The organism is Bacillus sp. FJAT-50079, assembly GCF_018343515.1.
GTDB lineage: Bacteria > Bacillota > Bacilli > Bacillales > Bacillaceae_C > Lederbergia.
The window spans coordinates 251129-366471 of the sequence record NZ_JAGYPD010000003.1; the positions used below are offsets into that span (position 1 = coordinate 251129).

The 115343-nt window shown below is 39.3% G+C and carries 100 protein-coding genes and 2 pseudogenes (2 of these 102 running past the window's edge); 84 read left to right on the top strand and 18 right to left on the bottom strand.

The window, feature by feature from the left end; all coding sequences use genetic code 11:
- Positions 1 to 3180: the 5' portion of a hypothetical protein gene (locus tag KHA95_RS08885; RefSeq protein WP_213137145.1), read on the bottom strand. 807 nt of this gene lie to the left of the window's left edge; only the first 3180 of its 3987 coding nucleotides appear in the window; the start codon lies at positions 3178 to 3180; the stop codon falls past the left edge of the window.
- A 400-nt stretch (positions 3181 to 3580) separates the two neighbouring features.
- Here KHA95_RS08885 and KHA95_RS08890 point away from each other — a divergent pair, with 400 nt between their 5' ends.
- The 3 genes from KHA95_RS08890 to KHA95_RS08900 all read left to right on the top strand — a co-directional run bounded on the left by KHA95_RS08890 (position 3581) and on the right by KHA95_RS08900 (position 6748).
- The gene (locus KHA95_RS08890) at positions 3581 to 4885 is read left to right on the top strand and encodes a sugar ABC transporter substrate-binding protein (protein WP_213137146.1); all 1305 of its coding nucleotides are present in this window, start codon (positions 3581 to 3583) and stop codon (positions 4883 to 4885) included.
- Positions 4886 to 4990: 105 nt separating this feature from the next.
- Complete coding sequence (locus tag KHA95_RS08895; RefSeq protein ID WP_213137521.1) at positions 4991 to 5908, top strand: carbohydrate ABC transporter permease; 918 nt, start codon at positions 4991 to 4993, stop codon at positions 5906 to 5908.
- 33 nt (positions 5909 to 5941) lie between these two features.
- Positions 5942 to 6748, top strand: a complete 807-nt coding sequence (locus tag KHA95_RS08900; protein ID WP_249316734.1) for a carbohydrate ABC transporter permease — start codon at positions 5942 to 5944, stop codon at positions 6746 to 6748.
- A gap of 284 nt (positions 6749 to 7032) precedes the next feature.
- On the opposite strand, the gene KHA95_RS08905 is transcribed toward KHA95_RS08900, so the two are convergent.
- On the bottom strand, positions 7033 to 8388 hold the full coding sequence (locus KHA95_RS08905; protein WP_213137147.1) for a GGDEF domain-containing protein: 1356 nt from the start codon (positions 8386 to 8388) through the stop codon (positions 7033 to 7035).
- Positions 8389 to 8576: 188 nt separating this feature from the next.
- Here KHA95_RS08905 and KHA95_RS08910 point away from each other — a divergent pair, with 188 nt between their 5' ends.
- From KHA95_RS08910 to KHA95_RS23255, 18 genes are all read left to right on the top strand, one after another.
- Positions 8577 to 9593: an NAD-dependent epimerase/dehydratase family protein gene (locus KHA95_RS08910; RefSeq protein ID WP_213137148.1), complete on the top strand. Its 1017-nt coding sequence runs from the start codon at positions 8577 to 8579 to the stop codon at positions 9591 to 9593.
- Positions 9594 to 10670 (top strand): dihydrodipicolinate synthase family protein, encoded by a 1077-nt coding sequence (locus tag KHA95_RS08915; RefSeq protein WP_213137149.1) that lies wholly within the window; start codon positions 9594 to 9596, stop codon positions 10668 to 10670.
- A 500-nt stretch (positions 10671 to 11170) separates the two neighbouring features.
- On the top strand, positions 11171 to 12184 hold the full coding sequence (locus KHA95_RS08920) for a zinc-dependent alcohol dehydrogenase (RefSeq protein ID WP_213137150.1): 1014 nt from the start codon (positions 11171 to 11173) through the stop codon (positions 12182 to 12184).
- Positions 12185 to 12200: 16 nt separating this feature from the next.
- Positions 12201 to 13253 (top strand): Gfo/Idh/MocA family protein, encoded by a 1053-nt coding sequence (locus tag KHA95_RS08925; protein ID WP_213137151.1) that lies wholly within the window; start codon positions 12201 to 12203, stop codon positions 13251 to 13253.
- Positions 13254 to 13267: 14 nt separating this feature from the next.
- Entirely contained in the window at positions 13268 to 14101 is an 834-nt protein-coding gene (locus KHA95_RS08930) for a sugar phosphate isomerase/epimerase family protein (RefSeq protein WP_213137152.1), read from the top strand.
- 14 nt (positions 14102 to 14115) lie between these two features.
- Positions 14116 to 14766: a hypothetical protein gene (locus tag KHA95_RS08935; RefSeq protein ID WP_213137153.1), complete on the top strand. Its 651-nt coding sequence runs from the start codon at positions 14116 to 14118 to the stop codon at positions 14764 to 14766.
- Positions 14766 to 15734, top strand: coding sequence for a Gfo/Idh/MocA family protein (locus KHA95_RS08940; protein ID WP_213137523.1), 969 nt, complete (start codon positions 14766 to 14768; stop codon positions 15732 to 15734). Before KHA95_RS08935 ends, KHA95_RS08940 begins: the two co-directional genes overlap by 1 nt.
- Positions 15735 to 15765: 31 nt before the next feature.
- A complete protein-coding gene (locus KHA95_RS08945) occupies positions 15766 to 17286 on the top strand; it encodes a DUF4838 domain-containing protein (protein WP_213137154.1) in 1521 nt (506 codons plus the stop codon).
- Positions 17283 to 18878 (top strand): FAD-dependent oxidoreductase, encoded by a 1596-nt coding sequence (locus KHA95_RS08950; RefSeq protein ID WP_213137155.1) that lies wholly within the window; start codon positions 17283 to 17285, stop codon positions 18876 to 18878. The genes KHA95_RS08945 and KHA95_RS08950 overlap by 4 nt, the downstream gene beginning before the upstream one ends.
- Positions 18879 to 18893: 15 nt before the next feature.
- Positions 18894 to 19841, top strand: a complete 948-nt coding sequence (locus KHA95_RS08955) for a GNAT family N-acetyltransferase (protein WP_213137156.1) — start codon at positions 18894 to 18896, stop codon at positions 19839 to 19841.
- Between the two features lie 282 nt (positions 19842 to 20123).
- Positions 20124 to 21011 (top strand): glycoside hydrolase family 43 protein, encoded by an 888-nt coding sequence (locus KHA95_RS08960; RefSeq protein ID WP_213137157.1) that lies wholly within the window; start codon positions 20124 to 20126, stop codon positions 21009 to 21011.
- Positions 21012 to 21017: 6 nt separating this feature from the next.
- Entirely contained in the window at positions 21018 to 23084 is a 2067-nt protein-coding gene (locus KHA95_RS08965; RefSeq protein WP_213137158.1) for a glycoside hydrolase family 65, read from the top strand.
- A gap of 169 nt (positions 23085 to 23253) precedes the next feature.
- Complete coding sequence (locus tag KHA95_RS08970) at positions 23254 to 24537, top strand: Gfo/Idh/MocA family oxidoreductase (protein WP_213137159.1); 1284 nt, start codon at positions 23254 to 23256, stop codon at positions 24535 to 24537.
- A 99-nt stretch (positions 24538 to 24636) separates the two neighbouring features.
- Entirely contained in the window at positions 24637 to 25962 is a 1326-nt protein-coding gene (locus tag KHA95_RS08975; protein ID WP_213137160.1) for an ABC transporter substrate-binding protein, read from the top strand.
- Positions 25963 to 26330: 368 nt separating this feature from the next.
- Positions 26331 to 27224: a carbohydrate ABC transporter permease gene (locus KHA95_RS08980; RefSeq protein ID WP_349305454.1), complete on the top strand. Its 894-nt coding sequence runs from the start codon at positions 26331 to 26333 to the stop codon at positions 27222 to 27224.
- Positions 27224 to 28066 carry a carbohydrate ABC transporter permease gene (locus KHA95_RS08985; protein WP_213137161.1) on the top strand — a complete coding sequence of 281 codons (843 nt, stop codon included), beginning with the start codon at positions 27224 to 27226 and terminating at the stop codon, positions 28064 to 28066. The genes KHA95_RS08980 and KHA95_RS08985 overlap by 1 nt, the downstream gene beginning before the upstream one ends.
- Positions 28067 to 28170: 104 nt before the next feature.
- Entirely contained in the window at positions 28171 to 29931 is a 1761-nt protein-coding gene (locus KHA95_RS08990; RefSeq protein WP_213137162.1) for a cache domain-containing sensor histidine kinase, read from the top strand.
- A 1-nt stretch (position 29932) separates the two neighbouring features.
- A complete protein-coding gene (locus tag KHA95_RS23255; RefSeq protein WP_213137163.1) occupies positions 29933 to 31537 on the top strand; it encodes a response regulator in 1605 nt (534 codons plus the stop codon).
- Positions 31538 to 31649: 112 nt separating this feature from the next.
- Here KHA95_RS23255 and KHA95_RS09000 read toward each other — a convergent pair whose 3' ends face one another.
- Positions 31650 to 32867, bottom strand: coding sequence for a helix-turn-helix domain-containing protein (locus tag KHA95_RS09000; protein WP_213137164.1), 1218 nt, complete (start codon positions 32865 to 32867; stop codon positions 31650 to 31652).
- 150 nt (positions 32868 to 33017) lie between these two features.
- Here KHA95_RS09000 and KHA95_RS09005 point away from each other — a divergent pair, with 150 nt between their 5' ends.
- The 23 genes from KHA95_RS09005 to KHA95_RS23260 all read left to right on the top strand — a co-directional run bounded on the left by KHA95_RS09005 (position 33018) and on the right by KHA95_RS23260 (position 60098).
- Positions 33018 to 35321: a glycoside hydrolase family 2 protein gene (locus tag KHA95_RS09005; protein ID WP_213137165.1), complete on the top strand. Its 2304-nt coding sequence runs from the start codon at positions 33018 to 33020 to the stop codon at positions 35319 to 35321.
- Between the two features lie 235 nt (positions 35322 to 35556).
- Positions 35557 to 36489 (top strand): polyisoprenyl-teichoic acid--peptidoglycan teichoic acid transferase TagU, encoded by a 933-nt coding sequence (tagU, locus tag KHA95_RS09010; protein ID WP_213137166.1) that lies wholly within the window; start codon positions 35557 to 35559, stop codon positions 36487 to 36489.
- A 426-nt stretch (positions 36490 to 36915) separates the two neighbouring features.
- Complete coding sequence (locus tag KHA95_RS09015) at positions 36916 to 38382, top strand: phosphoglucomutase/phosphomannomutase family protein (protein ID WP_213137167.1); 1467 nt, start codon at positions 36916 to 36918, stop codon at positions 38380 to 38382.
- Positions 38379 to 39722 (top strand): amidohydrolase family protein, encoded by a 1344-nt coding sequence (locus KHA95_RS09020; RefSeq protein ID WP_213137168.1) that lies wholly within the window; start codon positions 38379 to 38381, stop codon positions 39720 to 39722. Before KHA95_RS09015 ends, KHA95_RS09020 begins: the two co-directional genes overlap by 4 nt.
- An 11-nt stretch (positions 39723 to 39733) precedes the next feature.
- On the top strand, positions 39734 to 40687 hold the full coding sequence (locus tag KHA95_RS09025) for an aldo/keto reductase (RefSeq protein WP_213137169.1): 954 nt from the start codon (positions 39734 to 39736) through the stop codon (positions 40685 to 40687).
- 14 nt (positions 40688 to 40701) lie between these two features.
- Positions 40702 to 41133, top strand: a complete 432-nt coding sequence (locus KHA95_RS09030; RefSeq protein WP_213137170.1) for a VOC family protein — start codon at positions 40702 to 40704, stop codon at positions 41131 to 41133.
- A 30-nt stretch (positions 41134 to 41163) separates the two neighbouring features.
- The gene (locus KHA95_RS09035) at positions 41164 to 42264 is read left to right on the top strand and encodes a BMP family ABC transporter substrate-binding protein (protein ID WP_213137171.1); all 1101 of its coding nucleotides are present in this window, start codon (positions 41164 to 41166) and stop codon (positions 42262 to 42264) included.
- Positions 42265 to 42282: 18 nt separating this feature from the next.
- The gene (locus KHA95_RS09040; RefSeq protein ID WP_213137172.1) at positions 42283 to 43089 is read left to right on the top strand and encodes a nucleoside phosphorylase; all 807 of its coding nucleotides are present in this window, start codon (positions 42283 to 42285) and stop codon (positions 43087 to 43089) included.
- Positions 43090 to 43091: 2 nt separating this feature from the next.
- A complete protein-coding gene (locus KHA95_RS09045; protein ID WP_213137173.1) occupies positions 43092 to 44627 on the top strand; it encodes an ABC transporter ATP-binding protein in 1536 nt (511 codons plus the stop codon).
- Complete coding sequence (locus tag KHA95_RS09050; RefSeq protein ID WP_213137174.1) at positions 44624 to 45730, top strand: ABC transporter permease; 1107 nt, start codon at positions 44624 to 44626, stop codon at positions 45728 to 45730. The genes KHA95_RS09045 and KHA95_RS09050 overlap by 4 nt, the downstream gene beginning before the upstream one ends.
- Positions 45711 to 46634 (top strand): ABC transporter permease, encoded by a 924-nt coding sequence (locus tag KHA95_RS09055; RefSeq protein WP_213137175.1) that lies wholly within the window; start codon positions 45711 to 45713, stop codon positions 46632 to 46634. The genes KHA95_RS09050 and KHA95_RS09055 overlap by 20 nt, the downstream gene beginning before the upstream one ends.
- Positions 46634 to 48106: an NAD-dependent succinate-semialdehyde dehydrogenase gene (locus KHA95_RS09060; RefSeq protein WP_213137176.1), complete on the top strand. Its 1473-nt coding sequence runs from the start codon at positions 46634 to 46636 to the stop codon at positions 48104 to 48106. The genes KHA95_RS09055 and KHA95_RS09060 overlap by 1 nt, the downstream gene beginning before the upstream one ends.
- 35 nt (positions 48107 to 48141) lie before the next feature.
- A complete protein-coding gene (locus KHA95_RS09065; protein WP_213137177.1) occupies positions 48142 to 48909 on the top strand; it encodes a DeoR/GlpR family DNA-binding transcription regulator in 768 nt (255 codons plus the stop codon).
- Between the two features lie 20 nt (positions 48910 to 48929).
- On the top strand, positions 48930 to 49823 hold the full coding sequence (locus KHA95_RS09070) for a dihydrodipicolinate synthase family protein (protein ID WP_213137178.1): 894 nt from the start codon (positions 48930 to 48932) through the stop codon (positions 49821 to 49823).
- Positions 49820 to 50812 (top strand): hydroxyacid dehydrogenase, encoded by a 993-nt coding sequence (locus tag KHA95_RS09075; RefSeq protein WP_213137179.1) that lies wholly within the window; start codon positions 49820 to 49822, stop codon positions 50810 to 50812. Before KHA95_RS09070 ends, KHA95_RS09075 begins: the two co-directional genes overlap by 4 nt.
- The gene (locus tag KHA95_RS09080) at positions 50799 to 51722 is read left to right on the top strand and encodes a class II fructose-bisphosphate aldolase (protein ID WP_213137180.1); all 924 of its coding nucleotides are present in this window, start codon (positions 50799 to 50801) and stop codon (positions 51720 to 51722) included. Before KHA95_RS09075 ends, KHA95_RS09080 begins: the two co-directional genes overlap by 14 nt.
- Positions 51719 to 52486: an HAD-IA family hydrolase gene (locus KHA95_RS09085; protein ID WP_213137181.1), complete on the top strand. Its 768-nt coding sequence runs from the start codon at positions 51719 to 51721 to the stop codon at positions 52484 to 52486. The genes KHA95_RS09080 and KHA95_RS09085 overlap by 4 nt, the downstream gene beginning before the upstream one ends.
- 553 nt (positions 52487 to 53039) lie before the next feature.
- Positions 53040 to 53375 (top strand): L,D-transpeptidase, encoded by a 336-nt coding sequence (locus KHA95_RS09090; RefSeq protein WP_213137182.1) that lies wholly within the window; start codon positions 53040 to 53042, stop codon positions 53373 to 53375.
- A gap of 182 nt (positions 53376 to 53557) precedes the next feature.
- Positions 53558 to 54463, top strand: a complete 906-nt coding sequence (locus KHA95_RS09095) for a choline/ethanolamine kinase family protein (protein WP_213137183.1) — start codon at positions 53558 to 53560, stop codon at positions 54461 to 54463.
- A gap of 115 nt (positions 54464 to 54578) precedes the next feature.
- A complete protein-coding gene (locus tag KHA95_RS09100) occupies positions 54579 to 56504 on the top strand; it encodes a sigma-54-dependent Fis family transcriptional regulator (protein ID WP_349305460.1) in 1926 nt (641 codons plus the stop codon).
- 418 nt (positions 56505 to 56922) lie between these two features.
- Entirely contained in the window at positions 56923 to 57936 is a 1014-nt protein-coding gene (locus tag KHA95_RS09105) for a thiamine pyrophosphate-dependent dehydrogenase E1 component subunit alpha (RefSeq protein ID WP_481748424.1), read from the top strand.
- Between the two features lie 23 nt (positions 57937 to 57959).
- Entirely contained in the window at positions 57960 to 58982 is a 1023-nt protein-coding gene (locus KHA95_RS09110) for an alpha-ketoacid dehydrogenase subunit beta (protein ID WP_213137184.1), read from the top strand.
- 18 nt (positions 58983 to 59000) lie between these two features.
- Positions 59001 to 60098, top strand: coding sequence for a dihydrolipoamide acetyltransferase family protein (locus KHA95_RS23260; protein ID WP_213137185.1), 1098 nt, complete (start codon positions 59001 to 59003; stop codon positions 60096 to 60098).
- A gap of 1379 nt (positions 60099 to 61477) precedes the next feature.
- Here KHA95_RS23260 and KHA95_RS09120 read toward each other — a convergent pair.
- From KHA95_RS09120 to KHA95_RS09140, 5 genes are read right to left on the bottom strand one after another with little or no spacing between them, the layout of a single operon-like run.
- Positions 61478 to 61981 carry a type 1 glutamine amidotransferase domain-containing protein gene (locus tag KHA95_RS09120; protein ID WP_213137186.1) on the bottom strand — a complete coding sequence of 168 codons (504 nt, stop codon included), beginning with the start codon at positions 61979 to 61981 and terminating at the stop codon, positions 61478 to 61480.
- Between the two features lie 16 nt (positions 61982 to 61997).
- Complete coding sequence (lsrF, locus tag KHA95_RS09125) at positions 61998 to 62789, bottom strand: 3-hydroxy-5-phosphonooxypentane-2,4-dione thiolase (RefSeq protein ID WP_213137187.1); 792 nt, start codon at positions 62787 to 62789, stop codon at positions 61998 to 62000.
- A gap of 13 nt (positions 62790 to 62802) precedes the next feature.
- On the bottom strand, positions 62803 to 63159 hold the full coding sequence (locus KHA95_RS09130; protein WP_213137188.1) for a cupin domain-containing protein: 357 nt from the start codon (positions 63157 to 63159) through the stop codon (positions 62803 to 62805).
- A gap of 25 nt (positions 63160 to 63184) precedes the next feature.
- The gene (gene lsrK, locus KHA95_RS09135) at positions 63185 to 64744 is read right to left on the bottom strand and encodes an autoinducer-2 kinase (protein WP_213137189.1); all 1560 of its coding nucleotides are present in this window, start codon (positions 64742 to 64744) and stop codon (positions 63185 to 63187) included.
- Positions 64722 to 65690, bottom strand: coding sequence for a sugar-binding transcriptional regulator (locus tag KHA95_RS09140; RefSeq protein WP_213137190.1), 969 nt, complete (start codon positions 65688 to 65690; stop codon positions 64722 to 64724). The genes lsrK and KHA95_RS09140 overlap by 23 nt, the downstream gene beginning before the upstream one ends.
- A 199-nt stretch (positions 65691 to 65889) precedes the next feature.
- Between KHA95_RS09140 and KHA95_RS09145 the strand changes: the two genes are divergently transcribed.
- The 4 genes and pseudogenes from KHA95_RS09145 to lsrB all read left to right on the top strand — a co-directional run bounded on the left by KHA95_RS09145 (position 65890) and on the right by lsrB (position 70470).
- Entirely contained in the window at positions 65890 to 67407 is a 1518-nt protein-coding gene (locus KHA95_RS09145) for a sugar ABC transporter ATP-binding protein (protein ID WP_249316736.1), read from the top strand.
- Positions 67407 to 68354: pseudogene (locus tag KHA95_RS09150) on the top strand (ABC transporter permease subunit); the annotation flags it as partial. The gene KHA95_RS09145 and the pseudogene KHA95_RS09150, both read left to right, overlap by 1 nt.
- A 73-nt stretch (positions 68355 to 68427) precedes the next feature.
- Positions 68428 to 69408 (top strand): ABC transporter permease subunit, encoded by a 981-nt coding sequence (locus KHA95_RS09155; protein WP_481748432.1) that lies wholly within the window; start codon positions 68428 to 68430, stop codon positions 69406 to 69408.
- A 12-nt stretch (positions 69409 to 69420) separates the two neighbouring features.
- Positions 69421 to 70470 (top strand): autoinducer 2 ABC transporter substrate-binding protein LsrB, encoded by a 1050-nt coding sequence (lsrB, locus tag KHA95_RS09160; RefSeq protein WP_213137193.1) that lies wholly within the window; start codon positions 69421 to 69423, stop codon positions 70468 to 70470.
- Between the two features lie 154 nt (positions 70471 to 70624).
- Here the strand turns inward: lsrB and KHA95_RS09165 are convergent, their stop codons facing one another.
- Positions 70625 to 71290, bottom strand: a complete 666-nt coding sequence (locus KHA95_RS09165) for a fructose-6-phosphate aldolase (RefSeq protein WP_213137194.1) — start codon at positions 71288 to 71290, stop codon at positions 70625 to 70627.
- A 712-nt stretch (positions 71291 to 72002) separates the two neighbouring features.
- Here KHA95_RS09165 and KHA95_RS09170 point away from each other — a divergent pair.
- The 8 genes from KHA95_RS09170 (at position 72003) to KHA95_RS09205 (ending at position 79457) form a co-directional block, all read left to right on the top strand.
- Positions 72003 to 73040 carry a zinc-binding dehydrogenase gene (locus tag KHA95_RS09170; RefSeq protein ID WP_213137195.1) on the top strand — a complete coding sequence of 346 codons (1038 nt, stop codon included), beginning with the start codon at positions 72003 to 72005 and terminating at the stop codon, positions 73038 to 73040.
- A gap of 16 nt (positions 73041 to 73056) precedes the next feature.
- Positions 73057 to 73731, top strand: coding sequence for an orotidine 5'-phosphate decarboxylase / HUMPS family protein (locus KHA95_RS09175; protein ID WP_213137196.1), 675 nt, complete (start codon positions 73057 to 73059; stop codon positions 73729 to 73731).
- A gap of 15 nt (positions 73732 to 73746) precedes the next feature.
- Complete coding sequence (locus KHA95_RS09180; RefSeq protein WP_213137197.1) at positions 73747 to 74646, top strand: sugar phosphate isomerase/epimerase family protein; 900 nt, start codon at positions 73747 to 73749, stop codon at positions 74644 to 74646.
- A gap of 26 nt (positions 74647 to 74672) precedes the next feature.
- Positions 74673 to 76001: an ABC transporter substrate-binding protein gene (locus KHA95_RS09185; protein WP_213137198.1), complete on the top strand. Its 1329-nt coding sequence runs from the start codon at positions 74673 to 74675 to the stop codon at positions 75999 to 76001.
- Positions 76002 to 76188: 187 nt separating this feature from the next.
- Positions 76189 to 76947, top strand: a complete 759-nt coding sequence (locus KHA95_RS09190; protein ID WP_249316738.1) for a carbohydrate ABC transporter permease — start codon at positions 76189 to 76191, stop codon at positions 76945 to 76947.
- A complete protein-coding gene (locus tag KHA95_RS09195) occupies positions 76944 to 77759 on the top strand; it encodes a carbohydrate ABC transporter permease (RefSeq protein ID WP_213137200.1) in 816 nt (271 codons plus the stop codon). Before KHA95_RS09190 ends, KHA95_RS09195 begins: the two co-directional genes overlap by 4 nt.
- A 19-nt stretch (positions 77760 to 77778) precedes the next feature.
- Positions 77779 to 78558 (top strand): SDR family NAD(P)-dependent oxidoreductase, encoded by a 780-nt coding sequence (locus tag KHA95_RS09200; RefSeq protein ID WP_213137201.1) that lies wholly within the window; start codon positions 77779 to 77781, stop codon positions 78556 to 78558.
- An 80-nt stretch (positions 78559 to 78638) separates the two neighbouring features.
- Entirely contained in the window at positions 78639 to 79457 is an 819-nt protein-coding gene (locus KHA95_RS09205; protein ID WP_249316740.1) for a C39 family peptidase, read from the top strand.
- A gap of 75 nt (positions 79458 to 79532) precedes the next feature.
- Here the strand turns inward: KHA95_RS09205 and KHA95_RS09210 are convergent, their stop codons facing one another.
- Together KHA95_RS09210 and KHA95_RS09215 are read right to left on the bottom strand one after the other, a co-directional pair.
- Positions 79533 to 80246 carry a response regulator transcription factor gene (locus KHA95_RS09210; protein WP_249316802.1) on the bottom strand — a complete coding sequence of 238 codons (714 nt, stop codon included), beginning with the start codon at positions 80244 to 80246 and terminating at the stop codon, positions 79533 to 79535.
- Between the two features lie 5 nt (positions 80247 to 80251).
- The gene (locus KHA95_RS09215) at positions 80252 to 82015 is read right to left on the bottom strand and encodes a sensor histidine kinase (protein WP_213137203.1); all 1764 of its coding nucleotides are present in this window, start codon (positions 82013 to 82015) and stop codon (positions 80252 to 80254) included.
- Positions 82016 to 82227: 212 nt separating this feature from the next.
- Here KHA95_RS09215 and KHA95_RS09220 point away from each other — a divergent pair, with 212 nt between their 5' ends.
- From KHA95_RS09220 to KHA95_RS09280, 13 genes are all read left to right on the top strand, one after another.
- Entirely contained in the window at positions 82228 to 83577 is a 1350-nt protein-coding gene (locus KHA95_RS09220) for an ABC transporter substrate-binding protein (protein ID WP_213137204.1), read from the top strand.
- A 70-nt stretch (positions 83578 to 83647) separates the two neighbouring features.
- Positions 83648 to 84598 carry a carbohydrate ABC transporter permease gene (locus KHA95_RS09225; protein ID WP_213137205.1) on the top strand — a complete coding sequence of 317 codons (951 nt, stop codon included), beginning with the start codon at positions 83648 to 83650 and terminating at the stop codon, positions 84596 to 84598.
- The gene (locus KHA95_RS09230) at positions 84598 to 85434 is read left to right on the top strand and encodes a carbohydrate ABC transporter permease (RefSeq protein WP_213137206.1); all 837 of its coding nucleotides are present in this window, start codon (positions 84598 to 84600) and stop codon (positions 85432 to 85434) included. The genes KHA95_RS09225 and KHA95_RS09230 overlap by 1 nt, the downstream gene beginning before the upstream one ends.
- 171 nt (positions 85435 to 85605) lie before the next feature.
- On the top strand, positions 85606 to 85977 hold the full coding sequence (locus tag KHA95_RS09235; RefSeq protein WP_213137207.1) for a cupin domain-containing protein: 372 nt from the start codon (positions 85606 to 85608) through the stop codon (positions 85975 to 85977).
- A 32-nt stretch (positions 85978 to 86009) separates the two neighbouring features.
- A complete protein-coding gene (locus KHA95_RS09240; protein WP_213137208.1) occupies positions 86010 to 87092 on the top strand; it encodes a Gfo/Idh/MocA family protein in 1083 nt (360 codons plus the stop codon).
- A gap of 14 nt (positions 87093 to 87106) precedes the next feature.
- On the top strand, positions 87107 to 88012 hold the full coding sequence (locus KHA95_RS09245; protein ID WP_213137209.1) for a sugar phosphate isomerase/epimerase family protein: 906 nt from the start codon (positions 87107 to 87109) through the stop codon (positions 88010 to 88012).
- Between the two features lie 10 nt (positions 88013 to 88022).
- The gene (locus KHA95_RS09250) at positions 88023 to 89282 is read left to right on the top strand and encodes a Tm-1-like ATP-binding domain-containing protein (protein WP_213137210.1); all 1260 of its coding nucleotides are present in this window, start codon (positions 88023 to 88025) and stop codon (positions 89280 to 89282) included.
- Positions 89245 to 90087 carry a phosphoenolpyruvate hydrolase family protein gene (locus KHA95_RS09255; protein WP_213137211.1) on the top strand — a complete coding sequence of 281 codons (843 nt, stop codon included), beginning with the start codon at positions 89245 to 89247 and terminating at the stop codon, positions 90085 to 90087. The genes KHA95_RS09250 and KHA95_RS09255 overlap by 38 nt, the downstream gene beginning before the upstream one ends.
- Positions 90088 to 90117: 30 nt before the next feature.
- Complete coding sequence (locus KHA95_RS09260; RefSeq protein WP_213137212.1) at positions 90118 to 90294, top strand: XapX domain-containing protein; 177 nt, start codon at positions 90118 to 90120, stop codon at positions 90292 to 90294.
- Positions 90295 to 90376: 82 nt separating this feature from the next.
- Positions 90377 to 91285, top strand: a complete 909-nt coding sequence (locus KHA95_RS09265) for a DMT family transporter (RefSeq protein WP_213137213.1) — start codon at positions 90377 to 90379, stop codon at positions 91283 to 91285.
- A 239-nt stretch (positions 91286 to 91524) separates the two neighbouring features.
- Positions 91525 to 93240 carry a phospho-sugar mutase gene (locus KHA95_RS09270; RefSeq protein WP_213137214.1) on the top strand — a complete coding sequence of 572 codons (1716 nt, stop codon included), beginning with the start codon at positions 91525 to 91527 and terminating at the stop codon, positions 93238 to 93240.
- Positions 93241 to 93371: 131 nt separating this feature from the next.
- Entirely contained in the window at positions 93372 to 94418 is a 1047-nt protein-coding gene (locus tag KHA95_RS09275; protein WP_213137215.1) for an aldose epimerase family protein, read from the top strand.
- Positions 94419 to 94490: 72 nt separating this feature from the next.
- The gene (locus KHA95_RS09280; protein ID WP_213137216.1) at positions 94491 to 95978 is read left to right on the top strand and encodes an alpha-N-arabinofuranosidase; all 1488 of its coding nucleotides are present in this window, start codon (positions 94491 to 94493) and stop codon (positions 95976 to 95978) included.
- A 102-nt stretch (positions 95979 to 96080) separates the two neighbouring features.
- On the opposite strand, the pseudogene KHA95_RS09285 reads toward KHA95_RS09280, so the two are convergent.
- Positions 96081 to 96401 (bottom strand): annotated as a pseudogene (locus KHA95_RS09285) (transposase); the annotation flags it as partial.
- Complete coding sequence (locus tag KHA95_RS09290) at positions 96347 to 96733, bottom strand: helix-turn-helix domain-containing protein (RefSeq protein WP_213137218.1); 387 nt, start codon at positions 96731 to 96733, stop codon at positions 96347 to 96349. The pseudogene KHA95_RS09285 and the gene KHA95_RS09290, both read right to left, overlap by 55 nt.
- Positions 96734 to 96890: 157 nt before the next feature.
- On the opposite strand from KHA95_RS09290, the gene KHA95_RS09295 reads away from it, so the two are divergent.
- A complete protein-coding gene (locus KHA95_RS09295) occupies positions 96891 to 97613 on the top strand; it encodes a YqjF family protein (RefSeq protein WP_213137219.1) in 723 nt (240 codons plus the stop codon).
- Positions 97614 to 97634: 21 nt separating this feature from the next.
- Here KHA95_RS09295 and KHA95_RS09300 read toward each other — a convergent pair whose 3' ends face one another.
- Together KHA95_RS09300 and KHA95_RS09305 are read right to left on the bottom strand one after the other, a co-directional pair.
- Positions 97635 to 98096 (bottom strand): low molecular weight protein-tyrosine-phosphatase, encoded by a 462-nt coding sequence (locus KHA95_RS09300; protein ID WP_213137220.1) that lies wholly within the window; start codon positions 98094 to 98096, stop codon positions 97635 to 97637.
- Positions 98089 to 98490 (bottom strand): SLAP domain-containing protein, encoded by a 402-nt coding sequence (locus tag KHA95_RS09305; RefSeq protein WP_213137221.1) that lies wholly within the window; start codon positions 98488 to 98490, stop codon positions 98089 to 98091. The genes KHA95_RS09300 and KHA95_RS09305 overlap by 8 nt, the downstream gene beginning before the upstream one ends.
- A gap of 122 nt (positions 98491 to 98612) precedes the next feature.
- On the opposite strand from KHA95_RS09305, the gene KHA95_RS09310 reads away from it, so the two are divergent.
- On the top strand, positions 98613 to 99014 hold the full coding sequence (locus tag KHA95_RS09310; RefSeq protein ID WP_213137222.1) for a VanZ family protein: 402 nt from the start codon (positions 98613 to 98615) through the stop codon (positions 99012 to 99014).
- Positions 99015 to 99113: 99 nt separating this feature from the next.
- Here KHA95_RS09310 and KHA95_RS09315 read toward each other — a convergent pair whose 3' ends face one another.
- Positions 99114 to 100295, bottom strand: coding sequence for a M14 family metallopeptidase (locus tag KHA95_RS09315; RefSeq protein ID WP_213137223.1), 1182 nt, complete (start codon positions 100293 to 100295; stop codon positions 99114 to 99116).
- Positions 100296 to 100358: 63 nt separating this feature from the next.
- Complete coding sequence (locus tag KHA95_RS09320; protein ID WP_213137224.1) at positions 100359 to 101528, bottom strand: ROK family transcriptional regulator; 1170 nt, start codon at positions 101526 to 101528, stop codon at positions 100359 to 100361.
- A gap of 113 nt (positions 101529 to 101641) precedes the next feature.
- Between KHA95_RS09320 and KHA95_RS09325 the strand changes: the two genes are divergently transcribed.
- The 5 genes from KHA95_RS09325 (at position 101642) to KHA95_RS09345 (ending at position 107639) form a co-directional block, all read left to right on the top strand.
- Positions 101642 to 102817, top strand: a complete 1176-nt coding sequence (locus tag KHA95_RS09325) for a galactokinase (RefSeq protein ID WP_213137225.1) — start codon at positions 101642 to 101644, stop codon at positions 102815 to 102817.
- A 40-nt stretch (positions 102818 to 102857) separates the two neighbouring features.
- Positions 102858 to 103841 carry a UDP-glucose 4-epimerase GalE gene (gene galE, locus KHA95_RS09330; RefSeq protein WP_213137226.1) on the top strand — a complete coding sequence of 328 codons (984 nt, stop codon included), beginning with the start codon at positions 102858 to 102860 and terminating at the stop codon, positions 103839 to 103841.
- Positions 103841 to 105388, top strand: coding sequence for a UDP-glucose--hexose-1-phosphate uridylyltransferase (galT, locus tag KHA95_RS09335; protein WP_213137529.1), 1548 nt, complete (start codon positions 103841 to 103843; stop codon positions 105386 to 105388). Before galE ends, galT begins: the two co-directional genes overlap by 1 nt.
- Positions 105389 to 106267 carry an ROK family protein gene (locus tag KHA95_RS09340; protein ID WP_213137227.1) on the top strand — a complete coding sequence of 293 codons (879 nt, stop codon included), beginning with the start codon at positions 105389 to 105391 and terminating at the stop codon, positions 106265 to 106267. It abuts the gene before it with no gap.
- Between the two features lie 169 nt (positions 106268 to 106436).
- Positions 106437 to 107639 carry a sn-glycerol-1-phosphate dehydrogenase gene (locus tag KHA95_RS09345; RefSeq protein ID WP_213137228.1) on the top strand — a complete coding sequence of 401 codons (1203 nt, stop codon included), beginning with the start codon at positions 106437 to 106439 and terminating at the stop codon, positions 107637 to 107639.
- Positions 107640 to 108194: 555 nt separating this feature from the next.
- Here the strand turns inward: KHA95_RS09345 and KHA95_RS09350 are convergent.
- Positions 108195 to 108830: a YigZ family protein gene (locus KHA95_RS09350; protein ID WP_213137229.1), complete on the bottom strand. Its 636-nt coding sequence runs from the start codon at positions 108828 to 108830 to the stop codon at positions 108195 to 108197.
- Positions 108831 to 109115: 285 nt separating this feature from the next.
- On the opposite strand from KHA95_RS09350, the gene KHA95_RS09355 reads away from it, so the two are divergent.
- The 8 genes from KHA95_RS09355 to KHA95_RS09390 all read left to right on the top strand — a co-directional run.
- A complete protein-coding gene (locus KHA95_RS09355; RefSeq protein ID WP_213137230.1) occupies positions 109116 to 110258 on the top strand; it encodes a sensor histidine kinase in 1143 nt (380 codons plus the stop codon).
- A gap of 30 nt (positions 110259 to 110288) precedes the next feature.
- Positions 110289 to 110969 (top strand): response regulator, encoded by a 681-nt coding sequence (locus tag KHA95_RS09360; protein WP_213137231.1) that lies wholly within the window; start codon positions 110289 to 110291, stop codon positions 110967 to 110969.
- Positions 110970 to 111304: 335 nt separating this feature from the next.
- Positions 111305 to 112147, top strand: coding sequence for a DegV family protein (locus KHA95_RS09365; RefSeq protein WP_213137232.1), 843 nt, complete (start codon positions 111305 to 111307; stop codon positions 112145 to 112147).
- Between the two features lie 53 nt (positions 112148 to 112200).
- The gene (locus KHA95_RS09370) at positions 112201 to 113592 is read left to right on the top strand and encodes an ATP-dependent helicase ComFA (protein ID WP_213137233.1); all 1392 of its coding nucleotides are present in this window, start codon (positions 112201 to 112203) and stop codon (positions 113590 to 113592) included.
- Positions 113589 to 114290 (top strand): ComF family protein, encoded by a 702-nt coding sequence (locus KHA95_RS09375; protein ID WP_213137234.1) that lies wholly within the window; start codon positions 113589 to 113591, stop codon positions 114288 to 114290. Before KHA95_RS09370 ends, KHA95_RS09375 begins: the two co-directional genes overlap by 4 nt.
- A 55-nt stretch (positions 114291 to 114345) precedes the next feature.
- Positions 114346 to 114747, top strand: a complete 402-nt coding sequence (locus KHA95_RS09380) for a TIGR03826 family flagellar region protein (RefSeq protein ID WP_213137235.1) — start codon at positions 114346 to 114348, stop codon at positions 114745 to 114747.
- A 112-nt stretch (positions 114748 to 114859) separates the two neighbouring features.
- On the top strand, positions 114860 to 115117 hold the full coding sequence (gene flgM / locus KHA95_RS09385; protein WP_213137236.1) for a flagellar biosynthesis anti-sigma factor FlgM: 258 nt from the start codon (positions 114860 to 114862) through the stop codon (positions 115115 to 115117).
- A 114-nt stretch (positions 115118 to 115231) separates the two neighbouring features.
- On the top strand, positions 115232 to 115343 hold the start of the coding sequence (locus KHA95_RS09390; RefSeq protein ID WP_213137237.1) for a hypothetical protein. The gene runs 1880 nt beyond the window's last position; the window shows 112 of its 1992 coding nt (coding positions 1-112); it begins with the start codon at positions 115232 to 115234; the stop codon falls past the right edge of the window.

A 115343-nucleotide genomic window follows, 5' to 3' on the forward strand; every position in this document is an offset into this window, starting at 1 on the left:
TTTCACAACTTCCATCGTTTCGGGATCCATTGCAAAAATGGTTCCATCGACTGCTCCCCATAAATTCCCATCGGGTCCGAATGATAGCTCGCCGATCATACGTGGTGTTTCATCGATTCCAGGGATTTGCGGTGTAAATTCCTTCATTTTTTCACCTTTTTCAACATCCCAAACAAAGATCTTTGCTTCCTTTGCTTTAGGATCCATGCCAAGTCCTCCCCAAACAGAGGTACCGCCGTAAAGCTTTCCGTCTCGATATGCTAGACTGATAATGCTTTGATCTTGAACAATATTCCGATATTGCGACCATTTATCCGTGCTAGCATCGTAAATAGCGAGAGCACCGCCTAGCACACCATAATCAGGCACGGTTCCAACGAATAGTTGATTATCTCCTGATGTAATCGCAAAGGGTCGATCTTGCTGATCTTCAATATCGTACTCGAAACGGGGATTTTCATTCAAATCAACAGGTTTGAGTGGATCATAGCTATACATGATCGCTCCGACGTACGTTCCATAATAAGCTTTGTTATTAAGAAAGCCGATCCCTTCTGGCTGTGCAAAAGAAGAAATATTTACTTCTATTTTTTCTTTAAAAGGATCATAAATGCTCATCCCTCGTTGATATCCTCCCATGTAAAGCCTGCCGTCGTGGCCAGTTTCTAATGCTTGAATTGCGACCGATTGCGAAGCAATATTTAATTCGATGAAATTTAACTCGTTTTTAATTGGATCATAGTGCATATATTCCCCATATTGTGTAATCATTGCTAATACTGTTTTTCCAGTTTTGAGGGTGATCCATTGCATATCTTTCACACGAACTGTGTCGGGAAGTAAAGGAATATTTTCGATTAGCGTAGATGTATTCGATTGCAAATCATATGAAAAGAATTGAGTTTCAAACTTGTAATAAACTGTATTTGGCTCGTTCTTTGCAGGCATTGAAATCATATTACTGTATTGGAATGTATCGAGTACTTCGAGTGTTTCTGGATCAATCACTAGCATATTAATTGAGCCGTTAGAAACGAATAATTTATCATTTATAAGATGAATGTCCTCAAAAAATCCTTCTTCACCTGAATACCCTTCAATAATAATCTCTTCTTTATCTCCAGTAACTCTATTCACCTTATAAAGGTGCTTTGTCGCGCCAATACCGACAAAAATGAATTCATCACTTATCGCAATGCCGCGCGCATAATCTTCGTCATCAACAATTGGACCATAGTCTCTAAATGTACCTGAGGCGATATCATACTCGAAAACACTAGCGTTTGGATATGTGGAACCATAAATTTTTCCATCGGAACTCGCTTCGAGATCCCAGACCCAATCATCTGATGGGTTTACGCCTAATTCTTCTACTTTTTTATCAGCAGGAATATAACGGTATAATTTTCCATCCCCTGTACTAGCAAAATAGACATTTTGATCGGGACCAACCGTCATCGCCCATAATGCTTCTGTTCCTTTAATAACTTCCGAGAACTTGAGCTCGCCCGTTTCGGCGTCTAAAACGGAAAATGTACCTGGAAGACCGTTAGAATGGTAGTAAATTTCATTTTCTCCCTGTGTATTTTGCTGAATGGCTGCTGCTTGTCCTAATTGGACATGAACCATTTCTCCAAGGTTTACGGGCGCTTTATATGTACGATTTAGCACCAATTCTTCTTGGGCATCTAATTCAAATGTGACGTTATCAAAATAAACTTCTGTTAAACTAATCCCTCCAGAATAAAAGGCAAGTCGCGCATAACTGGCATCGGCTGGTGCTTCGGACAGTAATTTTATTTCAGACCATTGTTCTTTTGGTAAATTTCCAAACAGCTCTTGCTTTATTGCTATTTCTTTATCGTTTTCATTATAATAATGAACTTCAAGTACGATATTATGTGTTTGGTTAATGACGTTTGTATTTACTTTGGCTAAATAAGATTTTTCCGGTGAAACCGCAATTTTATCACTGAGTACTCGTAGGCCATTTGTGTCTGATGAATCATGGAAATGCATGCTTTGCTTGCCTTCATAAAAGGTATCTGTACCAATCGTAATGCCATTAGCATTATTTTCCGGCGTCCATCCTGGGATATTTCCGTCCTCTGTTAAAGGTAGTTCAAACCCTGGATTGATGATTTTGTCAGAAATTTCTTCGGCTGGTGGTTCATCTTCATCCTCATTTACTATTGTTACGGCCACATTATCGATGTACACATCTGTTAAGCTGATTGCGCCTGAATTAAAAGCAATTTGCATTGTAACAGCATTAGAAGGGGCGCTTTCTTCCAGTTCAATATCAATCCATCCAAGTCCCGCTTTTCCGCGATGGAGTTCATTTTTGAAGGCGACTCGCTCATTTTTTTCATTGTAAAAGGAAATAGCAAATTCAACGGAATGGCTTTGTTCGATTACATTCATTTTTGCAGATACATGATAGCGTTGATCGCCAGTAATCGGAAATTGTTCTGTTTTTGCTTGAACTTGTACTTGATCAGAATAGTCATGGATGCGAAGATAATTAGAATTCTCATGAGGCATGACAGTAATTGAATTCCCGGTAGTCATCCATCCTGGAATTATTACAGCGTTTTCAAAATTGTGGTTTTCAATTTCAATCCTTTGTTCGGATTCGTCTGTCATTTGGATTTGATCTATATATGAGATGAATTGGGCAGTATTATCACTTTTAAAAAATATTTTTGCCGATGCTGCATCTAATGGAGCTTGTGCATCCAGGTTGATTTCAACCCATTCTTTCATTGGAGTAGGGGAGATTGCGGCAATTTGATCGCTTAATAAATCTCCATTCGCATTGTAAAAATATAAACCATAGTTCAATTCTCCACTTGTAAATGAGTCAATGTAGAGCTGAGCAGTGAGTGTATATGCTCCCTCTTTTACTTCAAATGGATCACTCGTTACTGCGACAGCATTTTCTTTTGATAGAAGTAATAAACTTTGATTCGTTTCAAATGATTGATTGGAGGAAATAGCAGCTTGTCCAGTGATTACATCCCAACCTGGAATTTGAATGGGTTCCTCAAAATCATGATTAGTTACTAAGATTTCAAGTTCTTTCGCTTCTGCGGTAGAAGGATAGGATGGGAACATGCCGCAAATAAGTGCTAGGCAAAATGTAAGAATAAAACTTTTTCGCAGTTGACATCTGATCAACGTTTTCCCCTCTTTCTATATTTGTTTTGTCAATGATCGACCTTGTTTTTCAGTATAGTTCGAATATTGTTGCTGTCAATGTCTATTAATGGTCTTTTTTGGAAGCTATTATGTTCTCCAATAAAAGGGGAGGATTGAAAGCCGATAAGCTCTTAAGGAAGGTGTGGGGAATATTAACAGTATCACTTATTAAAGACAATTAAGAGACTTGTCTCTTGATTAAAAAGATTATACACTCAAATTACATAATTGAATGTTTAGAAAAGACAGATGATTGATTCTTCTAAACTGGAAGACTCTTACTTTTCTTACATTCGTTTGATAGCGCTTTCTAATCCTGCTGAGGAGGTGCGAAACGTTCCATTTAACACAATCATTTAATGAGAGAGGGGTTTATTTCATGAAAAGGTTTAGTTTTCTCGCTTTATTATTATTGATTGGGATATTGATTGTAGGTTGTAGCTCGAATAAACAGAGTAATTCTAATGGAAATGAAACGGCTCAGCCTAAACCGCAAGAGACAGAGAAGCCCGAGGAAAATAACAATGATGGTAAATTGTCAGGAGAGATCACTGTTTGGGCGCATCCTTTTACAGAGGATCAAACAGTGGAAGGTAAAATGTGGGATGAGGTCATTTCTTCTTTTGAAGAGGAAACAGGTGTAAAGGTGAACTTTGAACAAATTCCATGGGCAAACCGTGACCAAAAGATTTTAACGGCACTTGCTGCTAATAATGGACCAGATGTGTTTTATGCGATCCCGGATCAAATGCCGCAATATGCTGATGTCGGAATGTTGTTAGAGTTGGATTCATATATAGGGGACCTTGATTTAGAAGATTTTGTTGACACAGCGTTAGTGTCAACGACGTGGAAGGATAAATTATACGGATTACCGATTTTACAAGAAGCGTATACCCTTATTTATAATGTTGATATCGTGAAGGCAATAGGAGGAGATCCAGAGAAATTGCCGGAAACATGGGAGGAATTTGAAGCTTGGGCACAAAAAGCAAAAGATAAAGGGTATTACGCAATGAACTTCGGCGGTGGAGGTTCAATGAATAGTACGTTGTATCCGTTTATTTGGCAAGCTGGCGGCGATGTTGTCAATGATAAAAATGAAGTGTTGATTAATAATGAAAAGAGCCTTGAGGCATGGGAAATGGTTGATAAAATGTACAAAAATGGCTGGATTCCAGAGGATTCCATTAGTGCGCTGGAGCAAAATGCCCTTTGGGATGGTGGCAAAATATTAGCGGTTCAAGGGTCAGGTAGCACAATTACCAATATGTTAAAGAATGATCAATTCGAATTTGTTATTGCTCCACCACTAACAAAGGAAAAGCAAGCCACTTACGGTACAACGGGTATGTTTGTTGCTCCTTCTAATACAGACAATCCAGCCGCAGCGGCGGAATTTATTAAAGTGATGACGAATACGGAAAATCAAAAACGCTTTAATACCGTTACTCAATATATTCCAACACGTGAATCGGCGAAAGATATTTTCGATGATGAGGCATATTTAAAACAATTGGCAACGTATACGCAATATGCATTGCCTGGGGTGATTCATCCAACAGGTCGGACAATTATGCCATTTATCCAAGCGGAATTGCAAGCGATGATGGAAGGTCAGAAAACAGCTAAAGAAGCAGCAGATGCAGCAGCCGAAGCTATACAAAAAGAACTAAATAAATAAGGGGGTAGAACAGAGAGTTTGATCGTTTAATCAAACTCTCTGTTACTGACCTTTATGTGAGATAGGGTGATGACTGTGGAGAATCCTAAAATATACAAGGGTGTAATGATTTCAGAAAAAAATAAACGCCCATTGGGGGAACGAATAAAAAGGGAATTAAAGCGGAATGCGATCGTCTATCTTTTTCTTACACCCATTATGGTCCACTTTATAATTTTTCAAGTGTATCCATTTCTATTAAGCTTTTATTTAACGTTTATGGATTGGAAGGTTATTGGTGACCCCGAATTCGTTGGACTAAAACATTGGAAAAATTTTATCGGTGATAAATTAGCATGGAAAGCCCTATGGAATACGGTCTTATTTTCCATTTATTATATATTGCCGACGATGTCACTCGGCTTAATTTTAGCACTGATTATTAATTCGGGAGTAAAACTGGCAGGCTTTTTTAAAGGGGTCTTTTTCTTGCCTGTTGTTACTTCCTTTGTCATTATTGCAGGAATCTGGGGTTGGTTATTTAGAGGAACACCGGACGGGGTGATTAACTATTTAATTAGTTTTATCGGAATTGACCCCCAATTGTTTTTATCGAATTCACGTCAAGCATTAATGGTTTTGGCGGGCTTGAGTATTTTTAAAGTAAGCGGGAGTACGATGATTTATTACTTTGCAGGGTTACAGTCTGTTCCAAAGCAATTATATGAAGCGGCTAAAATTGATGGCGCCTCAAGCTTCCGCATGTTTTGGAGCGTCACCTTTCCATTATTAAAGCCGATCCATTTTTATGTACTGATTACGACGACGATTGGTTCTTTCCAAATTTTTGATTCCGCCTATTTATTAACAGGTGGTGGACCGAATTACTCTACAACAACGATCGTTTACTACTTGTATGATCAAGGGTTTACAGGACTTAATCTGAGCTACGCAGCCGTTTTATCTTATGCGTTGTTTATCATTATTTTAATCGTATCGTTAATACAGAGAAAGTATGTTGGGCAGGAAACAAATCATTATTAAAGTACCACTGTTTTAGGAAAGGGGAATCGGAGCATGATAAGAAAAATCATCGCATATCTTGCGTTATTTTTTCTTGGCCTTTGTTTTTTATTACCATTTGTCATTATGATTATTGGATCATTTAAAGATGCACAATATGCACAAATAGATTCACTCTTTCGGATTGTGGATAAGCCGACATTAAAAAACTTTATTTATATATTTCGTGATGGCATCTTTTTGCGCTGGATCATGAACTCAGTCATTGTAACGGTTATTCCTGTTATAAGCCAGATGGTGTTCTGTGCTGTTTTAGGTTACATCTTTGCGAAAAAGAGATTTCCAGGACGAGAAGTCATTTTTTGGATATTTATGGCTGTGATCATGATTCCGCAGCAACTTTTAATTATTCCAAAATATATTATGTTCGCTAATTTTGGCTGGATTAATACGTTTAATGCCTTAATTATTCCAGAGCTATGGGGGATTATGGGGGTCTTTCTCGTTAGACAATTCCTGCAGGGGATCCCAAATGATTTAGAAGAGGCCGCTTATATCGATGGAGCGAATGATTTTCAAATATTTTTTAAAGTGATCTTGCCGCTCTCCATCCCCGTCGTCGCGACGGTTGGAACATTTTCATTCATTTCCAACTGGAATGATTTATTCCAGCCGCTTATTTATTTAACGCAGGAAAAAATGTTCCCAATCACGTTAGGGTTAGCATCTATCCTTGGAAAAGAAGGGAACTTTGGAGTGGAAATGGCGGGATCGGTCATCTCGTTTGTCCCTACCTTTCTCATATTCTTGTTCTTCCAACGTTATTTTACCGAGGGAATTCAAATGTCTGGTTTAAAATAAGAAAAGCGCGAGGCGCCCGTTTAGCGACGTACAAACTGCGCCAACAGGATGTTGGTGCGTCGACGTTGTCACATGACGAGGCGACCTTAGTCGACGATCCTTAAAGGAAACACGGCTTCGATAGAGCCGATGTTGACTTATCGTAAGAAGAAGAGTGAAGTTTGCTAGTCGCTGGGCGCCTAGAGCTAGACACGGAAATCCGATTTTGAAATGAAAACGACAAAAATTTTATACTTTCTTTCCTTTTAAAGAAAAATTGTCGATGGAGTACCATCGACATTTGTTTAAAGATGTTCGTCAGCGATAAAGCTTAGCCGATAAATGCGTCGGGGTCTGCCTTTATGGGTTACTTTCTCTTCCCCAACAATTTCGACTAATTCGGCATCCATCCATTTTAATAAAATGCGATGGGCGCTTCTGATCGTTATTTTTAATGTAGATGCTAGTTCCTGGGCTGTATAATCAAATTTTCGGTATCGGGCGACACGGGCCATCAGTCTTGTCATATAGGCAGCGGACATGCCTGCTTTTTCAGCTTTCTCTAATAGCTCCGAATCGGTGATCGCTAAATCATATCTTTCATATTGGGTGTGGGTTGTAATATCGACAGGTCCTAATACACTTCGGTCTTCGCGAACGATGTAACATACATTCCCGCCTAATTCTTTTGATTGTCGGAGCGCTAAGCGGGCATGATTGCCAGCTTCAGCCGCTGTTCTTCCAAAGCCAATGCCCATGCTTAGTGTAATCCCGAGTTCAGATTTTGTATCTTGAAGCAAAGGGATGAATTTATATCCCCTTGTTTCACGTTCGAAAATGCCTCTCGTTGTAATAAATGAATATTCTTCGCCGCCTAGATTAATAAGGTGGCCATCAAGTTGTTTCATATAATCTAGCAGCATTTGTTGGATATGTAATTTTAATAATTGCACATCGTGTTCAGACGTATATTTCTCTACAACTCTTTTAAAGTTGTCAACATTAATCATGCCAAATACAATTTGTGCCTCTTTATTCCGGCGTGTTTTTGTAGCTAAAAGAGCCCGTTCTAAGGAGACGATCATATCCTGTTCGGTTGGGGTTACCCATTCATACGGAATGTTTAGTTCAGCTAATTGATGGGCGACTTCTTGAATGCCTGTGAGGGAAATAGCATCTTGCTCACGATGATTATGTATATGAAAGTCGACAATATCACTAATTTGTAAAGGATGGGATTGATTTTTATATACATAGATATCACTTGGTTGTTCAGCTAGTTCTAATAAAATTTGTTCCACATATTTAATTTCAACCGTGTCAATCGACAGATATTTTAAACCATAACTATTTTTTCCAAGAAATAAAGAGCGATATAATCCAGTCCCCATTAACGGGACATGATGAACAGGGATGCTAAATTCTAAAGAGTGTTTAGCCATGCTGTATAGATGATATTCAGTAAACATAAGTACATCGACATCATTCATTAATGTTTTTAATTGAGTAGGATCAAAGCTTGAAGCATTCATATTTAGAAAATGTGGCCGGAAATTTGGAAACGATTTCAAAGATTCCTTCGTTATTTCTAAAAGAGCTTGTGGCCCGATAATTCCGATATGAATCTCTGAATGATCTCGAAATGAATTTTCGTTACGCATGATACTACCTCCCTATGTCTCTTTATCTTAGATCATACTTTTTCTGGCGAATATTGTCAAAGGTATTTGTGTAGGGGTTTTATAGATTATTTTATGTAGATTAATTAAAGACTCTTATAAGACTTGTCTTTTAATGTAGAGATTTCTACAATAAAATTAAATAGCTTTCTAAATTAGGAGTGATAGAAATGAAAACGATTGCTCAATTGGAAGAATTTATGACAAAACCATCAAAACGTCTTTTAAGGGACATCGCTAATATGGATGGCGATCTTTTAATTTTAGGTGTCGGTGGAAAAATGGGTCCAACACTAGCCAAATTGGCAAAAAGGGCCATTGATGAAGCTGGAGTAACTAAAAGAGTGATTGGTGTATCACGATTTTCATCGGGAAGTTTGCGCAAGGAGTTAGAAGGTAGTGGGATTGAGACGATAGCGATCGATTTATTAGATGACGAAGCACTTTTTTCATTGGCGGATGTAAAAAATGTGATTTACATGGCCGGGAATAAATTTGGAACGGTTGGAAATGAACATTTTACATGGGCGATGAATACGTATTTGGCAGGACGAATTGCGGAGAAGTTCGCTCATTCAAGAATTGTCGCATTTTCGACAGGAAATGTGTACCCATTAACGAATGTATTAAGTAGTGATTGTTCGGAGGATACTCCGGTTAATCCGGTTGGTGAGTATGCCCAATCTTGTTTAGGGCGTGAACGGATACTTACTCATTTTTCTCATAAAAATAAAACACCGATGCTTTTATTCAGACTCAATTATGCGATTGACTTACGTTACGGTGTCGTTTTAGAGATAGCGAAACAAGTGCTGGCGGGAGAAAGCATCGATTTAAAGATGGGGAATGTCAATGTCATTTGGCAAGGAGATGCGAATGAATATGCGCTTCGATCATTATTACATTGTGACACGCCACCTAAAGTATTAAATATTACAGGACCAGAAACGATCTCTATTCGCTGGTTAGCTGAAGAATTTGGCAAGCGTTTCGGAAAGACGCCTATATTTGTCAACGAGGAACAACAAACCGCTTTATTGAATAACGCGTCCAAAGCGCATCAATTATTCGGCTACCCAAGTGTGACGATTCAACAAATGATTGATATGGTATCAGCTTGGGTTGCAAATGATGGGGAGACACATAATAAACCGACTCATTTTCAAGAACGTGAAGGAGCGTTTTAAATGTTGAATAACGAGGTGAAAAAGAATCTGCATGAAGGAACGGTTATTCCGGCACATCCATTGGCATTAACAGAGGAAAGGAAGCTTGACGAAGTCGCTCAACGCGCACTTACAAGGTATTATATCGAAGCGGGAGCAGGCGGCATTGCTGTTGGTGTTCATACAACCCAATTTGAAATTCGTGATCCACAATTTCAATTGTATGAAAAAGTCTTAACGTTAGCGATCGAGGAAATAAACAAAGCGAACGCTCCGGATTCATTTATTAAAGTAGGGGGAATTAGCGGTCCGATAGAGCAGGCGCGTAGTGAGGCATTATTTATTAAAGATGCTGGATATGATCTTGGATTATTAAGCATGGGTGGATTGCAGACGTATTCTGAAAAAGAACTGCTTCATCGCACCGAAAAAATAGCTGAAATTATACCAGTGTTTGGTTTTTATTTACAACCTTCTGTCGGTGGCCGAGTGCTTTCATATGATTTTTGGAAGGCTGTGGCAGATATTCCGAATGTACACGCAATAAAAATAGCCCCGTTTAATCGATACCAAACATTTGATGTTATACGGGCGGTTTGTCATTCAGAAAGAAACGAGGAAATTGCGATTTATACGGGGAATGATGACAATATCGTCAATGATTTATTAACGACGTATCGAATCGATGTTGCAGGGAAAAAGGTAGAGAAGCAGATCGTCGGTGGCTTGCTCGGACATTGGGCCGTTTGGACGAAAACGACGGTCGATCTTTTTAATAAAATCAAAGCGGCACGATTAAAAGGGGAGATTCCGGCAGAATTGCCAACATTGGGTCAGGAAATAACGGATGCAAATGCAGCTTTTTTTGATGCGAGCAATCAATTTAAAGGCTGCATCGCCGGCATTAATGAGGTTTTAGCAAGACAGGGGCTTTTAAAAGGAAATTGGTGTTTGCTAGATCGAGAGAAATTAAGCCCCAACCAAGCGGAAGAAATCGATCGTGTCTATGCCGCGTACCCGCATTTACACGATGATGAGTTTATAAATGCAAATAAAGCACGCTGGTTCAATGAGGTAAAAAGCCCCCTTCATCGGTGATTATTATGGTGTATTCAAAAAGTCAGGTGTTGTCGATAAATTAAGGGGAAAAATTTCATTGAGTATAATAACTTAAGAAATTTTAAAAGAGTTTCACAAAAATAGCGAAAAATCGTTTAGAACAGGGGATTGTCGGACGGTATTCCATGAGAATATCTCAGTTGATTGGAGTGGAAGGCGGCGACTCCTGGGGGATTTAGGGTGACAGGTGAGATTCAGCAGGAGCGTAGCGACGAGGAAGCTCACCGCACGCCCCCGGAAAGCGTCCGCCTGACTAACAAGACGCATCATTGTAGATTATTAGCTCGGGCAATTCTACGAAAAAATATCCCCCTATTTAATGCAGGAGGAAAAATAATAAAGTGGTACAAGAAAAACTTGTTCCAACTAACTCGGTGAATGCCGAGAGTTTATATTATAAAAAGAGGAATTTTCCATGTTGATGATGTTTTTTCGGCAATACGGAAAATGTCACTTTAAACAGAAGGAAGGTTGCTTGTTTGCGGAAAATAATTGCTAAAGATCAACAAGTAGAAATTGTTACCGATGAAATTCCCGCAGTGAAACCATCATATGTATTAATCAAAACGATGTACTCAGCCGTTTCCCCAGGGACGGAGCTATCTATTATTGAAAATAGCACTGGGAAACAAATTACTTTGGGATATAGTGCAATGGGAATGGTTGTTGAGTGTGGGGATGAAATTACCGATGTTAAAAAAGGTGATCTTGTTGCATGTTATGGGGCACCATATGTGAGCCATGCCGAATATTTGCTTGTACCAAAAACCTTATATGTGAGAGTATCTGCAAATGTCGATGAAAAAGAGGCGGCATTGGCAGGAATTGGAGCAATTGCTATTCACGCCTTAAGAGTGGCAAAACTTCAATTTGGCGAAACGGTTGTAATCGTAGGTTTAGGTGTGCTCGGCCAGCTGATCGCAAAGATCGCCAATGCAGCCGCATACAATGTCATTACTTGTGATTTACATGAAGAACGAACAGCGATGCTCGCTAATGATCATGGGATAAAGGTTTTTTCAAATATAGAACAAATGGAGGAAGAGGTGCAAAGAAGCACAAACAACAATGGTGCGGATGCGGTTTTACTATGCGCTGGGGGAAAAAAGTCACCGCTCACTAATGAAAGTCTTAAATGGATACGGAATAAAGGAAAAGTCGTCATCGTCGGGGATATTGAGCCAGAATTTCCAAGGGACTTAATGTTTAGTAAGGAAGCAGAGCTCCTCATTTCACGAGCAGGAGGGCCTGGGCGTTATGATCCGGTTTATGAAAGGGATGCGATTGATTATCCGTATGGATTTATTCGTTGGACAGAAGGAAGAAATATCGCGGAATACATTCGTCTCGTTCATGAAAAACGGATTGATGTTCAACCTTTGATTAAGGATGAAATTGGATTTGATCAAGCAGCGGAGGAATTTACGCAGCTATCAAATAAGAAGACAACAACATTAACAAAATTGATTCGGTTTGAACAAGAAGAAATATGAAAGGGAGTGCGCCGCGATGCTTCGTGTCGGTGTAATTGGTGTCGGGTCGATTTCAGAGTATCATATAAAGCCGTATATCAAAAATGAAAGAGTGCGCTTAGTTGCTCTTTGCGATATTAATGAAGAACGATTAACAGCAAAAGGAGAAGTCTATGATGTAAAGCATGTATACACAGATTATCGTGAACTATTAAAAAATGATGAAATCGATGCAGTCAGTATTTGTACGTGGAACCACTCACATGCAGAAATTGCAATTGCCGCTTTAAATGCGGGGAAGCATGTGTTAGTAGAAAAGCCATTATGTGTGACGGTCGAGGAAGCATTAGCCGTGGAAGCTGCGGTTAGGAAATCAGGAAAGATTTTACAAGTAGGATTTGTTCGTCGTCATGGGGATAATAGCAAACTTTTGAAAGCGTTTATCGACGATGGTGAATTGGGTGAAATCTATTACGCGAAAGCTTCTTGTTTAAGGAGATTGGGCAATCCTGGAGGCTGGTTTAGTGATAAAAGTAAATCAGGCGGCGGACCATTAATCGATTTAGGTGTGCATATGATTGATATTTGCTGGTATTTGATGGGCAAGCCTTATCCCGTTTCGGTCAGTGGCAATACGTATGACAATCTAGGCAATCGCAGCCATATTAAGCATCTATCATTTTATAAAGCGGCTGATTATGATCCAACCCTTAACGATGTCGAGGATTTAACGAATGCGCTCATTCGTTTTGAAAATGGCGCCTCCCTTTTCATAGATGTTAGTTTTACTTTGCAAGCGAAGCAGGATGAATTGACGGTAAAATTATTCGGCGATAAAGGCGGGGCAGAAATCGAACCGGAATTAGCACTCGTTACAGAGAAAAATGAAACGATTTTAAATGTGACACCGCAAGTGGATCAATTAGGATTCGATTTTGAAAAAGCTTTTACAAATGAAATCGATCATTTTGTTGCATGCTGTCTAGAAGGGAAAGAAACAATTGCCCCTGTGGCTGACGGTGTACAAGTGATGAAAATGCTTTGCGCTATTTATGAATCTGCACAAACAGGGAAGGAAGTATATTTATAGGAAGGAAGATTCCCGTGAAAATTAGTGTGAGCATGTACAGCTTAGCAGCGACGCTCAACAAGGAAAATTGGTCGATTATTGATTTTCTTTATTATGCAAAAAGTATTGGACTTGATGGGGTAGAGTTGCTTGATTTTTATTGGTGTAATCAAGAGCAAGAAATAAAAGAAGTGTTAGCCGCACTAAAAAAGTATCGGTTACACGTTTCGGCGTATGATGTGACGAATAATTTTGTGAAAGGATCGACTGAGGAGCGAGCGGAGGAGGTTGCAAAGGTAGAGGCTGGTATTCAAATCGCAAAACGTTTAGGAACACGGATAGTACGTGTTTTTTGTGGTGATTTACATGATAACTTTACGTATGAGGATGGACGGGATTGGATCGTTGAAGGGTTAAGAAGCTGCGCACGGATGGCGGAGCAAGAACAAATCTATTTAGCAATTGAAAATCACGGTCTACTTGCCGGAAGAAGTGAGCAAGTGGAGGAAATTATCCATCAAGTGAACAGTCCCTATGTAAAATCTACCTTTGATACAGGGAATTTTTTACTAGTACATGAGGAACCACAGCATGCATTTGACCGTTTAAAAAATGTCATTGCCCACGTGCATTTTAAGGATTTTAGGGAGAAGCTGCCGAATGAATCTGTAAATGGTTTTCGTTCCACGCATGGGGTGGAATTAATCGGTGCAATTCCTGGTGATGGTCAAGTCGATCTCGCTTATATTGTGAACGGATTAAAAAGCAGTGCCTATGATGGCTGGCTTTCGATTGAATATGAGGGGGATGAAGATGCGAAGATGGCCAATGAAGAAGCGGTTAAACGTCTAAGACAATTACTTATTTAGGTGGAGGTGGAGTTGTGCGTAATATTGTTCTTGCTAAGCTAAATAAACTAGATTCGGCTAATTCATTAAAAGAAGGTCTCGGCACATACGTATTGCCACTGGATGCAAGAGTTGAATGGAACGAAAATGACCGTGTCTTTATCCCACCGCATTTGCTGAAGACTGCTGATGAGCAATTGTATGTTTATTTTGACTTGGAGCAATACCCATTTTTTCAAAAAATAAAGGAAGCAATAAGTGATCGGAAAGGGGTTCTTCGTTTTAGGAGAATGGTCGATGATGACGAGCGCGAGCACATCATTGCAAATGACTTATTTGTAATTTCCACTGTTTTAGGTGAACTAAGGAAGATTCATATAAAGCGGACGAATCAGTCCATACAACCATATCATGTGATCGTCACTGCTCAATTTCACGACCGGGCGATGGCTCATTTGGAATATACGTTTTCTAAAGGGGAGCGAATCGAATTAGAGTGGAGCGGAATTAAAAAGATTATTGAGTTCGATAGCGAGGAAATGAGGCCAATTTATCCTAAAGGTTATACATCGCTCCCATTGGGTTATTCAGTAGAATCGATCATCGAAACAGCACATCAAGTCGATCTCGACCTGCTTTCTAAGCTTAAAGTCTATGCCGAAATGATCGAAGGTGGTGGTCAATGATGAAGGTAGGAATGATGAGCTTTGCGCATATGCATGCATATAGTTATGCGAATGCATTATTAAAGCTGCCGAATGTAGAGCTTGTTGGTATTTTCGATGATGATGTTGCGAGAGGAAGAAATGCGGCAGAACAGTTTAAGACGAAACATTATGATCATCAAGCTGCTTTTCTAGCTCAAGAAATGGATGCCGTCATTATTTGCAGTGAAAATAATCGTCATAAAGAAATGGTTGTTAACGCCGCTCGAGCTAAAAAACATATTTTATGTGAAAAACCGATCGCAACGACGATTGAGGACGCAGAAGAAATGATTCGAGTTTGTGAGGACAATCAAGTCGTTTTACAAATTGCTTTTCCTGTAAGGTTTAGCGAGCCGATTCAGCAAGTAAAAAGGCTGATCGATGATGGCGATCTAGGGGAAATCATTGCTTTTCGCTCAACAAATCGCGGGCAAAATCCTAGCGGTTGGTTTATTGATAAAGCTCAGTCTGGCGGGGGAGCAGTTTTAGATCATACGGTACATATGGTTGATATTATGCGCTGGTATATAGGTAAGGAGATTACAGAAGTACACGCGATTGTCGATTCGTTCTTCCATCAAATTGATATTGATGATGCAGGCATTCTTACATTGGAATTTGAGAATGGAGTTATTGCTTCACATGATGCAAGCTGGTCAAGATTTTCACAATATCCAATCTGGGGAGATGCCACGCTTGAAGTGATTGGTACGAAGCAAACAATCAAAGTCGATGCTTTTAAAGAACATTTTCGCATGTATAGCGACGGTAATCCGTCTCTTAACTATGTTTTTTACGGGAATGATATGGATTTTGGACTTATTCAAGATTTTATTGAATGCATCGAACAAAAAAGAGAGCCATCGATCACAGGCTATGATGGATTAAAAGCATTGGAAGTAGCTTTGGCTGCATATTCGTCATCAAAGGGAGGCGGGGACAGTTAAAATAATTTATTGGAAAAGTCATCGAACAATTATGTTTGCAGCTGAGGAATTAAAGAGATTATTACAAAAGGCAGGCTATGAAAGCATCGTTTGTGATCAATCACAGTTTAGTGACATATGTAAGCGGATTATTTTAATTGAACGTGAAGAATATCAATTTGAGTTTCCTGATCATGATCGTTTAGAAATTCAGGATGATGGCTTTGCTCTTGTTGAAAAAGGAGAAGATGTTTGGATTATCGGCAATGAAGCTAGGGCGATTTTATATGGGGTTTATACGTATTGCAGTAAGCGTTTAGGTTATCAATGGTTTGACTTAAATGAGGAGAAGAACGTCAAAGGCAAGCCGCTGGAAAATGAGATGTACATTCATCAGCCGTTTTTTGCTAGAAGAGGAAATATCATTGAGACGATTAACGACCCTGCATATATTTGCTCACTCATTGATTGGGGAGTGAAAAACGGACTAAATGAGTTCTTTTTCACTTTTTTCCTATGGGAGGAGATCAAAGCGGAGGTCGTACCTGAGTTAATGAAGCGGGATATTGATGTTACATTAGGCGGGCATAGTTTAAGTTTTTTGCTGGCAGATCAGCTCGAACAAAAAGAAAAATTGCAGTTTTTCTCAGGAAATAGCGACCTCCAACATCAAGTCATTCGGAAAATCGTTCATATTTGTAAAGAAAATGAAGTGGTGACGCGAATATCATTATGGCCGGAAGATATTGGAGTTGATGAAAGGGATGCGAGCGATTTTTTATTAACCTATATTCGTTTTACAGAGATGTTGAAAAAGGCGCTCCATGCAAATGGGCTTCAAGTTGAAGTGGAGCATATCGTTTATAATGCCGGTCTTGCTTGGAATATGTTAGAAAGGGACGAACAAACAGCTGCGTCAAAAGAAGCCGATGTTTTATATGCGTTTTGGGGAAGAGACTACTCGGAACCGCTGCAATCGGAACGTCTGGAACAGAAAAGGGCGTATAAAGCGTTACAAGATTGGGCGGAGTGCGGCAAGCGAATCACTGTTTTAGAATATTATAGCGATCATTTTATGTTGAGTGAACTATTTCCGCCATTACTGACACGCATTCATAATGATTTGCAAGCTTATAAAAAATTGAATGTAGATGGTGTGTTAAATTTAATCGTTCCGATTCATAAAAAGGGAGAAACAGAGGAGCATTACCCGTGGAAGTGGGCTCATCAACTGAATAACTATATGTATGCTCGGCTTAGTTGGGGAATCCCGTTCACACAAGTAGTTGAGGAATATAAACGTGCCGGGGGAGTCGAATTTTATGAGCAATTATTACAATTAGAACAGCTGATTGCCCCTCATACGAAATGGAATATTCCGTTATTTCCGGCACGGGTTATTGATCCAGAAAAAGTAGAATATGCTCCTGATCAGGCAGAAATTATTCAATATTTAGAGGAAGTAAGTTCCGCTTTATCGAAATTGGCTGTACCCGAACAACTGAGTATGTATGTTTATTTTTTGAGAAAGATAGCGAACAATTACTTTCATAAATGGAGGGAAGTCAAATGAGTTTTGATCAACTTCATTATTATATTCCTACGAAAAAACCGACTAATCCGAGCGTCGTTGAAAAAGATGCCATTATTTACGGGGGATCACCGGCTGGGATTACAGCGGCAATCCAAATTGCACGAATGGGGCTAACGGTAGCAATTGTCGAATTCAGCAACCATATAGGAGGGATGACGGCAAGTGGATTAGGGGCAACGGATCTTGGGGCGGAGGCAGCAGTCGGCGGGATTGCAAAGGAATTTTATCAAGAAATCGTCAACTATTATCAAAAAGAAAAGCAATGGACATTTGAACCGAAGGCAGCAAAAGAAGTCTTTCATAAATGGATCAACGACTACCATATTTCTGTTTATTATCGTCAGCATTTGGATGAAGTTAAGAAGGTCGGTGAAAAAATAACCGAGATCGTGATGGAGAACGGCAATACGTTTAAAGGAAGCATTTTTATCGATTGCAGCTATGAAGGGGATTTATTAGCAAAAGCGGGTGTTTCTTATTTTGTTGGACGAGAATCGAATGCGACATATAAAGAAATTTATAACGGCATTCAATTTGGAAGCCCGCATCATAAGTTTGAAAAATGGATCGATCCATATGTAATAGAAGGAGATCCATCGAGCGGTTTGCTGCCAGGAATTACAGAAAATGAACCTGAGCAATTAGGTTATCAAGGGCAAGGAGATCGACGGATCCAAGCGTATAATTTTCGTATTTGTTTAACGAAGGATCCAAATAATCGGGTAGCATTTCCACAACCGCCCAATTATGATGCCGGACGATACGAGTTGCTTTTACGTTATATTCGTGCCGGGGTTTGGGATGCAATGAATCTTCATACAATGCTTCCGAATGGGAAATCTGATTTGAATAATTATGGCGGTTTCTCGACGGACAATATTGGAATGAATTACGATTGGCCTGAAGGGAGTTATGAACGACGCGAGGAAATTTTTCAAGACCATCTCACATATGATCTCGGGATGCTTTATTTTTTAGCGAATGATGAGCGTGTGCCGGCAGCTATTCGTGCAGAAGTAAGTGAATGGGGCTTGCCTAAAGATGAGTTTGTAGACACAGGGCATTGGCCGCATCAGTTATATATCCGTGAAGGAAGGCGGATGATTTCCGACTATGTAATGACAGATCATAACTGTTTAGGACAAACAACCGTAAATGATTCGATTGGTTTAGCCTCCTTTCATATGGATTCCCATCATTGCCGAAGAGTAGTCATTGATGGCAGATGTGTCAATGAGGGAGATGTCCAAGTGGCTGTTGCACCGTTTGCGATTTCTTATCGATCAATCCGGCCGCGAGCAGAGGAATGCACGAATTTACTTGTCCCAGTCTGTTTATCAAGTTCACATATCGCCTATGGATCGATCCGAATGGAGCCGGTCTTTATGATTTTAGGGCAAGCGGCTGGAGCAGCGGCTGCTCTTGCGATTAGCAAGCGAATATCTGTGCAAGAAATAGGCTACGAACAATTGAAAGAAGAACTATTGCTCGGTGGTCAAGTGTTAGAGTGGACGAAGGAAATGGAAGATGATCCGATCAAACGAATGGAAGCAACGTTTGGTAAACAATGATTGGGGGAATGTACGTTGCAAATCATTGCTTGGGATGTTGAACGATTAGATGGATTGGTAGCACTTTGGAATCAAGAATTAGTATCTGACTTTCCGATGCGCAGCCAGCTTTTTCAGCAAAATAGTTTTAATGATCATAATGTTTGTTATGATAGCTCGGCGATCGCGATTAATGAAAAAGATGAAGTGATCGGTTTTATCGTAGCGAAGCGATGGCTGGAACTTATGGAAGATGTCGATATGGACTTGAAAAAAGGCTGGATTCAAGTGCTGTTAATTGATCAAGCATATCGGGGAAAAGGGATCGGCTCCGCGCTGCTTGAGCATGCGGAAACAAAATTAAAAGCGAAGGGAATCGAGCAAATTCAATTAGGCGGCGATCCATGGCATTATTTCCCGGGTATTCCTGATCAGTATAAAGAGGTACAAACATGGGCAGAAAAAAAGGGATATGGAAAAAGAATTGATACGTATGATTTATTGAATAAAACGGATAAGCAGTATCTTTTGCCTGATGATCCAAATGTGAAATATTCGCTACTTGAAAAAAGTGAAGAAAAACAACTGCTATCTTTCATGCATCGCTGTTTTCCGGGGAGATGGGAGTATGAAGCGATGAAATACTTCGAACTGGACGGAAATGGCAGAGAATATGTTGTATTGAAAAAGAATGATCAGATCGTTGGTTTTTGCCGGATCAATGATCGTGCTTCTCCATTTATCGCACAAAATGTATATTGGGCACCGCTTTTTCAAGAGGAACTCGGCGGTATTGGACCGCTAGGCATCGATGCGAATGAACGAGGTCACGGATATGGTTTGGCGATTGTTCAAGCTGCACTCTATTATTTACAGCAACGTCAGATTAACACGATGGTTATAGATTGGACGACTTTTTTAGACTTCTATGGGAGATTAGATTTTGAAGCGTGGAAGAAATACGGGATTTATTTAAAGGGATAATAAAAAGCTAGAAGGACATATTCGTCTTTCTAGCTTTTTTTATGGGGGAAAAGGGAAGTTACGCAATTAATGCTCAAAGTTACGCAATTAAGTCTAAACTTACGCAATTAATGCTCAAACTCACGCAATTATTACCCAAACTGACGCAATTCCATAGGAAAGGGAGAAAAATTCACTAGAATCTCAATTCTAATTTTTCTTACATATTTTCTAACATTTGTTTATGTTGTTGTAAGGGGATACATTATAAGATTTATATAAATGAGAGGTGGAGAGGGATCGATGTTAAAAAATGACGATATTCAAATTCGTGATCCATTTATTTTTCCTGATCAAAAGAGTGGGAAGTATTACTTATTTGGGAGTACGGATAAGAATATTTGGGGAAAAGGGATCGGTTTTGATGTGTATATTGGAACAGATCTTGAAAATTGGGAAGGGCCATTTCCTGTTTTTCGCCCCAAGACAGATTTTTATTCAGATGAAAACTTTTGGGCGCCAGAGGTTCATGAATATGAAGGGCGTTATTATATGTTTGCGACGTTTTTACGGAAGGATGGGTATGGCAGGGGGACGGGCATTCTTGTGTCCGACTCATTATTAGGTCCGTTTCTCCCTCATAGTGATGGCCCTGTAACACCAAAAGAGTGGGAATCGCTTGATGGGACGTTATATATTGATGAAGCTGGAAATCCGTGGATGGTCTTTTGTCATGAATGGGTTCAAGTTGGGGATGGGGAAGTTTGCGCAGTTCGCCTTTCTAATGATTTACGGGAAGCGATCGGAAATCCTGAATTGCTTTTTCGAGCGTCTGATGCTCCGTGGCCAACTTCGTTTCAGCATCCGAAAAGAACATCAAAGGAAAATTACGTGACGGACGGAACGTATTTGTTTAAAGCTTCTAATGGGGAGTTGTTAATGCTTTGGGCAAGCTTTGTTGACGATGTGTATGCCCAAGGAATTTCACGATCACAATCGGGGAAAATTGCCGGACCATGGATTCATGATAAGGAAGCAATTTTTCAAAATGATGGCGGGCACGGAATGATTTTTCAAACGTTTGAGGGGGATCTTATGTTGACATTGCATACGCCGAACAAAACACCGTTGGAGAGACCGATATTTATTCCAATTATTGAAAGGAATGGAATAGTAAAAATTGCAGAATGAGAGGGAATGATTTTATTGAAAATTAATCGAAAAGAACTAGTCGAAAGGCATTTTCCGATCATCACAAAGCTCGAACCATTATCGCCATTATCCGTCGGGAATGGAGAATTCGCTTTTACCGCCGACATTACCGGGCTGCAAACATTTCCAATTGAATATGACGTTCCTCTAGGCACTCAATCGCAATGGGGCTGGCATTCGACGGGTGGACGAGATGTGTATAGTGACCGTGATATTGAAAAACAAGCACTCCATACATACGGACGGGATGTTCATTATGCCCGTTATCCGGAAGATAAAGGGGCGGCGTACCATTGGCTGCGGCAAAATCCACATCGTCTCCATTTGGGACAATTATCATTTTTACTTTTAAAGGAAAATGGCGAGCAAGTGGAATTCACCGACCTATTGAACACGAAACAAGAACTAAATCTCTGGGAAGGAAGTTTATTAAGCGCATTTCAGATTGAAGATCAACCTGTCATTGTAAAGACGGTGTGCCACCCAAATCAAGATGAGATTGCTGTAAAAGTAACCTCCACCTTGATTGAAAAAAATCGTCTATCGGTCGTTTTAAAATTTCCGTCCCCACATATCACTTCGAATCGTTGGGAAGACGCGACTGAACTTGATTATCAACATGATGAGCGTCATCAAACAATAATCGTCAAACAATCCGATGATACCGTAATTTTTCAGCGGAATATGGATGAGGACCAATATGAAGTTGCTTGGACTTGGAGCAATGGAACGGTTACTGAAACGAAGGATCATGAGTACATACTAAAGCCTGATGGAAAAAATGAACTGCAATTCACGGTAGCATTTGCCCAACAATCAGCAATAACCAGCAATTTTGACGCAACTTTTCATGCGAGCAAGCAACATTGGAAGACATTTTGGACAACAGGTGGGGCGATTGATTTTTCCGAAAGCACGGATGCACGCGCACATGAATTAGAAAGAAGAGTCGTCCTCTCGCAATTTTTAACGGCGATCCATTGTGCGGGCTCACTCCCGCCGCAAGAGACAGGGCTGATGTACAATAGTTGGTATGGAAAATTTCATTTGGAGATGCATTGGTGGCATGCTGCGCAATTCCCGCTTTGGGGAAGAGCACATCTACTAGCAAAAAGCATGGATTGGTACACGAGCATTCTTCCACTAGCAAAAGAATTGGCTCAATCACAAGGGTACACCGGTGCACGATGGCCGAAAATGGTCGGACCTGACGGGAAACAAAGTCCGTCGGAAATTGCGGTTGTTCTAATTTGGCAGCAGCCACATCCGATTGCCATGGCCGAATTATGCTATCAAACGGTTGTAGAAAAGGAGGAAGCGCTGCATCGCTGGAAAGAAATTGTATTTGAATCAGCCGAATTTATGGCTTCGTTCGCTGTTTGGGATGAGAAAAAATCGGTGTATGTGCTCGGTCCACCATTAATTCCAGCTCAGGAAAATCATCGGCCTGAAGATAGTTTGAATCCGCCGTTTGAACTGGAGTATTGGAAATACGGCCTTGATGTGGCGATCGAATGGAAGCGAAGATTAGATGAGGAAGTTCCAGCACACTGGCTTGAAGTAGCAAGCCAATTAGCTGAACCGCCACATAATAATGAAGTGTATCTTGCTCACGAAAATTGCCCAGAGTCATTTACTAAATATAATCATGACCATCCATCGATGGTTGGAGCACTCGGAATTTTGCCTGGAAAAATGATCGATCGTAAAATTATGCAACAAACATTACAAACGGTAAAAACAGATTGGCAATGGGAAACGTCATGGGGATGGGATTTTCCAATGTGTGCAATGACCGCCGCTAGATTAGGAGAGGGGCAGATGGCCGTTGATTTTCTTTTAATGGACGCGGTCAAAAATACGTATTTACCGAATGGACATAATTATCAGCATGCGAATTTAACTGCTTATTTACCAGGCAATGGCGGCTTGTTAACAGCTGTCGCGATGATGGCTTGTGGCTGGCAAGGTGCCCCACATATCGATGCACCCGGATTCCCACAAGACGGGAGCTGGAAAGTAAAATCGGAGGGGCTTCATCGTTTTATTTAATTTGAATTAGCCAAAGTCCCTCACATCTATTAATTATGGAATGGGTGTCGCATTACATTTCAAAGTCTCTGTGGATGTCACAGGTTTTCGGAGGAGTCTGTTGAGCGAACTTGAAAATTAAGCCTTGGTGTAATTGAATTTTTACGATAGATAAAAGGAGAGAAAATGAATGAAAAAGAGATATGTATTAATTGGTACAGGTGGTAGAGCAGAATTTTTTTATGGTGCACTTGCAAAAGACTTTAGGGACACGAGTGAGTTAGTCGCTTTTTGTGATGTAAATCAGACACGGATGAATTATGCAAATCAATTATTAGTAGACACATATGATCACCCGCCCGTTGCGACTTATTTGAGCGATAAATTTGAGGAAATGATTGTAAAAGAAAAGCCAGATTATGTGATCGTAACAACGGTGGACCGTACTCATCATACGTATATTATTAAAGCGTTGGAGTTAGGTTGTGATGTCATTACAGAAAAGCCGATGACAGTTGATATTGAAAAATGCCAAGCGATTATCGATGCCGTTCATAGAACGGGAAACGAGGTGCGAGTGACATTCAACTATCGATATGCACCGCATAATACGAAGATTAGAGAATTGATTCGTGATGGTGTCATTGGTGAAGTGTATTCCGTAAATTTTGAGTGGGCGCTTGATACACAGCATGGTGCCGATTATTTCAGAAGATGGCATCGTGATAAGCGGAATAGCGGCGGATTGCTTGTCCATAAATCGACTCACCACTTTGATTTAGTTAATTTTTGGCTTGGAACGACGCCAGAAACAGTATATGCGAATGGGGGCTTGCGTTTCTATGGAAAAGAGAATGCAGAAAATAGAGGGGTAACGAAATTTTACCAACGTGCATATGGAAGTGAACATGCAAAAGGGGATCCGTTTGCTCTGCATTTAGACGAAAATGATCATTTAAAAGCAATGTACCTGGATGCAGAAAAAGAGGATGGGTACCAACGTGATCAAAGTGTGTTTGGTGAAGGAATTAGCATTGAAGATACGTTAGCTGTCATTGTTTCTTATCAAAACAAAGCTTTATTAACATATTCATTGAATGCGTATTTGCCTTGGGAAGGATTTATCGTCTCATTTAATGGTAGTAAAGGAAGAATAGAAGTACGAATCCGTGAGCAATCGTATATTAATTCCGGTGGGGAAAAATCAGAAGAGGGAGCCCTCCAAGATAAGTCGATCCGTGTCCTTCCCATGTTTGGAGAGTCGTATGAGGTTGAAGTGATCGAAGGAGAAGGCGGACATGGTGGAGGAGATCCTGTTCTATTAAACGATCTATTTGGCACTCCGAGAGATGATGAATTTAATCGCGCTGCTACTCATGTAGATGGAGCGATGTCCATTTTAACTGGGATTGCCGGAAACATCTCCATACAAACAGGACAAGCTGTAAGTGTAAAAGATTTAATTAAATTATGATAATATCTAACTTTTGTTAATAGTTTTATAACTTTTGTTTATGTAAGTGAAAGGGGTTTCAAACTACAATGAAAGAGAAAGAATAATGGAGGTGTTGGAATGAAGAAAATCGTTTCATTGGTCATCATGTTATCTTTTATTCTCATCATCAGTGCATGTAGTAATTCGAATAATACAGCACAAGATGGCCAGCAAGGGTCTGATCAAGCGAGTAAAGACAATGAATCAGAACAGACTGATGGAAAAATTGAATTGCGCATGACGTGGTGGGGTGGACAAGAAAGACATGATCGTACATTAAAAGTAATTGAGTTGTATGAGGAAAAAAATCCTCATGTAAAAATTACTCCGGAATATTCAGGAATGGATGGGTATTTTGATAAATTAACGACCCAATTTGCGGCAGGCAATGCTCCTGATATTATCCAATACGGAGGAAATCTAAATGATTTTGTACATCGTGATGTTGTTCTGCCATTAGATGATTATATTGGCAAAGAATTAGATGTGAGCCTTCATGATGAAAGCATGGTTGATGCAGGATCATTTGACGGAAAGTTTTATGGCGTCACCTTAGGTACAAATGCATGGGGAGTGCTTCTAAATAAAACATTATTTGAAGAAGCTGGAGTTGCTTTACCCGGTGAAGAGTGGACATGGGAAGAATTTGAAGATATTGCCGCTCAGTTAAGTGAATCATTAGACGGTATTTACGGGACTGAATATTTTGATCAAAATGGCTTCGGGATTTTCATTGATCAAAGAGGAAAGGTTTTACACGAAAATGGTGTATTAGGAATTGATTTGCAAGATATTGAAGATTGGTACCAAATGTGGGAAGACTATCGCGTGAGTGGAGCAGTTGTACTACCAGAAATTCAAGCAGCATCTTCTCAAACTCCAGAGCAATCGATGCTTGTTGCAAGAGAAGTAGCGATGCAGCTGATCCCTAGTAATCTATTAGGTGCGTATACAAATGCATCTCAAGATGAATTGGTATTCCACATTCATCCGTATAATAAGGAAACAGGAAGAAACGGTGTTGGATTAAGGCCGAGCCAATTTTTAGCTGGTTATGCGGAAACAAAACATCCTGAAGAAGTTGCGAAGTTTCTAGATTTTATGGTGAATGACAAAGAAGCAACGGAGATTTTAGGAAATGACCGTGGTGCACCTGTGAACTCAGAAGTTCGCGAGCATTTAATTTCAGTGGCAGACGAAGTCGATTCGGCTATTTTCTCTTATATTGATTGGGTAAGTAGAACATCAGATGCACCATATGTACCCAATTTACCAGGATATAACGAAACAGAAGCTTTATTTAAAACAACAAGTGAAGAAATTGCCTTTGGACAAACAACTGTTAAAGAAGGATCTGAACGTTATTGGAAAGAATTAAATGCAACGCTAGATAAATATAAGTAATCTGGCAACAGTATAGATTTCTGAAATAAAGCAGAAGGAGAAAACGACTCGCTTTTCTCCTTTTACTACGTTAATTGGAGCGGAAGGCACGAAGACTCCTTAAAAATGCTGCGCATATCCTTCGTGCGGTGCAAGTTCGGGAAGCTTATTCAATGTCCTGCGGGAGACGTGAGCTAGGCAAGACTCCGCAAGGCGTATTTTAAGGAACGAAGCCTAAAGTCACCACAATTTGTGGAAATGGCTTCGTGACCAACATCTTGTTGGCCCGAGGCTTGCCACTCGCCCCGCGGAAAGCGAAGTGCTTGGAGCGTCAATCAACATCTGGGTTTAACGTAGGTTGCAACAAATGATAGAGGAGAGTGGAAACAGTGCTCCAGAAGAGAAAGAACTATTTGATTGCCTATTTATTTTTACTACCATGGCTCATTGGGTTTTTAGGATTAGTGTTAGGACCGATGATTAGTTCATTTTATTTATCCTTTACCGAATATGATTTGCTCACCTCGCCTAAATGGGTAGGAATGCAAAATTATATAGAGATGATGCAAGATCGAAAGTTTATTAGTTCAGTGAAAGTCACATTGAAATTCGTGTTAATCGGTGTACCAATGCAGCTTATCGCCGCATTACTCGTAGCCATTTTATTGAATAAAGGGTTGCGTGGCATCGGCCTTTATCGAACGATTTATTATATTCCTTCCTTACTAGGCGGAAGTGTAGCGATTGCTTTATTATGGAAAAATATTTTTGGGATGAACGGAATTATTAATGATTTTTTAGCCTTTTTCGGGATTGCCGGAAAAGGATGGGTATCACATCCTAATTATGCAATTTATACGTTGATTGCGTTAGCTACTTGGCAGTTCGGATCATCAATGGTGATCTTTTTAGCTGGATTAAAGCAAATTCCAAATGAATTATATGAAGCTGCCGACGTCGATGGCGCCAATTCATTTATGAAACTTAAAAATATTACCCTACCATTATTAACCCCTGTCATTTTATTTAACTTGGTCATGGTATTAATCAAATCATTGCAAGTATTTACATCTGCTTATATTGTCAGTGAAGGAACGGGTGGTCCAGCGAATTCTACTTTGTTTTACACATTATATTTATATCAAAAAGGATTCTCTTATTTTGAAATGGGATATGCGTCAGCCATGGCGTGGATTTTATTAATCGTCTTATCTGTGTTGACAGCTATCATCTTTTTATCATCACGGTACTGGGTGCATTATGAATATGGAGGGAAGTCCTAATGACTCAAACATTCAACATACGAAAATTAATCATTCATTTATTCATTCTCGCATTTGGACTTCTTATGCTTTATCCAGTCGTTTGGATGATATCGAGCTCATTAAAGCCGGAGTATTTAATTTTTTCCGATCCAACGCTTTGGCCAAAAGAGTGGACGCTTGAAAACTATTCAAAAGGATGGAATGTCGTTCGTGATGTTACATTTGGTGTGTTTTTTAAGAACTCCTTTCTTATTAGTATCATTGCCGTAATTGGAAATGTCATTACATGTTCAATGGCTGCTTATGTGTTTGCGCGCATGGATTTTCCATTAAAAAAATTATGGTTTGCGTTAATGCTCGTGACGATTATGCTTCCGTCCCATGTGACATTGGTGCCGCAGTATGCGATTTTTCATAAGTTAAATTGGATTGATACATTTTTACCTTTAACAATTCCTAAGTTGCTTGCAACAGATGGATTTTTCATTTTCCTGATGGTCCAATTTTTCAGAGGTATTCCAAAAGAATTGGATGAAAGTGCGATCATTGATGGATGTGGTCCAGTGCAAATCTTTTATCGAATTATTATTCCGCTTTCATTACCTGCATTATTAACAACGGCTATCTTTACTTTCATTTGGACGTGGGATGACTTTTTTAGCCAAATATTATATTTGAATACTGTTTCTAATTTCACCGTCCCATTAGGATTGCGCTTATTTTTAGATGCACAAGGTCAATCTTCGTGGGGAGCTGTTTTTGCGATGTCCGTTTTATCGCTATTGCCAATTATGATTCTCTTTTTCTTTTTTCAACGGCAAATTGTCGAAGGAATTGCGACGACAGGTGTAAAAGGATGAAACTACCAATCGCAGAATCGCAAATGTTTAACCTGAACCGGTTGAATATTTGCGATTTTCCATCCATGATAGAAGAAAGATGTATTATGAGGGAATGTTCATGAATGACTAAAAAATTACTAACAATCATCGTCGTCAGCTTTGTTACGATTAATGCATTGTTTTTAGCGAGTGTTAGTTTATTATCGTACGAAAAGTATTTTGAGGTCACTTCAAAAGAAATTAGTAAGGCGAGGCTCACATTAGTAAATGAAAGCATGAAGAAAGTTTCTTCTTTTATTACGAGTGTGAGTGATGCGGGAGTGTACATCGTTACAAATCGAGGTGTAAAGGAAACTTTTTTACATAATGAGATTAGTACATATGAGGCGATTGTCGAACAACGAAATTTAACAAAGTTGATGAATGATGTAGCCAGTTTCAAAAGAGGGATTTATTCGATTGAATTATATACGGATCGATATGATCCATTCCCGAGGGTGGAAAGTAGCCATGTCTATTCATTAACAGAATTAGAAAATGAGCCATGGTTTGGCCTATTTAAAAGGGCGGATAGTGGCTGGACTCCAAGACATAAGTCTTTAAAAGGCGAGCAATATTTCGTCAGTTATATTCATCGTCTGTTGAATGAGCAAGGAAAAACAATCGGATATATTAAGGTGAATGTTTTAGCTGATACGCTGTTTGATTATATTTCCGATCAAAAGCCATTTTACGATATGGATGAGCCACTTCTATTATTAGATGGTGGGGGCAGGGTGATTGGTGAAATTAACACAGAGGCAAATATGGAGGTACTTAGGCAAGTCATTGCTTTTAAACCAGATGGGAAATTTGATTTATTGAAGAGTCCGTTTTTCCAACTATCAAATGAAGCCCAGCTCATTAAACAGGATCATAAGCAATATTTATTTATGATTTCAAAGCCAAGTAAGGAGCAGTGGCGCCTCGTTCATCTTATTCCGGTTGATTCTTTATATAAGGAAATGAAAAAAATCGGTTTATTTGTCCTCGTTTTAGCGATTATTAGTTTGCTATTATCGATTCCAATTGCGTATATTTTCGCTAAAAAGCTGTTTAGACCGATTAAAAAAATTATTGAAGGGATGAAGGAGGTTGAAAAGGGAAATTTTCAAGTTCGCGTCCAGCCCCATTTCATCGAAGAATATAAAACATTAGCGTTGAATTTTAATCATATGACATTAAAACTAGACGAGTCGATGCATGAAATTGAGCGGAAAAATAAAGCGAAGCGTGAAGCTGAAATTAGAACGTTGCAAAATCAAATCGTACCGCATTTTTTATACAATACATTGGATATGATCCATTGGCGCGCCTTAGATTATCAGGCAGATGATATTAGTTATATGGTTAATCAGCTGAGCAAAATGTTTCGGATCGGACTTAGTGGCGGGAACACATTTATTCGCTTAAGGGATGAGCTTGAGCATGCTCAATGTTATATTAATATACAAAATGCACGCTTACGAACATCAATTAATTATGTTGTGAGAGTTCCTGCGACATTGAAAGATGTATACGTTCCCAAAGTGATCCTTCAGCCGTTTATTGAAAATAGTATGAAGCACGGCTTCCCAAATGTTACACCAAAAGAGATTTCCCTTCGGATTGTTGCTAAATATGAAGAAGGGGAGATGATCATCGATCTGATCGATAATGGGATTGGGGTGCCTGGAAATTGGAGTATGACAGATTCAGAGGGCGTAGGGATCAAAAATATTCAAGAACGAATTAAGCTTTATTATGGTGAAAACTATGGTGTAAAGGTGTTTAACCATCCTCAAGGTGGGACGGCGGTACGCATTCATCTTCCAATTATGAAAGAGCTAAGAGAGGAAGGGTAGTGTGAAAACAGTTTTACTTGTTGATGATGATCGAAATGTTATTGCAGGTTTACGTGATCATGTTCCTTGGGAAAAGCTACATACGGTTGTCGAAGAAACAGCAACAGACGGCGAGGAAGCATTAGCAAAGATTAAGATAAAGCAGCCTGATATCGTCATTACAGATATTTATATGCCTAATATGAATGGCCTTCAGCTAATTGAAAAATTAAGGGAACAATATCCAGATATTTTCATCATTATTCATAGCGGGTATGATGATTTTAATAATGCCCGTCAAGCGATGAAATACGGTGTGCAGTATTTCCTTTTAAAGCCATCTGTTATTTCAGAAATCGAAGCTGTGATTCGTGATGTCATTACAGATATCGATGTTCAAAAAAAGCAGAAAAAGCTTTTCAAACATTATAATGAACAAATGAATAATTATCTTCCACAACTAAGAGATTCTTTTTTTCGCGAGATTTTACAAGCGAAATATAAGCCGTTAACGATTCCAACTGAAAAGCTGGAACTGTTAAATATTCCACAACACGCAAAGATGATCGTGGGTAGCATTTCTCTTATCCGCTCACCATATTTAACGAGAGAAAAAGAAAGAGAATGGCAATTAATGAAATTTGGTGTGAGTAATATTATTAAGGAAACGGTTGAAGAAAACGATTATGCCGATGTCTTCGATATACATGTAGTAGATTATTCGGAAACGACGTTTTTACTCATTTTCATTGCGAACGATTCGCAGCATCCGTTGGAACAATTATGTACTCACTTATCAGAACGAATTATCGATAATATTTTGCTCATTTTAAAACTATCATTAGTGATTGGGATTGGCGAAGTAAAGGAAGGGATTCATCAACTAACCGATTCATATATTAAAAGTCAAAAAGCATTAGAAGTAGCTGAATATGAAGAAATAAACAAAGTATATACGTATAAAAAGGTAGAAGGAGAAGAACAATTACAAACGATCCAATACCCACTTGATATATTAAAAGAAATTACCGATATGATTACACAAAAAGAATACGAGCAACTCATGGAACAGTGGGAAAAAATAGAGTATTCACTGCTCATTGAAAAAAAGCCGACTTTATTTATAGCTCAAAATATATGTGTCAGTCTCATCAGTTCAATTATGATGCAGGAGCATGATTCGAATCAGGAGGGAATGTTAATGTATGTCACTGATATTTATCGAATGACTACATCTAAACAATTGGTCGATTGGATGAGGGAGAAACTTGAAGCATGGTGCGAAAAGTTAAAAGAAGAACTAACAGGCAAAAAGAGTCATAAATTAATCCGAGAAGTCATTGAATACGTTCAAAATTATTATGATCAGGAAATTACTTTAGCCGAAATTGCTGATTCCTTATTCGTCAATCGAAATTATTTGTCGCAACTATTCAAAAAGGTTACTGGAGAAACATTTGTCACTTATTTAAATACATATCGAATTGAAAAGGCAAAGGAAAAACTGAAAGAAAAAAATTATTTAGTCTATGAGATTAGCGAAATGGTTGGCTATCAAAATCCAACGTATTTTAGCCAAGTGTTTAAATCAATTACGGGAAGAACCCCCTCAGAATATTATAAATGACTTGGTGCACCCCTATCTTCGGGTGCATCAAGTCATTTCATTATGCGCGTTGGTCAACGAAAGTCGTGCAATTCACCCTTAAACTCGTGCAATTATCCTGAAAAAGAAAGATTTACTCCCCGTTCATTTTGATATATTGTGACGGCGTCAGCGAAGTAACCTTTTTAAAGGTTCGGCTAAAATAGTTTGGATCGTTGTACCCGACCATGAAGGCAATTTCTGTAATGGAAATGTCGCCTTGATGTAAATATAGTTTCGCTTCTTCGATTCTTTTATCATTAATATAGTCGATGATGCTCATGTTTGTATCTTCTTTAAATGTGCGTGATAAATGCGAAGGGGTCACGTGCAAAATAGTCGCAATATATTGGAGCGTTAAAGGCTCTTCCAAATGCAAATCGATATATTCGGTTGCTTTTTTGATGAGTAAGCTATATTGACTTTTAGATCGTTTTATAACCGTATCACAATAGTCATTAACCATAATCGAAAAAAGCTTTTGTAGATCGGGAAGATTCGGTGCTCTTTCAATTAAAATCGCATATTTTTCAGAAATCGTATGAACATGAACGGGATGAACGCCTCCTTGTTCAGCAGCGATTCGACAGATTGTATTCAACACTAATAATAAATTTTTTGCTGATCTGATTGGGCTTTCGGGTATTCGATCTGAAAGGGTGAACAAACTATTTGCTTGTTTTAATATTTTTGATACCCCTGATTTATCTCCTTTTTTAATGAGATGAATGAGTTTTTTCTCCAACTTATATCTTAGTTCGATCACTTGCTGATTTTCATTTCGATCTCTCTTTTCGTGTTCTTTATTTCTTTCCTGGGGTTTCACATCGGAAATGATTAGCTGTGAATCAATATGTGGGTGCGCGCAAATATTTACAAGTAAATGCCCTATTTTACGTGAATCATTGCTGCTTATAATTGTTAATGATTGATAAAATTGATGAAGCTGATGGCGCTCACTAACCGGCAGCTTGTTTTTGTACAGAAGTTCACTCATAAAAATAGTGCCTGGAATGCTTGAAAGAAAGGGCCCTATGAGCATAAAACCATGAATGGAGCTATTTTTCCATATTCCCGTCGCGATAAATTCAAGCCCATAAGAATTGATATAATAGTAATAACTATGAGGATCGTTCTTTTGAAGAATACGCAAGATGGAATCATATTCTTCCTCTACATCAGAAAGCACCGCTGGTATATGATGTTCAACTAGTTCTAGTTTTGGCTTGCCTTGCTCATTCAGTAGTCGTACGTCCATTTTTGTTATGGAATGAAGGGTATAGCATTTTTTATAATAGTCACTAAAATTCATGAAAAGACACTCCTTCATTTTCATAAAAAAAAGCAAGTTTTATGCTAATTATATCAAATTTATGCGATTAATAACATGTTCGATATTATAAGATGAAGCTGGGTAATCTAACAAGATATACAAATCATTCCGATAGTAGGAGGAAGATTTATGCGTAAAAAGATAAATATTAACGACGATTGGAAATTTATAAGGCAAGATGAAGAACGGGCAATCGAAAAAGCGTATACGGATGAACATTGGCAAGAAGTGAATATCCCGCATACGTGGAATGCGATTGACGGAGCGAACGGTTTTGACTTTTACAAAGGAGCTTGCTGGTATCGTAAAGAATTCAGTGTGGATTTGTTAGCACAAGGGAATAAAGTATTTATTGAATTTGAAGGGGCAAACAGCATTACAGATGTGTACGTAAATGGTCAGCATATGGGTCAGCATCGTGGCGGTTATTCAACGTTTCGCTTCGATATCACTGATGTCGTCACATTCGGTGCAAAAAATCTACTTACGGTAAAAGTTGATAATACGGTTGTGGATGATGTGTATCCACAAATGGCTGATTTCACATTTTACGGGGGAATTTATCGCGATGTGAATGTCGTGATCGCCAATCCTGTTCACTTTGATTTAATGGATTATGGTTCACAAGGTGTGTATATCGTTCAAGAAGAGGTTTCTAATGAAGCAGCGAAATTAACGATCAAATCACGACTCGTGAATGATCATGAAGAAGATAAGAAAGTAAGGCTTTGGGTCGATATTCTTGATGGATCAAGCAATCATATTGCATACGCAGCAAAGGAAGTGATCCTTGCGGCAGGAGAAACGCAAGTCGTTGAGCTTCCGATCGAAATGGAGAACCCAATTTTATGGAATGGCCTCAAAAATCCGCATATGTACAAAGCAAATCTATCGATGACAAGCTTTAATGATATGGTGGATGAGCTTTCGATTCCATTTGGTGTTCGATATTTTGAAGTGGATGCTGACAAAGGCTTTTTCCTTAACGGGGAGCCGTTAAGATTAAATGGCGTTTCAAGACACCAAGATCGCAAAGACATGGGGTGGGCGATTACGCCAAAAGAACATAAAGAAGATATGGAATTGATTAAAGAAGTAGGAGCTACTTCGATTCGCTTGGCACATTATCAGCATGATCAATATTTTTATGATCTATGTGACCAAGAAGGAATGGTCGTATGGGCTGAAATTCCATTCATCTCAGTGATGTCGAAAACGGAGTTAGAAGGAATCAACGCGAAACAGCAAATGATCGAACTGATTCGCCAAAACTTTAATCACCCGTCGATTATGTTCTGGGGCATTCAAAATGAAATCCAAATTAGTGGCGAAAGACCTGAACTACGAAAGCTTGTAAAAGAATTAAATGAATTGACAAAAAAAGAAGATCCTACTCGCTTAACAACGATGGCCAATGTTATGTTTGTGCCGGATAAAGATGAATACAATTATATGACGGATATTGTTGGCTACAATAAATATTATGGCTGGTATCAAGGGAAAGCGGAAGATTTTGCCGGCTGGCTTGATGGATTCCATGAAACAAATCCGCAAGTAAAAGTAGGTATTTCTGAATATGGGGCAGAAGGGATTTTACAATATCATAGCAATGATCCGAAGGTAAAAGATTATACGGAAGAATACCATGCGTTATACCATGAAAAGGTGTGGAAGATCTTCTCTGAACGACCATATTTATGGTCAACGTATGTATGGAATATGTTTGACTTCGGTGCCAATATTCGTGACGAGGGCGGAGTGAAGGGCCGAAATAATAAGGGACTGATCACTTACGATCGTAAAATTAAAAAAGATGCCTTCTATATGTACAAAGCAAATTGGTCCGATGAAAAATTTGTTCATATTGCCAGCAAGCGATTTATTGATCGTGCCGACGAGGAAATTTCTATAAAAGTGTATTCAAACTGTACGGAAGTGACCTTATTTGTAAATGGCACAGAAGTTGCATCAAAAACAAGTAATGATAGAATCTTTATTTTTGACAATATTAAATTGCAAAACGGCATAAATGAAATGAAGGTAACTTCTAACCAAGCCGGTGCAACGATTGAGGATGTTGCAAGATTTAATAAAGTGGCTGAACCGAATCCTAGTTACAAAGCTCCTGAAGAAGATACAGGGGGAGTAGTCGCCAACTGGTTTGAAATGCCAGATCTAAGCGATGTGGAAGTAGAAGAGCTTCATATAACGGATGATGTTTTTTCAACTCGCTGCACGTTTAATGAGTTGATGGAAAATGAAGAAGCAAAGGCAGTGCTTAAAAAATATTTAGGTGATTTCACAGAACATCCGATGTACGGTATGGCACAAGGGATGCAAGTTGACTTTATTGCTTCAATGGCAGAGGACATGTTTACAGAACAAGTAATATTTGCGCTGAATAAGGAATTAACAAAAATTAAAAAGTCATAATGAGAATGAGGGGCTGTTGATGAACAGCCTCTTTTTAGGTTGCGAAGGCAAGATTTACTAAGGTAGATATCCCCAAATTGCGAATTTTGTTGAAAATAGGACGGGGGATTCGCTATAATAAAAGGTATGTTCATTTACTATGTAGAATTTTGTAAGAATAATTGAAACCTTTATTAAGAGCAAGCGTCTATATAAGAGGATAGGTCGTACTATATTAGGGGAGTGGAAAAGGAAAATGGCACGTTTTAAACCAAAAAAGAAGAAAAAAAGAGGATTAAAAATATTTTTAACAGTCTTACTCGTGCTTGTCGCTGGGGTCGTTGCGTATGGATATTCGATTTATCATAATTTAAATAAGGCGGCAACATCTGTCCATAGTCCAATCGACCGAACACCTGCAGTAAAGCGTTCGTCCGAATTAAAACTAAATAAGAAAGAGCCATTTTCGGTCCTTATGCTTGGTGTGGATGAGCGACCTGGCGACAAGGGACGTTCTGATACAATGATCGTTATTACAGTAAATCCAGAGAAAAAATCAATGGAAATGTTAAGTATTCCGCGTGATACACGCGTGGAGATTGTCGGTAGAGGGGCAGAAGATAAAATTAACCATGCCTATGCTTTTGGCGGAGTAGAAATGTCGATGAACACGGTGGAGAAATTCCTTGATATTCCGATTGATTATTATGTAAAAATGAATATGGAAGGTTTTAAAGATATCGTTGATTCGGTTGGAGGAATTACGGTAAATAATGACCTTGATTTCACTCAAGATGGTCATCATTTTGCAGTGGGTAATTTAAACTTAAATGGTACGGAAGCATTAAGTTATGCACGTATGCGCTATGAAGACTCGCGTGGTGATTTTGGTCGACAAATGCGTCAACGTCAAGTTATTCAAGGGGTTATGAATAAAGGTGCCAATATTTCAGCACTTTGGAAATATGATGATATTCTTAAAGCGTTGAGTAATAATGTGGAAACAAACATTACATTTGATGAAATGAAAGATATTCAGAAAAATTATGCGGATGCTCGTCATAATATTGAACAATTCCAAATTGATGGAAGTGGTTCAACAATTGGTGGCGTCTGGTATTACATCGTTCCCCAAGATGAGCGTGCAAGTGTTCAAGCTCGATTAAAGGATCATTTGGGATTGAATTAAATGGTTGGAACCCGGTACTGAAAATGGTACCGGGTTTTTTGTTGAAAAAAAGTATAAATTATTCGTTGTTTTCATGTTGAAGTAGCATATTCTTGTCTAGCTCCAGTCGCTCAGCGGCTAGAAAACTTCTCCCTGCGATAAGTCAACATCGGCTCATTCTTCGCCGTATTTCCTTTAAGAATCGTCGACTCAGGTTGCCACGTCTATGGTCAGTTGCCGTAGTTTTTACGTCGCTAAACGGGCGCTAGCGCTTTTCCTTTTAAATATTTTCCATTTGTGCACTTTCTAATTCGCTTTTAAATTTTTTTGAAAGAGTCAAAATATATCATTGACAAATGATAAAAACGAATATAAAATCTGTTTATAACTTTCGAAATAAACATTATTTTATGAATTGTGTAATTTTATAGAGAGAAAGGTGAAGAAATGATCGCTAGCGAAAGAATTTCTTTTGGGACAGATGGATGGCGAGGAAAAATAGCGGAGACGTTTACATTTGATAATGTCAGAAGGGCAGCCCAAGGTTTTGCTTTATTTTTAAAACATAAAGGCATTTCCGAAAAAGGAGTAGTAATTGGATACGATCAGCGATTTAATTCCGATTTATTTGCACGAGCCAGCGCGGAAGTTTTAGCTGGAAATGGTATAAAAGTTTGGTTTACATGCAGAAATACACCGACACCTGTTATAAGTTATACCGTAGTCGAAAGACAAGCGGCAGGCGCCATCAATATTACTGCAAGTCATAACCCGCCCGAGGATAACGGATTTAAAGTAAGAGATTCACGTGGTGCTGCTATACCACCAGTGGATCTTAGTGAGATAGAAGCTTTTATTCCAGATTTAGTTACGGGAGTAAAGATATGTGAGTTTTATAAGGGGTGTAAGGAAGGGGTCATTGAAATTTGGGATCCTGATGATGCTTATATTAAACATATTAAGACAATCGTTGATTTGGAAGCTTTGAAAAATGCAGGAAAAAAGATAGTTTGTGATGTGATGTGGGGAAATGCTGCCGGTTGGTATCCGCGTTTATTGGGTGGAGGCAGTAATCAAATCATTGAGGTACATAATGAACGCAATCCAATTTTCCCTAATATGGAGCGTCCAGAACCAATTCATCCAAATATTGATGAGGGAATGAAGAGATTGCTAGAGGAAAAGGGGGATATTTTATTTATCAATGATGGTGATGCCGATCGTCAAGGGATAGGAGACGAGAACGGTGAATACATTGACCAGCTTCGGGTTGCATCATTATTAACGTATTATATGCTCGAATATAAAAATGAAAGAGGGGCAATTATCAAGACTGTAAATATGTCATCGATGCTAGATAGGTTGGCGGCTGTATACGATGTATCATTAATAGAAACGCCAGTAGGATTTAAATATGTAGCTAATGCATTTATAAATGAAAGCGCTATTATCGGTTGTGAAGAAAGTGGTGGATACGCATTTCGTAATAATATTCCTGAACGTGATGGCATTTTAGGAAATCTATTGTTTTTAGAGTTTATGGTTAAAACGGGGAAAACCCCATCAGAACTGGTACAGATGCTATTCGAAAAATTAGGAGCAAATTTTTATTATCGGAGAATTGATAAAGTTTGTACCGAGGAAGAGAGAAACCGTGCATTGGAAACACTCTCTTTAGCATTTCCAAAAGAAATTTGCGGATTTCCAGTAAACGGAGTTGATACAACAGATGGGTATAAATATAAACTAGGGAATTTAGGTTGGTTAATGGTAAGAGTATCAGGAACGGAACCTTTAGTGAGAATTTATTGTGAAGTAATCAATCAGAAAATGGTCGCTCCTCTATTACAAGCTGGACTAGAACTGATAGGAATCCTAGATAGAAAGGAATCTTTTGATAAGGTGAGCATATGAGTTTTGATTTAGTTGTTGATAACGGAATTATCATTACAATGGAGCCTAATTCTACACCGTTCATCGGTTCGCTTGGAATTTCAAATGGGAAAATTGAAGTGGTGAAGAAAGGAAAAATCCATCCGAGTGAAGGGAAGGAGTATTTTGATGCAACAGGTAAAATGATATGTCCTGGATTAATCAACGGGCACTGCCACGGTGATATGACGGTAGCAAGAGGAATTGCCGATGATTTAACGCTTCTTGAGCAAAATGAAAGATTTGCACCTTACAATTTTCTTTATGATTTATTAAGTGATCGTGACCGTTATTATTCCAGACAACTTACTTACATTGAAGCATTAAAATCTGGAACAACTTTTATGATGGAAAATATGTATTGGAGCCTTGGAATCGATTCGGTTACTGCGATGGCACAAACAGGAATTAAGGGGGCGCTAGCAGAGGATGTAAGACCAGACTTTATGAAGCCATATCAATTAATCACGGATGAACAACTTCTAAAATTCCAACAGGAATGTGAGAAAAATGGACTTATTCCAGTGTTGGGAAGTATATCGGAAGAGGATTTTGATGAGGGGTTATTAGAGAAAATATTTTCAATGGCATCGGAAAAGAATATTTTAGTCACTCAACATCTTGCTGAAACGACATGGCGGGTAAATAAATGTAAAGAGACATTTGATAAAACGCCAGTTGCATTTCTGTATGAAAGGGGCATTTTATCCGAAAAGTTGATCGGGTCGCACGCCATTTATATTGATAATTATGAAATTGATTTTATGAAGGAAGCAGGGGTTAAAGTTGTTAATACTCCTCTTTGCGAAATGAAAATCGCTGACGGAATCGCACCGATTCCCGAATTTTTAACAGCCGGTGTTGTGACTGCACTCGGAACCGATGGAGCGTTATGGAATAACAGCAATGACATGTTCCGTGAAATAAAAGGGATTGTATTATTGCATACAATTAATAAAGGAATCAGAACACTCCAGGCGAGACAGGCACTAGAAATGGCGACGATTAATGGTGCAAAGGTTTTCGGAATGGAAGAGAGATTGGGGACGATTTCACCAGGAAAAGATGCCGACTTTATTGTTATTAACACTTCCGAACCACATTTACGACCATTAAGAATGAATGCTCATAATAATGTGTTATCTTTACTTGCATTTAATGTTACGGGAAGAGATGTCGAGAGTGTTTTTATTAATGGTGAAGCGATTGTTCGTGACCGAAAAGTATTAACGGTGAATGAGGCAGACATTATTGGAGAGGTTCAAGCAACAAGTGAAAGAATTGCAGCTGCTATTCCTGAGGATGCATTTAACGGTAAATAAAGGAGGAGACTATGAGGCAGATTGAATTATCTAAAACAGGAGAGAAAGTGAGCGGGATGGCTCTCGGAACGATGTATTTCAACACGACTACTGATGCTAAAACGTCCATGGAAATAATGGATTGCTATATAGACTATGGCGGGAATTTTATCGATACAGCTAATATGTATGTATCATGGTTAGATGGCTTCGAAGGTGGTGAATCAGAAGAGTTAATAGGAAAGTGGATGTCCCAAAGGAAAAATAGGAACGAATTATTTATATCTACCAAGGTGGGACTTGGTATGAAGGATGTCCCTTCCGGATTACAAAAAGATTTGATATTAAGGGAATGTGAAAAAAGTTTAAGAAGATTAAAAATTGATACGATTGATCTTTATTTTGTTCATCGAGAAGATTTACATACACCAATGGAGGAAACATTAGAAGCGCTGGACATCTTACAAAGACAAGGGAAAATAAGGCATGTTGGTATAAGTAATCATCGGAGCTACCGGGTTGCGGAAGCAAAACAAATAAGTGAACAAAAAGGTTATCCTGAATTTACCTTCGCGCAATATCGGTATACTTATTTGCGTCCAAAATTAGGAACGCCCTTCGATGGTCCTGATGATACGAGAATGCACGCGACAGAAGATTTACTTGATTATGTACACGAAAATAATATGACCTTCATGTGTTATCAAACATTATTAAGTGGGGCATATTCACGAATGGATAAACAGATTCCAACTGAATATATTGGTCCTGATTCTGATGAAAGAATGAAGGTTTTAAGGGCGGTAACAGAAGAAACAGGAGCTAGCATTAATCAAGTTGTACTTGCATGGGCAATGCAAAACAAAATGCGAGCGCTACCACTTATTTCGGCAAATAGTAGAGCGCATATTATCGAAAATATGAATGCTTGCGATGTCAACTTAAGTAAGGAACAAATAAAGCGTCTTGACGAGGCGGGTATTTAAAGGAGAAAGATAAAATGGCGGATTTAAACATGTTGACCAAGTTAAATGATATTTGTTTTTATGTTCCGGATCTTGAAGAGGCTGTTCAATTTTATACAGAAAAAATGGGATTTGAGATTAGGAGAAGGCAGCCAGGATATGTTGAGTTTCTTTTTCAAGGAACGAGCCTTTCATTATGGCAAGTTGATGGCGTATATCATGCAGTAAAAAAAGAACATCTCGGTGCTATTGGACATCACTTTATGATGGCGATCAATGTCCCAACAATAAAAGATGTTGATGAATTGCATGAAGAATTAATAGGAAGAGGAGTTGAATGCATTGCACCGCCTAAAACATTTCCATTTGGAGCAAGGGCGGTATATTTCAAGGATATTATCGGGAATATATGGGAAGTATTTGCGTGGGTTGAGGGAAATGGGCCGGGAATACTAATTGAACGCTAATTAAATTATTTAATAGATGGAGGGAAAAAGATGAAAAGAGGCAAACGACTGTTTCTTCCTATGATTCTTGTAATCTTATTATTGATTTCTGCCGGGTGTGGTAATAAAACCAATAATAGTGGCACTAAAGCTTCTAATACTAGTGAATCAGATAATGAAAATCCAAAAGTAGCCCTTGTTGTGAATCAACGTTTTGGCGATAAAGGACCAACCGATGATATGGGGATAGGTGCGGATAAGGCGGCCGAAGATTTTGGGATTGACATAAAAAAATTGGAGTCTGATAATCCAGCTGCTCATGAAGAGGATCTTCGTGCGATGGCTAGGGAAGGCTATGATCTCATTATTACATCGTTTCCTCCAATGAGTGAAGCTACGAAGGTCGTAGCGGAAGAATATCCAGATACAAACTTTGCAGCGATATTCCAATTTATCAATGTTGATGGTGAAAAATATGATAATGTCTGGGATACGGAATTTCATGGTGAAACCGCATTTTATATGCTCGGTGCATTAGCATCCCAGCTTTCAGAGACAAAAAAAGTCGGAATTATTATTGGAGATGAAGAACCAACACCGAACGCTGAAGGGAATGGATTTATGAGAGGAGTTAAAGATAGCTGCTCCGAATGTTCAGTTGAGTTTGCTTATGTAGGTAGTTATGAAGATCCCGCAAAGGCGAAGGAAATAGCCGCGGCAATGATCAATAAAGGCGTTGACGTTATTCAAGCTAATGCTGGAAAAAGCCAACTAGGTATTATCGAGGCAGCTAAAGAGGCTGGAATACTCGTTAGTGGGGATGTGGCAGATAATTATGAAATGTATAAAGACGGTTTCTATGGGTATGCAGGGATTAGTTTTGGTCAAAACGTATATGAAGCGGTGAACCTGCTAATTGATGGGAAATTTCCTGCCGGCGAACATGGAATTATGGATATTACAAATAATGGATATTATTTACCGCATGATGCTTTTGAGCGCTTTGCAAATGAAAGTACTGGTCATACAGAAAAAATGAAGGAAGCAATTACTTTAGTAAAGGATTTAGAAGCAAAAATGAAATCAGGTGAAATTTCCGTAGAGTTTGACACACAAACACCGAATTGGAAGCGTATACAAGGAAGCAATTAAAAAAAGGGAGAGATAAAAATGACGACAATTAATAAAGCAAGTGCGCCAACAGAAGGAGAAGCAGTATACCATATTCGACTCAAAGAGGGAGATGTTCCAGGCTATGTCCTATTACCAGGGGCACCAGAACGAACGTTAAAAATTGCAGAACAATGGGATGATCATGTCGAGGTTGCTAATTATCGAGAATATAAAACCGTACGAGGGACTTATGAAGGGGTTCCGATTGCGGCTACTTCAACGGGTATCGGATGTCCAAGTGCTGAAATTGCCATTCATGAATTAAATACACTTGGTGCCCACACATGTATTAGGGTAGGGACTACTGGTTGTATCGTGGCTGATTTTGACTTGGGTGATTTGATTATACCAGTAGCAGCTGTAAGAAAAGATGGTACTTCTAATCTTTATGTTGAGCCAGAATTTCCCGCGTTCGCAAATCCAGAGGTTGTGTCGGCATTAGCAGAAGCATGCGAAAGACTAGGATATAAATATGGTTATGGCTTGGTATATACAGCGGGATCATTTTATTTAGGACAAGGTAGACCTCTTTCTGAAGATGGATATTGGCCATCATGGGCAGATGATATTATTCCAGATTTACAAGCATCAAACGTGACGAATATTGATATGGATACAGCCGGTCAGTATGTTGTTGGTTATTTACATAATATGCGAATGGGAGCCGTGCTATCTGTTATATCTAATCGCGTACTTGATCGTTGGGGAGACAATGGCGGGGAGGAAAAGGCATGTCGGGCAGCTTCGGAGGCAGTAAAAATTTTAATGGAGCGAGATGAGAAAAAAAAGCAAAGGAATGGTTAATGATGGCAAATGCAGTCGAGATGCTCAATATCACTAAACAATTCCCAGGAGTTTTAGCAAATGACAATGTAAGCTTAATTGTCAAAGAACAAGAGATTCATGGATTTTTGGGCGAAAACGGGGCCGGAAAGTCTACACTAATGAATATTCTATACGGACTACAAAAGCCTGATTCCGGAAAAATTCTTCTTTACGGAAAAGAAGTAAGTATTGATTCACCTCTTAGTGCACTTTCTATGGGGATAGGGATGGTCCACCAGCATTTTATGCTGGTGCCTTCCCTCACAGTCTTGGAAAATATTATTCTCGGAAGTGCTCCCAAAAAAAATCTTCTCATTGATAAAGCTATTGCGATCAAAAAAATTAAAACTATTATCGAGAAGTATAACCTCCATGTTGATTTAGACGCTAAAGTATATCAACTTTCGGTAGGACAACGGCAGAGAATTGAAATTATTAAAGCTTTATATCGCGGAGCTAAATTATTAATTTTAGATGAACCGACAGCTGTGTTAACACCTCCAGAAATTAAAGATCTATTAATAATTCTTGAAAACCTTCGCAAGCAAGGATGCTCAATCATACTAATTACTCATAAATTAAAGGAAGTTCTCTCTATTACATCAAGGATTACCGTTATGCGAAAAGGGATCGTCACTGGAGTCGTTAATACTTCAGAAACGAATGAAAATGAGCTAACTAAACTCCTTGTAGGAAGAGAAGTAGATTTAAAGTTAAGTCGCTTGCCGTATAAACCTGGGGAGGAAGTGTTTCGCGTAGAAGACTTACATGTCTTAAATGAACGTGGACTTCCTGCGGTAAAGGGTGTCAGTTTTGGCTTGAATAATGGAGAAATTATTGGAATTGCTGGTGTAGAAGGAAATGGACAAACGGAACTTATCGAGGCAATTGCCGGGATGTTACCTAGTCAAAAAGGTAAGGTAATGTTTAAAGGAAAGAGCATTGAACGTTTAAGTATTCGGGAACGAAGAAATATGGGACTAGGACATGTGCATGAAGATAGGTTAAAAGTAGGCGGGGCGCCCACTTGTTCAATTGAAGATAACTTAATATTAAACAAATATAATAGGCGGCCATTTTCTCGATTTGGCATACTAAGCAAAAAAAGGATCGAACAGTTTGCTACCGATTTAGCTAGAAGATTCTCAGTTAAGGTACCTGATGTGAAATATGAACTGGGAACTTTATCTGGGGGGAACATTCAGAAGGTAATTATCGCACGGGAAATGGAGTCAGATCCCGATGTATTGATTGCTTCTCAGCCTACCCGTGGTGTGGATATTGGAGCAATAGAGTATATCCACCGGCAATTGCTCGATTTACGAGATAAAGGAAAGTCAATCATTCTCGTTTCGGCTGAGTTGGACGAAATAATGTCACTTTCAGATCGAATAATCGTTATGTATGAAGGTAAGATTTCAGGTGTCTTCGAAGCCGGAGCTGCAACGGAAACAGATATTGGTTTATACATGACCGGAGGGGCTGTTGAAACGACACTGGATAGGAGTGTAATATGAGCAATCACCATTTACAACATATGTTAAAAAGTACAGCTCGTTCCCTTTTAAAGCAAATAATGATTATAACGATAGCACTCTGTTTATCTTCAATCTTTTTAGCTATATCGGGATATGATGTTTTTGCTGTTGGCAAGGGGCTTATACGGGGAATTACGATGGACTTTGGAGGAACCATTCGCTGGACAATCCCTCTCATACTTACCGGACTTGCGGTATGTGTTGCATTTAGAACCCAGGTGTTTAATCTCGGCGTTGATGGACAACTTTATCTCGGTGCAATCGCAGCCACTTTTATTGGTCTTAAATTTAGCCATCTGCCCTCAATAGTGGGGATTCCTTTAGCTATTTTTGCTGCTGGGATTGCGGGAGCATTATTCGCTTGGATACCAGGTAAACTTAAAGTTCTTTGGGGGACAAACGAGGTAGTTTCAACCTTACTCCTTAATTTTGTCGCAATCTATTTAACAGATTATCTAGTATTGGGGCCGATGCGCGGTTCAGGTTCCACAGGAAATTCAGCGTCTAGTGATATTTTACCCGAATCTTTTTGGCTTCCGAGAATAGAGGCGCTAGCGCCATCTGCCGCAAATTATGGATTATATATAGGGATTATATTGGCTGTGGTATTCGTTTTTATTCTATATAGAACGAAAAGTGGATTTGAAATGAAGATCGTTGGGTCTAACCCGTTTTTGGCTAACTATAGTGGAATCAATTCAAAAAAGGTGATTATTACTGTTATGCTAATGAGCGGTGCAATCGGCGGACTTGCCGGAGCAGTTGAAGTAATGGGGGTGCATCATCGTCTCCCGGGTGGATTTAATTCTGGCTTGGGATTTGATGGGATTGTCGTTTCTCTCCTTGCGAGCAATAATCCGATTGGTGTATTATTTTCAGCGTTTTTTTTCGGTGCGATTAGAAATGGAGCATTGAATATGGGACGGGTAACAGATATACCATCATCTGTAATTGATATTGTTCAGGCGATTATTATTCTTACAGTAAGTGCTCAATTTGTCTTCCCTTATATTAAAAAATTTTATAAGCCGTTTAAATGGCAAATGAAACGAGGAGTACAAGATGGGAAACATACTATTTAATGCAGATATTCTCGCGGCGACATTCAGAATTGCGACTCCAATTTTATTAGCCGCATTGGGTGGGATATTATGCCAACGGGCGGGTGTCTTTAATATTGGTTTAGAAGGAATGATGCTTGTTGGATCATTTTCAGGGATAGCCGCAATTCAGTTTGCTGGTGGAAGCATGTGGGCTGGGTTAGTTGGTGCGATGATAGCCGGTCTTTTTATAAGTTTGATTTTCGCGATCGTCATCATCAACTTTAAGGCAGATCATATCATCGCAAGTATAGGTATTAATCTGTTGAGCTTGGGACTTACAACCTTTTTATTAAAAACCCTTTTTGGAGCTTCGGGCTCTTTCCGGCCAGAAGTGATGAATAAAATGTCAGTGATTAAAATTCCATTGATAAAGGATATTCCTATTATAGGACCAGCCATTGGAATCCAACATCCGATAACTTATTTTGCATTAATTATGGTTGCAATCACGGCGATTATTCTATTCCGGACTTCGTTTGGTCTTTCCATACGTAGTGTTGGTGAAATGCCAGAGGCTGCTAGAACGGCAGGAATCAAACCAGAGCTTGTTAAGTTTATTGTGATTTTATGGTCTGGTGCTTTATGTGGTCTTGCAGGTGCGCATTTATCAATAAGCATTGTATCTGAATTTAGTGCAAATATGGTGCAAGGCCGAGGCTTTACAGCTTTTACCGCTGTTATTTTCGGAGGAGCACATCCAATATTAACGTGGCTCGTTACATTGCTGTTTGGCTTTGCTGATGCATTAGGGATAAGAATTGAACTTGAAGGAATCGGATTATCTCCATCCATATTAAAAATGTATCCGTATATTCTTGCGATTATCGTCTTGACGATTAGCGCAGCAATTCAGAAGAAAAGACGAAATGGAGTGAAATTTTAATGGGAACTTTCACAGAAAATAAAGAAGAAAAAATGATTCAAGAAAGAATACTAATTGGCGGAGAATGGACTCATTCGAGCGATGGAATGACATTTGATGTGTTGAACCCAGCAACGGGAGAAAAAATTGCAACCGTGCCAAAGTCTACGGCGAGGGATGTCGAACGGGCAGTAGCGGCTGCAGATGACGCCTTCAAATCATGGTCAGCTTTAACACCTTTTCAAAGAGGTGAAATCCTTAGGAAAGCAAGCTTAAATGTGCTGAAAAATGCTGAAGATATTGCAAGGTTAATGTCCAAAGAACAAGGGAAATCATTTCAAGAAGCTTTTGGAGAAGTTAAAAAAGGAGCGGAAATTTTGCGCTATTATGCTGAAGAGGGTGAACGCATATATGGGCGAATTATTCCAAATGCAGAGGAAAATATGGAAAGTCGGGTCATTTATCAACCAATCGGGGTTGCAGCAGCCATTTCACCATGGAATTATCCAATCGAGCTACTTGCATGGAAAGTTGGCGCAGCATTAGCCTCCGGATGTACAATTGTTTGTAAGCTACCTTCGGAAACTCCTTTATCACCAAGCGCCTTTGTCAAATGTATGATTGATGCAGGGGTGTATCCGGGTGTGATTAACACCTTGACAGGTTCAGGCTCGGCGATTGGTCCAATACTATTAAATAACCCATTGGTGAAAAAAGTTGCTTTTACTGGATCTACTGAAGTTGGGAAGAATGTATTAATGGAATCAGCCAAAACATTAAAGAAAGCTTCATTAGAACTTGGTGGCAGCTTACCAATGATTGTTTGTGCCGACAGTGATTTAGAAGAGGCTGTAAAGGGAGCAGTACGCAGATCCTTTAGAAATATGGGGCAAATTTGTATAGCGATAAACAGAATTTATGTAGATCGAAGCATATATAGCCAATTTATTGAGAGATTTGCTGCGGAAACGAAAAAGCTGAAGATCAATGACGGGGTCTCAGAAGAATATGATCTTGGTCCAATGTGTACACAAAAAGGGTTACAAACCACGATTAAACATGTAGAAGATGCTGTAAACAAAGGGGCGAAAATTGTAGCTGGAGGAAAACGTCCCGAAGGTGAGATGTATAAAAAGGGTCATTTTTATTGCCCTACTGTGATTAGTGATGTAAATCATGACATGCTTATTATGCAAGAAGAAACTTTCGGTCCGGCAGTGGGAGTCATGCCATATGATACGATCGAAGAAGCAATTACTTTAGCAAATGATACCTCATATGGACTCGCTGCGATTGTTTATACGAATAACTTACGTTTATCTGATAAACTATCAAAAGAAATTAATGCTGGCAATGTTGCAATTAATAATGTTGACGCCGGGGTCATTAATGCTCCTTATGGAGGATGGTCTGATAGTGGCTTTGGTCATGAGCACGGACCTGAAGGATTATATGAATATCTTCAAATTAAGCATATAAGAATGAGGATGTGATCAATGTGCATGGATTAATGGAAAGAGGGAGTTCTTTGAATAAGAAAAAACTTCGACAGCTTGAAATTCTATCTTATCTTGAAATTATGGAGGAAGTTAGTGTTGAGGAGCTTTCGATTAAACATAATATTTCAGAAGTAAGTATTCGTAGAGATTTAGAGGAATTAGAACAGGAAGGAAATCTAATACGTACTCACGGTGGAGCTCGAAGAATTATAGAATCACCGCATATTGCTAAAAATTTTAAAGAGAGAGCAGAGCGGATGTTAAAAGAAAAAGAGCTAATTGTTGATCGGGTTGCCGAAATGATACCAGATGGTTCAACGATCACTTTAGAAAGTGGTACGACAAATTGGCTATTAGCAAAACGATTAAAACGAAAGAAACAATTAACCGTCGCCACAAGCTCGATACGGATTATGGAAGAGCTCTATAATGCTCCAGATATTAAATTATTAGTAACTGGCGGAAAATTTCGCGAAAGAAATATGGACTTCGTCGGCGCGAAAGCCGTTGATTTTATGAAGGATTTTTATTCGGATCTTGCAATTATTACTTGCGATTCGATAAGACCTGGTTTGGGCGTTTATAAATTAGACGAAGACAGCGCAGATATAGCGAAGTCGATTGTCTCTTCGGCTAAGCAAATTTATGTCGTTGCGGATCATTCGAAAATAAATGCAAATGGACCGTATCGTTTTTTACCTTCGGAAAAAGTGGACATTTTGTTTACGGATTCCAATATTTTACCTGCGAATAAAGAAAAAATGAAAAATGAGTGCTATAAAATCATATATTGCTAACGATAGAACAGGAGGAAACTATGAAAAATAAAGATAAATTAAGCGGAGTATTTGCACCAGCAGTTACACCCTTTGATGGCGATGTCATTCGTTACGATTGGCTCGAATCAAATATTCGTAAAATGAACAATGCCGGTGTAAAAGGCTATTTAGCTCTTGGTAGTAATGGGGAATTTATGAGCCTATCAGAAGCGGAACAGCTTAAGGTTGTGGAAGTATTTGTTAATAATAAAGAGAATCAAACAATTATGGTTGGAGCATCTCGGGAATCAGTAATTGAAACCGTTCGTTTTATTGATGAGGTTGCCAAGTTGGATGTAGATTATGTTAGTGTTTTGCCACCACATTATTTTGCTAAAAATGTGACAGATGACATTATGATTAAATATTTCTTAGAAGTCGCGGAACAATCATCATTGCCAGTTTTAGTATACAACGCGCCTGGATTCGCATCTAATGTAAATATTAAAGCTGATGTACTACGTAGAATAGCGGAACACCCTAATATCGTAGGCATTAAGGATAGCTCGCCTTCTGGTATTGTTTCTTTCTTAAATGCTACGAGAAATATTAATGATTTTAGCGTACTCGCAGGTTCAGCTGACTTTTTCTACACAGCACTTATGTATGGAGCTACGGGGGGAATCGTTTCATTAGCAAACTATTTGCCGAAATTAAGCGTTCAATTGTACCAAACTTTTCTTGAAGGTGATATAAAGAGCGGTGTAGATTTGCATTTTAAAATATTCGACATTAATCAAAAAGTGTCGGGGAAATTTGGGGTTGCAGGCGTGAAGGAAGCTATGAATATTACCGGATTTAATGGAGGTGAACCGAGAAGTCCATTACAGAGGTTAACTCGGGAACAAGCGGAGATTCTTAATAAGTGTTTTCAAGAGAAGGTGCTAATATGAAAAAAATACTTTTAACTCAGCCAATTCCCGAACAAGTGATCAAACCATTAAGGAGCAGATTTGAATTTATTCTTTCTCCAGATCCATCCGATGAAACAGTTAGAAAATATATAAGCGGTGTTGATGGGTTATTAGTTCGGACGGGAACTCGATTAAGCCGAGAGACCATATTTGCAGCACGATCACTTAAGGTGATTGGGCGTACTGGGGTCGGAGTCGATAATGTGGATATAGAAGCTGCAAGTGAGGCAGGTATCCCAGTTTGCTATACTCCCGAAGCAAATAGTGTATCTGTTGCTGAACACACAATGGCATTCATATTAGCGATATCTAAAAACCTATTGAACTTGGATCGGGAAACAAAACAAGGAAACTGGAAGGTACGTGATCGGTCACATGCCATTGATCTTAGTGGAAAAACACTTGGACTATTAGGATTTGGGAGAATAGGCCGAGCGATGTTTGAAATCGCGAAGGTGTTTGGAATAGAGGTTAGCATCTATGATCCATTTATTCCACAAGAACTTATACCAAACAACGTGAAGTTCTTTACAAACTTAAAAGAATTTGTTTCTGCTGTTGATATTATTTCGGTTCATATCCCTTTAAGTCCTGAAACGAAAGGGATCATCGACTATGACACGATCATAGCAATGAAAAAAGATGCGATTCTAATTAATACATCTAGGGGCTCGATTATTAATGAAAGAGATCTTGAAAAGGCTTTAGAAGAAGGATGGTTATCAGGAGTAGGTTTAGATGTTTTTGAAAATGAACCTCACCCGAAAAATTGTGGATTAAATAAATTTGACCGAGTCTATATGACACCTCATAGCGCTGCTTTAACGAAGGAATGTAGATTGCGTATGGCTACACATGCTATGCAAGGAATTGTCGATGTTTTAGAAAAACGGAGCCCACAATGGGTATTTAATCAGCGGGAATTAACAAATTTATGTAAGGAGGAGAGTTTTAATGGCAATCGTTAATGCTAAGGAAATACTACAGAATGCAACTAGGGACGGATATACAGTAGGTGCGTTTAATATTACTAGTATTGTACAAATGAAAGCGGTTATTGAGGCGGCGGTGAAAAAGAAATCGCCTGTGATTATTCAAACTTCAGTAGGTACAGTAAAGTTTTTAACACCTCAGCTTATAACTGCTGCATTTAACGCTTTAGCAAAAGATGCTCCTGTTCCGATTTGTCTTCATTTGGATCATTGTACAGACTTAGATTTTTGTAAACGATGTGCGGATGCAGGGTATACAAATATTATGATTGACGCCTCCTTAGAAAATTTTGAAGTTAATGTTCAAAGAACGAAAGAGATCGTTGATTATTGCCACAAAATCGGCGGAATTTCTGTTGAAGGAGAGCTAGGAACGGTGATGGGAGTCGAAGATGATATTTCGATTGACGCAGAAGATGCCCAACTTTGCGATCCAGATAAAGCGCTTGAATTTGTAGAAAGAACGGGTGTAGATTTATTTGCGCCTGCCATTGGTACAGCGCATGGGATGTATCAAAAGACTCCAAATATTGATTTCTCCCTATTGGAGCATATCGGACAACTGGTTAATGGTGATAAGATGAGAGCGCCCCTTGTTATCCATGGAGGAACAGGGTTATCAGAAGAAACGATTAAGCGGCTTATCTCATTGGGTGGGGCAAAATTTAATGTCTCGACCGATTTAAAGCATTGCATAATTGATAGTACATATGACTATCTACAAAATCATCAGAATGATTATAATCCTGGAAAATTAGACCAGACGGCTTATGCGGCAACTGTTTCCCTCATAGAAAAATGGATTGATTTATTCGGGAGTGCAGATAGATATGGGATGGAGAATTGCGAGAGCGATAAAATGTTAACTGGAGGGGGAGCTCAATGATTAAGGCAGTATTGTTTGATCAAGACGGGGTCATAATCGATACTGAGCGTGATGGACATCGAGTTGCTTTTAATATGGCCTTTACTGAACATGGATATGATATTGAGTGGGATGTAGAATTATACCATAAACTACTTCAGATAGGTGGAGGAAAGGAAAGGATTAGGTATTACTTCGAAAACTATTATGAAGGCGCTACCCCGCGAAATATAGATGAATTGATTCATAACCTACACAAAACAAAGACAGAGGCTTTCCTTGAAATCCTTAATACACTTCCCTTGCGTCCGGGAATTAAAAGATTTATGAAAGAATTAAATGAAGCTGGGATCTTAATTGGTATTTGTACAACTTCTAATGAAAAAGTAGCCAATACAATCGCAAATAGTAGATTAGCAGGCATTGAATTTAGTGTGATTCTTGCAGGCGATATGGTTTCCAAGAAAAAGCCAGATCCGGAAATATACAATACTGCGCTAAAGAAAATAAATATCACACCGTCGGAATGTCTAGTAGTTGAAGATTCTTATATTGGCATTAGTGCAGCAAAAGCAGCGGGGTGCCATGTACTTGCAACATATAGTGACTATACCAAAGATGAAGATTTAAGTCAGGCTGATATGATTGTCAATTGTCTTGGAGACGAAAATGGTGAAAAGGCATGTTTTATTAAAAGCGAACTTCCTTTATTAATAGAAGGGGTAATCACTTTTAAAGATTTGCAACTATTTTTGTCTGATGAGTTAAAAACGATCAATAAATAGATGCTCTTATTATAATCATATTAGCAGAAATCCCAGCTTCTATGAAGTAGCAGGATGAATGACGCATTGCTTTTTCAATTTAAGCTTCGCGTAATTGATTATAAATAAACAAAATGGTTGGAAGCTTGTCCCGTAAGTCGTGATTTGACTTATGGGACAAGTTTTTTTGAAGCTCCTAATAAGATTAACTATAAGAGTTGAAGTTAAGATGTTCATTTAAATGATTTTAACAGAAGCCTACCTAGTTGATTGGAGTGAAAGGCGGAGACTCCTAGAAGATTAGAAGTAAAAGCAAGACTCCGCAGGAGCGCATTTTAAGGAACGAAGCCGTTACCACATCGTGTGGAAACAGCCTTATGACCAACATCCTGTTGGCCCGAGACTCGCGTGTTACCCCCTGGAACAGAAATCAACGGTGTTTTACTTCCCACATTTTATGTATGTTATTTATTTCAACCATTCTGTGGTTACACTTAAACTTAAACATCTCATGATATATCCCCATTCCTATCTAAGTTTCATACACTAATCATAAACGAATGGAGATGATTGTATGGCATTATGGATTGATGTTTCCACAAAGAAGCATCAACTAAAACTATATGATGGTCAGAAATTAATAAAAACGTATCCGGTCGCAATTGGGAAAATGTTAACGCCAACACCAGCGGGCACTTATACAATTGTAAATAAGCAGCCGCATCCTGGGGGGCCGTTTGGAGTATTGTGGATGGGATTATCGAAGCCGCATTACGGTATTCACGGGACGAATAACCCTTCATCTATCGGTAAAAGTGTGTCACATGGATGCATAAGGATGCACAATCATGACGTTCTGGAACTTTCAAGAAAAGTTTCGATTGGGACAAAGGTGGTTATTCATCAATAACCATGAAAAATCCTCTTAACATTATCATAAGTGGATTTTATCCTTAGAAAATGAAAGAGATCATCTAGTTTTAGATGATCGTTTCTCGTATAATAAATGTAAGCGTTAACATCATAGTGTTGAGCAGCATATCTTATGTAGTTAGGGATGTGTTTTTTTATCTTTTCAAAGGAGTTGATTGTATGGCATTTTATCAAGAAGTAAAGCAGCTTATTTCAGATGCTTTACATGCTCCTCTTTGCTCAATAACAAATATTCAACAAGTTGGCGGAATGACGAATCTTAATTTCCGTGTGACTATACAAGATAAAGAGTTTGTTGTAAGGATTCCGGGAAAAGGAACAGTAGGCATGATTAACCGAGTGAATGAGTTTGAGAATGCGATGATTGGTTATGAAATTGGCATTAATGTTAAACAAGAATATTTTAATAAAGAAACGGGTTTAAAAATTACAGCATATATAGATGATGCAGAGTCCTTAACAAGGCAATCTGCACGTCAACATGAAAATATAAAGCAAGTAGCAGATATATTAAGGAAACTTCATTATAGCGGGCGTGTGATGAACAATGCATTCGATGTATTTGCAGAAATCGAGCTCTATGAACATCTTATTAATCAAAAAGGCGGTACTTATTTGGAGGGATATGAGGCAGCTCGACATGAGTTGTTTTTACTAAAAGATTACTATGAATCAATTCCAATTGAACTTGCTCCATGTCATATTGACCCGGTTGCTGGCAATTTAATAAAAACGAGAAGCGGAACGTTATACCTCATTGATTGGGAATATAGTGGCATGTGTGATCCCCTTTGGGATGTCGGTGTTTTTATTGAAGAATGTGGTTTATCAATCGAAGAAGCTGATCTATTTATGACTAGCTATTTTCAAAGAGAGCCAACTCTTGTTGAAAGGGAAAGAATTTTATTAAATCATATATTTCAAGACTTTTTATGGAGCCTCTGGTCGCAAGTGAAAAAGGCCGACGGTGAAGATTTAGGAGCGTACGGTGATATGCGATTAAATCGCGCGAAAAATAAAATGGCACAGTTTTTTGAAATGATCAATGGGGAAGACGTCGGATAAAAAGCCATGAAGAAACCTCCTCATGGCTTTCTTTCAACAAAGCTCGAGGGGGAGTGCCAAGCATTGGTTTCATATCATATTTTTGAGGTGATCAAGTGTGATAGATAAAAAGCTGATGAGAAAGATGTGGGAGGATTTCGTATATGAAGGACGTTTACATGAAGAAGTAAAGTTTGAAGTGCGAGAGGCATGGCTTCGTTCTAAAGCATATGGTGTTGATCCGCACGTTAAAATTGGTCAAGCATTGCTTTCAGCTAGTGAACTCGCTGCTTTACAAATGCAAAATGAAGAACTAATCCTAATGGCTATGCCGCTAATGGAAAATCTTTATTCAATTGTTAAGGGATCAGGCTTTCTTGTTATTCTTTGTGACGAGAACGGATACCTTATGAGAGTGATTGGAGATAAACAGCCCCTTGTTCACGCTGAGAAAATCCAATTTATAGAAGGTGCACTTTGGAGTGAAAAGCAGATGGGAGCGAATGCCATTGGTACATGTATTGCTAAAGACAAGCCCATTCAAATATGGGATTCCGAACATTATACCGTCGCTTGCCATCCATGGTCATGTTCAGCCGCACCTATTCATGATTCCTCGGGAAAGATCATCGGTGCATTAAATATGTCAGGGCCAGGAGATAAAGTACATCCTCATACACTGGGGATGGTTGTTTCATCGGCGGGAGCAATCGAAAAGCAACTGAAAATTATGGAAGAAATAAAAGAAAATGAGATCATGACAAGCCTCTTGGAAGCGACGACAGACGCTTTTGCTGAAGGAATGATCATCATTGATATGGAAGGAATAATCCTGAAAACGAATCGAATTTTACATCGGATGATGAAGCAGGGGAAGAATGGGTTTGTAGGGAAAAAAATAGATGAAGTTTTTGAAAATCAGTATATGAAGCAAATCATTGGATTTCAAACGGATATTCATGATCGGGAAACTAAGCTCAAAGTTGTAGCAAATGAGATAGAAAAGCATGTATTGATCTCATCCAAGGGAATTTTTCAACATAATGAAAAGGTTGGGAAGTTGCTGACATTTAAAGAAATACATAAGGTGAGGCAGCTCATTAATCAATTTTCAGGAAATCAGGCAAAAATGACTTTCCTTGATATTGTTGGAGAAAGCTCAAAAATCCAACATAGTAAACGGGAAGCATTATTAGCTGCGCGCTCTGATTCAAATGTTCTTTTGACAGGTGAAAGTGGAACAGGCAAGGATATATTTGCCCAAGCAATTCATAATGAAAGCGAAAGAAGAAATAAGCCGTTTATTGCGATTAATTGCGGAGGGATCCCAAGGGATTTACTAGGGAGTGAGTTATTTGGATACGAAGAGGGGGCGTTTACTGGTGCTAGGAGAGGAGGGAGTTCAGGAAAATTTGAGCTTGCCGACCGCGGGACCATTTTTTTGGATGAAATAGGAGAAATGTCATTGGAAATGCAAGTGCTCCTTTTACGTGTTCTTCAAGAGAAAGAGGTTGTTAGAATTGGAGGTCATAAAGTTATTCCTGTTGATGTGAGGATCATTGCGGCAACGAATAAAAATCTATTCGAAGAAGTAAGAAAGGGTAACTTTCGGGAGGATTTATTTTTTAGGTTGAATGTCATTCCGATTACCCTCCCGCCATTAAGAGATAGACGTGAAGATATCCCCTTACTCGCACAATATTTTATTGAAAAACTGGCATATAGACTTGATAAGCACAATCTAGACGTGTCATCGGCATTTTATGAAACGCTTCTTAACTATGAATGGCCCGGGAATATTAGGGAGCTGCAAAATATATTAGAACGATCGATCGTAAGATCAAATAGTGATACGTTAAGTGAAGATGTATTGCCGATCGATTTATTTAGTAAGCAAAGAGTAGCTAATGGAGAAGAGTTACCTGTAAAAGAAGAAATAAAAAAGCGGGCACTCCTTCATTCAATCAAACTACACAATGGAAATTACAGCCTTGCTGCCAAACATTTAGGCATTGCAAGAAGTACTCTATATCGGCAAATGGAACGTTATGGCGTGCGATAAATAGTAATAAAGAATGTCCCAATATGAAACAGTGTCCCATTTAATCTGGGACATGCTGTCTCATATTGGGACATTTTTTTGCTGTGTAGGAAATTATAAAATATTGGATTGCGGGTAATTTCTATCTAGGAATCTACGTATAGCTCGAGTCGCTCAGCGACTAGCTATACGATAAGTCAGCATGGTTCGCTCTTCAGGCTCACCGTGTTTCCTTTTTCTCGATTAGTTCGTCGGCTAAGATCGCCACGTCCTATGGCAACATCGAAGCACCAATATTCTGTTGGCGCAGTTTATACGTCGCAAAAAGGGCGCTTGCGCTTTTATTTCTGGATTGTTATTTGTACGCTGTTTTAACATTGGCATGAAAATTGCAAGATAATAGATGAGTAGAAATCTATTTTTAGAGGAGGAGCAACGAATGACAATTTCCGAAGAAAAACAGCTGACCGTACCTTTAGACAAATTGAAATGGATGTATGAGCAGATGGTGAAAATTCGCTATTATGAGGATCAAATGGCTGAGGTGTATACGGAGGGAAAGACACCTGTATTCAATATTGGTGCCGGGACTGTTCCAGGAGAAATGCATTTGGCGACGGGGCAGGAGCCTGCGGCAGTTGGAATTTGTGCTCATTTAACAAAAGAGGATACAGTAACATCTCCGCACAGACCGCATCACCATGCGATTGCTAAAGGTGTGGATATCAATCGAATGACGGCTGAAATTTTTGGAAAAGAAACGGGTCTAGGAAAAGGAAAAGGGGGACATATGCATTTATTTGACCCAAATGTAAAATTTTCATGTAGTGGCATTGTTGGCGCTGGTATCCCACAAGCGGCTGGTGCGGCACTTGCGGCAAAAATGAAAGGGAAAGACTGGGTAGCTGTTGCTTTTATTGGAGAAGGTGCTGCTAACGCTGGTTCATTCCATGAGACGCTTAATATGGCTGCATTATGGAAATTACCTTTAATTATTGTTGTAGAGGATAATTCTTACGGTATTTCCGTTCCAAAGAAACAATCAACGGCGGTTGAATCGAATGATTTACGTGCTTCTGCCTATGGCATTCATAGTGAACTTGTTCGAAATAATGATCCAATTGAAATGTATCGAGCTTCAGAAGTAGCCGTTGAAAGAGCGAGAAATGGACGAGGGCCAACAATCATTGAAATCGAGACATTCAGATATCTAGGGCATTTCCAGGGAGATCCAGAATTGTATCGAGAAAAAGAAGAAGTTCCAACTTTAAGGGAGCGAGATCCAATTTTGAAACTTAAAAATCTTCTCATTGATGAATACGGTGTTGCAGAAGTGGAAATGGAACAAATGGAAGAATATGCTCGAGCTGAAGTAGATAAGGCTTATGAATTCGCAAGAGAAAGCAATTTTCCAAAGCCTGAAGCAGCGCTTGAAGACGTATTCACATCTTAATTGAAAGAAGGGAGAAAACACTCATGGAAACGACGAAAAAAAGAATTTTAACTGGTAATAAGGCAATGGCTGAGGCGATCGCACTTGAAATGGAGAATAACGAAAATGTCTTTGTATTGGGAGAAGATGTCGGAAAATATGGCGGAATTTTTGGCTCCACCCAAGGCCTTTTTGAAAAATTCGGCAGTGAGCGGATTATTGATACGCCGATTTCTGAGACCGCTATCATTGGAGCGGCAATTGGCGCTGCTGCCGAAGGGATGCGTCCAATTGCGGAGCTTATGTTCGTTGACTTTTTTGGCGTTTGTATGGATCAAATCTATAATCATATGGCGAAAATCCCTTATATGTCTGGAGGGAATGTAAAGCTGCCGATGGTGTTAATGACAGCGGTAGGAGGCGGTTATAATGATGCTGCCCAACATTCACAGACATTATATGCAACATTTGCACATATGCCAGGTATGAAAGTGGTTGCCCCATCTACTCCATATGATTTAAAAGGAATGATGACAGCCGCCATCCGTGATGATAATCCAGTTGTTTTCATGTTCCATAAATCATTGCAAGGCCTAGGCTGGATGGATCAGCTTGATGAATCGGTCGGACATGTGCCACAGGAGGCATACACCGTCCCGCTTGATAAAGCGAAGGTCGTACGTGAAGGCAGCGATGTGACGATTGTCGGTGTACAAATGATGACCCATTATGCGGTACAAGCGGCGGAAAAATTGGCAAAGGAAGGAATTAATGCGGAAGTGATCGATTTGCGTTCACTTGCTCCAATCGATAAGGATACAATCATTGAATCAGTGAAAAAAACACATCGACTTGTTGTCGTCGACGAAGATTATCTCTCATATGGCATTACAGCAGAGGTCTCAGCAATTATTGCCGAAGAAGCATTGTATGAGTTGGAGGCACCAGTCCGTAGATTGGCGATTCCTGATGTGCCGATTCCGTATAGTGACCCGCTTGAAGACTTCGTCATTCCGAACACAACCGCTATTTATAATGAAGTGAAAAAACTGCTAAGTGAGTACTAATAGGAAGGTGGAAAATCTGTGTTTCATGTGAAATTACCACAAACATCGGATGAAATTGAAGAAAGTTTAGTTGTCTTTTGGCATGTAGAAGAGGGGGACAAGGTCGAAGAAGGTGACACCCTTGTAGAAGTTCAGACTGAAAAGGCCGTCTTTGAAATTGAGGCAGAGGAAGCCGGGACCATTCATCAGATTATCGTCAAAAGGGGTGATTCTGCAAAGGTTGGTGATGTGCTCGTTACGATCGATACAGGAGCTGACAGTGAAACGGTTAAACCAACGATTCCAGAAGATAGAGCAGAGAGTGCTGTTGCACTAGACGATCGGTCATTTGTAAGGATTTCTCCTCGATTGCGAAAATTAGCGAAAGATTTGAATGTAAATTTAACGGATGTGATTGGTACAGGCCCTGGCGGTGCACTCACGGAAGAAGATATTCAACAAGCATCGGCGGGGAGCATTGAAATGGGAACTAAAACGGAGGAAATGGCGGGAATTCGTAAAACAATCGCAACAAGAATGATGAAAAGCCTGCAAGAATCTGCCCAGCTAACGATTACTGCTTGGGCTGATGTGACTGCAATAGGGACAAAAAGAAAAGAAAGGATGTCTTCAATCAGTTGGAATAGCATCATTTCCCATGCAGCGATCCGTGCATTGGAACAACATCAAGCTTTAAATGCTCATATTAAAGATGGACGTGTGACATACTATGAACAGATTCACTTAGGGATGGCTGTTGATACAGATGAAGGGCTCTATGTACCTGTACTTCGCGACGCGGATCAGCTAACCCTAAATGAATTAGATGAAGCCCTTAAAAATATATCTCGAAATCTTTCGGAAAAAAATCTCTCATCCGTAGAATTAACAGGAAGTACATTTACGATTACGAATCTTGGTGGATACGGTGTCCAATTTTTTACACCAATCATTAACCCGCCGGAAGTCTGTATTCTCGGTATTGGAAAAATCGAGCCATATATCATTTTGGAAAATGGAGAAATCATTCAAAAAGAGCGGGTACCATTAAGTTTAACATTCGATCATCGCATCATCGATGGCGCCCCAGCGGCGAGGTATTTACAAACTTTAGCAGATTTATGCCAAGTGTTTTAATCGTATATTGCTATTTTACAAAGTGAATCTTGAAGCAGGGAGTCTATTGGACTCTCTGTTTTATTTTTGAATAAGTGAACAGCCACGTACTAATCTATATACATATATGTTGTTATTAGAGGCTGGGACAAAAGCGTTTTTTTATCAACCCCAAATGCGAACGATAGCAACTGCAAATAACTCACTCGGAAATATACTTCGCTTTCCGCGGCCGGCTGGTGAGTCTCGGGCCAACAGGATGTTGGTCAGGAAGCCGTTGCCACACGATGTGGAGAATGTAGGCTTCGTTCCTTAAAACGCGCACTGCGGGGTCTCAGCGATGCCTTTCCACCCGCAGGAGTCTACGTATATTTCCTACGCTAATGCAATGCATTGTTCGCCTATGGACTTGATTACTTTAGATAGTCCCAGCCTCTATTTATCATCAAGGGTCACTCGATTGAGTTTCGATTTCCCCAAATGAGGATTATTTCCCGTGAAGGGTCACTCGATTGAGTTTCGATTTTCCCAAAATGAGGATTATTTCTCGTAAAGGGTCACTCGGCCGGGTTTCGATTTCCCCAAATGAGTATTATTTCTCGTGAAGGGTCACTCGAACGGGTTTCGATTTCCCCAAATGAGTATTATTTCTCGTGAAGGGTCACTCGGACGGATTTCGATTTCCCTAAATGAGTATTATTTATTGTGAAGGGTCACTCGATTGAGTTTCGATTTCCCCAAATGAGTATTATTTCTCGTGAAGGGTCAATCGGACGGGTTTCGATTTCCCCAAAAGATTATTATTTCTCGTGAAGGGTCACTCGGACGGGTTTCGATTTCCCCAAAAGATTATTATTTCTCGTGAAGGGTCACTCGGACGGATTTCGATTTCCCTAAATGAGTATTATTTCTCGTAAAGGGTCACTCGGACGGGTTTCGATTTCCCTAAATGAGTATTATTTCTCGTGAAGGGTCACTCGGGCGGGTTTCGATTTCCCCAAATGAGTATTATTTCTCGTAAAGGGTCACTCGGCCGGATTTCGATTTCCCCAAATGAGGATTATTTCTCGTGAAGGGTCACTCGGACGGGTTTCGATTTCCCCAAATGAGGATTATTTCTCGTGAAGGGTCACTCGGGCGGGTTTCGATTTCCCCAAATGAGGATTATTTCTCGTGAAGGGTCACTCGAGCATGTTTCGATTGACCTTATTGAAGACTTTCAGCGGGTGAAGGTTAATCGGATGGAGTTCGATTGACCATAATGACGAAAATATGCTATTAAGGGGAAATCGACAACAACCCGAGCATAAAAAAGAAGGGGCTATTCAGAAGTCAATAATAATTCGACTTCTAGGACAGCCCCTTCTAAAACAAAATTTGAATGATACCTAGCAACCGCTTTAGATTTTCTCTAAAATCTCCCTAATAAATGCAGGCTCATCTTTTGGTGTTCGTGAGGTGATGATGTTTTTGCTTACGACGACCTCTTGATCAACGAATTCGGCACCGGCGTTTTTCACATCGTCACGGATGCCAATGAAGCATGTTGCTGTTTTGCCATTTAGCACATCAGCGCTAATCATTACTTGTGGTCCGTGGCAAATTCCTGCAATCAATTTGTTTTGTTCATTGATTTCTTTTACAAAGCGTACGACATCTTCGTTTATGCGCAATGCTTCAGGTGCACTTCCGCCGGGGATGACGACAGCATCAAATTCGCTGGAATTGGCTTCCGATGCAGCGATGTCTGTTTGATAAACAGCGCCTTTTTTCCCTTTGCAGTCGACGCCTTTTTCTAAACCGATAATGACTGTTTCATGGCCAGCTTTTTTAATTTCCTCGTATGGATGTACCATTTCGGAATCTTCGTAGTTGTCTGCGAGTAAAAATGCTACTTTTGCCAATGATCTTCCTCCTTCATTATGCTTTCACTTGTGCAACAGATTCATATAATTCGACGGCTTCATCGACTGTATAATTCTGTTTCACAATTGAATGGATCGCCTTAATCATAGCAATTGGCTGGGAGGATTGCCAAATGTTACGCCCCATATCGACTCCGGCCGCTCCTTGGTCCATCGCGTTATGTGTAATTTCCAAAGCTTCACGAATCGTATCAAACTTAGGGCCGCCGGCAATGACGATCGGAACTGGGCATGTACTCGTAACCTTCTCAAAATCATCACAATAATAGGTTTTAACAATATCAGCTCCCATTTCAGCAACTACTCGGGAAGCTAAGGCGAGAAAACGTGCATCACGTTTTTCCAATTCCTTGCCAACTGCTGTAATCCCAAGAACAGGCAGGCCGTAATCATGAGCCTCTGTTACCGCATTTGCTAGATTCGTAATCGTTTGAGTTTCATAGTCCGATCCGACAAAAACGGAAACGCCGACACCGACAACATTATGGCGGATCGCTTCTTTAATAGGGGTGACAATCGTTTCATTTGCTAAATCTTTCCCAACGACGGTCGGTCCGCCAGAAACGCGCAGTACCATTGGAAGCTCTGTATCTTCAGGAATGCAAGCGGCTAATGTACCCCGTGTTAAATAGAGGGAATCTGTGTATGGCAATAAATCTTTCACCGTTTCTCCCGGTTTTTCCAAACCGGTAATTGGTCCTAAAAAGTAGCCGTGGTCAATGGCCAGCATGACTGCTCTTCCGTTCGGCAAAATTTTATTAAGCCGGTTTTTAAATCCCCAACTCATAGCTATCCACTCCTTATTCAATCATTGGTTTCTCAATAGCAACAGAATCATTCGCCTCAATATGTGGTGATTTAATGAAAACAGCTTTAAAGTTTCCAGTAGAATTGTTGATTAAGTAATGTGAGTCGCCAGGACTACATTGAATCATATCGCCGGGCTTCGTCGGATATCTTTTATTATTAATATAAAAATCAATCGAACCTTCTAAAATATAAAAAGCTTCCTCACAAGTAGTATGGTAATGATTAGGGAAGTCTTGACCAGGTTTTAAGACAACGACACCAATATCAACATTCGGTCCTTTCGTTAAATATTTCGGCCCGTTATCCCCAAAGCGATACTCAAAATCAACTTCGTTTACTTTTTTCATATGCTCACCTCCCTTCAAAGAATGGTTAGATGCCAGGGGCTTTCCACATATGAGTCGTCAGGCCGTTGTCGGCGAGGCGCAGTTGTTCCTTATACACCTTTCTCCACCGTTCGTAAATATGGACGTATTGTTCGTGATTTTCCATATTCGGTTCATGGATGCGATCCCATTTAACAACTTGATCTACTGCTTCGTTTATATTGGAATATAGATTTGCCCCAATTCCAGCAAATAATGCCGTTCCTAATGCGGCTGCTTCTTTGACGACGGGTACTTTTACACGAACACCAAGAACATCTGCCAAAGTTTGGCTCCAAAGCTTTCCTTTTGAAGCCCCGCCAGCGAAAATCACTTCTTTTGGAAAAAATCCGGTTGCTTCTTGAATTAGTTTTAAATTGCCTAAGGTGATCAAAGCTGCGTTTTCTTGAAGTGATTTAAACATCTGTTTTTTGCCAGATTGTTGAGGGTCTAAGCTAAGATTGATGAAAGATGGGGAGGCATGACGCCATTCAATATAATTCATTACATCAGAAAAGATCGGCATAATGCCATTTGATCCAACAGGGACATCTTTTGCTTTTTCTTCGAGTAATTCGTACGGGTCACGCCCAGTTGCCGTTGCTTCTTGCTTTTCACTTTCACAAAAGGCGTCTCGAAACCATCTCATGACGAGACCAGGGAAAAAGGCGATCGTTTCAATTTGCCAAAGGTTTGGGACGGCGTGGCAATTAACGCGAATCCTTCCTTGAAGATCGGTGACAGGGGAGTCAATATTGACTTCTTGCTGCCAAAACGATCCACCTGATATAACAGTTTGCTGTTTATTAACGGCCCCAACACCGACAGATGCCATTTGCGCATCGCCACCTCCAGCAACGACCAATGTGTCAGGAGCAAGCCCTATATTTTTGGCGATATTATTTTTTACAACGCCAATGATCGCTCCAGCTTCTTTTACAGGTGGAAAGAGGCTGCTTTTTATTCCGCATAAATCGGTCACAGCGGAAGTCCAATTTCGTTTATTTAAATCAAAAATCCCTGTCGTACAGCCATTAGATGGATCCGAATATAATTGCCCTGTTAATTTATACAAAATCCAATCGTTAATCATCGAGATAGAAGTTGCTTTTTCATATAGATCAGGCATGTGATTTTTAAGCCATAACAAGCGCGGAAGGGCACCGAGCGCAAAGGTTTGCCCGGAAATATGATAAATCTGCTGTTCCAAATCGGCATGTAATGCTTTTAAATATTTCACCTCATCAGAGGCACGGGCATCTACATTTGCACATGCCCATATTTCCTCGCCATTTTCGTCGTAGAGGACAAATCCTTCACGCATACTCGTTGCGCTGATTGCTTTAATGTCCTTTGGATCAATATTCGTATCAGATAAAAGGTTTTGCACACAGCGAATAACGAGCTCCCAGTTTTGTTTGTAATCAAAATCCATCGACCCGGGGTATTTTTCATCAGGTAAATGGGTCCATTCTGCTTGGGACACACCGATTTGGTTGCCGTTTGTATCAAAGAGAACGGCTCTAATACTGCCAGTGCCAGCATCAAATGCGAGGATATACGTCATTTTTCTTCTCAGCCTCCATTTTTAATAATGAAACTGCTGTCGCCTCATCTGTAACCAATGTGTCTACATAATTACCTTTTAGTGCACCGTAAATCGCCTCAATTTTTGATGGGCCTCCAGCCACAGCGATGACATGATTCATTTGTTGCAATGAATGCAGCTTCGTGCCAATTAGTCTTGAGTGGTGAGGTAAATCCAACACCTCTCCATTTATATTAAAAAATTGTCCTAAAATATCACCGACGGCATGATTTTGTTTAATATATGTGAGTTCATTGATCGTCATCTTTTCCTCAAGAATGATCGTTGCGTCAGGCGATAAACCGCCAATGCCGACAACTACATATTTTGATAGAGGCGCGAGGTCCAGCATTACCCTTACAGAAGGCTCATATAAAAATTGATTAGCCATTTCTTCAGATGAAGCAAGGAAAGGAGCGGGAATGACATGGATTTTTTGAAATTTACTAAGTCCTTCGTTCCCTATATAACTATTTGGAAAATAGTAATTTACACCACCTGTTAATGTAACGGCTGATATTTCGTTGTACGTTTCTAATGACAGATTCCGTATCGTATCCGAAACGGCTTTACCCCAGCCAAACCCGACCAGATCGTCCTTTTGTAATAAGTTTTGTAAATATTGTGCAGCCGCCTTGGCAAGCGTATTGCTAATTGAGTTTACATCGCTCGGTGTAGGGGGGACGAATGCATTGGCAAGTGAGAATGTGCTCGTCAGCTCCTTTTCAATTTCTAAACAGTGAACCCCATGACCATTTATATGAAATTGAACGATGCCCTCCGCTCGAGCTTTTTCGAGGAGGCGGACGACCTTGTTGCGGGACAAGCCTAAGAGTGCTGTAATTTCATTTTGGGTTAAGTTTTCTTTATAGTAATACCACGCAACTTTGACCAATAAATTTTCCGTAAAAGCATCTTGTATCAAAAGTACCACCCCCAACAAATATCTAAGGCATAAACAAATGTAACGGTTAATATGATTGTATCAATCTAGGATTTAGAAGATATTTGCGATTCATCAGTTGTTACTACCTTATGCTTGATGTAAATAATTAGAAGAAAATTTTCAACATTTGATCGCTAGCTCAAAAAGTGTTTCATTTTATAAAGAGGTGGTGAAATCAATGAATACTCCATTACTGGAAATTCAGCAAATGTATAAGCAGTTTTCAGGGAATCCGGTTTTGCGAGGAATCGACATTTCATTGAATGCTGGTGAGGTGTATGCCGTTGTTGGCGGAAATGGTGCCGGAAAGTCAACATTAATGAAAATTATTACCGGTCTGTATAAGCCGGATCGTGGCGTTATGAAAATAAGGGGAATAGAGGTTTCTTTCTCAAATACGAGTGACGCTCACCACCATGGAATTTATCTTGTGCCACAGGAACCGCTTATTTTCCCGAACATGACGGTAGAAGAGAATATTACGATTGGCTTATCAGAAAACAATGCAATATTGCGGGGGAAAATTGATACGATTATCAAACGATTAGGCTGGAAGTTAGATTTGCAAAGACACGCATACTCTTTAGCAATCGCCGAGCAACAGCTGGTTGAAATTGTTAGAGGGCTCGTTCGGGAAGCAGACATACTTATTCTTGACGAGCCAACGTCGACTTTAACGTTTGGAGAAATTGAATCATTGTTCCGAACGATTAAGCAATTAACTGCTGATGGAATCGGAGTCTTCTATATTACCCACCGTTTTTCAGAAATTTTCACATTAGCAAATAAAGTAGCTGTTTTACGGGATGGAGTCATCACTGCGCAAGGGCAGATCAGTGAATTTTCATATGAAAGATTAATAGCAGGGTTGGTACCAGAAAACCTTTCAGCGGAACAATCTGTGCATGAGACGGAGGATGAAGATCAAGCAGATATAATATCGGTTCGTCAAACAGAAGTTTGTCCAGCTTTAAAGCTAAGAGATGTATGCGGAAACCGTTTTTCTCAAATTTCCTTTGACCTTTATCCTGGAGAAATTGTAGGGATTGCCGGTGTTGTCGGTGCGGGAAGAACGGAATTAGCTGAGGCAATAATTGGGTTGCAGCCTATGAGAGAAGGGGATATCTTTTTACAAGATCAAAAGATCCATAAGCAATCGCCCCGTGAACGGATTGCTAGTGGGCTTGTCTATGTTCCTGAAGATCGCCATTCACACGGCATCTTTTCGATTACTTCTATAAAAAAGAATATTACTTCTACGATTCTTCATCAGCTTCAAGGAATTCTCTTTCCATTTAAACAAGAAAAAGACCTTTCTAGACAATATGTATGTGATTTAAAAATTAAAGCACTAAATATCGACCAAGAATTGAAAGATTTATCCGGCGGTAATCAGCAGAAGGTTGTTTTATCAAAATATTTAGCGGCATTGCCGCATGTTATTATTTTGGATGAGCCTACAAGAGGGATCGATGCGAGCGCACGCAAGGATATTTATAAAATCATCCATAAACTAAAGGCGAAGGGATTAGCTGTTTTGCTTATTTCATCAGATATGGAAGAAATTCAATTGCTTAGTGATCGCGTCATCGTCATGCATGAAGGGTGGATTGTAAAAACGTTGGAGAAAAGTGAAATTACATTGGATCGGATTACGACGTACGCTTTTGGAGGCGGGAAAGAGGTGAGTAGATAATGTCGTTCCTCGTTCGCCTAATGAAAATAAGGGAACTTTCGATTCTATTATTTATGATCGTTTTTTTCATCTTTGTTGGCAGCGTGAATCATGAATTTATTGCTGGAGATACGATCTCGCTATTAGTAAAAGCAAGCGTGATTTTGCTTGTCATGGCGATTGGACAGTCATTTGTATTATATACAGCAAATATCGATGTTTCGGTCGGATCAATTATGGGCTTATCCGCTGCAGTATGCGGCGTTTTGCTTACAAGCAATGTAAATATCGGATTGGTTATACCGATCGTTTTGCTTGTCGGTGCGGCAGTCGGAATTATAAATGGGGTTGGCGTTGCTTATTTTAAAATCCCTTCAATAATTATGACGCTTGGAATGTTAGGCATCATTCGTGGAGCGATGTTGATTTTTACAGCGGGCATGTGGATTGAGGATATCCCCAATTTTTATAAAAAACTCGCCAATGTAAAATTAATCGGGATTTCTTTACCTGTATGGGTAACAGCAGTAATCCTTGTTATTGCTCATCTATTCTTAACGAAAACAAAGTTTGGTCGCTATTTTTACGCGGTTGGTGATAATGAGGATGGAGCAAGATTAGTTGGCTTACCAGTTGAAAAAGTAAAAGTGCTTGCCTTTATTTTTTCCGGTATATCTGCTTCGATTGCAGGTCTCGTTTTCGTAATGAATATCGGATTCGTGCCAAACCAGACTGGAAGTGGGATTGAATTACAAGTGATTGCTGCTGCTGTTTTAGGCGGTGTTAGTTTAACAGGGGGAATTGGAACCGTTTACGGCGCGGCATTAGGAGCGATTTTTTTTACGGTTATTAATAATTCATTAGTGTACTTAAAAATCCCTGCTTATTGGAATAATGCCATTTCCGGCCTTTTGTTAATCATTATCGTCGTTGGAGATTCAAAATTTCAGCAGTATTTATTACGTCGTTCCGCTCAAAATCATCAAGCAATCAAATTGGATATGCCGATGGTGAAAGGAGAGGTGAGTGATGACAAACAAAATAAAGCAATTACTTAAGTGGGAATTGGCCCTCTTTTTATTCTTATTCGTTCAGATTTTATTGTTTGGTCAACTATCTCCTGGATTCCTTCAAATAGATAATCTTTTATATAGTATGAATGATTTTATTTATATCGCTCTAGCGGCAATTCCAATGACTTTTGTCATTATTACTGGGGGAATTGATGTTTCAACAGGATCGATAATGGGATTATCCTCGATTACTATTGGGGTGCTTTGGTTGAATGGAATGAATATTTGGTTGGCCCTCATCGTTACATTGGTTGTTGCAGCTTTAGCCGGATTGATAAATGGAGCACTGATTGCCTTAACAAATGTTCAACCACTCGTCATTACATTAGGTGGGATGTTCCTTTTTTCAGGAGTTGCATTAGTCATATCGGGCGGGTCAAGTGCGACTGGATATGAAGGGATCAGTGGGTTTCCAGCGCCTTTTGTTGAATTGGCTAACGGTCAAATATTAGGCATTCCAAATCCGATTTGGATCTTACTAGCATCGATCATTTTGTTTGGAGGGTTACTTCACTTAACCCGTTATGGACGTAACGTGTTTTTAGTGGGGATTAATATAAAAGCAGCACGCTACACAGGTGTTCGGACGAAGTGGATTGTCATGAGTACCTATATTTTATCAGGGGTTGGAGGTGGGTTAAGCGGGATTATTCTTACATCGTATTTTAGTTCCGCGCGTTCGGATTTAGGAGCGGAGGCAGTGTTACCAGTAATTACAGCTGTCGTCCTAGGAGGAACAAGTATTTTTGGTGGGAAAGGGAGCGTGTTAGGGACAGCAATCGCAAGTGTAGTCATTGGTATGACGCAGTATGGATTACAAATGGTTGGAATGTCAAGTCAGCAGACGAGTGTTGTTATCGGCTCGCTACTCATTATTGCCGTGCTGTTTCGAAGCGCAAATTGGAATTGGTTCACTCATCACCTAAAACTGTCTACATTAAAAAAATAGGGGGAAGGACTCATGAAAAAGATTAAACTTGCATTTCTTTTCATGATTATTACGGTTATGACTGTAGCTTTATTAGGGTGTGCAGGTGGCGAATCATCTGGTGAGAAAAAGAAAGATGTTAAATTGGCGTTTATTCCAAAACTCGTAGGTGTCGGTTTCTTCACTTCTGGTGGGCAAGGTGCAAAGGAAATGGCCGATTCTCTTGGTGTGGAGCTAAAATATGATGGACCAACAGAAGCGTCCGTTTCCGGTCAAGTCCAATTTATTAATAACTTTGTGAACCAGGGCTATGACGCATTAATGGTTTCCTCAGTTTCTGTCGATGGGTTAAGTCAAGCGTTAAAAAGAGCGAAAGACCGTGGTGTGAAAATTTTGACATGGGATTCGGATGTAAATCCTGAAGATCGTTCCTTTTATATTAATCAAGGGACGCCAGAACAATTAGCAGAACTTTTAATTCAAATGACAGCCGACCAAATTGGCGATAAAGGAAAAGTTGCTTTCTTCTATTCAAGTCCAACTGTTACTGACCAAAACCAATGGGTGACAAAGGCGAAGGAAATGATTGCGGCCGATTATCCTGGCTGGGAAATTGTAACGACGCAATATGGTGAAAATGATGCACAAAAATCGTTGTCTGTGGGCGAAAGTATTTTAAAAACATATCCGGATATCGATGCGATTATTTGTCCAGATGCAACAGCTTTACCTGCAATGGCTCAAGCAACTGAAAACTTGAATAAAGCAGGGGATGTTGTCATTACTGGATTCTCTACTCCAAATGTAATGCGAGATTACGTCAAACGAGATACAGTGAAGCAATTTGGATTATGGGATGTGAAAAAACAAGGTGCGCTTGCTGCATATGTCGCTTATCTAATGACAGTGGAAGGCAAAGAACTAAAAGTTGGTGACGAATTTGACGTTCCAGACATCGGAAAAGTAAAAATTGAACCGAACTCGATTCAAGGGTATGACTATGAAGCAGAAGATAGTGGTATCATCCTCTTGCCAGAGCGTGTTGTCTTTACGAAAGATAATATCGATGACTATGATTTCTAATAGATAGATGAAAGCCCACCTTAAATGGTGGGCTTTCATCTATCTTAATTCGAATCAACAGAAGTTCTTTCAATAAGTCGTGAAGCTAAATTCTTCGGATGTCATAAATTTTTTTGTCCAATTACGTCGAGACGTTATTGATACTTGTTCGGGTTTAGAAGGATGTGTTACCGAAAGTCTCTCTCCATTGTTTACTAAATTGTTCAACGTCCATACTCGTTGATGGAAACTTAATTAACGATTCGATGATATCTGGAGATGCGGTTACAGCCTGTGCTCCGGCTAGAATCACTTGGTCTACTTGCAAAGTATTTTTAAAACTAGCCCCTAAGATTTTGGCATCATATCCATTGGATGTAAGGGAATGAGCGATATCTGCGACGACATTCACCCCACTACCCGTCAAATGATCAATCCGATTTACATATGGAGCCAAATAGGATGCTCCTGCTTTTGCAGCCATTAAAGCTTGGAGATGAGTATAAATGGTCGTTGCTGTAATATTGATCCCTTCATTTTTCAACAGTTTCATTGCTTTAATGCCTTCATCTGTAACCGGGATTTTAGTGTAAAAGTTTCCGCCAATTTCATTCGCTAAAAAGAGCGATTGACGAACAATTTCCTCTGCCTCTGTGGCGATGACTTGAACATGAAGCATTCGATCCTCACCAATTATCGAGCGGATTTCTTTGATAAGCGGCAAAAAGGGCTTGTTTTCCTTTGTAATTAATGTCGGATTCGTTGTAACCCCGTCGATTGGAAAGTAGTCAACAATTTTTTTTATATGTTGCAGATTGGCTGAGTCGATTAATAGTTCCATATGATCCATCTCCCTTTTTCATCTTAGGTTATATAAATAATAATTGAAGAATATTATGACAACTTTAGTAATTTCGATTTGCTTCGATCTTTCAAGCGGAAGCATTAAAAAATTGAATGATAAATCTCTTTATGAAAAGAGAGGCCTTCTGCTTCGATTTCTACGGGGATATATATCTTCTTCCTATCGCTCCAAGGTGAATTGTTCTCCATGCGCTTTAAGGACTTATTAATAAAGCCCTTTTAGTAAGTCTCACATCGCTCCTCATTTAAAAAGGTGCAAGTAAATTAATTATATTCTGACAAATTACGAATCGTCAACCTTTCTTTGGGAAGTAATTGTAGCTTAAATCAACAAAAGTCCTCCATTTCTATAAGTGGCAGGATGAATGTAGTATTGTCTTTTAAATAAATCCCTGTACCTGATGCTTCGGTTTGGAATAAAAAGATTTGCTAATTCAAGTGAAGCCCCATGCGATGTTACAGATATTTAGAAAAGCTTAGGAAAACAACCTAAGTTTGCCGTTCTAGGGCACGAGCTCGAAAAATCTGGACAATAATTAATCGAAGACGCAGTTGATTTAGAAGAAGATGGTGAATAGAATTTCTCGAAATAAGTAAAAAAATGTTTTTATAGCTTCTAATCAAGTTCAGCATATTTTTATGGGACAAGCATACGATTAGGTGAGCATATAAAAGAAAAGGTGATTTGTATGAAAGCCGTTATTAATTTTGAGGAGGGGAAAGGCAAGGTTGCCCTTCAAGAGGTACCGATACCGAAGATTGGTCCGAAGGATATTTTACTAAAGGTACAAGCTGTCGGAGTTTGCGGGAGTGATTTACATATGTACCACAATATCCAAGGATTTGCAGTAAATCGACCGGTTATTTTAGGACATGAGTTTTCTGGGATTATTGCTGAAGTGGGAGAAGATATTACTTTGTTCCGTCAGGGAGATAAAGTTGTTAGTGAAACACCTGCCTATGTGTGTGAAACATGTGTGTATTGCCGGACTGGTCAATATCAACTATGTCCAGATCGTAGAGGGTTTGGGGTGTTGGAAAATGGAGCAATGGCACAATATGTAAAAACGAGAGAGGCGATCGTTCACAAAATACCTGAGGGCGTCTCCTTTGAAAAGGCAGCTTTAACCGAGCCAACCTGTGTCGCCTATAATGCCGTTGCTTATCATTCAAGAATTAGACCAGGAGACGATGTCGTTGTAATTGGGCCAGGTCCAATCGGTTTAATGTGCGTCCAAATGGCAAAATTATTTTCACCTGGCAGGCTAACGATTGTCGGATTAAACAAGGATGCGTCTCGGTTAGAAGTTGCAAAACAATTTGGTGTAGATGAAGTCATCATTGCGGATGAACAAGATGTTGTACAAGAAGTATTAAAAAATGGCGATGGTTTCGGTCCGGATTTAGTGTTGGATGCCGTCGGAGTTAGTGCAACTTTAAAACAGAGCATCGAAATGATTCGCCCAGCTGGACAGATTACGAAGGTTGGCTGGGGGCCGAATCCAGTTGGGTTTTCACTAGATCCGCTCATTCAGAAGGCGGTTACTTTTCAAGGCTCGTTTAGTCACAATTATCCAATGTGGGAAAAGGTGTTACACATGATGGAAAAGGGAGAAATCGACCCGTTGCCAATGGCGAAAATATTTACTATCGATGATTGGAAAAGAGCGTTTGACGAGATGGATTCATTGCTGCACGCGAAATCTATTATTTTACCGAATAAGTGAAGAAAGGATTTTGATTATGGAGCCTGTTATACAAATATCGCTCGATCTTACAAACATTCATGAAGCGCTAGAGATGGCTGAAATTGCAGTTGAAGCTGGAGTTGATTGGATTGAAGCCGGCACACCTTTGTTATTAGCGGAAGGATTGCATGCAGTAACCGCCCTAAGAAGGAAATATCCAAACCATCCAATTATTGCAGATTTGAAAACAATGGATGGCGGTTATTTAGAAACTGAAATGATGGCAAAAGCAGGTGCGACCCATGTTGTTGTAATGGGGGTAGCTCACCCGGCAACGATTCGAGCAGTAGTGAGAGCTGCGAAAGATTATAACGTAAAAGTGATGGGTGATATATTAGCTGCTCGAGATAAAGTAGCTTGTGCAAAATTATTAGAGGCGAATGGAGTCGACTATATAATCGTCCATACTGGATTTGATGAAAGGGGGGAAAAACCTGAACGTACACCTTTTGATCAGCTAGAAGAAATTGCAAAAGCCGTTTCTCTACCGATTCAAGCGGTTGGCGGACTATCGATTGAGCAAGCGGCACATATGCCTAAATGCGGTGCACCTCTCGTTGTCGTCGGAGCGCCACTAATCATTGACAAACAAGAATTCTCACCTAGCTCAAACAAAGAGGAACTGAAAGTCATATTTAAAAATTTGGTAGAGCAAGTAAAAAAACAATAGGGAAGGAATGGATCAATGAGAAATGGGCCACGGATTTCAGTTTTTCCAAAAGGGCTAATGGAGGAACTATCGGATGGAAGAATGAGTATATTCGAATGGATTGAACAAGCAGGTATGCTTGGTGCTGAAGGGTTAGAGCTATATCCAGCATTTTTAAAAGAAACAAATCAACATTATTTACAAAAGATCAAAGAGGCGGCAGAACGGGAAGGTTTGCTTATTCCAATGATGTGCTCATCACCCGATTTTACTCATCGGGATCACGCTTTTAGAGAAAACGAGATTCATAAAATGAAAGAAATGATTGATGTCATGGCTTTTCTAGGGCCTAGCGATTTTCGCAGCTGTCGGGTTTTGTCTGGGCAAAGGCGACCAGATGTATTATTGGAAGAAGGCATCGAGTGGACGGTGCAGGCGATTCGCCAATTGATTCCATATGCGGAAGAGAAACAAGTATATCTTGTGATGGAAAATCATTATAAAGATGGTCCATGGATCTATCCCGAATTTGCGCAAAAATCATCTGTGTACTTAGAAATCATTGATCGAATTTCCTCACCATGGTTTGGCTGTAATTATGACCCTTCAAATGCGATCTTTGCTGGTGAAGATCCGTTAGATTTATTAGAAAAAGTAAAAGAGCGTATAAAGTCAATGCACGCAAGTGATCGCTTTGTAAAGCCAGGATATTCGTTGGATGATATCAATGAATATTCGCAAACTGGCTATGCGGAAGCACTTGCCCACGGGGTGATCGGTAAGGGATTGAATGATTATGATGCTATTTTTCAAACATTACATTCGGTTCAATTTACAGGGTGGATCTCGATTGAGGATGGGGTAAATGGTCTTCATGAATTAAAGGAGTCTGTTGACTTTTTAAAAGAGAAGATCAAGCAAGTGTATCCAGCTTGATTTTTAATAAGAGAGGGGTATTTATTATGAGAAAAAAGAGGCGGTTTCCGCTCTTAATATTCTTATTAAGTGTCATAGCATGTATGTTGATTGCTTGTAGTGGAAATGAGGGGTCTTCAACTCCATCTGACAATAATAGCGGTACTGATAATAAAAAGACGGAAGAAAAGAAAAGTGTAGAGCTTCGTATTATCGGGGCAAATCATCCGTGGACAGAGGCGATAGAGCCACTCATTCCACAGTTTGAAGAGCAAACCGGAATAAAAGTGAAATTAGAGAAGTATTTTGAAGATCAATTAACGCAAAAGTTAACGACTGAATTCACCGCGGGATCGAGTAGTATCGATGTTTTTATGATTCGACCATTACAAGAAGGAAAATTATTTCACTTAAATGGTTGGGTCGCTGATATTTCCAATTATTCAAATGACCAAGGATGGGATATCAGCGATTTTACAGAGTCGTCGGTAAACTCTTTGAGAGCGGACGATGAATTATTTGGTATTCCAATCGTAACAGAACGAGAAATTTTATATTATCGAAAGGATCTATTTGAGGAAAACAATATAAAGGTGCCAACGACCTTTGATGAATTAAAGGAGGCAGCTGAAAAATTAAACGATCCAAGCAATGACTTTTATGGAATCGTGTCACGGGGGCAAAGTGCGGCGGCTGTCACCCAGTTTTCTAGTTATTTATATGGATTTGGCGGCGACTTCATCGTTGATGGCAAGGCAACGATAGATACGCCAGAGGCCATTGACGCATTCAACTTTTATGGAGGGCTATTAAAAGATTATGGGCCGCCTGGAGTTCTTAATATGAGTTGGCCGCAAGCTGCCGGTCTGTTTGGACAAGGAAAAGCGGCGATGTATACAGATGCAGACAGTATTTATCCGAACTTACTAGATCCGGAAAAGTCAGTTGTAGGAGATAAAGTTGGATTTGCTTTATTCCCAACCGGCCCTGAGGGAAGAACACCATATAATGTAACTTCTTGGGGAGTTGCGATGAATGAAAAATCAACCCACAAAGATGAAGCTTGGGAATTTATGAAGTGGGCGACAAGCAAGGAGATCATTTTAGACATTCAAAAGACAGGTGTCCCTGGTCCACGTCAATCAGTCTGGGATAATCCGGAAGGAACAGCATCATTTCCAGAGGAACTCGTTCAAGTTACATCGGAATCAAATGAGGTTGGAAAAGAATATGATCGTCCGCTCGTTATTAAAGTGAATGAAGCAAGGGATATGATCGGCACAGTTATTACAGCGGCGATAAATGGGGAAGACGTTGAAGCGGCTGCTAAAAATGCGAATAAGCAATTCCAAGAGCTCCTAGATAAAGAAAAATAAACAACTTTGAGGGCCAGATCTTATCAGACTGGCTCTCAAAAGTAGTAGAGGGGAGTGAAAAAAGATCGCACTTTGGATTGAACGTCATTTAAAACTGATTTTCTTATTACCATCTATTCTATTTGTCGTTGTTATGATTGCCTATCCAATTGGATATACGTTTTATCTTAGTTTTTTTGAATGGAGTATGTCGAGCTTACAGCCACCTACATGGGTATTTCTAGAAAACTTCAAAACTCTGTTATTTGAGGACCCACGTTTTTGGCCCGCTTTTTTTCGAACGTTCTATTTTACAGGGCTTGCATTAATTTGCCAAACGGTGTTAGGTGTTAGCATTGCTGTTTTATTTAATCGGAAATTCAAGGGAAATCAATTAATCAAAACGTTATTTCTCTTACCGATGGTTTCTACTCCCGTTGCAATTGGATTGGTCTGGCTTCTCATCTTTGAACCTTCCATCGGTTTTGCAAATCAATTCTTAGGCTTCTTTGGTATCCATTCACAGTTATGGATTTCGTCGCCTGTTCAAGCTCTACCTGCCATCGCATTGGTAGATACATGGCAATGGACACCGATGATTACATTAATTACCCTTGCAGGACTGTCTACATTGCCGCAAGAACATTATGAGGCAGCGGCGGTAGATGGTGCGAATTCATGGCAAATGTTCTGGCATATCACATTTCCCCTTGTATTACCGACGATTTTTGCGGCAGTTTTACTTCGTGCCATTGACGCGATTAAACAGTTTGATTTAATTTATGCGATGACGCAAGGAGGACCTGGATTTTCTTCAGAAACATTAAATATTTATGGATTTGTCAATGGATTTCAGTATTTTAAGCTTGGCTACACAAGTGCGATATTAGTCATCTTTTTCATGATTATTATCGGGTTTAGCTCGATTATTATTATTTTACGGAAAAAAACAGAGGTGACATTATGAAAAAGGCGAAAAGAATGCATATATTTTATTATGTGCTGATCATATTGATTACCTTCATTTTTATTTTCCCGTTTATATGGATGATTCTTGCCTCATTTAAGACACAAGCCCAAATTATGTCGAAGAGTTCTTTTCTATTTTTTGAACCGACTTTTGCGAATTTCCAATCTGTTTTTAAAGAATATGATTTTCTTGGCTTTATTTTTAATAGCTTCATTGTCGCCTTTGTCTCCACGATCCTTGGTTTAATCCTTGGCTTACCTGCGGCATTTGCCATTGCCAAGTATAAACAGCACCACTTAGGGTTTATTATTCTAATTGCTCGGATTATCCCAGGAATCTCTTTTATGATTCCATGGTTTATTATTTTTTCAAAAATGAATTTAGTTGATTCATATACAGCTTTAATTCTTAGTCATATGTTGGTTGGCTTGCCATTTATTATTTGGATCATGATTTCCTCTTTCGAAAGCTTGCCACAAGAATTAGAGGATGCCGCCCGGATTGATGGCTGCACGTTGCAGGGGGCTTTCATTAGAGTCTTGCTTCCACTCGTTACACCGGGAATGATTACGGCCTCATTAATGTCGTTTATATTATCGTGGAATAACTTTATGTTTGCTCTAGTTCTATCTGGAGACAAAACAAAAACACTTCCAATCGCAATATTCAACTTTATGTCCTACTCGGAAATCAATTGGGGAGGATTAATGGCTGCGGCAGTTATTATTACATTTCCGATATTAATCATTTCTTTATTAGTACAGCGTTATATTATTAGCGGAGTAACAGCAGGGGCGGTAAAAGGGTAAGGAAGGACGGTGCGAGCATATGGAAATCGACTTAAAGGGAAAAGTCGCGATCGTAACTGGTGTAGGAAAAGGGATCGGAAGAGAAATTTTTTTTACACTTGCCGAAGAAGGAGTACGAACGGTCGGGATCGATATTAATTCAGCTGATTTAGATGAACTAGGGAAGGAGCTTATAAATCGAGGGTTGAAAGGCAGTCTGTTTCTCTGCGATATTCGGAATAGTAGAGGGATTTCAAAGGTTGTAGATAAGGTAATAGAAAAGTATGACCGTATTGATATATTGGTTAATAATGCGGGAATTGCCGGCAATGGAAAGGTAGAAGAATTATCAGAGGAGACGTGGGACAATTGTCAAGACGTCAATGCAAAGGGAACCTTTCTTATGTGCAAAGCGGTTGCGCCTATTATGAAGCGCCAAAATTATGGTCGAATTTTGAACGCAGCCTCATTTGCTGCAATCATCCCGAGCATAGGCAGTGCAGCGTATGCGGCGTCAAAAGCGGGAGTGAAACAATTCACAAGAGTATTGGCTGGTGAGTTGGCTCCGTGGAATATTACTGTAAATAGTTATGCACCAGGAATGATTCCAAGTACATTAAATAACTTTTCCACCTTACCAGCTGACGAGCAAAATCAATTATTAAACACGTTAACAATCCGCAAATGGGGAAAAGAAAAGGATGTTGCGAATCTTATTTGTTTTCTAGCTTCAGATCTTGCTAGCTATATTACGGGAACGATGATTGATATAAGCGGTGGAAAATATGCTACTCAATTTCCGAATGTAGCATATGAGTAAAATGAATTGAACATAACTGTAAACAAATTGTAAAAATTATTGTGATATAATAAAAGGAAGCTCCTATTGGGGCTTTCTTTTTGGTCATAGTATATTATGATACAACGATTGGAAAGGATTTAAAAATGATTAGAGTAAAGATTGTTGTTTTAATGGCAATTTTTCTAAGTGTAGGAAGTTATGTTTTATTAGATCGATATATTAATAAAGAAGGAATTGCGGAAGCTGCGAATTCAGAGATTGCTTCTCCTTCTCTACCAGATAAAAATCGAGTTCAGAAAAATGAATTGGAAGAAAAGGTAAAGGAGGAGCAAATGGCGGAGAACATTCAATTAGATGTTCCTTTTATTAATCAAATGAGCGCTCCTCGATTATATAATGGCTGTGAAGTTACAAGTCTTGCAATGCTGCTTAATTATCATGGGATTGAAGTGACGAAAAATGAACTTGCTGAGAAAACGCCGACCGTTCCGCTAAAATATAACAATGGTCTTAGAGGAAACCCGAACGAAGGATTTGTTGGGGATGTGGTGAATGGGCCAGGACTATCAGTCTATCATGGTCCCATTGCCGAATTGGCGAAACAATACTCCGATCAGGTGGAGGACCTATCAGGTCAAGATGTGACGGAAATTTATAAAAAACTTAGTAACGGATTACCTGTTTGGATTATTACGACAGCACAGTTAACACCTGTGAATGATTTCGAAGTGTGGGATACACCGCAAGGCGAAGTTTCCGTTACATTTAATGTTCATAGCGTGGTTGTTACTGGCTTTGATAAGGATTATGTGTATGTAAATGATCCGTACGGAACAAAAAATAGAAAAGTGAACCGAAGCAATTTTGAAAAAGCATGGGAACAAATGGGGCGCCAGGCGGTCGTAATTAATAAGTAAATTACCTCATATTCGAAGAAATAATTCCGGTTGCCGATAAGGAATTTTTTCGGCAACCGAAAATTTACAAGTGTTCTATAATTGCGAGCGATATTCTTTCGGTGTCATTCCATACCTTTTTTGGAAGGTTTTTGCGAAATACTTTGAGTCTGTGTAGCCAATTAACTCGCTCACTTCATAATTTTTAAGCGTAGGATTTTTGAGCAATTGGCAAGCTTTTTCCAACCGAACTCGTGTTAAATAACTCATAAATGTCTCACCCGAAACAGATTTAAACACTTGGCCAAAATAGTGTTCTGTTAAATGAACTCTTTTGGCAACATCGCTTAAAGTAATAGCTTTCATATAATTTGTGCGAATATATGATTTCGCGCTTATAACCATTCGATCTTGATAAGAGGTCGCTTCTTCTTGCGAAGGTTCCTCGCTTACATTATTTTGCAATCTATTTACGACCTCAAATAATTCACTCACATCAATTGGCTTTAAAATATAGCCTTTTGCATTGTATTTGATCGCTTTATGTGCATAGGAAAAATCTTCATATCCGCTCATAATAATGACATTAATCGATGGATTATGTTCATAAATATGTTTTGTTAATGAAATCCCATCCATATGTGGCATGCGAATATCCGTCAAGATTAAATCTAAATTTTCCTTCTCCAGCCAGTAAAGTGCTTCCTCTCCATTGCTTGCAGTTCCTACAACGTCTACATTGTTTTCCACCCACTCATCCATAGACCTCAAGCTATCAGAAATCAGCCAATCATCATCAACGATAAGCATTTTTTTCACACTTGATCACCTTCCAATTTAGGAATTTTGATTGTTACGGAAGTACCTTCGTCGACTTTGCTGTCTATGCTTATACCATACTTTTCCCCGTGATGAGCAACGATTCTCGTTTGTACATTATAAATACCTACTCTTTTTTTATATTTTGTTAATGTCGCAGAATTGTATTTTAGTTTTTCTTGAATTTGTGCAAGAGTGATAGGGTCAATTCCTTTTCCATTATCAATAATTGTAAAGAGAATCGAATCGTTAGTAGATGTACCGTTTATGTAGATTTTTCCACCGGAATGTAATGGATCAATTCCATGAATGATCGCATTTTCCACAATAGGCTGTAAGATCCATTTAATCATCATGCAATCTTGGATCTCAGGATCAATCGTTATATAATACTCGAGTGGTTCTTTTAATCTCGCCTTTTGAATTTTTAGGTAATAATCGATATACGTAATTTCTTGGTTAATTGTCACCTTTTCTTCAAAAGAACTAATGCTCAATCTTAGCAGCCGACCTAATAGGACAATGAGATGGCTAATTTCATACTCCTTCTTTTTTCGAGCGAGAGAATTAATCGTTTCTAACGTGTTGTATATAAAATGTGGGTTAATTTGCAGCTGGAGCGCCGTAATTTCGGCCTCTTTTTTTAACTTTTCTTCTTTGGCAACAGATTCAATGAGCTTCTTAATTTGAAAAAGCATATGGTTAAATCCTCGAGCAAGAGCACCAATTTCATCCTTCGAATTTGTAATGAATTTTTGCTCTAAATTTCCATTTTCCACCTCCAATATTTTTTTTTGTAATCTTTTAATCGGACCAGAAATTTTCAATGATATAAATAAAGCTGCGAAGAAACAGATTAACGTGATCAGAAAAATAATTAAAAAGGTTATTATTTTTGTTTCGATGATTGGTTTATAAAAGCTATTTACTTCGAAGTATTCGACAATGGTCCACTTTGTTATCGGATGGGTTTGTTTGAAGATAATATATTTGTCCCCATCTTTATTCGTAATCGTTGAAGCTGAGTCATTTTCTTTAACTAATTGATATGATAAACCGAGTGATGGATCGGGAGGTAAAATAAAATTTTCGCTACCGTATATAAACGTACCAGTAGAAGTGATTGACTGAGTATTTTCATTCAATATGTTAGAAATCATGTCACTTTTAAGGTCAATGATAATATAACTAAAGTTTTGAAGTTTATGATCCCAAGCTTTATGTATGTATGAGTACACATCGTTACTTTTATCAAAATTGCTATATTCACGAGTGTGAATCGATGTTATTTGTGGATGGGAAAAATCTTGAATTGATTGAAACCAAGAAGTCTCATAAATATCTTTTGCTTTCATCTTTTGATTTAAGGAATAGCCATAATTATAAATAAAGTCTTGTTCATTTATAATGGTAATTCCTTCTGTTTCAGGAAATAGACTTTCAAGACTAATGAATAGTTTATCTAGCTCGAGAAATAACCGTTGATGTTCGAAGAAGTCTTGATTTTTGCTAAAAGTTGAAAATGTTTTTCCTTTTGTTATACCTAGCTCCATTCGCTCAAGATCTTTGTAAAGTGCATCAAAAATTTTAATTTTTTGATCCAAAATGTAATTCGCGTGTATATTTAGCTTTTCTGTTATACTTTCAGAAGCCTTGCTATACGTAACCCAACCAACGATACACAGCGGTAAAATAGAGAGTAATAATAAAGCTAAAAGCAATTTAAAAAAGATTGAGTGAATAAATTTTATTGTGCCCACCTCCACTTTTATAAAACGCTTTCAATAGGTGGTTATAAATATATCATAAGAATACTAAAGAATAAATTTTAAAAAAGTAAAATCTTCATGACCCATTTTTTGTCCACTTTTATACACGAATAGCCCCCTTGTTCCAGATGATAAAACATTTAGAATGATCACTAAGGCGGGAAAAAAGTAGTATTGTTAAAACTAAAAAGGGGGATTCATGGATGTTGAAGCGAAATTGGAAGGGCATTTTAATTGTAATGATCTTAGTTATGTATGCGTTTACAAGTGGGTGTCAATCACCGTCAGCGTCTCCGCAGGAGGAAGGGAAAAAAGAGAAGGAAGAAGCAGCAGAAGATGGAGAAAAGCTTTTAAATTTGCTCATTCCGAACTATTACAATGATGTAGAGAAAAAACAATGGGCAACAGTAGTAGACAAATTCAAAGAAATGAATCCTGGAGTAGAAGTAAAGGTGGAAACGGGAGATGTTCAAGTAGAATCGGGAAGCCTTCCAGCATTGCTTCAGTCAGGAGTTAACACACCTGATGCGATTTTAATGAATGCAGGTCCAGGTCGAGTATCGATCTTATCTGAGGCTGAGCTCATCCAACCAATTAATCATCTTTATGAACGAAATAATTGGCAAGATCAGCTTCGTCCGTTTGCATATAACCTCATAGCGGGAGATGAAGAAATCTATGAACTGCCTCATATGATTGATGCAATAGCCCTTTATTACAATAAAGAAATTTTTGAAAAGCATAATATAGAGATACCGAAGACAAGTGAAGAGTTTTTAGCCGTTCTTCAAAGCTTAGCAGATGCGGGGGAGGAACCGATTACGGTCGGAGCTAGGAACGGATATGCAATTGGATGGATTTTCAGTGTAATGCTAGAAGCTGTTGTTGGTACGGAAAAAGTGGAAGAGATTATTTATGGGGATGGAAAATGGAATGATCCTAAAGTAGTTGAAGTTGCGCAAATGTTAGCGGATTGGGTTGAAAAAGGCTTTATCCCTAAGGAATCGGTTACTTTAACTCAAGCGGATTCAAGCTTCAAATTTCTTAATAAGCAGGCAGCCATATATTCAGCAGGCACATATATTATTACCGACTTATCGGAACAAAATTTAGAAAATGATGTAGGTTACTTTATGATGCCCTCTTTCATTGATGGAAAAACGGCAAAGCCAACGGGAGGAATTGGACAAACTTGGGTTATTCCAACGAAGGCAGAGGATCCAGAACTAGCAGAAAAATGGTTGAATTTTATTGTCTCCAAAGAATTTAGCGAAACAGTGATGAATTTCCCAGATTATAACTTCATCCCTGCTTCAAAAGTTTCGATGGATATTCAGGCAGCCGGAAACATATTAAATCAGGCGATTGAAGATGTGAAAGAAGGATCCGGCTATAATCCAACTGTTTTTATTGGGACAGAAGCAAAGGAAGCGTATTATCAAAATTTACAAGGTGTAGTAGGTGGATTAATTTCACCGCAGGAAGCGATGGATAATATTGAGGCCGGAGCGGAAAAAGACCGAGCAAATGGGCACAAGTTGAATAAAAAGTAACGGAGTCCACGGTCTATCCCTAGTATTCAAACGGGGATAGACCGTAATTAAAAAGGAGGCAAGTAATCTCATGAATATGAATGTACCCTCGTCCTCTATTGATATCTCTACACAGCAAACTAAACAAATGATTAAAGCAAAGAAAAAGTCCGCGATTAAAAGGAATATAACAGCAATGATGTTTTTGGCACCAGCTTTAATCCTATATTTTGTTTTTATGCTTTATCCAATGATTGATGCCGTTCGTTATAGCCTATTTGATTGGAATGGTGCTTCAGCAACGATGAACTTTATTGGGCTGCAAAATTATGGGCATTTGGCTAAAGATACGATATTCCTTAAATCGATCGGGCATAATCTATTATGGGTAGCGATTAGTCTAGTTTTGATGGTTATTCCGACACTAGTATTAGCCGTTTTGATCAGTAAAGTAAAAAAGGGAAAAATGTTCTTCAGAGCAGGATTTTATCTTCCTAGCGTCCTCTCATTAGCCGTAGTTGGTGTACTTTGGTCTAAAATATATGATCCGACAATGGGTCCGATCAATATGTTTTTTAAATCAATTGGTCTTAGTTCTTTAGCGAAAAATTGGCTGGGGGAACCGTTCTTTGTTATTCCCGCACTAGTTATTGCAAGTACATGGGCTTTTTATGGATTATATATGATTCTATTTTTGGCTGGCCTACAAAGTATTGATTATTCATTATATGAAGCAGCAGATATTGATGGAGCCGGGCCAATTAGAAAATTATGGAGCATAACGATTCCAAGCCTTAGGAATACGATGAATGTTGTTATTAGTATGGTTATCATTCATGCATTAAAAGGTTTCGCATTAATTTGGATTATGACTCAAGGCGGGCCATTTTATATGAGTGAGGTTGTATCAACCTATGTGTACAAGTCTGCTTTTAGTATGAATAAAGTCAGTTATGCAACTGCGGGAAGTGTAATACTAGGAATTATTGTTATTACATTTACAATTGCATTTAACTATTATCGGGAAAGGACGGAATCATGATGGCGGCCTTTATAAGAAAAAGAATTTCTTCACAAGTGACTCTTTGGATCTTTCTTTTCGTTTTATTGTTGTTTATCACGGCCCCTATTTTTTATGCAATATTAGCAAGTTTTAAAACGAATATGGAGATATTTGCTTCACCATTCTCTCTGCCAAAGACATGGAGCTTTGATAATTTAATTCAGGCATGGAATCTAGGAAACTTTCAAAATTATTTTTTGAATAGTGCTTTTGTAACAATTGGTGGAATGGTTATTGTTGCACTCGTAGCATGTCCAGCAGGATACGCATTTGCACAATTATCCTTCCGTGGAAATAATTTGATTTTTTACTTGGTTTTATTAGGAATGGCCTTACCAGTTCAAGCGATTATTATTCCGATTTTTTATCAATTACGTTCTATGGGTCTTGTTGATACATTAACAGGAGTTACACTTGTTTCGGCAGGATTAGCCTTGCCTTTTTCCATCTTTTTAATGAGAAATACTTTTCGAGATGTTCCAAAGGAGCTGAGAGAATCTGCAACGATTGATGGGGCGGGAGAATGGAGAACGTATTGGTCTGTCATGCTTCCGTTGGCAAAACCAGGTTTGGTTGCACTTCTCATCTTTACGTTTATGAACATTTGGAATGACTTTTTACTACCTTTAGTACTTTTAATGTCTCAGGAGAAATTTACCATTTCACTTGGCTTATATTCCTTCCAAGGTGAGCAGGCAACAAACTATGCTTTAATCTTTGGTGGTACGGTCATCAGTATGATTCCAAGTATCATTGTGTATTTAATCTTTCAACGCTCCTTCGTTGAAGGAATGTCTAGTGGGGCTAATAAGTAATTTCTTTATTCCATTTTTTCTCCACTTTTATACACGGTTTGTCCCCTTGTTCAAGATGGTGAAACAATTAGAATGAGTGGTAATAGGACAATACAGTGAAAGAAATTCAAAGTGAATGTATGCGCTTACGGAAATGTGTCCTGACTAAATAGAGAAAAGGGAGCGATCAATATGAAAAATGTTCAAGCAGCAACGGTTACTGATTTAAATGAAGAAAAACACTTACTGCCAATGGAGTGGGGCGGGATTCAGTGGTTATGTGGGCAAGAAATAGATCCAGAATCTGAGATGACTTTTGGAATGGTGTACATTAATGCGGGAACTTCGAATCCAAGGCATGTTCATCCAAATTGTGAAGAATTGATCTTTGTTCTATCTGGTGAATGTGATCATACGCTTGGGGATGAAACATACCATCTTAAGCCGGGAATGATGCTAAGAATTCCAAGGAATATACCACATAATGCGACAGTTACAAGTTGGGAGCCATGCAGAATGATTATTGCTTATTCTGCACCTGATCGAATCACAATTGGTGAATAATTTATGTTTTGTTGCTTAGGAGGCGATAAAAATTGGAACCTATTAAATTTAACTATGAATATACGAATAAATTAAGAGCAGGCTTTATTGGTTGTGGGGCACATTCATTTCGCAATGTTTATCCAACCTTTGATTATGCACCGATTGATTTAATTGCTGTTTGTGATTTAAGTCAGGAAAGAGCGGAAATTTATCGAAATCGTTTTGGAGCCGAGAAGGCGTACACCGATTATAAAGAGATGATCAAGAATGAGGATCTCGATGCTGTTTTCGTTGTTTTGAATTTTGACAAAAATGGCCACCCTCTTTATCCGAAAATATTGCCGGATATACTAAATGCCGGTATTCCAGTTTGGGTGGAGAAGCCGATCGCCTATACAGCGAGGGAGGCTGAAGAGCTTGTAGAGCTCGAAGATAAAACGGGATTGCAAGTGTTAGTTTCCAACAAAAGGTACTTCTATCCTTCCTTCGTCAGCGCTAAAAAGATTTTAGATAGCAGCACCTTTGGTGAGTCTGTATCGGTGACAGGAAGATATCCGCTCACATTATCACCCTTTCAAGAAGATATTGGAGAACGAACAGGCCTTCATTGGTTTTTAGATATTTGCCATCCAATGTCAGGTATCCATTATTTAATGGGAGATGTAAAAGAAATGTGTTTTATTGAACATCAGCCAAGCGGAGACGTTCAAACATTATTTTCTTTTAAATCGGGGGCAATTGGCAGTTTACATTTGCCATCCACACAGGCGGAAACTAGTCCATATGAACGGTATGAAGTAATTGGAAATAAACAAAATATCGTTCTCGATAATGCGATGCGATTATCATATTACAAAGGTTCAAAAGGAAGCGGCGAATATGGAAAGGCCCCTTCGTACATAGGTGACGATCCGACGGATGGACCTGTTCATTGGGAACCGGAATTTTCACTTGGGCAGCTATACAATAAAAATTTATTTTTGCAAGGGATGGTTCAAAGTGTCACTCATTTCGCCCATGCCGTATTGAATGAAAGAAAGGTGGAAAGAGCGACATTAAGAGATTCGTGGCATTTAACTAAAATCTTTGAAGCATACAAAAATAATAAGCAAGGAAAATGGATTGAAATTTAAAAGGGGGAATTTCAATGAAGTTTAGTATTATTACAGACATGCTAGGCGCAGAATCTTTTGAACAATCTCTTCAAATCGCCAAAGATTTGGGATTTGAATATATTGATTTGCGGGCAAAGCTAGACGGCGATACGATCGATACGATTTCGCTGGAAAAAGCAAAGGAGCTAAGTGAATTAATAGAGAAACATGAGCTTAAAGTAACTACATTAAGCTCATGGGCAATTAATCCTTGCACATTCTCCGGCCCCTCAAGCTATGACAATTATGATGAAAATCATCATAAAAAAATGAGTGCGGAGCTTAATCGACTATTTGATCTAGCTGATGCTTTTGCTGCACCTTATATTAGGGTTTATCCATTGCATAGAAAAGAAAATTTTGATTTCCTGACGGATACTGAAAAGGATAAAGAGTACAGGAATAATGCGGAAGTTATGAGAAGGCATGCAGAGCATGCTCAGAAGCGCGGCAAAATATTATTGATAGAAAATGAGCCGCCTACATTAGCGAATAATTGTGAGGAATTAGGAATACTTGTTAAATATGCGGATCATCCTAATTTGAAAATCAATTGGGATATTATTAACGGTTGGAGATCTGGGGAGTATCCGACAGTTGAAAAGTACGAGCATATTAAAGGCTATGTCTATCAAACTCATTTAAAGGGAGCTTCTAGGTTAGTCAATTCTATAAGTTCGGATTTTCCGAATGGTAGATTTAATAATTTTGCGATTGCTGGTAAGGATGATTTCGAACATGAAGATATTATGAAGGCGATTTCCACTTATGACCCGAATGCAATTATGACGATTGACACACATTACCCGTCATTTTACCAACAAGATAAAATTGGCGAAGTTGAGGCAGTCCGTCTTACAAAAGAGTTTTTTGAAAAAATTCTAATGGTAAAAGCATAAGGAGGAGCCTATGACTAAAAAAGTTGTCATTATCGGTTCACTGGATACGAAGGAAAAGGAGTTTTTATATGTTAAGGAGCTTATAGAGGCGGCTGGCGTAGAGAGTTTACTTATGAATACAGGGATCTATGAAACCTCAGTAGAAGGTGATATTACAAGTGCAGATGTGGCGAAAGCAGGAGGTTCATCAATTGAAGAGCTAAGAAGGAAAAATGATCGAGGATCAGCTGTTTCTGTCATGGCAGAAGGTGCTTCATCTTTAGTAAAACAACTCATTGAAGATGAGAAGGTTTCAGGAATTTTCGGAATGGGTGGAACAGCAGGAACAACTGTGGCGGCGACAGCAATGAAAAATGCACCAGTCGGGATACCGAAAATACTTGTTTCCACTGTTGCCTCAGGAAATACTCGACCATATGTGGGAGAAAAAGATATTACTATGATGTATTCCGTCGTCGACATTGCTGGGATCAATAGTTTATCCTCTCGTATTCTAGGAAACGCTGCTAATGCATTAATCGGTATGGTAAAGGGAGCGGAAAACATCCAAACACTTGATAGCAGACCGATGATTGGCGCTACGATGTTTGGCGTGACAACACCATGTGTGACGAAGACAAGGGAGATTTTAGAGGAAAATGGATATGACGTTCTCGTATTCCACGCTACTGGGACAGGTGGAGATGCAATGGAAGCTTTAATCCAAGACGGATTTATCCAAGGAGTCGTTGATATTACGACAACGGAACTTGCAGATAAGCTTGTCGGAGGCATTTTTAGTGCAGGTGCAAGCAGATTAGAAAGTGCCGGTTCAAAAGGGATTCCGCAAGTCGTTTCTGTTGGAGCTCTAGATATGGTCAATTTTGGTCCACCTGAAACGGTGCCAGATGCCTTTAAATCAAGAAAGTTTTATCAACATAATCCTACAACAACATTAATGCGAACAACTGTCGAGGAAAGCCTAAAGCTCGGAGAAATCATAGCTGAAAAGTTAAATAAAGCACAAGCACCAACGGTTCTAGTATTCCCTAAAGGTGGCGTATCCTTGTTAGATCGGACAGGGCAGGCATTCGAGGGTCTGGAGGAAAGAGAAGCACTTTATAAAGGAATAAAGGATAATCTCGATCAAAATATTCCTTTTATCGAGGTTGAAGAAGACATTAATGACCCATCTGTATCTAAATTGATTGCAAATCAGCTCATACAACTAATTGACATGGAGGTAGGTAATAATGGCGGTATCAAGACAAGAAGTGTTACAACGTCTTAGTGAAAATATTCTGAATAATAAGGTAATTATTGGCGGGGGAGCTGGTACAGGTTTATCAGCGAAAAGTGCCGAAATGGGCGGAATCGATTTAATTATTATTTATAATTCTGGGCGCTACCGAATGGCTGGGCGAGGATCATTAGCAGGATTAATGCCATATGGAGATGCGAACCAAATTGTCGTAGAGATGGGAAATGAAGTACTTACGATTGTTAAAGATACGCCAGTTTTGGCAGGGGTTTGTGGAACAGACCCGTTTCGAAATATGGATCTGTTCTTGAAGCAATTAAAAGAACAAGGTTTTTCGGGCGTACAAAATTTCCCAACCGTTGGTTTATGCGACGGACAGTTCCGACAAAATTTAGAGGAAACGGGAATGGGGTATGATTTAGAAGTTGAAATGATTAGAAAAGCTCATAATCTAGGTCTAGTTACTTCGCCATATGTTTTTAACAAAGAAGACGCAATCAAAATGGCAGAAGCAGGTGCTGATATTCTTGTTGCACATGTTGGATTAACAACGAAAGGAGCAATTGGTGCACAAACGGCGATGGATTTAGATGATGCGGTTACTCTAGTACAGGAAATTCATGACGGAGGAAAATCTGTCAATGAAAATATTATTGTTCTTTGTCATGGCGGACCGATTTCTGAACCCGAAGATGCTGCCTATGTTTTAAGCAGAACAAAAGGGGTATCTGGATTTTTTGGTGCATCAAGCATTGAACGACTTCCAACAGAGGAAGCGATATCTGAGCAAGTGCAGAAGTTTAAAAATATTGAAGTAGGTGTAACGGTTAAATAAGGCATTATAATCACGAAGGGATTACTTGAAATGATGCAAATAATTTTAGCTTTAATCGCTGGTGTATTTGTCGGATTATTGTTTGCGGTTGTCAAGTTACCAATACCTGCACCTCCGGCATTGTCAGGCATTGTTGGCATACTTGGAATTTTTCTTGGCCATCAAATTTATTTATGGGTTTTACCAATGGTTAAACAAATACAATGAAGTACTAAAAACCACTGTAATTCTTTTCTAAAAGAGTTTATAGTGGTTTTTAGTACTTATAAGCGATAAAGGAAGGATGTAAATGAGGAACTCATTTTTATATATCATTCTTGTATTAATGATGATGGTGTGGGGCTTTAATATTATTGCAATTAAAGTTGTTGTTACTGCATTTCCTGCAATTACAATTACCTCATTGCGCGTCTTTATTGCTTTTTTAGCGATACTCCCTGTACTTTTCTATCGAAAGGTATTTCGGAAGTTTACAAGACAAGAATTTTTATTCATATTAGGAATTGCCATTACTGGAATACTTGGTCATCAATATTTAATGTCAGTAGGATTGAAGTACACAACGGCGGCCAATGGCGGGTTAATTTTAGGAGCGGTACCAATTGTCACCTCGATTGCAGCATCTTTTTTCCTTGGCGACCGATTGACGGCCTCAAGGGTAGTCGGTTTGATTTTTGGTTTTATCGGGGTTGCCTCTGTCATGGTATCTGGAGCAAGTGAAGCGATTGTCATATCAAGAGGAGATCTTTATTTTTGCTTTGCCGTCTTCGTGCAAACAGTTAGTTTTATTTTAGTGAAAAAGGCTTCGGCAACCGTGGATATTGCCTTATTAACCGGAATGACCCAGTTAATCGGTTCAGGATTCCTTTTTATGTTAGCGGTTCCCAGTGAACCAAATGGAATTCAGGGATTACAGCATGGAACGACGGTTGCTTGGACCTTATTTTTGTTTTCCGGCATCATTGCAACCGGAGTAGGTCATTTTGTTTACAATTACGCGATCCAACAAGTGGGTGCTGGGAAATCGGCATTATTCCTAAATTTAACGCCTTTGTTTTCAGTAATTGGCTCTTATTTCTTTCTTGGGGAAACGATCTATGCTGGACAATGGCTTGGATTTGGACTGATTGTTGCGGGGGTTACGCTAGGAACCGGGGTGATGGAGCAAGTGATAAAAAAGCGGGATGTTCCCGCTTGAATGGTTCACACTTAGTTTTTGTCGATAAAAAAATATATTTCCTAAGAATATTCCTTTTTACCCGAAATTTCCCGGGAAATCGACAAGGTTATTATGTAGGAAGATTTGAATGCTTTTTGAATGCCGGTAAGAGTATCTGTTTTCGACAAAAATCGAATAAAGCTTATTTAAAGTGTTGTTTGGAACGATAAGGGTAGTTTGATATAATGGCGATATTACACTGCAAAGAGGGATGACAAATGTGGGAAAAGAAAGTTGATGAGTGGTTACAATTTGAAAAATTGGACAGTGCATTGAAAGATCAGCTGCAAAAAATGACAGAACAGCAGCTTGAAGATAGCTTTTACAAGGAGTTAGAGTTTGGAACGGGCGGAATGCGCGGAGAGCTAGGACCAGGAACGAACCGCATGAATATTTACACGGTGAGAAAGGCAGCAGAGGGACTTGCGCGCTATATCGTTGATCAAGGTGAGGAAGCAATGGAGCGTGGTGTAGTCATCGCCCATGATTCAAGACATATGTCACCGGAATTTGCTTTAGAAGTGGCGAAAACGGTCGGTAAGCATGGAATTCATGCATATCTTTTTGAAGGATTACGCCCGACCCCAGTTTTATCATTTGCGATACGCCATTTAAAAACTTTTGCCGGTGTTGTCATTACAGCAAGTCATAATCCGCCCGAATATAATGGGATGAAAGTATACGGTGAAGACGGAGGACAATTACCACTTGAACCTGCTGATATTGTTATTGGTTACGTTCAAAATGCCGGAAGTGAGCTTCAGCTTGAATCGGCAGATGAAAATGAGTTGCTAGAAAAGAATTTGTTAACGTACATAGGCGAGGAAGTTGATAACGCATATACGGAAGCGATGAAGTCAATTCAGCTAAATCGTGATACAAAACGTGATCTAACGATTGTGTTTACTCCGCTTCATGGAACAGCGAACCACTCTGTTCGTGCCGGTTTATCCGCTTTTGGTTTTGAAAATGTAATTGTTGTTAAAGAGCAGGAGCAACCAGATCCGAATTTTTCAACGGTTGCATCACCAAATCCTGAAGAAACAGCAGCGTTTGAATTGGCGATTAAATACGGTAAAGAGCATAATGCTGATGTGCTGCTAGGAACAGATCCAGATGCAGATCGTCTTGGTGTAGCAGTTAAAAACGATGAAGGGGAATATGTTGTTTTAACTGGCAACCAAGTTGGGGCGTTAATCCTTCATTATATTTTAAGCCAACGCCAGCAAAAAGGAATACTTCCTGAAAATGGAGTAGCGATAAAAACAATTGTTACTTCGGAAATGGGACGTGCGATTGCGAAAAGCTTTGGAATAGACATGTTAGATGTATTAACAGGCTTTAAATTTATTAGTGAAAAAATTAAAGAGTACGAGCAAACAGGGGAACATACCTTCTTATTCGGATATGAAGAAAGCTATGGTTATTTAATTGGTGATTTCTCGCGCGATAAAGATGCTGTCCAAACAGCGGTATTTGCAGCGGAAATTGCAGCTTTTTATAAAGAGCAAGGAAAATCATTATTTGATGCACTCAACGAATTGTATGCAGAGTATGGATTTTATAAAGAGTCATTAAGATCACTTACATTAAAAGGAAAGGAAGGAGCAGAGCAAATCGCTGCGATTTTGCAAACCTTCCGCAACCAACCACCGAACAGCTTTGGTGATACTTCGATTGACGCAATTGAAGACTATGCGATTAGCGAAAAAGTTGATTTGCGTTCGGGAGAAAAAACGGTAATCGCTTTGCCGCAATCGAATGTTCTTAAGTTTACATTATCGGACGGTTCTTGGGTGTGCATTCGACCATCTGGAACAGAGCCGAAAGCGAAATTTTATTTTGCTGTAAAAGGTGCTTCGCATGCTGATAGCCAAGCTAAAATAGAAAAGCTTGAGTCAGCAGTAATGGAATTGGTCGAACAACTAGTATGAAATAAGGCATCAGGCTTTAGTAGCCTGATGCTTATTTATTTAGAAATCTAAACGTGAAATTTCTGTGCAATTGACATGCGCACGGGCGAATACTATCATAATAGTATTATATAAAGATAGGTGAATAGCGAATGAAAATAACGAAAGAATTATTTGGTGAGATCGGTCAGTCAAAAGTATATTCGTTTACGTTTGAAAATGAAAGCGGAGTCAAAGTAACTTGCATTAATTATGGATGTACAATTACGAAAATCATTACTCCTGATAAAAATGGCGTGATGGAAAATATCGTTCTTGGCTATGATCAGCTGGAAGATTACATAGATCATTCCCCTTATTTTGGATGTATTGTTGGAAGAGTCGCTGGGCGAATTGGTGGAGCGACATTTGAGTTAGATGGAAAAACGTATAGGCTGGAAAAAAACGAAAATGGAAATCATCTGCATGGTGGAGCGAAGGGTTTTGACAAAGTGATTTGGGATGCCAATATCATCGAGCATGAAGATATGGCTGAGGTGCAGTTTTCCTATATAAGCCCAGATGGTGAAGAGGGATATCCTGGAAATTTACATATGAAGGTGTCGTATCTGTTAAATAATGACAATGAATTCATCATTCGATATGAAGGAATTTCCGATCAAAAGACGCTTTTGAATGTGACGAATCATTCTTATTTTAACCTAAGTGGGAATTTGAAACGTGATGTTCAAGATCACTTTTTAACATTAAAAAGCAATGAATATCTTGAATTAAATGATGAATTATTACCTACGGGGCATGTACATAATGTAGAAGGAACGACTTTTGATTTTAAAGAAGGACGAAAAATTAGAATGGGCATTGAATCTGAATATGTTCAAAATCAGCTTGTTGGTAATGGCTATGATCATCCGTTTCTATTAAGTGAAAATCATAATGAAGAAATCATTCTCGAGGATCGAACAAGTGGACGAAAGATGACCGTTGAAACGGATGAAGTCGGTGTCGTTGTATACACATCGAACGCGCTTCCTGAAGGGGTTGAATTTTATGGTGTCCCTTCACAAAAATATTTAGGAGTTTGCTTGGAAACTCAAGGCTTACCTGATGCAGTAAATCATCCACAATTCCCATCATGGGTACTTGAAAAGGATCAACCATTTTCTTCGGTGACGAAGTATACATTTAGTCAACTTTAATATAATTGTCCGTTTGAAACATGGATGAATCACGTTCTGCAAGCTTAATGGAAAAGAAAGTAGGGGAATGGATTGAAAAACCATGTCATTATTCAGGCAGATATAGAAAAAGCAACCATTAATAAAAATATTTATGGTCATTTCGCTGAGCATTTAGGTAGGGGAATTTATCAAGGAATTTGGGTAGGAGAGGATTCACCAATCCCACATACGAACGGAATTCGCAATGATGTTCTTCAAGCCTTAAAAAAGCTCCAAGTGCCTGTTTTGCGCTGGCCGGGCGGTTGTTTTGCGGATGAATATCATTGGAAAGATGGAATTGGTCCACGTGAAAACCGTAAAAAAATGATTAATACACACTGGGGTGGCGTTGTTGAAAACAATCATTTTGGAACGCATGAATTTATGATGCTTTGTGACATGCTGGATGCGGAGCCTTATATTTGCGGGAATGTTGGCAGTGGAACCGTCCAGGAAATGTCTGAATGGGTTGAATATATGACCTTTGATGGTGAATCCCCAATGGCTAACTTGAGAAAGAAAAATGGCCGAGAAGAACCATGGAAATTAACATACTTCGGTGTAGGCAATGAGAGCTGGGGATGCGGTGGAAATATGCGTCCTGAATATTATGCAGATAAATACCGCCAATATCAGACATATGTTCGAAATTACGGTGATAATCGTTTGTATAAAATTGCAGGTGGAGCAAACTCTTCTGATTACAATTGGACGGAAGTTCTTATGAAAAATGCCCATAAGCTAATGGATGGACTAAGCTTACATTATTACACTATTCCTGGTGAATCATGGACAGCAAAAGGATCCGCAACGAATTTCCCAGAAAATGAATGGTTTAACACATTGAAAAAAGCTCTGCATATGGATACGCTAATCACAAAACATAGCACGATAATGGATAAATATGATCCAGACAAAAGAGTCGGATTGATCATCGATGAATGGGGAACGTGGCTTGATCCGGAGCCTGGCACGAATCCAGGATTCCTCTACCAACAAAATACGATTCGAGATGCACTAGTTGCAGGTCTTCATTTTCATATTTTTCATAAGCATGCAGAACGTGTTCAAATGGCGAATATCGCACAAACAGTCAATGTTCTCCAAGCGATGATATTAACGGAAGGAGAAAAAATGATTGTTACGCCAACATATCATGTGTTTGATATGTTTAAGGTTCATCAAGATGCACAATTGCTTACAATCGATGAAAATATTACAAATTACGAATTAGCTGGCGATTCATTACCACAAGTAAGTACTTCTGCTTCAAAGGATGCAAATGGTAGTATTCATATAAGCATTTGTAATCTCGATCATCAAAGTCAAACGGAAATGGAAATCGAAGTTCGAGGCATGGATCTTGGATCTGTGAAGGTGAAAGGAACGATTTTAACGGCTAATAAGATGAATGCTCATAATACGTTTGACCGACCAGAAAATGTAAAACCGGTCGAATTTATGGGTGTAAAAACAGCTGGACAATCACTCTTAATTACGATCCCAGCGATGTCAGTCGTTATGATTGCTATTGATTGAGTTCATCTAGAGTAGATGAGAGCTATTGCTTTATTCCTAAATGAAGTAAATCGAATATTTATAAAAGACCTTTGGTGTGCTGAACCCCAAAAGCTAAAATATTTAAACAGCTAGTTGGCTGGTATGAAGACGGTATTCAACCGGGCTCATGCCAGCCAATTTTGCTTTTATCCGTTCATTGTTATAGTAAAAAATATAATCATTCACTGCTTGCTTAAGCTCTTCAAATGAGCGATAAACTTTCCCATAATACATTTCCTGTTTCATTATGCCGAAGAAATTTTCCATTGGCGAATTATCCAGACAGTTTCCTTTTCGGGACATACTTTGAAATATACCATTCTCTTTTAGTTTCTTTACATATTTTCTCATTTGAGAACCCCACCCCTGATCGGAGTGTATAGTCGTTCGATAAGGGCAATCTTTTTTTCAATGCCTTCATTTTGCCACTTTCTCAACCAGCCAAGAATCATAGGCGGTTCAGTAATGCCAAATTTTCTAGCAACATCTTCAAAGGAATCTCCTGTTCTTAACTTATAGTTTAAGACATCTAATTTAAATTGAACAGGATAATTCGCATTTGCTTTTTTACTAGCTAAGCCCTGTTTCCCAAATTGTTGGAACGCACTGACCCATTTTCTTATATTCGTTTTACTTCGAATTCCAAATCTAGTAGCCAAGGAAGCATATCCACCTTCGCCAGCTAAATAAGCGTCAACCACTTTTTGCTTGAATCCTTCATCATATTTGACCATAAAAAACACCCCAAAAGTTAGATTTGGTTGGTCTAACTTTTGGGGTGCACATCACCTGAATGAATGGTAGGGTCTTTTTTTTATGCAGAGTGTAGTCTATGTTTTATTTCATGTTTACTCAGTAATGGGAAAAGATAAAAGGAAAGGAGTGAATGGAATGTACAAAGAATTTCTTGAACTCGATCATCGCCCATTTCCCTTACCTTCTAAGCCATGGATCATGACACAGGTGTGGAGGGATATGCTGTTTATGCACTGGCCAGTGGATGCTGCATTTGTACGAAACCGTATACCGGAGGATTTGGAGTTAGATCTCTTTAATGATCAAGCATGGATAAGTGTCATTCCTTTTCGTGCTACAAACACACGTGGTCGTTTTCTGCCTCTTATCCCCTTCATGACTGCTTATTTGGAATTAAATATTCGGACGTACGTCGTATATCAAGGTGTTCCGGGAATTTATTTCTTTAGAATTGATGCAAATCATTTACCAACTGTTGTTGGGGCAAGGGCTTATACCGGCATTCCTTACTGTATGGCGGATATGACATTTTTATGTGAAAATAATAAGTATTTCTTTTCTAGTTTGAATAAAAAAGAAAGAAGAGAAGTGAAACTTGCTTATCAAGGTGAAGATGTTTTATACGAAGTCGAGCCAGGAACGCTTGATCATTGGTTATTAGAACGATACTGCATGTACTCGATCAAGGGGAAGCATGTATATAGGGGAGACATTCATCATGACAAATGGAAGGTGACGAATGGACAAGTAGAGGTTATCACGGGTAAAGGAATTTCCCTTTTTTCTAAAACAAAGCCGATCGTCCATTTCTCAAGAAGAAGAAGAGCTTTTACATATCCATTAGAAAAAGTAAAATAAAGGGCAGTAGAATGGCTGCCCTTATAATGCTTCTTTTTTTATTTTATCAAGTAGTACTTTACATCCTTCTTGTACAAGATCGTATGTTTCCTGAAAATCGCCTGTATAATATGGATCAGGCACATCATTTTTGTGACTTGTTAAATCAAGCAAACGGATAATTTTTGGATGTTTTGGCATACCTGTTATCGTATAGATGTTTCGAATATTACTAGCGTCCATGCCGACAATGTAATCAAACGATTCAAAGTCTTCTTTCGTAAACTGTCTTCCTTTCAGCCCTTTTGCATCGATTCCGTATTCGCCAAGCTTTTTCAATGTTCCTTTATGTGGTGGAGCTCCAATATGCCAATTGCTCGTCCCGGCTGAATCGACAAAAATTTCTTTTTCTAATCCTTCTTTTGCCACCATATCTTTGAATAATGCTTCTGCCATCGGGGAGCGGCAAATATTCCCGAGACAGACAAATAATACGTTAACCATCATATACCACCTCAACATGTAACTGATTTAATTTTAATATTCGATTCCTCACCATATCATGAGCAAAGACAAATGACCATGGCTGCGATGAATGGGGCTCAATCATTAGTTGTGGATTAAAAGAGCCTTCCGCGAGCAATTCATTTTTATCATTCATCACATTTACAATGATTTGCTCAAGCTGTAATGAATGGGCATAGCCATTATTGAGTAAGACGGTAGTAACAAAGCCGCCGTTTTTTTTGAATTTGGCAATCAATACGTTCGTCGTTAGCTGATTTTGAACAAATGGAACGGTGTCTATGCTTTGAATGATTTGCTGTTTCTGTTCTTCTGTCAGTTTCTTTTCCCAAACAGGATGAAAATCGATGTTATACGTTTCTTCCACGTTCATTCACCGTCCAATATAAAGGATAAAAAAGTTCTTGTACAATTATATCATAAGCATGATTGATGTTCGTGTGGAACATCCGTATACTTAAAATGAATTTGATATTTTCGTAGAGAGGTATTTTTATGCAAAAAAGATATATATGGCTTGGGGCAGCAGTGCTCTGGTGTATCGCGATTTTTATCGCATCCGGGTCAACTACTGCAACAGGCGGGTCGACACAAATGTTGCTTGCTAAATTATTTAACTTATCTGAAGCGCAAGCTGTATTTTTTAATGTGCTATTCCGAAAAACAGTGCATTTAAGTGCATTTGGCTTATTAGCCATTCTTTTTTATAACGGGTTTGATCAAAAACGACCGTGGCTTTCATGGTCGCTAACGACTTTATACGCGGCATCTGACGAGATTCATCAAGCCTTTCTTCCAGATCGGACAGGCGCGATTTTCGATGTCGGATTGGATTCTTTAGGTGCCGTACTTGCTTTGGCAATAATGACTTTTTGGAAAAGAAAAAGAGGAGATTGACGGCTTAGAAAATCTGTTCCAGCTTACAAATATACTTAATACAATATGAAAAAGAACGGATTCCATACCTTCTAGCATGGAATCCGTTCTTTTTTCTGACTACATTAACGCCCGCACAAAAATTCCTGATACGTGGGCATAAATTTCATCGAATTGCGAGATAGGCAAAGGGTTTTGCCCGATGCCAAGCTCTAATGTGAAGCCGGGCTTACGAAAGTCTTGGATAAACCAGTCTTTGTATCCAGCATAGCTATCGACATATCGAACCGCTTTATAGCCACTAATTTTTGCAAAATCATTAGCGAGTACTTCGGATTCAGGAGGCTCCAATCCTTCGTAGCCCCAATAAATCTCCTGACCCTGTGTATGCAAAGCGAGCAAGCGCTCGAAATTTTCACGGTTGGCCAAGTTTGCCATTGCTTTCGTTTCAGGCTCTGAAAGTGGCGAATATCCTGGAAAGTCACGCGGTCCAGGCTCTTTCGGTTTTCGATCACGCTCGAATTCCCAATTTGCCGGAAATTGCTTATTTAAATCCACTCCTCGAATATTTGCTTTCCACCCCGAAAAATCAGTACTGCCTTTATTTAGTGCGATGACCTTATCTCTTTCAGAGGCGGGAGGCCCGTTTAACACTAAATTGACGCCATCGGGATTGACCATTGGAACGGCAGCTAATTGGGAACGCAAATACAATGTTAGGGCAGAAACACCTTTTATCGTTTTTCCATTTGTTAACGCAAGCAAATATTCATTTAAAAACTTCATTAAAATGGGTGTCGTGATCCATTCGTTTGCGTGAAAAGACGCATTCATATGCACTTTTCTACTGCTATTTCCAATTTTTAAATAGGAAAGTGGAAGACCGAGCACACTTTTTCCCACATCCCCATTTTTAATAAACGGGTAAATCGTTCGCAGCTTTTCGATATCCGCCTTCATCAATTGGAAATCATAAGCTTGATTTCCATTGACAATAAAGCTCGTTACCCGAGAAGGAAGTCGGATCTTTTCCCCAATCTTCAGTTGGTTCGGATTCGAACTCGGGTTTAAGAGCATGAGAGCATCGATATCCACATTACGGGTGCGCGCAAGTTTCCAATAGGTATCCCCGCTTTTAATTGTATAATCGGTCGTTGAAAATCCCGGAATTCGAATCATGCTTCCGATTTGTAGCGCATGCGGATCGATATTTGGGTTAGAATCAATGATCAAAATTAGCGGAATATAAAATAGCTGACTATAATGCCATAATGAATCTCCAGATCGAACTTGGACTTCCATGAGAACTCCTCCTCAAAACCATGATCATATTACATGTATGTGAGAAAAGGAGAGTCATGACTGTTAATTTTCTAAAAAGATATTTGCTAACACGAGCGTCGCTGCTCCGATTGCTGTTCCATATTGATCTTGTGTGGAACAATCAATTTCCGTCGTTTTTGCTTGATCAGTTAATCCTCTATTCCAAAGTGTTTGCTTGATCTCAGGTAAAAGGAACTCATGTGCTTTTGCAACACCACCAGCAATTGTGATTTTTGTTGGATTGAATATATGAATTAAATTGGTCAAGCCAATTCCAATATATTCACCTGTTTTCCTTAACACATCGATGGCAAGTGGATCGCCCGCTAATGCTGCTTCGTACACCGTTTTTCCTTCGATTGCTTGATTCGCAAGTGTGCTATCTTTTCTATGTGCAAGCTGACGCATCGCTTCCTTTGCAATCGCTGGTCCAGATACGAGTGTTTGCCAACAGCCAATATTGCCACAGGAACATTGTTCACCAGAGAGGTCAATTGTCATATGACCAATTTCTCCAGCAAGATCATGTTCCCCATGAAATAATCTCCCGTCATGAACAATGCCTGCACCTACACCGTGTCCGAGATTTACTGTTACAAATGTTCCTTTTTGTTCTTGATTTTTCAACCAATATTCCCCAAATGCTAGGGCACGCACATCGTTATCAACGATGACAGGCATGGAAAAATCGGACTCAAGCATTGAAGCGATCGGAATGTTTTTCAAGTGAAGGATAGGAGCGAATAGGGCAATTCCTTGTTCATGATCAACTGCTCCGTGCATGCCAATGCCAATTCCTACAACTTCTTGCTCAGTAGCTAGTGTTGCAATCGTTTCTTTTAGTAACGTCAATAATTCCTCATTCGTGATTGGGAAGGGAATCCGTTTTTGTGAACAAGCAATTATTGTTCCACTTAAATTGCATAGGGCAGCGCGAATTGACTTTGGCCCAACATCGACACCGATCACGTGAAAACGATCAATGTTTACTGAAAGTAATGTTGGTTTTCGCCCCCCTAATGATTCGCCAATCTCACCTTCCATAATTAACTCGGACTCTAATAATTCATTAACGAGCTTACTGACGGTTGGTGGCGTCAGCTTCGTATCACGGGCGATTTCCGCACGCGAAATTGGTCCCGAAATCCGAATTTTATTTAAAACAATTGACCGATTTAATGATTTCATACCTTGAAAACTTCCTATTTCCATAAAAAACACCACCTATTATCAAAAAAGAATTGCAATCATGATATTGCTATTATAACATAATAAGTAAATTAAATTAATTAACAAAGTCTTTTTGATAGAAAGGTGGAATAACGATGAATATTGAAAAATTGCAATATGCGTTTATTGAACAATTTGGAAAAAATGAAAGCGCACAAGTGTTTTTTGCACCGGGGCGAGTAAATTTAATTGGTGAGCACACAGATTACAATGGAGGGCATGTTTTTCCGTGCGCGCTTAATGTAGGGACAACCGTTATTGCTAGGAAGCGCAATGATCGTCAGTTACGTTTTTACTCACTAAATTTCTCAGAATTAGGCATCATCGAAGGAAGTATTGATGGACTTACGTACAAAGAAGAGGATGATTGGGCGAATTACCCAAAAGGGGTTATGGCAATTTTTCAAGAAAAAGGCCTGAAATTGGATGCAGGACTCGATCTTTTATATGACGGAAATATTCCAAACGGAGCTGGGCTATCATCGTCTGCATCGATCGAAATGGCAACCGCAGTCATGTTAAATAAGTTATTTGCATGTAATCAGGAGATGATCGAGCTTGTTAAAATCGCACAGAAAGCCGAGAATGAATTTATCGGTGTCAATTGCGGAATTATGGATCAGTTTGCCAGTGGGCTTGGAAAGGAAGACCATGCGATCTTGCTAGATTGCCAGACATTAAAGTATGAGTATAGCCCGCTACAGCTCGATGATTATGTATTAATTATCGCAAATACAAATAAACGCCGTGGATTAGCCGATTCGAAATATAATGAGCGCAGGCAGCAATGTGAGCGTGCGTTAGTACAATTGCAATCGAAATTGCAGATTGATTCACTTGGTGAACTAACGGAGAAGGAATTTGAAGAGAACAAATATTTGATTCAAGATGATATCGATCGAAAACGAGCCAAGCATGCGGTGTATGAAAATCGCCGGACATTAGCAGCGGTGGAGAAATTGAATATAGGCGATATTGAAGGATTCGGTCAACTAATGAATGAATCGCATATATCGCTCCGTGATGATTATGAAGTAACAGGACCAGAACTTGATGCATTAGCTAAAGCTGCCTGGGATGCCGGGGCAATTGGTGCACGCATGACAGGAGCCGGATTTGGAGGCTGCACGATCAACCTAGTGAAAAAAGTAGATGCACATATATTTATAGAAAAAGTGGATGAAGCGTATACGAAAGAAACGAGTTTGAAGGCCGACTTTTATACTGTCAAAATCGGCGACGGTGCTCGGGCAGTTTCGTACATGGATTAAGAAGTTGCCAAGTTGCTATAAAAAATGAGGAGGAATAGAGATGGCGATTTTAGTTTGTGGGGGAGCGGGCTACATTGGTAGTCATGCAGTTGTTGAATTACTTGCACGTGGTGAAGAAGTTGTTGTAATCGATAATTTGCAAAAGGGACATGTTGGTGCATTGACAGAAGGGGCAACGTTTTACGATGGAGATTTACGGGATGAACCGTTTCTCGATCTCGTTTTTACTGAAAATAACATTGATGCGGTTATGCATTTTGCAGCTGATTCCCTCGTTGGAGAAAGCGTTCAGAAGCCGCTTCAATATTATGATAACAATGTTGGTGGGGGAATTACCTTATTAAAAGCGATGAATAAACACGGAATTAAAAACATCGTCTTCTCTTCAACAGCGGCTGTTTATGGGGAACCGAAAGAAATTCCGATTGTTGAAACTGCAGAAACAGCACCGACAAATCCTTATGGGGAGACGAAGCTTGCGGTCGAAAAAATGTTGAAGTGGAGCGAGCAAGCGTATGGGATTCAATATGTTGTTCTCCGTTATTTTAATGTGGCAGGTGCCCATCCGAATGGGATCATCGGCGAGGACCATAACCCAGAAACACATCTAATTCCAATTATATTGGAAGCAGCACTTGGTAAACGCGATGAAATTGCTATTTTTGGCGATGATTATGATACAGAGGATGGAACATGTATCCGCGACTATATTCATGTTATCGATTTAGTCGCTGCGCATATATTAGCGATTGAAAAATTACGCTCCACAGGTAAAAGTGGCACGTATAATTTGGGGAATGGAAATGGATATAGTGTAAATGAAGTAGTAGAGGTAGCAAGAAAAGTAACGGGCAAGGAAATTCGTGCGGCCGTTGCACCAAGACGAGCAGGCGATCCAGCACGACTCGTTGCGTCATCCGCGAAGGCAAAAAAAGAGCTTGGCTGGAACCCACAATATGAATCACTTGAATCAATGATCAAAAGCGCATGGAATTGGTTTCAAAAACATCCCAATGGTTACTAATGGTAAGGAGGGGGAGAGCGTTGACTATTTATAGAGCACTCGAAGAACTTATTCAATATGGTTTGAAAAAAAACTTAATCAAAACGTGGGACGTTGATTACGTTAGAAATGATCTTTTATCAATCCTTCAGCTTGACGAATGGAAAACCGTTGATATCGGTGAAAGTAACGATGAGTCACCTATTCGTTTTTTAGAAACAATTGTTGACTGGGCCGTGGAAAACGGTAGACTTAATATGAATACGGTAACATATCGCGATTTACTTGATACGAAGATCATGGGAGTTTTTGTTGCCCGCCCGTCGGTTATCATTGAAACGTTTTATGAACACTATCGTTTAAATGGGGCAAAGGTTGCAACAAATTACTTTTATGAACTAAGTAAGCATTCCCATTATATTCGGACAGATCGAATTGCGAAAAATGAACATTGGTATTCACCAACAGCTTATGGGGATTTGGAAATCACGATTAATTTATCAAAGCCTGAAAAAGACCCGACGACGATTGCTGCTGAAAGAGAAATGGTGAAAGTCGCTTATCCGGATTGCTTGCTTTGCAAGGAGAATGTTGGCTATGCGGGAAGATTGGATCATCCTGCGAGGCAAAGCCATCGAATTATTCCTGTTCGATTAAATAATGAACAATGGTTTCTCCAATATTCGCCATATGTTTATTATAATGAACATGCGATTGTTTTTTCCGGAGAGCATAGCCCGATGAAAATATCTAAGGCGGGCTTTGAACGCTTACTCGATTTTGTTAATCAATTTCCGCATTATTTTATTGGGTCCAATGCCGATTTACCAATAGTCGGTGGTTCGATTTTAAGCCATGATCATTTTCAAGGCGGCAATCATGAATTTCCAATGGCGAAAGCGAAAATGGAAGAAACATTTACTTTCGAAAATTACGAAGGAATCGAAGTAGGGATCGTTCGCTGGCCGATGTCTGTCATTCGGTTGCGTGGGAAGGATCGTCAGCAAATAGCTAATCTTGCTGATATGCTTACAAAGCAGTGGAAAGAGTATAGCGATCCTGATGCCGATATTTATGCATACAGTGGACAAGTTCCGCATAATACGGTCACACCCATTGTCCGTAAAATCGATGACTATTTCGAATTCGATCTTGTCCTGCGCAATAATCGAACAGATGAAGAACATCCGTATGGCATCTTCCACCCGCATAAAGAGGTTCATCATATAAAAAAGGAAAATATCGGTTTAATCGAAGTGATGGGCTTAGCGGTATTGCCAGGCAGATTAAAAGAGGAGCTACAAAAAGTCGGACAATATTTACTTCAGGTGGATGGTGAAGAACGGATTTATGCTGATGAACAAACAAATAAACATGCCGCATGGGCTGTTACGATCAAAAGAAAATACGAGGATTTGAATGAGAAAAACATTGCAGCTATCTTAAGAAACGAAGTAGGATACGTGTTTGCGAAAGTCCTTGAACATGCAGGGGTGTACAAACGAACAAAAGAGGGTCAGGAAGCGTTTAGAAAATTTATTCGAACAATGGGGGATGGAGGAATTTAAATGTTTGGAGCAATCGAAGCTGGTGGAACAAAATTTGTTTGTGCAATTGGGACAGCCGATGGGAAAATTATCGAGCGCATCGAAATCGCTACGAAAACACCAGAAGAAACGATGCCAGAGGTGCTAGCATTCTTTGAAAAACATTCAATTGAAGCGCTTGGGATTGGTTCATTCGGTCCTGTCGATGTTGATAAAAGCAGTTCAACATATGGAAATATTACTTCAACACCGAAGCAAGGGTGGGCGAATTATCCATTCGTAAAAACGATGATGGACGCTCTGCATGTTCCAATTGAATTCAACACGGACGTAAATGGCGCAGCATTAGGGGAATTATTACATGGAGCTGGCCAAGGTCTTGAAAGCTGTCTTTATATTACCGTTGGAACGGGAATTGGTGCAGGCGCTGTTATTCAAGGTAAACTACTACAAGGTCTCTCTCATCCCGAAATGGGCCATGTACTCATTCGCAGGCATCCGGAAGATTCATATAAAGGAAGCTGCCCGTACCATCTAGATTGTCTGGAAGGGATGGCAGCCGGACCAGCGATTGAAGAACGTTGGGGTGAAAAGGGCATAAAGCTTGCGGACCGCAACGAAGTTTGGGAGCTTGAAGCTTATTATTTAGCACAAGCGCTCATGCAATATATATTAATTGTTTCGCCACAAAGAATTATTATGGGCGGCGGAGTGATGAAGCAAAAACAATTATTCCCGCTCGTTCGTAAACAAGTACAGTCGTTACTTAATGGATATGTTGCCATTCCGCAAATTACGGAACAGATTGATGAATACATCGTTCCACCGGCACTTGGCGATGATGCTGGAATTACGGGTGCGCTCATGTTAGCAAAACGAGCACTGGAAGCGGCTGAATAACTACCTATTAATAAGAAGCTAGGGCGATATGAAGTCCTAGCTTTTGCTTATTGTGTGATCACTCTGTATTTGACATGTGTAAGTAAAGGATTTACTGTAAATATACAGAAAAGTCGAACTTTAGAAAGGGGAGTATCATGCCAAAATTAAAGATGAGGAAATTCATATTATGAATGATCGATTAGAAGAAATGAATAGATTAGCGAACCAATGTAATTGTGGGAATAAGCACAATCTAATTCAGATCGAGGAGATCGTTATTGCTAAAGATGCGCTCGACCAGTTGGTTACTTTTTTACAGAAAAAAGCTTTTCAACATGTTGTATTAGTTGTGGACGAGCAAACGTATAAAGCAGCAGGAGAAAAGCTCTCAAATCTTCTTCACACAGCCGGATTCCAACATACAGTTTGCAAGGTTGATCCTGATGAAAATGGAGATGTGATGGCTGATGAAAAAGTGATTGTACAGGCACTTCTTGGTACGCCACGTGAGGCAGATGTTTTACTTGCTGTTGGTGCAGGAACACTTCACGACGTAACAAGAATTTGCAGTGAGAAAACGAAAACCCCATTTATTTCAATCCCGACTGCTCCATCAGTTGATGGCTTTACTTCGCTTGGGGCACCGCTTATCGTAAGAGGGTTCAAGCAAACGTTCCAAACACAAGCGCCGCTTGCTGTTTTTGCTGATATTGAAATATTAATGAATGCCCCAGCTAATATGATCGCGGCTGGATTTGGTGATATGATGGCAAAGTTTACTTCGCTTGCAGATTGGAAATTCGGAGAGATGATGGCGGATGAACCGTATTGTCCGTTAGTAGAATCATTGACGAAGGAAGCATTGGAAACATGCATTACGAATAGAGATCATATTGCAAGAAAAAATGAGGCTGGTGTTACTGCATTGATCGATGCTTTAATTGTCTCCGGGCTTGCAATGCTTATATTTGGTCAATCACATCCAGCTTCAGGGGGCGAGCATCATCTTTCACATTATTGGGAAATGGAATTTTTACGTGAAAGACGTCCACAAATTCTTCATGGAGCAAAAGTCGGTGTTGCCACTTCATTACTCGCGCGCCTATACAAAGAAGAGATGCAGACAATTTTACTCGATCGATCTCAAGTAAAGGATCCTTTTTTGCGAAAAAGGATCAAAGATCACCAACACGAAATTCAAGCGATTATCAACAATATTCCTGAGACAGCTTATTTTGAAAAAGTAATGGAAAAAGTCGGTGGGAAATCGAGTACATTTGAGCTTGGTATTCATGATAGTCTCGTCACGGATAGTATGCTAGAAGCGCATAAATTAAGAGAGCGGTTTACAATGCTGCACTTTTTAAATGAAGAGCTAATGTATAATTGAGCGTCCTTCACAAACGCAAAGGGCACTGAAAAAACCTCTTGCTGTTGATTTCCGTTCCAGGTGGACGCTTTCCAAGGGGCGTGTCTTGAGCAGCTTAGGCCAACAGGATGTCGGTCGCGAAGCCGTTGCCACGCGTTCCTTTAAAAGCCCTGCAGGGTCTCAAGCTGCACGCTCATCCCGCTGGAGTCGCCACCTTCCACCCAATCAATGGAACTGCAATAAATTAATTTTTAGGCTAACCAGAGGTGGCGGAAAAATGTGTAATTGGATCATATTAATCATCTAATTATACATTTTTCGTTTGCGCTAAAAAAATTATAGTCGCTGTTTTTGATGATTTTAACTCAAGAAATGTTTTATTTAACTCCTTCAAGGGTATACTGTACCGCAAAATCATCTCCTACATCTGGTGAAAGATATGATCAACTAAAAAAAGACATACTGATGTAATACGGATCAAAGTGTCTTCTTTTGTGAAAAACCTAATTATCAAAATGAGTAAATGTGTTTCAGTACTTTCTCCGTGAGAGAAAAAGTACCTTTTTCTTTTCCATCCTAAACGACATCTGTTTCTAAATACACTTCTTCTCCCGCAGCGATTTCTGTCTGTCCATTTGTTAAATCAGTCATCCAGTCAGTAAATTCGTCTGTTTGGGCTTGTTCGACATAAACTTCGATCTCTACTTGATCAGAGTAATGGATCTCTTTTAATTGATAAATAGAGGAGCGCAGTTCATTTTCCAATTTTCCTAACCAAGTATAATCGGCTTTGACATGCATGATTGTCATTAATTTACGCTCGACGACTCCAACTGCGTTAATACCTTCAGACGTTGATTTTCCATATGCACGAATTAATCCGCCGGCGCCAAGCTTAATGCCGCCAAAATACCTTGTCACAACGACGACTGTATCTTTTAAATCTCGCTTTTTTAACACCTCAAGCATTGGAATCCCAGCGGTACCGCTCGGCTCTCCATCATCATTTGCCTTTTGAATTTGATTTTGCTCACCAATTAAATAGGCGGAACAATTATGTGTAGCATCCCAGTGCTTTTTCTTAATTTCTTGAATAAATGCCTGAGCCAATTCTTCCGTTTCGGCCCGGTGAATGTGAGCTATGAATCTAGATTTCTGAATATTAATTTCATGCTCGCCTTGTCCCTTTACCGTATAATATTGCGGAAGCATAGATCTGTCTCCTTTCGGCGAAAAAATTGTAAAAGAATCTTAATGTTTGTATAAGCAGTATACATGATATAATAGAAAATTAGAAAGGGATCGCCATATTCCTTGAGAATTACGTCGAAAATTTAGGACTTTTGCCTAAGGGGATAGGTATAAAGCAACATACCGGTTTTTGGTAAACAGTATTTAAGGATGAATTTTTCAAAAAACAACTATCATTATCGTCTAATTTTGAATTATCATGTAAAATAAATTTATCCGAAAAGGGGGGTATCCCTCGAGGAAAACATGGCATTAAGAAAAGTAGATATAAAAGCGTTAGATGACATTGTCAATCAAATGATTACAACGGTTGATAATAGCAAAAATGAAATATTTCGAATAGGAGAACAATGTCGCCAAGAACATGATTTATTTATTTCCGAATTAAAAGAGATCAAACAACAGGTGAGACACGTTATTGATGAAGGGGACGCATTGGAAATAAAATCACGGCTTGCCAGACGGCGGCTTTCCGAGGTGAGCCAACGTTTTCGAGATTTTTCTGAACAGGAAGTCCGTGAAGTATACGAAAATGCACATGATCTGCATACGAGATTAACCGTTAATCGTCAGCTTGAAAAACAGCTGCGTGTAAGGCGCGATGATTTAGAGAGAAGACTTCTCGCCTTACAGGAAACAATTGATCGTGCAGAATCACTCGTCTCACAAATTACAATCGTATCGAATTATCTTGTAAGTGATATAAAGGAAATTGGTGAAGTGCTCGAAGATGCGAAAATGAAGCAAGATTTTGGTCTGCGGATTATTGAAGCGCAAGAAGAAGAGAGGCGGCGCCTTTCTCGGGAAATTCACGATGGACCTGCACAGCTCTTGGCAAATGTATTAATTCGTTCTGATTTGGCTGAGAAAGTTCATAGAGAGAAGGGGCCAGAGCAATCACTTCTAGAAATTCGAAGCTTAAAAGAAATGATTCGTGCTGCTTTATACGAAGTTCGGCGAATTATTTATGATTTAAGACCGATGGCACTGGACGATCTAGGTCTGATTCCGACACTCAAAAAATACTTAGCGACAATTGAAGAATACAATAAGCGAACAATAATTGAATTTATACATATAGGAACAGATAAAAGATTGCCGCCTAAATATGAAGTCGCATTATTTCGGCTTATTCAGGAATCCGTCCAAAACGCATTAAAACATGCGGAAGCTAGGGAAATAAAGGTGAAGATTGAAATCCGCAGAGATCAGATCATCGTTCTTATTCGGGATGATGGAAAAGGGTTCGATCCAATGGAAAATAAAAACGATTCATTTGGGATTATCGGAATGAAAGAGCGTGTTAGCATCTTGGAAGGTGAAATGAAAATTATGTCCAATCTCGGATATGGGACTTCCATTATCATTCAAATTCCTTTAATGGAGTAGAAAATGTAGAAACTTTAGGGGGAATGGATTTTGACAACAAAAATTGTAATTATTGATGATCACCAATTATTTCGCGAAGGTGTAAAGCGAATTCTAGAATTTGAAAAAACGTTTACGGTTGTGGCAGAGGGGGAAGATGGCTGCGATGCTGTTCGACTCGTCGAAGAATATTCACCAGATGTCGTCTTACTTGATATTAATATGAAAAAAACGAATGGAATCGAAGCGACACGTCAATTAATTGAAGCGTATCCAGATTCTAAAGTAATGATTTTATCGATACACGATGATGAAGCATATGTGACGCATGCGTTGAAAACAGGTGCGATCGGTTACATGTTAAAAGAAATGGATTCAGATGAATTGATTGAAGCAGTTAAAATCGTCGCAGAAGGCGGTTCATATATCCACCCGAAAGTAACACATAAGCTCGTCAACGAATATCGCCGTTTAGCTAATCAGCAAAATAGAGGCAGTGGTTATCAGCAACCAGAAGTCCACGTGCCATTACATCTATTAACGAGTAGAGAATGTGAAGTATTACAATTACTTTCAGATGGAAAAAGTAACCGCGGGATTGGTGAAACATTATTTATTAGCGAAAAAACAGTGAAAAACCACGTAAGTAATATTCTTCAAAAAATGAATGTAAACGACCGAACTCAAGCAGTTGTCACTGCCATTAAAAATGGTTGGGTAGAAGTTCGATGAAGGATAATTCCCAAAAGCCGCGCTTTTGGGGATTTTTGTTCTTAACTAGGGAAAAATATCGAGAATTACACGGGTTTTGAATAAGATTAAGCGTCCTTTTAAATAATTACGTAGGTTTCGAGTATAATTGCGTAACTTTTTAAATAATTGCGCGACTTTTGGGTGTAATTGCGTAACTTTTTAAATAATTGCGTCGGTTTAAGGCGGAATTGCGCGACTTCCCCCACAGCCGATTCAAGTTCGGGCAATTTTGTTCGCGGCATCTTTTCAAAACCTCGACAATTCGATAGAATGGTAGCAACGTGCAAAAATATAAAAAGCGGGGTTGATTTTATTTGAAGACTGCAATTGTAACAGATAGCACTTCATACATACCGAAGCATATTCGTGAACATCTTGAAATACATATGATCCCACTCTCCGTTGTGATTAACGGAGAAACATACAGAGAAGAAATGGATATATCTGCTTCCGATTTTTACGAAGAAGTAAAAAATGGAACAAAGCTTCCGACTACGACTCAGCCGCCAATTGGTGAGTTTGAAGAGTTATATGCAAAATTAGCAGAAGAATACGATGCGATTATTAGCATCCATCTCTCAAGTGGCATTAGCGGAACGTTCCAAGGGGCGGTTGCAGCAGCGGCGATGGTAGAGCAAGCGAGAGTGTATGCGTATGATTCGGAAATTAGCTGTATGGCACAAGGCTTTTATGTGCTTGAAGCGGCTTCAATGGCGAAAGATGGCAAAGACCCTGAAGAAATCCTTGTAAGGCTGGATGAATTAAAAGCATCGATGAGAGCTTATTTTATGGTTGATGATCTTTCGCACTTGCAGCGTGGAGGAAGGCTTTCCAGCACGCAAGCGATGATTGGTAGCCTGCTTAACATTAAGCCAATTTTGCATTTCGAAAATAAAGTGATCGTTCCATTTGAAAAAATTCGCACACGCAAAAAGGCGATGAAGCGAATCGTCGCATTGCTTGAACAAGATGCTGAAAAAGGGATTCCGTTACGTGCTACGATTATTCATGCAAATCGAGTAAAGGAAGCAGCTGAATGGAAGGCAGAGCTTGAAGCTCTTTTTCCACTTGTGGATTTCCAAATTAGCATCTTCGGTCCTGTAATCGGTGCCCATCTTGGGGAAGGCTCCATGGGTCTTGCCTGGACAATCAAATAATATGATTCGCGGGTGGTGTTTAGCATCGCCCGATAAAATAAGGAGGCGATTGTTTGTCATTTCTTTTTTCTCCTCAACTTCAACAATTTCTATCTGGCCGCTCTTTACTCCTCCAAGAGATTCCCTTCCAAGAAAAACTAATTCACGATCATCTCAAACACCAATTTATCGAGGCAAAACGTGGAATTACTCAACAGAAAAATGGTTATGTATGTAATCGCTGCGACAATCAAACAAGCCATCTATTCGCCACATTTCCATGTGCGCACTGTAAGAAAGACTGCTTATATTGCCGGAAATGTATCATGATGGGAAGAGTATCTACCTGCACTTTCTTATATCATTGGATTGGTCCAGTCAAGCCCTTTTCTTTGCCAGCGCCTACTTACCTTGATTGGTCTGGACAGCTGTCGTTTGGACAAGATCACGCCTCAAAAGCCGTGATCGACGCAATCGAGACAGCAAAAGAACTCACAATATGGGCTGTCTGCGGTTCAGGAAAAACCGAAGTGCTTTTCGCCGGTATTGAAAGAGCGCTTCAACTTGGTAAGCGAATTGTGATCACGACACCGAGAACCGATGTTGTATTAGAGCTTGCTCCTCGTCTAAAAAAAGTATTTCCCACAATAACGATCGCCACATTATATGGAGGCAGTGATGATCGCCACATTTACGCACCGCTGACCATAGCGACAACTCATCAGCTGCTACGCTTTGAAAAAGCGTTTGATGTCATTATTATCGATGAAGTCGATGCCTTCCCTTATACATTTGACAAAAGTTTGCAATTTGCAGTGAAAAAGTGTGCCAAACCAATCGTAGCCACGATTTATTTAACAGCAACCCCTAGTGAAAAATGGCAAACTGAATGCAGAAGCGGGAAACGGAACCATGTGAAAATTCCAGCTCGTTTTCATAGACATCCCTTGCCATTGCCACAGTTCGCTTGGTGTGGAAATTGGAGAAAACAATTGAAAAAAGGAAAAATCCCAGCACCGATTATCCGTTGGATGAACGAACGAAGGCAGATGGAAAAGCAAGCGTTGATCTTTTTCCCACATATTGAATTGATGGAAAATGCATTACCGCTTTTCCGCCGTAGCTTTCATCATGAAATCGAGTCTGTCCATGCGGAAGACCCACACCGGAAAGAAAAGGTGGAAAAGATGCGAAAAAGAACGATTCCCTTTTTATTAACGACAACGATACTTGAACGAGGAGTGACGTTTCCAAATATCGATGTTGCCGTCATTGGCGCAGAGGACGATATTTTTACAGAAGCGGCTCTCGTACAAATTTCCGGTCGTGTTGGCAGGAGCAACGAATTTCCAGCAGGAACGATTACTTTTTTTCATTACGGAAGAACGAAGGCAATGATCAAAGCACTTAGTCATATGGCCGAAATGAACGACGAAGCATATAAAAAGGGGCTGCTTGAGAAATGAACGCGTACTGCCTCTATTGTCAAGCGCTTATTCTAGACGAAATGACATGGACAAAGCTGTTTTTCCCACGAGAACAATCACCCCTTTGTTCAAGCTGTTTTGGAAAATTAAAACGATTGAAAGAACCTTGTTGTAAAAAATGCTCCCGATCGCTAAATGAATCCGCATATATGAAGGAAGCGCACTGCATCGATTGTGTGCGTTGGGAACAGCAGTCACAATGGAAAGGAATCTTAAAAAGAAACACGTCACTCTATGAGTATAATGATTTTATGAAAGAGATGATTGCCCGTTATAAGTTTCGCGGTGACTATGCACTCGCCAAAGCCTTTTTCATGGAGATTCGCATGACGGTACAGAAGCTAGAGTATGATTTTCTAATTCCGATCCCACTTAGTGAAGAACGCCTGAAAGAACGCGGCTTTAATCAAGCAACTGCACTCGTTCATGAGGCGGGCTTTCCAACAGTTGATATATTAAGACGACATGATTCTGAGAAACAATCGAAAAAAACAAGACGAAGCCGGATTGAGCAAGCTCGCATTTTTTCGATTGTCGAAAACGCAGACATCGCCAATAAGAATGTTTTGCTGATTGATGATATTTATACGACAGGAGCAACGATTTATCATGCGGCAAAGACATTAAAAGAGGTGGGAGCTGCCTCGATTCAATCATTTACATTAGTAAGAAGTTAAACAATGATAAAAAAAGCCGATAATATAAATAATAGAACAATTGGGAGGATACGTAATGGAAATAGAAAATTGTTCAAGCTGTGGTGCAATTTACGTGAAAAATCCGATGCGTAATACGTGTGATGCATGCTATAAACAAGAAGAAGCGAAATATGATGTTGTTTATAAATTTTTACGCAAAAGGGAAAATCGTGCGGCTACCATTGATCGAGTGACAGAAGTAACAAAGGTGGAGGCGAGCTTGCTTCATAAATGGATTCGAAAAGGACGTCTGCAAATTGCTCAATTTCCGAATCTTGGTTATCCATGTGACCAATGTGGCAAACTAATAAATGAAGGAAGACTATGTGAGCGCTGCTCTACAACGATAAAGCAAGAGTTAAATATATATGAAAAAGAAAACGAACGTCAGAAAGAGCTGCGACGATCAATTTATCATTCACAGAATAAGCAATAATAATGTCAAAAAAAGGGGAAACTTTCCTACTAAATATATATAAACAATAAAGCCGTGAAACCGATATTATTAATATAGAAAACGAGAAATGACGGAAAAAGGAGGAAGCGTAATGAAAATTAATCCTTTTCGACCTGTGGAACAAAATCCATATAAACGGCAAATGAATACAGTCGAACGGCATCAAGCCGCAGTCAAAACGGATAAGGTAGAAATTTCCCCTGAAGCGAAAGAAATGCAGCAAATTCCGTCCATTGTCAAAGAACGTGAAGCAAAAGTTGCGGAAATCAAAAAACAAGTGCAAAACGGAACGTACGAAGTGAACGCAAAGGACATTGCGAAAGGAATTGCGGAATTTTATAAGCTTTAACATTCGAACGGATTCGGCATGTGCTCACGGATGAGCAAAAGGAATCTGATGATTGAGGGAACTTGCTCGAGCATCAAACGGCAGGTTCCCTCTCTTTATGGAGTGTGAAAAAGTATGTTGATTCAAAACGATTCGAAGCTACAAACCTTCTCTCAAACTGAAAACTCACAGCCGATAAAAGAAGGCGGAACGTACAGCGCGAATATTAAAGAAATACTGCCTAACA

Coding starts and splice junctions, on each gene's coding strand:
- KHA95_RS08890 (WP_213137146.1), top strand. CDS start 3,581: ATGAAAAGGTTTAGTTTTCTCGCTTTATTATTATTGATTGGGATATTG.
- KHA95_RS08895 (WP_213137521.1), top strand. CDS start 4,991: ATGATTTCAGAAAAAAATAAACGCCCATTGGGGGAACGAATAAAAAGG.
- KHA95_RS08900 (WP_249316734.1), top strand. CDS start 5,942: ATGATAAGAAAAATCATCGCATATCTTGCGTTATTTTTTCTTGGCCTT.
- KHA95_RS08905 (WP_213137147.1), bottom strand. CDS start 8,388: ATGCGTAACGAAAATTCATTTCGAGATCATTCAGAGATTCATATCGGA.
- KHA95_RS08910 (WP_213137148.1), top strand. CDS start 8,577: ATGAAAACGATTGCTCAATTGGAAGAATTTATGACAAAACCATCAAAA.
- KHA95_RS08915 (WP_213137149.1), top strand. CDS start 9,594: ATGTTGAATAACGAGGTGAAAAAGAATCTGCATGAAGGAACGGTTATT.
- KHA95_RS08925 (WP_213137151.1), top strand. CDS start 12,201: ATGCTTCGTGTCGGTGTAATTGGTGTCGGGTCGATTTCAGAGTATCAT.
- KHA95_RS08940 (WP_213137523.1), top strand. CDS start 14,766: ATGAAGGTAGGAATGATGAGCTTTGCGCATATGCATGCATATAGTTAT.
- KHA95_RS08945 (WP_213137154.1), top strand. CDS start 15,766: ATGTTTGCAGCTGAGGAATTAAAGAGATTATTACAAAAGGCAGGCTAT.
- KHA95_RS08950 (WP_213137155.1), top strand. CDS start 17,283: ATGAGTTTTGATCAACTTCATTATTATATTCCTACGAAAAAACCGACT.
- KHA95_RS08960 (WP_213137157.1), top strand. CDS start 20,124: ATGTTAAAAAATGACGATATTCAAATTCGTGATCCATTTATTTTTCCT.
- KHA95_RS08965 (WP_213137158.1), top strand. CDS start 21,018: ATGATTTTATTGAAAATTAATCGAAAAGAACTAGTCGAAAGGCATTTT.
- KHA95_RS08970 (WP_213137159.1), top strand. CDS start 23,254: ATGAAAAAGAGATATGTATTAATTGGTACAGGTGGTAGAGCAGAATTT.
- KHA95_RS08975 (WP_213137160.1), top strand. CDS start 24,637: ATGAAGAAAATCGTTTCATTGGTCATCATGTTATCTTTTATTCTCATC.
- KHA95_RS08985 (WP_213137161.1), top strand. CDS start 27,224: ATGACTCAAACATTCAACATACGAAAATTAATCATTCATTTATTCATT.
- KHA95_RS08990 (WP_213137162.1), top strand. CDS start 28,171: ATGACTAAAAAATTACTAACAATCATCGTCGTCAGCTTTGTTACGATT.
- KHA95_RS09000 (WP_213137164.1), bottom strand. CDS start 32,867: ATGAATTTTAGTGACTATTATAAAAAATGCTATACCCTTCATTCCATA.
- KHA95_RS09005 (WP_213137165.1), top strand. CDS start 33,018: ATGCGTAAAAAGATAAATATTAACGACGATTGGAAATTTATAAGGCAA.
- tagU (WP_213137166.1), top strand. CDS start 35,557: ATGGCACGTTTTAAACCAAAAAAGAAGAAAAAAAGAGGATTAAAAATA.
- KHA95_RS09015 (WP_213137167.1), top strand. CDS start 36,916: ATGATCGCTAGCGAAAGAATTTCTTTTGGGACAGATGGATGGCGAGGA.
- KHA95_RS09020 (WP_213137168.1), top strand. CDS start 38,379: ATGAGTTTTGATTTAGTTGTTGATAACGGAATTATCATTACAATGGAG.
- KHA95_RS09025 (WP_213137169.1), top strand. CDS start 39,734: ATGAGGCAGATTGAATTATCTAAAACAGGAGAGAAAGTGAGCGGGATG.
- KHA95_RS09030 (WP_213137170.1), top strand. CDS start 40,702: ATGGCGGATTTAAACATGTTGACCAAGTTAAATGATATTTGTTTTTAT.
- KHA95_RS09035 (WP_213137171.1), top strand. CDS start 41,164: ATGAAAAGAGGCAAACGACTGTTTCTTCCTATGATTCTTGTAATCTTA.
- KHA95_RS09040 (WP_213137172.1), top strand. CDS start 42,283: ATGACGACAATTAATAAAGCAAGTGCGCCAACAGAAGGAGAAGCAGTA.
- KHA95_RS09045 (WP_213137173.1), top strand. CDS start 43,092: ATGGCAAATGCAGTCGAGATGCTCAATATCACTAAACAATTCCCAGGA.
- KHA95_RS09050 (WP_213137174.1), top strand. CDS start 44,624: ATGAGCAATCACCATTTACAACATATGTTAAAAAGTACAGCTCGTTCC.
- KHA95_RS09055 (WP_213137175.1), top strand. CDS start 45,711: ATGGGAAACATACTATTTAATGCAGATATTCTCGCGGCGACATTCAGA.
- KHA95_RS09060 (WP_213137176.1), top strand. CDS start 46,634: ATGGGAACTTTCACAGAAAATAAAGAAGAAAAAATGATTCAAGAAAGA.
- KHA95_RS09070 (WP_213137178.1), top strand. CDS start 48,930: ATGAAAAATAAAGATAAATTAAGCGGAGTATTTGCACCAGCAGTTACA.
- KHA95_RS09075 (WP_213137179.1), top strand. CDS start 49,820: ATGAAAAAAATACTTTTAACTCAGCCAATTCCCGAACAAGTGATCAAA.
- KHA95_RS09080 (WP_213137180.1), top strand. CDS start 50,799: ATGGCAATCGTTAATGCTAAGGAAATACTACAGAATGCAACTAGGGAC.
- KHA95_RS09085 (WP_213137181.1), top strand. CDS start 51,719: ATGATTAAGGCAGTATTGTTTGATCAAGACGGGGTCATAATCGATACT.
- KHA95_RS09090 (WP_213137182.1), top strand. CDS start 53,040: ATGGCATTATGGATTGATGTTTCCACAAAGAAGCATCAACTAAAACTA.
- KHA95_RS09095 (WP_213137183.1), top strand. CDS start 53,558: ATGGCATTTTATCAAGAAGTAAAGCAGCTTATTTCAGATGCTTTACAT.
- KHA95_RS09100 (WP_349305460.1), top strand. CDS start 54,579: ATGAGAAAGATGTGGGAGGATTTCGTATATGAAGGACGTTTACATGAA.
- KHA95_RS09105 (WP_481748424.1), top strand. CDS start 56,923: ATGACAATTTCCGAAGAAAAACAGCTGACCGTACCTTTAGACAAATTG.
- KHA95_RS09110 (WP_213137184.1), top strand. CDS start 57,960: ATGGAAACGACGAAAAAAAGAATTTTAACTGGTAATAAGGCAATGGCT.
- lsrF (WP_213137187.1), bottom strand. CDS start 62,789: ATGAGTTGGGGATTTAAAAACCGGCTTAATAAAATTTTGCCGAACGGA.
- KHA95_RS09130 (WP_213137188.1), bottom strand. CDS start 63,159: ATGAAAAAAGTAAACGAAGTTGATTTTGAGTATCGCTTTGGGGATAAC.
- lsrK (WP_213137189.1), bottom strand. CDS start 64,744: ATGACGTATATCCTCGCATTTGATGCTGGCACTGGCAGTATTAGAGCC.
- KHA95_RS09145 (WP_249316736.1), top strand. CDS start 65,890: ATGAATACTCCATTACTGGAAATTCAGCAAATGTATAAGCAGTTTTCA.
- lsrB (WP_213137193.1), top strand. CDS start 69,421: ATGAAAAAGATTAAACTTGCATTTCTTTTCATGATTATTACGGTTATG.
- KHA95_RS09165 (WP_213137194.1), bottom strand. CDS start 71,290: ATGGAACTATTAATCGACTCAGCCAATCTGCAACATATAAAAAAAATT.
- KHA95_RS09170 (WP_213137195.1), top strand. CDS start 72,003: ATGAAAGCCGTTATTAATTTTGAGGAGGGGAAAGGCAAGGTTGCCCTT.
- KHA95_RS09175 (WP_213137196.1), top strand. CDS start 73,057: ATGGAGCCTGTTATACAAATATCGCTCGATCTTACAAACATTCATGAA.
- KHA95_RS09180 (WP_213137197.1), top strand. CDS start 73,747: ATGAGAAATGGGCCACGGATTTCAGTTTTTCCAAAAGGGCTAATGGAG.
- KHA95_RS09185 (WP_213137198.1), top strand. CDS start 74,673: ATGAGAAAAAAGAGGCGGTTTCCGCTCTTAATATTCTTATTAAGTGTC.
- KHA95_RS09190 (WP_249316738.1), top strand. CDS start 76,189: ATGTCGAGCTTACAGCCACCTACATGGGTATTTCTAGAAAACTTCAAA.
- KHA95_RS09195 (WP_213137200.1), top strand. CDS start 76,944: ATGAAAAAGGCGAAAAGAATGCATATATTTTATTATGTGCTGATCATA.
- KHA95_RS09200 (WP_213137201.1), top strand. CDS start 77,779: ATGGAAATCGACTTAAAGGGAAAAGTCGCGATCGTAACTGGTGTAGGA.
- KHA95_RS09210 (WP_249316802.1), bottom strand. CDS start 80,246: ATGCTTATCGTTGATGATGATTGGCTGATTTCTGATAGCTTGAGGTCT.
- KHA95_RS09220 (WP_213137204.1), top strand. CDS start 82,228: ATGTTGAAGCGAAATTGGAAGGGCATTTTAATTGTAATGATCTTAGTT.
- KHA95_RS09225 (WP_213137205.1), top strand. CDS start 83,648: ATGAATATGAATGTACCCTCGTCCTCTATTGATATCTCTACACAGCAA.
- KHA95_RS09230 (WP_213137206.1), top strand. CDS start 84,598: ATGGCGGCCTTTATAAGAAAAAGAATTTCTTCACAAGTGACTCTTTGG.
- KHA95_RS09235 (WP_213137207.1), top strand. CDS start 85,606: ATGAAAAATGTTCAAGCAGCAACGGTTACTGATTTAAATGAAGAAAAA.
- KHA95_RS09245 (WP_213137209.1), top strand. CDS start 87,107: ATGAAGTTTAGTATTATTACAGACATGCTAGGCGCAGAATCTTTTGAA.
- KHA95_RS09250 (WP_213137210.1), top strand. CDS start 88,023: ATGACTAAAAAAGTTGTCATTATCGGTTCACTGGATACGAAGGAAAAG.
- KHA95_RS09255 (WP_213137211.1), top strand. CDS start 89,245: ATGGCGGTATCAAGACAAGAAGTGTTACAACGTCTTAGTGAAAATATT.
- KHA95_RS09260 (WP_213137212.1), top strand. CDS start 90,118: ATGATGCAAATAATTTTAGCTTTAATCGCTGGTGTATTTGTCGGATTA.
- KHA95_RS09265 (WP_213137213.1), top strand. CDS start 90,377: ATGAGGAACTCATTTTTATATATCATTCTTGTATTAATGATGATGGTG.
- KHA95_RS09270 (WP_213137214.1), top strand. CDS start 91,525: ATGTGGGAAAAGAAAGTTGATGAGTGGTTACAATTTGAAAAATTGGAC.
- KHA95_RS09275 (WP_213137215.1), top strand. CDS start 93,372: ATGAAAATAACGAAAGAATTATTTGGTGAGATCGGTCAGTCAAAAGTA.
- KHA95_RS09290 (WP_213137218.1), bottom strand. CDS start 96,733: ATGGTCAAATATGATGAAGGATTCAAGCAAAAAGTGGTTGACGCTTAT.
- KHA95_RS09295 (WP_213137219.1), top strand. CDS start 96,891: ATGTACAAAGAATTTCTTGAACTCGATCATCGCCCATTTCCCTTACCT.
- KHA95_RS09300 (WP_213137220.1), bottom strand. CDS start 98,096: ATGGTTAACGTATTATTTGTCTGTCTCGGGAATATTTGCCGCTCCCCG.
- KHA95_RS09305 (WP_213137221.1), bottom strand. CDS start 98,490: ATGAACGTGGAAGAAACGTATAACATCGATTTTCATCCTGTTTGGGAA.
- KHA95_RS09310 (WP_213137222.1), top strand. CDS start 98,613: ATGCAAAAAAGATATATATGGCTTGGGGCAGCAGTGCTCTGGTGTATC.
- KHA95_RS09315 (WP_213137223.1), bottom strand. CDS start 100,295: ATGGAAGTCCAAGTTCGATCTGGAGATTCATTATGGCATTATAGTCAG.
- KHA95_RS09320 (WP_213137224.1), bottom strand. CDS start 101,528: ATGGAAATAGGAAGTTTTCAAGGTATGAAATCATTAAATCGGTCAATT.
- KHA95_RS09325 (WP_213137225.1), top strand. CDS start 101,642: ATGAATATTGAAAAATTGCAATATGCGTTTATTGAACAATTTGGAAAA.
- galE (WP_213137226.1), top strand. CDS start 102,858: ATGGCGATTTTAGTTTGTGGGGGAGCGGGCTACATTGGTAGTCATGCA.
- galT (WP_213137529.1), top strand. CDS start 103,841: ATGGTAAGGAGGGGGAGAGCGTTGACTATTTATAGAGCACTCGAAGAA.
- KHA95_RS09340 (WP_213137227.1), top strand. CDS start 105,389: ATGTTTGGAGCAATCGAAGCTGGTGGAACAAAATTTGTTTGTGCAATT.
- KHA95_RS09345 (WP_213137228.1), top strand. CDS start 106,437: ATGAATGATCGATTAGAAGAAATGAATAGATTAGCGAACCAATGTAAT.
- KHA95_RS09350 (WP_213137229.1), bottom strand. CDS start 108,830: ATGCTTCCGCAATATTATACGGTAAAGGGACAAGGCGAGCATGAAATT.
- KHA95_RS09355 (WP_213137230.1), top strand. CDS start 109,116: ATGGCATTAAGAAAAGTAGATATAAAAGCGTTAGATGACATTGTCAAT.
- KHA95_RS09375 (WP_213137234.1), top strand. CDS start 113,589: ATGAACGCGTACTGCCTCTATTGTCAAGCGCTTATTCTAGACGAAATG.
- KHA95_RS09380 (WP_213137235.1), top strand. CDS start 114,346: ATGGAAATAGAAAATTGTTCAAGCTGTGGTGCAATTTACGTGAAAAAT.
- flgM (WP_213137236.1), top strand. CDS start 114,860: ATGAAAATTAATCCTTTTCGACCTGTGGAACAAAATCCATATAAACGG.